A 115,343-nucleotide genomic window follows, 5' to 3' on the forward strand; every position below is an offset into this window, starting at 1 on the left:
TGCTCAGTTCTTCGAAAACCTTGGCGATTTCTTCGTCGCTGGCCACGTCGCAAGGGAAGCACAGATCAGCGTTCGAACCCCAGGCGGCAGCGAATTCTTCGACGCGACCTTTGAGTTTTTCGTTCTGGTAGGTGAAGGCAAGTTCAGCGCCTTCGCGGTGCATGGCGGCAGCGATGCCCGATGCGATAGACAGTTTGCTGGCGACACCGACGATCAGGACGCGCTTACCGGCGAGAAAACCCATGGTTTGTTCCTCTTCAGGTTAATCGACAGCTGCCGGAGCCAGAAAAGCGGCTTCCAGCAGCTGCTGTGTATAAGGATGTTGCGGTGCGGCGAAGATATCTTCTGCCACACCCTGTTCGACCACTTGGCCTTGCTTGACCACCATTAGTTGGTGGCTCAGCGCTTTGACTACCGCCAGGTCATGGCTGATAAACAAATACGTCAGGTTGTACTTGGTTTGCAGGGAGCGCAAAAGCTCCACTACTTGACGCTGAACGGTCCGGTCGAGGGCCGAAGTGGGCTCGTCCAGTAAAATCAGCGCCGGTTTTAACACTAATGCCCGTGCGATGGCGATCCTTTGCCGCTGTCCGCCGGAAAACTCATGGGGGTAGCGGTGTCGGGTTGCCGGGTCCAGACCTACCTCCTTGAGCGCTTCGACCACCGCCGCTTCCTGTTCGACGGCGGTTCCGATCCTGTGGATCCGCAGCCCTTCGCCAACGATGTCGCACACCGACATACGGGGGCTCAGGCTGCCGAACGGGTCCTGAAACACCACCTGCATCTGTCGCCGCAGCGGTCGCACCTGGTCCTGCTTCAGACCAGTCAGCGAATCGCCCTGAAAGCGTATCTCGCCTTCGCTGCGAATCAACCTGAGAATCGCCAGGCCCAACGTCGACTTGCCCGAGCCGCTTTCGCCGACGATCCCCAGCGTCTGCCCCCTGGGCAGACTGAAGTGGATGCCGTCCACGGCCTTGACGTGATCGACGGTGCGCTTGAACACGCCCTTCTTGATCGCAAACCAGACCTTGAGGTCTTCGACTTCCAGCATCGGTGCGCCCGGCACGTTGTTCGCTGGGCCACCTTTTGGCTCGGCACTGAGCAGCTCGATGGTGTACGGATGCTGCGGTGCACGGAACAGTTCTTCACACGATGCCTGTTCGACGATGCAACCGCGCTGCATGACACATACTCGGTTGGCAATTTGTCGAACCACGTTCAAATCGTGGCTGATCAACAGCAAAGCCATGCCCAGACGGGCCTGCAGCTCCTTCAGCAGTTCGAGAATTTTCAATTGCACCGTGACGTCCAGGGCGGTGGTCGGCTCGTCGGCGATCAGCAGTTCCGGCTCATTGGCCAAGGCCATGGCGATCATCACGCGCTGGCGCTGACCGCCGGAGAGCTCGTGTGGCAAGGCCCTGAGGCGTTTGCGCGGCTCGGGAATGCCGACCAGCTCCAGCAACTCCAGGGTGCGCCGTGTTGCCGCCTTGCCGGTCAGGCCTTTGTGCAGGCCAAGCACTTCGTTGATTTGTTTCTCGATCGACTGCAGCGGGTTCAGCGACGTCATCGGCTCCTGAAAGATCATCGCGATGCGGTTGCCGCGGATGGCACGCATGCGTTTTTCACTCACGGTCAGCAGCTCATTGCCAGCGTACTGAATGGTACCGGTGGGGTGGCGGGCGAGCGGGTAGGGCAAAAGTCGCAGGATCGAATGCGCGGTGACTGACTTGCCCGATCCGCTTTCGCCGACCAGCGCCAGGGTTTCTCCCTTACGAATGTCGAAGCTGATGCCTTCGACCACGCGTTGGGTTTTCTGGCCGGAAACGAACTCGACCGACAGGTTGCGGATTTCGATCAGATTGTCCTGATTCATCTCATTTCCTCGGGTCGAATGCGTCACGGGCGGATTCGCCGATGAACACCAGCAGGCTCAACATGATCGCCAGCACGGCAAAGGCACTGATGCCCAGCCACGGCGCCTGCAGGTTGGATTTGCCCTGCGCCACCAGCTCGCCCAGCGAAGGTGAGCCTGCGGGCAGGCCGAAGCCCAGGAAATCCAGCGCGGTCAGGGTGCCGATCGCGCCGGTGAGGATGAACGGCATGAAGGTCATGGTCGAGACCATCGCGTTGGGCAGGATGTGCCGGAACATGATCGCCCCGTTCTGCATACCAAGCGCACGTGCGGCGCGCACATATTCGAGGTTGCGCCCGCGCAGGAACTCGGCGCGCACGACATCCACCAGGCTCATCCACGAGAACAACAGCATGATGCCCAGCAGCCACCAGAAGTTGGGCTGCACGAAGCTGGCGAGAATGATCAGCAGGTACAGCACCGGCAGGCCGGACCAGATCTCCAGAAAGCGCTGCCCGACCAGATCGACCCAGCCGCCATAGAAGCCCTGCAGGGCCCCGGCGATGACGCCGATGATCGAGCTGAGCACCGTCAGGGTGAGGGCGAACAGCACCGAGACACGGAAGCCGTAGATCACTCGCGCCAGCACATCGCGGCCCTGATCGTCGGTGCCGAGCAGGTTTTCCCGGGAAGGCGGAGCCGGGGCCGGGACTTTCAGGTCGTAGTTGATGCTCTGGTAACTGAACGGGATCGGCGCCCACAGCGTCCAGCCGCCTTTGGCCGCCAGCAACTCCTTGATGTACGGGCTCTTGTAGTTGGCTTCCAGCGGGAATTCTCCGCCAAAGGTGGTTTCCGGATAACGCTTGAACACCGGGAAATACCACTCACCGTCGTAGCGCACGGCCAGTGGCTTGTCGTTGGCGATCAACTCGGCGCCCAGACTCAGGCCAAACAGAATCAGGAACAGCCACAGCGACCACCAGCCACGCTTGTTGGCCTTGAACCGTTCGAAACGGCGTCGATTAAGAGGGGACAACGTCATATCAATGCTCCCGGCGGTCGAAGTCGATACGTGGGTCAACCAGCGTGTAGGTCAGGTCGCCGATCAATTTCACCACCAGTCCGAGCAGGGTGAAGATGAACAGGGTGCCGAACACCACCGGGTAGTCGCGGTTGATCGCGGCTTCAAAGCTCATCAGGCCCAGGCCGTCGAGGGAGAAGATCACTTCCACCAGCAGGGAGCCGGTAAAGAAAATGCCAATGAATGCAGACGGGAAACCGGCGATCACCAGCAGCATCGCGTTACGGAACACGTGGCCATAGAGCACGCGGTGCTGGGTCAGGCCCTTGGCCTTGGCGGTGATCACGTACTGCTTGCCGATTTCGTCGAGGAAGCTGTTCTTGGTCAGCAGGGTCATGGTGGCGAAGTTGCCGATCACCAGTGCGGTGATCGGCAACACCAGATGCCAGAAGTAGTCGCCTACCTTGCCCAGCCAGCTCAACTCGTCGAAGTTGCCGGAGGTCAGGCCGCGCAGCGGGAACCAGTCGAAATAACTGCCGCCTGCGAACACCACGATCAGCAGGATCGCGAACAGGAATGCCGGAATGGCATAGCCGACGATGATCGCCGAACTGGTCCAGATGTCGAATTGGCTGCCGTGTCGCGTGGCTTTGGCGATCCCCAGCGGGATCGACACCAGGTACATGATCAGCGTGCTCCACAATCCCAGCGAGATCGACACCGGCATCTTCTCGACGATCAGGTCGATGACCTTGGCATCGCGAAAGAAGCTGTCGCCAAAATCCAGCCGGGCGTAGTTCTTGATCATGATCCACAAGCGTTCCGGCGCCGACTTGTCGAAGCCGTACATGTGCTCGATTTCCTTGATCAGCGCAGGGTCCAGGCCCTGAGCGCCACGGTAGGTCGAGCCCGCCACCGAGACCTCCGCGCCGCCGCCAGCGATACGACTGGTGGCGCCTTCGAAGCCTTCGAGCTTGGCGATCATCTGTTCGACCGGGCCGCCGGGCGCGGCCTGGATGATCACGAAGTTGATCAGCAGAATGCCGAACAGGGTCGGCACGATCAGCAGCAAACGCCGCAGAATGTACGCCAGCATGTTATTGCTCCGTGTCCTTGGAAGGGGCGGCATCAGGCTCGGCCAGGTCCGGTGCGCTTTGCAGTGGAATCGCCGGAGTTGCGTCGGGCTTGACCCACCAGGTCATGGTGCCGATGTCGTACAGCGGCGATTTCTGCGGGTGGCCCAGATGGTCCCAGTAGGCCAGGCGCCAGGTTTTGATGTGCCAGTTGGGAATCACGTAGTAGCCCCAGAGCAGCGCGCGGTCGAGGGCGCGGGTGTGGTCGATGAGGCTCTGGCGCGAGTCGGCGTTGATCAGGCCGCTGACCAGGGTATCGATGGCCGGATCCTTGAGCCCGATCAGGTTGTAGCTGCCCGGCTTGTCGGCGGCGGACGAATCCCAATATTCGCGCTGTTCGTTGCCCGGCGAGCTGGACTGCGGAAAGCTGCCGACGATCATGTCGTAGTCCCGCGAGCGGCGGCGAGTGATGTATTGCGAAACGTCGACCCGGCGAATTTCCAGGTTGATGCCGATGTCGGCCAGATTGCGCTTGAATGGCAGCAGCACCCGCTCGAATTCGGTCTGGGCCAGCAGGAATTCGATGCTGACCGGCTTGCCTTCGGTGTCGACCATCTTGTCGCCGACGATCTTCCAGCCTGCATCCTTGAGCAGGGCAAAGGCCTTGCGTTGCTGTTCGCGAATGATGCCGCTGCCGTCGGTGACCGGCAGTTTGAATTCTTCGCTGAACACCGGATCAGGCAATTTGTCGCGCAATGGTTCGAGGATTTTCAGCTCGGCTTCCGAGGGCAGGCCGCGCGAGCCCATGTCCGAGTTGTCGAAATAGCTCTTGGTGCGCGTGTAGGTGCCGAAGAACAGCTGTTTGTTGGTCCACTCGAAATCCAGCAGCAGGCTCAGGGCCTGACGCACGCGGATGTCCTGGAACATCGGTTTGCGCAGGTTGAAGATAAAACCCTGCATGCCCTGAGGGTTGCCGTTAGGGATTTCTTCCTTGATCAGTCGGCCTTCACGCACCGCCGGCACGTCGTAGGCGGTGGCCCAGTTCTTCGCGGTCATCTCCTGCCAAAAGTCGAAGGCTCCGGCTTTCAAGGCCTCCAGCGCCACCGTGTTGTCGCGGTAGTAGTCGGTAGACAGCTTGTCGAAGTTATAGAAACCCTTGTTGACCGGCAGGTCCTTGCCCCAGTAATCCTTGACCCGCTCGTAGCGCACCGAGCGGCCCGGCTTGACCTCGACCACCTTGTACGGGCCGCTGCCCAGGGGGATTTCCAGATTGCCCTTGCTGAAATCGCGGGTAGCCCACCAGTGTTTCGGCAACACCGGCAACTGGCCGATGATCAACGGCAATTCACGGTTGTCGTTGTGCTTGAATTTGAACAGCACGGTCAGCGGGTCTTCCGCGACGGCTTGATCGATGTCCGCGTAGTAACTGCGGTAGAGCGGCGAGCCGTCCTTGATCAGCGTTTCGAAGCTGAACACCACGTCTTCAGCACGTACCGGATGGCCATCGTTGAAGCGGGCTTGCGGGCGCAGGTAGAAGCGCACCCAGCTGTTGTCCGGGGCTTTTTCGATCTTGCTGGCGATCAGGCCGTATTCGGTGAACGGCTCGTCCAGGCCCTGACGCATCAGCGTGTCATAGATCAGGCCGATGTCGTCCGCAGGCACGCCTTTGCTGATGAACGGGTTCAGGCTGTCGAAGCCGCCGAAGCCGGCGCTGCGCAGGATCCCGCCTTTGGGGGCGTCGGGGTTCACGTAATCGAAATGCTTGAAGTCGGCCGGGTATTTCGGTGCTTCGTTGTACAGCGTGATGGCATGTTGCGGGGCCGCTTGAGCTGAGCAGGCCGTTCCCAGCAAAAGCGGGGCTAGCAGGAACGGGCTCAGAAACAGGCCGCCAGCCCGCGTCAGGGAGCGGAGGGCAGTCATTGGGTTTTCTCCGAAGGCTTGAGCCACCACGCACGCAGGCCCAGGGTGTAGGGCGGGGTGGTGACGAAGGCGAACCGGTTGCGATACGCCAGACGATGAGTATTGAGATACCAGTTGGGAATCATGTAGTGCTGCCAGAGCAGGACGCGGTCCAGTGCCCGGGTGGCCGCGACCTGATCCTCCCGGGTTTTCGCCGCCAGCAGCTGATTGAGGAGGTTGTCCACCACCGGATTGGCAACACCCGCGTAATTCTTGCTGCCCTTGATGCTCGCCTGGCTGGAATGGAAGTACTGCCATTGCTCCAGGCCTGGACTGAGCGTCTGGTTCAGGGTCATCAGAATCATGTCGAAATCGAACTGGTCCAGGCGCTGTTTGTATTGGGCGCGATCGACGGTGCGCAGGCGAGCCTCGATGCCGATTCGCGTGAGGTCTTCGATATAGGGCTGCAGGATTCGTTCGAGGCCCGGGTTGACCAGAAGTATTTCGAAACGCAACGGTTGCCCGGCGTCGTTGGCGAGGCCGCGGTCGGTGAATTTCCAGCCCGCTCCGGCGAGCAGGCCGAGGGCATTGCGAATGGTGTCGCGAGGCACGCCGCCGCCATCGGTTTTCGACACGGCGAAGGGCTGAATGAACAGTTGCGCGGGCAGTTGGTTGCGATAGGGCGACAGATACAGAAACTCGCGGCCTGCGGGCAGATCGGTCGCGGAAAATTCGCTGTTGGGGTAGTAGCTGACCGAGCGCTTGTAGGCGTTGTTGAACAGCGTGCGGTTGGTCCACTCGAAGTTGAACATCAGGCCCAGCGCCTCACGCACCTTGATGTCGGCGAAGATGCCGCGCCGGGTATTCATGAACAGGCCCTGGGTCTGGGTCGGAATCCGGTGCGGAATCTGCGCCTTGATCACCTGGCCGTCGTTCACGGCAGGATAGTCATAACCGGTGAACCAGTTCTTGGCCTGATGCTCGATGTAGATGTCGAACTCGCCCGCCTTGAAGGCTTCGAAGGCGACATCGGCGTCGCGATAGAACTCGACTTCCACGCGGTTGAAGTTGTATTTGCCGCGATTGACCGGCAGATCCTTGCCCCAGTAATCCTTGACCCGTTCGAACACCAGGCTGCGTCCGGGCCGTACCTGGGTGATGCGATACGGCCCGCTGCCCAGTGGCGGCTCGAAGGTGGTGGCCTTGAAGTCGCGGTTCTTCCAGTAATGCTGTGGCAGTACCGGCAGCTCACCGAGGCGCAGGATCAGTAACGGATTGCCGGAGCGCTTGAACACGAAACGAATGCGATGGCGGTTCAGGATGTCCACCCGCTGCACTTCCTGCAGGGCTGTGCGGTATTGCGGGTGGCCGTCTTTCAACAGGGTTCTATAGGAAAAGGCAACGTCATAGGCCGTCATCGGCTTGCCATCGTGAAAGCGTGCTTCCGGGCGCAGGTTGAACACCACCCAACTGCGGTCTTCGCTGTATTCGACGGTTTTGGCGATCAGGCCGTAGCTGGAGGTGGGTTCGTCGCCGGACGGGTCATATTGCCCGGTGCCGACCATCAGCGGTTCGTTCAGCTCGCTGACGCCGTACTGGCCGAAATTGGGCGTCGATATCGGGCTGCTGCCCTTGAAGGTGTAGGGGTTGAGGGTATCGAACGTGCCGTTGGCCATGATTCGCAAGGTGCCAGCCTTCGGCGCCTCGGGATTGACCCAGTCGAAATGGGTGAAGCTGGCCGGATACTTGAGGACACCGAACTGTGCGTAACCATGGCTTTCACTGATGGTCGCGGCGGCCGTCGTGCTCAAGACCAGGCTGAAAATCATCAGCGAGAGGCGTATCAAAGGGCGTTTGATCCTGGCAGCGGTCGGTCACAGTAACAGCTTGTATGGGCTGGAAAAAGGGTGGAGGAGGACTGCGTTCTGGATTAGCCATTGTGGGAGTGAGCTTGCTCACGAATGCTGATTTTCAGCCGCTGAAGTGCAGCGGATGTACCGGCCTTTTCGCGAGCAAGCTCACTCCCACAGAGGTTCAGCGCAAACCAGAAGAACGCCGATCAATGCGGCAAGTAAACCGTCAACGTCTGCCCCGGCTTCAACGCCTGGCCGCTGCGCGGGTTCCAGCGTTTGAGGTGCTGCATTTCGACGTTGAAACGTTTGGCAACCAGGTACATCGAGTCGCCTTTCTGGATCTTGTACTGCATGGCCTTCTTGTCGGCGTCCTGGCCCTTGCCATTTGGGCTGATGTCGGCCTTGGCCACAGTGCGGACGCTCGATTTGGCGGCAGGCTTGCTGTTGTCCTGCATGACCAGCGTCTGGCCGACCTTCAGGTTGTAGCCGGACAACTTGTTCCAGTGTTGCAGGTCTTTGACGTCCACCTTGTTGATGCGCGCGATCTGACCGAGGTTTTCGCCTTTCTTCACTTTATAAGTGCGAGTGCGTGCCGGTTTCTCGTCGACTTCGGCCACTTCCTCGAACACCGGCATGGCCATTTTCATGCCCGGCTGCACCGGAATGGTCAACGCCTGGCCGCGCTTGAGATGGTTGCCGGACAGCTTGTTCAGATCCTTCAGCGTGCTGGTCGACACCTTGTAACGACTGGCGATGCTGGCCAGGCTGTCGCCCGGGCGCACGCGGTATTGCTGCCAGTCCACCAGCTCTTCGGGTTTCATGTTCGACAGGTTGGCGGTCAGCAGCTGCGATTTGGAAGTCGGCACCAGCAGATGCTGCGGGCCATCGATGGTCAGGCGCTTCTTGAACGCCGGGTTGAGCTGCATCAGCTCGTCTTCATCGATGTTGGCCATCTGCGCGACCTTGGTCAGGTCCATGCGCTGGTTCAACTCCACGACTTCGAAGTAAGGCTTGTTGTCGATCGGGCTGAGGTTGACGCCATAGGCTTGCGGCGACATGACCACTTGCGACAGGGCCAGCAGCTTCGGCACGTAATCGCGGGTCTCCTGCGGCAGCGGCAGGTTCCAGTAATCGGTCGGCAGATTGAGCCTTTCGTTGCGTTCGATGGCGCGGCTGACGGTGCCTTCGCCAGCGTTGTAGGCCGCCAGGGCCAGCAGCCAGTCGCCATTGAACATGTCATGCAGCTTGGTCAGATAGTCCAGCGCTGCGGTGGTAGATGCCGTGATGTCGCGACGGCCATCGTAGAAGTTGGTCTGACGAAGGTTGAAGTAGCGCCCCGTGGACGGGATGAACTGCCAGATGCCGGCGGCATCGCTGCGGGAAAGGGCCATCGGGTTGTAGGCACTTTCGATCACTGGCAGCAGGGCCAGCTCCAGCGGCATGTTGCGTTCTTCCAGGCGCTCGACGATGTAATGCATATAGAGGCTGCCGCGCTCGCCTGCCGTTTCGAGGAACGACGGGTTGTTGGCATACCACAGGCGTTGTTGGTCGATGCGCGGATTGAGGTCGTTGCCGTCCTGCAACTGAAAGCCCTGACGCATGCGTTCCCAGACGTCATGGGGCGGGGCCAGCGGGGCAGGTTTGCGGGCGACGAATACCGGTTTTGGCTTGGCGACGGCCGGCGCATGAGAGGCGTTGGTCGAGTTGGCAGACTCCAGGCTGCTGGTGGTCTGGCAGCCTGCCAAGGTAGCGCTCGCGACCACCGCGATTGCCTGAGCTAACCGAGTCAATGCGTCGGAATTAAAGGTTCTGCGTATAGATGACGACATTGGCTGGGGGATAGTTCCAGTCGAAAATGTCGGGCGATTCTAGAAAGCGTCTTAACAACGGTCAACCTTTCAGAATTTTTATGCTGATCGGCCACCGGATTAGAACTTATCTTTCCATGCGCGCAGGGCGGCAAAAACCGCTACAGGCGAGGTATTGTCCGTACCTGTCCGTTCGTCCGCTTTTTGTTTGACCGACGGTTGCGCGGCCCGAAGGAAAGGGTTGGTCTTGCGTTCCAGTTCCAGAGTCGACGGCAGGCTGATGCGGTTTTCCTCGCGCCAGCGGGTCACTTGTTCGAAGCGCCCGGTCACGTCCGGGTTGTTCGGCTCGACAGCCACGGCAAACCGCAGATTGCTCAGCGTGTATTCGTGAGCGCAGTAGACCCGTGTGTTGTCGGGCAGTGTCGCCAGTCGGCTCAAGGAGTGGTGCATCTGCTCCGGCGTGCCCTCGAACAGACGACCGCAGCCGGCCGCGAACAGCGTGTCGCCGGAAAACAGCACAGGCCGCTGCGGATCTTCGTGGTAGAACGCGATGTGCCCCAGGGTGTGGCCAGGAACCGCATGGACGACGAACCTGAGGCCGAGTACGGTGACCTCATCGTGGTCGGCCAGCGCGACGTCCCGGGCCGGGATTTTCTCGTTGGCCGGGCCGTAGACTTTGGCGCCGGTGAGGTTTTTCAGCTCGGCGACGCCACCGACGTGATCGGCGTGATGGTGAGTGATCAGAATGTCGCTCAGTTTCCAGTCGGGGTTGCGCGTCAGCCAGGCCAGCACCGGCGCAGCGTCACCCGGATCGACCACGGCACAACGCTTGCTGGCATTGTCTTGTAACAACCAGATGTAGTTGTCGGTGAAAGCGGACAGGGCATCGATCTGTATCATGGCGCGATTCACTTGGCTGGAAACAAAGCGCAATCTTAGAGTCTGAACAGGTTCCACGCGAGTACCTCTCGCGCAGGACATCTCATGGAGACCGGAAATGACCGATGAAGCGTTCGCCCAGGCCGACCCCGAATGGCTTGAGTTGATCAGCTCTGCCCGTGAGTGGTTGTCCGGACCCGTGGGGCAGTTGCTGCTGGAAGAAGAGCGGCGGGTGCTTGAAGAAGAACTCGAGCGGTTTTTCGGCGGCTATCTGGTGCATTACGGCCCCTCGGCGCAGAAACCGCCCGACGCCAAGCAGGTGCAGCGCAACGTGCGCCTGGGTGCGCCATTGCCGGGTGTGGAGATTGTCTGCGAAGAGCAGGCCTGGCCGCTGAGCGAGCACGCTGCCGATGTGGTGGTGATGCAACATGGTCTGGATTTCTGCCTGTCGCCCCATGGCCTGTTGCGCGAAGCTGCCAGCAGTGTCCGGCCCGGTGGTCATCTGGTGATCATCGGCATCAATCCCTGGAGCACCTGGGGCATCCGCCATATCTTCGCCAACGACGCATTGCGCCGGGCACGCTGCATCTCGCCTTCTCGAGTCGGTGATTGGCTCAACCTGCTGGGCTTCGCGCTGGAGAAACGTCGGTTCGGGTGCTATCGTCCGCCGCTCGCTTCGCCTGCGTGGCAGAACCGCTTGTCGGGGCTGGAGCGTCTGGGCGGCGGTTGGCAGAGCCCCGGTGGCGGCTTCTATTTATTAGTCGCACGCAAGCTGGTGGTGGGACTGCGACCGGTGCGCATGCCGCGACGCGAACCGATGGGCAAATTGCTGCCGCTGCCGATGGCCAAGGTCAACCGGCGCACTCCCGAGCCTTGACGGCCGGCGGGTGGATCGAGCCTTCTCAAATTCTGGAAAAAGCCGTAATGAGCGATACCGTAGAACTCTTCTCCGATGGCGCCTGCAAGGGCAATCCTGGCCCCGGCGGTTGGGGCGCACTGCTGGTGTGCAAAGGCGTAGAAAAGGAACTCTGGGGCGGTGAAGCCAACACCACCAACAACCGCATGGAGCTGCTTGGGGCGATCCGCGGTCTGGAAGAACTCAAGCGGCCTTGCGACGTGATTTTGGTGACCGACTCGCAATACGTGATGAAGGGCATCACCGAGTGGATGGTCAACTGGAAGAAACGCGGTTGGAAGACCGCAGCGAAGGAACCAGTGAAGAACGCCGACCTGTGGATGCAGCTGGACGAGCAGGTCAACCGCCATAACGTGACCTGGAAATGGGTCCGCGGACACATCGGCCACCATGGCAACGAACGCGCCGATCAGTTGGCCAACCGTGGAGTCGATGAGGTGCGCGGCATCAAGCATGGATAGTGATGTCGAACGCCTTAAGCGCGCTTGCCTGCGATGCGAAATGTCGAGCGCTGAACATGCGTTGGATGTACCGGCCTTTCGCGCGCACGCGCGCTGCTACAGTTCCAGGACCGTAGTCAGTCCATTGCCGTTTGCCCGTGTTAATATCCGCGCCTGCAACCGAGGCGCCAGGCAATGACTGCACAAAACATCATCACTGAACGAAGAGTCGTACTCGACACCGAAACCACCGGTATGCCCGTCACCGACGGCCACCGGGTGATCGAGATCGGTTGTGTCGAGGTAATCGGTCGGCGGCTGACCGGGCGGCACTTCCACGTTTACCTGCAGCCGGATCGCGAAAGCGACGAGGGCGCGATCGGCGTCCACGGCATTACGGACCAGTTCCTGATCGGCAAGCCACGCTTCGCCGAAGTCGCCGATGAGTTCTACGAGTTCATCAAGGGCGCGCAACTGATCATTCACAACGCGCCCTTCGACGTTGGCTTCCTCAATAACGAATTTGCCCTGATCGGACAGCACGACCGCGCCGACCTGACGACCTATTGCTCGGTGCTCGACACCCTGGCCATGGCACGTGAGCGTCATCCGGGGCAGCGCAACAGTCTTGATGCGCTGTGTAAACGCTACGACGTCGACAACTCAGGGCGGGAGCTGCACGGCGCCTTGCTCGACTCCGAGATTCTGGCGGACGTCTACCTGGCGATGACCGGTGGCCAGACCACCCTGTCCTTGGCCGGTAACAATGATGGCGAAGGTGGGGCGGATCGTCCCACCGAAATTCGTCGCATCGTCAATCGCACGCCGGGACGCGTCATCGTCGCCAGCGAGGCTGAATTGGCAGATCATGAAGCCCGCCTGGCGGTTATCGCCAAGTCTGCCGGGGCTCCGGCGCTGTGGACGCAGTTGCTCGAGGTACAGGCTCAGGCCCAGTAGCGATTGCTACAGTGATGTAACCTTTCGACGGTGCAGGAGGCTCAAGGTGACCATGTCGGATCCGACGCTGAGCGTCCGTGTCGCGGACCAGTACTTCGAGGATTACATCCTCAACAGCGAGTTCACCTTCACGGTCACTGGCTACGCTCAGGTGCAGATCGGCCAACCCGTGGCGCAGTGGCCTGTCGCGCCGGTCGAGCCTTACCTGAAGAATTACGGGATCGATTCAGAAGAGTTCTGCAACTATCGCGAGGGCGGGGACGGCACTGTGCTGGTGGCGTGGCTCGGCGAAGACCCGGTCGGGCACGTGGTGATCAGCAAGCACTGGAACGGCTTCGCGCACATCGATGAGTTGGCCGTGGACACCGCCGCCCGCCGCAATGGCATTGCCCGCAAACTCCTGGATGTCGCGCAGTTCTGGAGCCGTAAGCACAACCTGCCCGGTATCACGCTCGAAACTCAGAACAACAATCTCGCAGCATGCAGGCTGTACGAAAATTACGGATTTGTGGTCGGCGGGGTCGATTACCTGCGCTATCGCGCCATCGACCCGGCTACCGAAGAAGCGGCGATATTCTGGTATCTGCTGTTCGACGACAGCGTAGGCAGTTGAAAGCCACGAGCCCCAAGCCGAACCCGGCCAGTCGCAAGCTCACGGACCGCCTTTAACTTGCAGCTTATGGCTCAAAGCTCATAACTGCCTTTCAGACCGTGCGGGTCAGCTTGATGCCCGACTGCACCAATTCGAACTCGTCACCGCCCAGATGATTCACGCGGTCGCCAATGGCCAGGCGATAGGTCGACAGGGGCTCCTCGCCGTCAGCCTCGTCGGGCTGTGATTCACGGAATTCATGCACCGGGTAAACGCGGCCTTCCGCATCTCTGGCATGAAATTGCCCAACTAGAACTGAAGCCATTTGCTTTGTAACCTCTGGAAATAACCGCTCGTTTTCGCCCGCATCGTACCACTGCGCGCCTTGAATCCGCGTCCGCTTGTAAGGCAATTCTGCGGACCGTGTAGGTGCCTTACTCACTCAAGCCCTTCAGACCGTTGTTTTCAGGGGTAGTTTTCACCGGAGGAAAAAATAGTCGCGACCAACGGTCGTCCTGATTTCCGAGATCTGCACTGAAGATCGGCCATTTCGATGAGTGACAACGAAAAAACAGCGCGAACCAAACGGCGACTTTCATCTATAACTGTCTTTCCTCCATCTGAAGAAGGTCAGCTTCATGAGCCAGCCCCATACCATCGCAGTGATCGTCGGCAGCTTGCGAAAAGACTCCCTCAACCGCAAGGTGGCTCGCGCACTGGCCGAGCTGGCACCGTCCAGCCTGAAACTGAGCATCGTCGAAATCGGCGATCTGCCGCTGTACAACGAAGACATCGACCAGGACTCGCCACCTGCCGCTTACACCGCATTCCGTCAGGCCCTACAGGGCTCTGACGGTTTTCTGTTCGTCACCCCTGAATACAACCGCTCGGTGCCAGGCGTGCTGAAGAACGCCATCGACGTCGGCTCGCGGCCCTATGGCAAGAGCGCCTGGGGCAAGGCCAAGCCCGCAGCGGTGATCAGCGTCTCGCCAGGGGCGATCGGTGGTTTCGGTGCCAACCAGCATTTGCGCCAGAGTTTCGTGTTCCTCGATGTGCTGTGCATGCAGCAGCCGGAAGCCTATCTGGGCAACGCCGCTACCTTTTTCGATGAGTCAGGCAGGCTGAACGAGAAGACTCGACCGTTCCTGCAAAGCATTATCGATGCATTCGCCAAGCATGTTGAACGTACGGTCGAACCCTGATGCTTTCGTGGGAGCGCGCATCATCCAGCTCCCGAATATCGGTCGGCCCTTCGCAAGGGCGAAGGGCCAGTGAATCAGAAATCCTGTGCCCCGTCCGCAGCGTTATGTAACGCAGTGCGGGGGGCCTTGGGCTTTACGCTCGTTGTCATTGTCGCCCAGGTCAGGTGCATCGCCAGGCCTGGGTCGCCCGTGCACAAGGAGCTTCCATGTCCAACGTCAATACCCATTACTTCAACAGTGGCTCGCTCAGAAAACTCTATATCAATGAGCTCGATGATCCTGCGCAGGCCGAGCGGCTGGGGCGCGAAGAGCACGCATGGCTGCGGGGGCTGACACGCCCTTCGCTGAACGAAAATCCTGATCCGATCAGGGTCGACCGGCTTGTCCTGGCGGCTCCCCGGCAACCTTTCGAACTTGCCACTGCGCTGTTGCTCAGCCACGAGTATTCCAGCAGCCAACAGGTCTATTTGTATGGTTTGAGCAGAGGCATCGAAGTCTTTGCCGATCGTGCGTCCCTGCTGATGATGTTGCGCACCCGATTTGCCGGGGGTAACGCCACCACGCTGTTCGAGGCGGAAAAGATCGAAGGTGATCCGTTCATTGCGCAAATGCTGGCCATCGTCGCTCACGAGGTCGAGGCCGTCGTGCAACTGACCGAACAACTGAGGCTGACCCCTGACTTGTATCGCGCCACCACCGCCGCGTTCGCCGAGCAACTGCACCAGACTCTTCCACATATGGCGGTCGATCCCGAGACGCATCTGCTGCAGGTGGTGCGTAACACCACCGATGAGATCGAATTGAGTCCGGTCACCCAGACGCTGGCGCGGGCGAGCTTCGACGACTATCGCCAGGTACAGATTGAAGACGGCCTGCAGCGCAGATTTCTCGATGCCCTTGGCCGCGTAGCCTCTGCTGCCGATAGCGTGTTGTTCACCCAGGCCTTTGCCGCTACGCCAGCGCGTGTTCCCGAGCATTATGCCCGGCTGCTCAAGACATATTGGACGGACGTGTGGCAAGACGGCTGTACCCGCCATGACCTGGCGGTCGAGACTCTGGCCAGCAGCTGGCGTCGTGAGCTTTATCGGTGTCGTCATGAAGGGCTTCTGACTTCGGCGGCGATCGGGTCCCTGGAGTCGGTAGCGGATGAGCCGAACGCCCAATCTGGCGTGTGTTGCAGTCGGCTTTCGATTCACATCGGCTACAGCAATGTCTATACGCTGGCGGGCACTTTCGCAGTGCGATTGAGCGTTGGCAGCGATCGTTCGTTGATGTGGTTTTCGCCTGAGCATCGCCTGGCCAGGTTCGCCGATGAGGCGGCATTGGCCGCCTACCTGGACTCGCCGCAGGGCAGGCAGCAGATTCGTCCTCTGCTCTCGTTTGAGAACCAGCAAGTGCTGCAACAACAGGGAACGATTCAGCTCGATCTGGAAGAAATCCGGACGTCGGTTTTCATCGATCGCGTCGACTCGATCATTGCCTTGCAGGCGCGCAATCTCGATTACGTGGTCGGGTGGTCTGATCTGCCGTTCGAAGCAGTGGCGATGATCGATGACGCGTTGGACATCCGTCAGCATCTCGATCCCCGACAGTTACAGATTCATGCGGGGCGCTGGCGGCGGCAGGCACCGTTCGACTTTGCCGAAATCTGGTCAACGCCTGCCTCGGCTACCTCGATGGCAGCATCATCCATCGAGCCTTCGGAGAATGACCTTCCCCTGCCTCGGAGCGTGTCCGGCAAAGCGACCAAGCCTCGTTTGATCATGGCTGCATCCTGGCTGGAGACGGCAGAAGGCTTCGATACACGGGCCAACGATCTGCACGGTATCGGCGGCATGAGCGCGCTGCGCGATCATGCCGAACAGGCGTTGCAATCATATTTGTGTGTCCTGAGTGCAGGCACGGTGCACCCCGGGGACGTCCGGGTGCAGTGGCTGGAGTCGTTGCCAGCAGACCCGTCGGAAGTTGAAAGCCACTCCGTTGCAGTGAGCGAGTCGCAGCGGTTTGTCTCGATGGATCTGGTGTCGCTGATGCTCGAGTGCCTCAGCGGCCATCGATCTTCGGTACCGACGACCGGCGTCCAGGTGCAACTCGAATCGGGAATGTCGGACGGATACCTTCAGATCGAGTTGATCACCCATATGCTGGATAAGGTGGTTGAAAGTTTTATCGAACATTACATCGAGGGGTTCAAGGTGTCGGTGCTTGGCAGTCGGCGCAGTGCCGACTGCACTTACCGGCCATTCGAGCAAGCGCTGGGCTTACGCGAGGATGCCATGCGTCTGGACCTGGCGCTTCAAACGCGCGATGGCGTGTTAGACAGCCTTTCGATCAGCATGGTGCGGCAGGTGCTGGATCGGCCATTACGTTCCTTGCGCATGGGATTGGGGGCCTTGACCGATGCATTCACTGTCTCGCTGTGGTGCGAAGATCAATCCGCCGTGCTGTGCGACACCCTGGTACTCAGGCAGGCAGTCAACCCGGCTGCGGGCGTGATGCTCTGGGACTCTACCTCGGGCTGGCGGCGGTTCGCTTCTATCGAGCAGTTGCAGGATACGCTGCTGCGCGAGCTTCACTACTCCCGTACCGAACGCTGGCTGCAGAAGCTGAGTTCAGCTGAACGCCTGGCAATTCGTCGGTATCTGCAACGCACTCATCAGGCGAACGATGTGGGGGATCTGGTCCGGGTTCGTCTGAATCGGATCGATGAGCATGCCGTGATGAGCTTGCAACAGGGCGTGTTGAGCCGCCAGCTGCAGGATCTGCGGTGGCTATGCTCACAAGCATCGCGTTGCCGTTTGGAAGCGGAGCTGATCACTCACCTTGCGGCTTCCATCGAGCGTGATGGGTTGCTGAACGATATGATCGATGAGCTGGGGTTGCGGATCGAGAACAGCGTGTTCGTGGCCATGATGCCCACATGGCTGACAGGTGCGTCGCTCGAAGACCTGGCGCTATATGTCAGGTTCTTCCGTCGCTTTTACCTGGCCAGTGAGGGCGGAGAGGACTTTCTGTTCGACATCCCTTCGTTGCAGGATTTTGCCCGGCAGCGATTGACCGGCCAGTTGGCTCTTGATTTTCCCGATCAGTGCTTCAACCCCGATCAGATCATCATCACCTCCCGTCATTACGTGACTGGTTTCCCGGCGATCGGTGAGCTGCCGTCGGCGGTACCGGCGGCAGTCATCGCGCGCAGCGAGTCACTGACCGAGTACACGATAAACCGCTTCATCGGTAATCAGGACGCCGCTTTGAGTGTCGATTCCGAAACTCATCCGCAAGCCGTGCATCTGCTGACCCCCCAGTATCTGCGCCGCTTGGTCCGGGCCCTGGACATCGGTGCTGGCTACATGACGGTGCTACGCGATGCGTTTGCGCCCGAAACCGCCGTCTGGGAGAAGCGCAAGGGCCTGTTTTTTCGACAGCAACCGCCAGCGCTGTCAGCACTGGCAGTGTCGGAGAGGATCAAGGGCAATCTCAGCCCCAAGGCCTATGAGATGGTCAGCCGTGTGCTGGAGACACCCGATCGCATTGCGCGCGAGCCGATCGACGGCCAACGGGTGATCCTGAGTCCGCTGCAACTGGTCGCCAATCGAGGCCTGAAACCGGACACCCCGACAGGGATTTTTCTGTTCTGTCCAGCGGATGTTACATCGGGTCCTATCGTGCTTTATGCGATTTTTCATAGCGAGTTCATCTTTCGCGAATACCCCGGCAGAGCCGAGCTGATGACGGCGATCCGAAACGATGAGCCCTTGCAGCGATTGGTACTGGAGCGTCTTGGCCCGCATTTGCACCGGCGTTACGCCAATGGCGGTTTCACCGAGCCGCACCTGGGGTCGCTGGTTCCCCGGTTCGACTTCGACTTGCCGCTGCACAGGCCGGGCCCCGTCGCGCTGGCAACCACCGAAATCACCGGCAATGCCCTGGAGTCGTTGTTCGCCAGCAGCATCAGCGTATTGCTGCAAAAGAGCGATGCGCAGTCCGTGAACAACGAGAAGGCCGATCGCGCGGAATGGGGATTTCTGGCGACCCTGGGGCTGCAGCAGGGCCTCAGTCTGTTGCCGGGGAAGCTGGGTGCACTTGTGACGCTCTGGCAGGGCGAGACGCTGTTTCGTGCTTCGTCGGATTCGGTGTCGGGACACCGCTGGGGCAAGGCACTTTCGGAGTTTTCCGCGGCACTGGGGGTCATGGTTACCGCTCGCGAGCAAGCGGTCGAGGACCTGCCTGCCGAAGATAAGAACGGTGCCGGCCCGGTTTCAGGTGAACCGGATGGTTTGCCCCTGGCCTTTTCCTGGCGCGGCATTTCTCTGAATGCCGAGCAGCGACTGCGACTTCAGGCGCTGGAAGCCAGGGATGCGGTCCTTGAGGACATGCGCCACGATGATCTGCTGAATCTCTATCTGAGCAAGGACAACACCCCCTACGCGGTAGTCGCCGGCAAGGTGTATCAGGTCAAGCGTATGGCTGACCGCGGGCAATGGATCATCGTCGGCAGCGATGGCAACACTGGGCCTCAACTGGTGATGGACAGCTATCAGCACTGGCAACTGGATCTGAGCCTGGGGCTCAGAGGCGGCGGTGGCGTCGTCACTCGGTTCAAGACCGAGATGGCGACAACTGCCGGCGAAGAGGCGCTGATCATCGAAGCCTGCGGAATGCCGGAGATCCGTACGCTCTATCGGCAGCGAGCCAGACAGATCGGCCAGGCGCATCTGCAAGCAAAAACCTATCTGGAGAACTGCCTGGACAACCTCTCTATGAATCAGCGAGGGGCGCCGCCGGATGCTCGGATTGCAGAAGTGATTGGCGATTTTTTTGGCGCCAGCCCTCCCGATCAGGCGTTGTTGAGCCGTGTGGAGAGTACTGTCAGAGCGGTGCTGCTCGAATTGATGGACCCGTCCCTGTCGCCGCTTTCCTCGCCGCGATTCATAGTGGGGACAAACCGTCCAGGTGGGGATCGTGCGACGGCGTTCGTCATGCCAATGGACCCGCAGAAGCGGGTGTACCTTACAGAGCGATTCTTCAATCCACCGCTTTATCGCCTGACGCCCGAAGCCAGGGCGCAGGGATTCGAGTATCCGGCCCATTTCCAGGCAGCAACGCTGATTCATGAACTGTCGCACGTGGCACTCGATACCCGGGACATTGCCTATCTGGAGGCCAATGCGCCGTATCCTGATTATTTACGGTGTGGCAACGCCAGCCAGGTGCGCAGGCGCTCACAACTGGAGCGTCTGCAGGACTATCGCCTGTCCCATCGCACGGTCAAGAACGAGCTGTTCACCGTTTACGAGGACGGGCAGTGGCGTGACCTCAGACCCAAGGACCGTGCGGGCTTTGCGACCATCCTGCAGATCACCGGAGCCAGCACTCTGAACGATGCACGAAAGGTATTTCATGCCGATCTCGACAAGCGCAGCCGCGTCATGCTCAAGAACGCCGACTCGGTCACTGTGCTGATTCTGCGCCTTGGAAGGCACAATTACCTGCCACGCATTCCGTGACGGCCGGGCTGAATCCTTCCCGCGCAAGATTCTGCGCGGCTCGAGCATCATGGGGCTTGGTCGATGCTTCGATGGCTTGGCGCCAGCCTTGAGTAAACCCGAAATGGCGCCGTACATGCACAGCATTATGTAACGCAGCGCGTGCGATTTTTCTCCATACGCTCCTTGGCAATCACGCCCGGATCCTGCTCACCGCGGGGTTTGGGCGGTCCTGCAATAAGGAGCTTTCATGTCTATCACCGTATCCCGTTATTTTCACATCGCTTCGCTCAGGCAGCGCTATATCGATGAGCTCGATCAGGCAATGCAACTTCTGCACGTCGAAGAGAGAATGTGGCTGCAAACCCTGACGCGTCTGCCAGTTGCCGGCCAGACGGACCCCGTGCGGGTCGACCGGCTGACCTGCGGCGCCGATTCGCCGCCGCCCTTCGAGCTTGCCACAGCGCTGTTGTTGAGCCATGGCCAGACCCACGACCCGCGGGTGTATCTGTTCACCCTGAGTCGCGGCATCGAACGCTTCAGTAACCGCGCCGCGCTGTTGAATACGTTGCGCGCAAGGTTCGCCGCGGGTGACCCGAGTGCGCTGTTCGAGGCTGAACAGATCGAAGGTGATCCGTTTCGGGCGCAGATGCTTGCCATCGTCGATCATCAGGTTGCCCAGATACGGCAGATAACCGAGCAGCTCGGCCTGACGCCATCCTTGCTCCAGGCATCCAGTGCTTCGCTGCTTAAGCATATGCGCGTGACCATGCCGCATATGGCGGTCGATCCGGCCACTCACCTGCTCCAGATCGTGCCGACGTCGATCAATGACGATTCATTGATCCCGACGACGCAGACGCTGGCCGAGGCGGCCTTCGATGACTGCTGCAACGTGCAGCTTGCCCATGCGTTTGAACGACGCTTTCTCGACGCCCGCGGGCAGCAGGCCAGTGCCGAGGACGCCACGCTGTTTGCCAAGGTCTTGAGCGATACCAAAGCAACGCTGGCCGAGCCATACCACAACCTGCTGAATGCCTTCTGGAGCGGCGCCGGGCAGGGGCAAGGTACGCGCCGTGAATTGGCCATCGAGCGTTTCGGTGACAACCTGCGCGGTGCATTCCAGGCTCGTCGTCATTGCGCCGATCTGGGCAGCGTTCACTTGCAAATGCTGCAAGAGATAACCGGCGATCTGCGGATAACCCCTGCGCCGCATTGCAAACGGTTGACCATCAAGGTTGGGGAGAGCGCCTCCTGTCCTTTGGCGGGCACCTTCGTCATGCAGCTGGAGAACGATCCTTCACTGCTGTGGTTTGCGCCCGATCAGAAGCTCGTCAGCTTCGACGATGTGCAGGTCATGGGCGTTTATTTCGCTACGCCCGAGGGGCGCGAGCGGCTGCGTCCGGCGCTGGCCCTGGAGGATCAACCGTCGATAGCGAAAGAAGGCCAGTTGCAGATTGATCTGCAGCAGATTCTGGCGCCGCTGTGCGCTGATCGTGTGGACTCGATCATCGCCGCTCAGACACGCAACCTGCAGTACGCTTTGACTCTGCACAGAACGCCCGAAGCAGCAACGGCCATGATCGATGATGCTTTGGACGTGCGCCTGTTGCTGGACCCGCTGCAACTGTCAATCGCTGACGGTCGTTGGCGCAAAGCGGCACCGTTCAACTTCGCCGATGTCTGGCTCAAATCCGCAGCGGTCGCCTCCGTCCCTGGCGTTGCGTCTGTTCCTGCAAGCGCTGACATTGAGACGCTCGGCATTGAAAGCGCGAGTACCTCGGACACTGGCCGGCCGCCGAGGGCATGGCGGCAGCAGACACTGAATTTCGACGAGCGCGCCGAGCGTCTGCGAGGCCTGGATGCTGTCTTTCTCGATTCGGCCGAGCAAGCACTGCAGCCTTATATGTGGATGCTGACCAGCGATACCGTTCGAGCGAGAAACGTTCACGTGCAATGGCTCGAGTCGGCATCCGTCGATGTGTCGCACGTCGAGACCCACGCAGTCGCCGTGAGCGAGTCGCAACGGTTGGTCTCGGTGGATCTGGTGTCTTTATTGCTCGAATGCGTCAGTGAATTTCGGACGCCGGTTCTGCCAGCCAGCGCCCGGGTGATGGTCGGTTCGGTGTCGGCCAGGCATCCGGCGATCGACCTGGTCCGTCACATGCTGAGTCGGGTGACGCCGGTTTTTCTGGACCAGTACCTGCGACGGTTCGAACAATCTCGGGTCGGGTTCTGGCGTCAGGGGGATCGACAAGTACGGCCCGGCCGCGAAGAGATCGCGCTGCGAGTGGACGCCATGCGTCTGGATCTGATGCTGGCCCGGCGCGGGGCGCGGATCGGCGGCCCGGCACTCGATATGGTACGTCAGGTTCTGGAGCGGCCACTTCGTTCGATGCGTCTGATGTTGGACAGGCCGGTTACCGAAGCCTGTTCGGTGTGGCTCACGTTCAGCGGTCATTCGGTCTTGCTCTGCGACACGCTGCTGTTCAGCGAGCCAACGGACTCACGCAAACCGATCATGGTCTGGTCGGCGGTGGCGGGCTGGCGGCAGGTAGAGTCGATCGCACTGCTGCAGGACATCTTTGAGGGCCTGCTTCGGGGGGCTCAAAGTGAGTGTTGGCTGGGGCTGGTCACCGAGCGCGATCGCCAACTGCTGCGTACGTATTTGAGTCAGCCTCTGAGCCAATTGCGTGTGCGTCTGGAGCGGATCGAAGGGCATGCCTTCGAAGCCTTGCAGCGCGATGTACTGAACCGCGATCAGCAGAATCTGGGACAGCTCTGCCTGCGTGCCAAACGCTGGCGCTTCGAGGCGGACCTGTTCTGTCGCCTGGCGCAAGACACCGAACTCGACATGTCCCTGTTCAACATGCTTGACGAACTGTCGTTGCGCATTGAGAACTGCCTGTTCGAGGCGCTGCTACCGGCCTGGCTGAAGTCGGCCACGGTCGAGGATCTCAAGGGCTATTTAGATCAAGTGACGCGCTATTACCTGGAAAGTGATGGCGGCAAGACGTTCCTGTTCGGCATACCGCCGCTACGCGCTTATGCACGTAACAAGCTGATCGACCAGCTCAATCATGACTTTCCTGATCATAAGCTGGACCCCGACCAGATCATGGTGACCTCACGCCGCTATGTCAGTGCCTTCCCTGCGCCAGGCGAATTGCCTTTCTCAGTGCCGGCCGCGACTCTGGAGCATCGTGAGTCGCTGACCGAGTATGCGATCAACCGCTTTGTCAATCAGCAAGATGCGGTGCTGGGCATCGAGTTTACAGACCAGGAACAGGACGCCCGGCTGCTGACGCCTGACTCACTGAGACGTATGGTCAGGCTGCTGGACGTCGGGGCGAGCTACCTCACGTCGTTGCGTAAAGCCCTGGCGCCCGATGATCCCGACTACGCTGCGCGCAAACGCCTGTTCATGAATCAATGGCCGCCGATGTTGCTGGCGCTGGGCTTGCAGGAAAAGCTCAAAGGCAATCTCAGTGCGCTGGCCTACGCCTACATTTCGCGGATTCTCGACATGCCCGACGGCGTGGCTCGTGAGCCTCTGGACGGGGTGCGGGTGATGATCAGCCCATTGCAGTTGGTCGCCGACTCAGGCATGACGCCGGACCCCGCCTCGGGGATGTATGTGATCGGCTCAGCGAACGCCGACGCCGGTTCGGTGGTGCTGCTGGTCATCCAGCATTCGGACTTTACCTTCCGCGAATATGCCAGCCAGCATGCTCTCCAGGAGGCCATTCGCAGCGACCAGTCATTACAGGCATTGCTACTGGAGCGCCTTGATCCGGAAGTGCATCGACGTTATGCCCACGGCGGTTTCGTCGAGCCGCATCTGCCGTTTTCGGTAGAAGGGATCGGCGATGTACCCCTGCGCGCGCCCGGACCGGTCACGCTGGGCCTTACGGACATGAGGGGCAACGCCTTGCAGTATCTGTTCAAGGGCGTTTTGAAATTGTTGCTCGACCAAAGCGTTTCCAATGTCGTCACCAACCTGCAATTCGATCAGGCCGGGCGCATGTTTCTGGCGACCCTGGGCTTCGAACAGCTCTTTAGCCTGCTGCCCAACAAACTGGCGACCCTGGCCACGCTATGGCAGAGCGAAACGTTGTTCCGTGCCTCTGTGGCTTCGGCGTCGGGACGTCATTGGGGGGAGGCACTTTCCGAGTTTTCCGCCGCATTGGGGGTGATGGTCGCGGCGCGGGAACAGGCGTTGGAAGATCAGAACGTCGACAGCGTGAGGGTCGATGGTGAGCAGCGCACAACCTCGACGTCTGCCTGGGGTGTCGATTCGCTGACTGCCGAGCAGCGGGTGCGCCTGCAAGGTCTGGAAGCGCAAAATGTGGCGTTAGAGCAGATGCGCCGGGATGATTTGCTCAATCTGTATCTGGATAGCGCTCATAACACCCCTTACGCGGTAGTGGACGGTCGGGTGTATCAGGTCAGGCAAACCGGCGATGAGGGTCAATGGAGTATTGTCGGTGCGGATGGGGCGCCCGGACCGCAGTTGGTCCTGGACACCGATCAACGCTGGCAGCTGGACCTGAGCCTGCGTCTCAGAGGGGGCGGCGGCAGGGTGGGGAAAGTTCGGCCCCAGAGTGCCGAGCACGCTGCCGCAGAATCCCTGATCATCGAAGCCAGTGGCATGCATGAAATCCGTCTGCGCTATCGTGATCGCGCCAGACGCATCGTGCAGGCGCACTTGAAAGCCAGACTCTATCTGGAGAATGCTTTGGATAACCTCAACGTCAATCGGCATGAAGCGGCGCTGGACCCACGCGTGTCGCAGGTCGTTGCTGACTTCTTTGGGGTCGACGCCCCTGGCCAGCCGTTGCTCGACCGGGTAGAGGGTGCGCTCAAGGCGCTGTTCGACGCGATGATGGATCCCTCACTGGCGCCGTTTTCATCGCCTCGCTACGTGGTGGGCAGCAATCGCCCAGGACACGAAATGGTGACGGCGTTCGTCATCAAGGGGGACCCCGAACGGCGGGTGTTCCTCACCGAGCATTTTTTTCACAGCTCACAGTTCGCGCTCTCCCCGCTGGCCATGGCCCAGGGGTTCGAATCTTCGATTCACCATCGGTCGGCGATTCTGCTTCATGAGCTTTCGCATCAGATACTCGACACCTACGACATCGCCTATCTGGAGTGCATGGCGCCGTATCCAGATCTGCTGCTGGAGAACAACGCCAAGAGTGTGCAGATCAAGGCCTTCGTCGAGCGGTTGCACGACTATCGACTGTCCCATCGCGCGGAAGCCGCCAGCCTGTTCAAGGTCAAAGAAAATGGTGCATGGCGCGATCTCACGCTCAAGGATGACCGCGGCGTGAAAGGCATTCTGGATATCACCGAAACCACCAACCTGAATGATGCGCGACACGTGTTCCTGAACGACGCGGACAAGCGCAGCCGGGTGATGTTGACCAATGCCGACTCGCTGGTTCTGTTGATCCTGCGCCTGGGGAGGCACAACTACGCGGCCACGAACCCCTAAGGGCCCGTCGCTACGCAGGTGGGGGATAGCCGAGCCGTGAGGCTACAGGGCGTAGTGTCGCAGTTCGCGGGCGATCAGCAGACGCTGGATTTCGCTGGAGCCTTCGTAGATCTGGGTGATGCGCGCGTCCCGGTAATACTTCTCGACCGGGTAGTCTTCCAGATAGCCATAGCCGCCGTGGATCTGCACCGCCTTGGAGCAGACCCACTCGGCCATTTCAGAAGCGAACAGCTTGGCCTGGGAGGCTTCCGACAAACAGGGCTTGCCCGCCGTGCGCAACCGCGCGGCGTGCAGGACCATCAAGCGCGACGCATTGATGCGGGTATGCATGTCGGCCAGTAGATTGGAGACGCTCTGGTGTTCGATGATCGGCTTGTCGAACTGCACGCGCTCGCGCGCATAGATCAATGCCGCCTCGAATGCGGCGCGGGCGATGCCCAGGGCTTGTGCGGCAATGCCGATGCGACCGCCTTCAAGATTGGAGAGCGCGATGGCCAGACCTCTGCCGCGCTCACCCAGCAGGTTGGCCTCGGGAATGCGGCAATCGCTCAAGGTCACCGCGCAGGTATCCGAAGCCCGAATGCCCATCTTGTGTTCCATCCGATCGACGCGATAGCCGGGGTTGTCGGTGGGCACCAGAAACGCCGAGAGACCTTTCTTGCCCAGTTCCGGATCGGTGACGGCGAAGACGATCGCCAGCTGCGCGCGCTTGCCGTTGCTGACGAACTGCTTGGCGCCGTTGAGCACCCATTCGCCGTTCTTGAGTTCGGCGCGGGTGCGCAGGTTGTGGGCTTCGGAACCGGCCTGCGGTTCGGTCAGGCAGAAGCAGCCGATGGCCTTGCCGCTGGCAAGTTTTTCCAGCCATTGTTGTTTCTGGTCTTCGCTGCCGTAGTTCAGTATCGGGCCGCAGCCCACCGAACTGTGCACGCTCATCAGCGTGCCGGTGGCGGCATCGCCCGCGGAGATTTCTTCGACCGCCAGCGCATAGGCCACGTAATCGATGTAAGTGCCGCCCCATTGTTCGGGGACGATCATGCCTAACAGGCCCAGTTCGCCGAGCTTGTCGACCAGGCCATCGTCGATCCAGGCGGCCTGTTCCCATGCGCGGGCATTGGGCGCGATTTCATTGCGTGCGAACTCCCGGGCCATGTCGCGGATCATGATCTGTTCTTCGGTCAGTTCAAGGTCTTGCATAGGTCACGCCTCATGACCGCTGAAAAAACTCGCCACGTGCTCGGCATCCAGTGCCTCGACAGTGGAGGGGTTCCATTGCGGTTTCTTGTCTTTGTCTACGATCAAGGCGCGCACGCCTTCGATCAGGTCACCCCGTTCGAACCACTGGCGATCCAGATGCAGTTCCAGATCGAAACAGGCTTCCAGCGGCATATGGCGACCCCGGCGCAACATCTCCAGAGTCACGGCCATTGCCAGTGGCGAACGGGTTTTCATCAGATTGGCGGTGTCGACGGCCCAGCTGTGGGTATCAATGACCGTCACCTCCAACAACTGCTCGATGATGCTCGGAATATCGGGCAGGGCAAAGAAGTGATCGATGGCTGGCCGCAGTCGCTCGAGGGGCGGATCGGGCAATTGCTGCACGGCGATTCTGGCCAGCACACCCTGCAGATCCTTGAGCGGCGTGAGGGTCCATTTCATCGAATCGAACTGACGGTCCAGATCGTCCAGCCGCCCGCTTTGCAGGTACCAGTCCGCCAGGCCGCAGTAGAGCGCATCGGCAGCCTGGATCTGCACGCCGGTCACGCCCAGATAAATGCCCAGCTCGCCCGGCAACCGTGGCAGGAAATAACTGCCGCCCACGTCAGGGAAATAACCGATGGCCACTTCCGGCATCGCCAGACGGCTACGCTCGGTGACCACCCGCAGGTCCACGCCTTGCGCCAGGCCCATGCCACCGCCCAGCACGAAGCCGTCCATCAGCGCGACGACGGGTTTGCGGTAATGATGGAGGGTGAGGTCCAGGGCGTACTCTTCGACGAAGAAGTCCTGATGGTGGGTTTGCTCACTCTTGAAACTGTCGTACAGCGAACGGATGTCGCCGCCCGCGCAGAAAGCCTTCTGTCCGGCGCCACGCAGGACCACGGCGTAAACCTGGTCGTCCGTCGCCCAGGCATCGAGCTGATGCTGCAGCTGGCGAACCATGCCCAGATCGATGGCGTTCAACCCTTGCGGGCGATTGAGGGTGATGTGGCCAATGTGATTACGTACTTCGGACAGAACGGTGTCGCAGGCCGATTTCTGACCTGAAGACCTGGCCGATGCTACCTGTGCCGTCATCGCTGACTCCCTGTATTTTTCTTCTGTACTCGTTCAGGCGGCCAAAAAAAAGCCGCGCTCCGTGAGGATCAGCTGGGATGCTAACAGCGCGATTTTGCAAATGACAATGAAGAATCGTGCAGGGCGGGCGTGCAAGTTTGCATGGGGACCGGCGATCCTCATTGGCCCGCTGATATGAATTGCATCAGCTTGTAGGGGCGCACTTGCCCGCGATTGCAGGGGCTCAGTCACCCAATCAGGTGACCGAGCCGACGCTTTCGTCCGGATGCGGTCCAGACCAGGCGCGCTCCTGGAGGTCTACCTGCGATCACGCCTGCAAGCTGAATAACGCCACTTCAGGTGCATCGCTGACCCAGTATTGGCTCACCGACCATCCGGCATCGGCCGCCAGATCGGTGAACGATTGCACCGTGAACTTGTGGGAGTTTTCCGTGTGCAGCCGCTCGCCGGCAGCGAAATGGAATGGGTTACCCGCGACATTCACCACCTGCTCGACCTGGCTGACCAGATGCATCTCCATACGCGACTGCTCGGCATTCCAGACCGCCAGATGGCTGAACGCATCGACGTTGAAGTTGGCGCTCAGCTCGCGGTTGATGCGGGTCAGCAGGTTCTTGTTGAAACGCGCCGTCACGCCTTCGGCATCGTCGTAAGCCGCCACCAGGGTCTGGGCCGCCTTGACCATGTCCACCCCGACGATGAACTGGGCGTTCTTGCCCAGCACATCGTGAGCGGCGCGCAGAAACCGCGCCGCTTCGTCATGGGTGAAATTGCCAATGGTCGAGCCGGGGAAGAAGCCGACGGGAGTGTGGCCGCTGGCTTGCTCGGGCAGGGTCAGAACGCGGGTGAAGTCATCCACCTGGGGCGCCACGACCAGCTTGGGATACCGCTGACGCAGTGATTTCGCCGCCTTGTTCAACGCCGTGGCGCTGATGTCGATAGGCACGTAGACCGCGATATGCGGCGCAGCATCCAGCACCAGTCGAGTCTTATCGCTGGCGCCGCTGCCAAATTCCACCAACGCCGCATCTTGAGGAATGGACGCTGCAATCTGCGCGGCGATGTCCCTCAGCAGCCCGGTTTCAGCGTTGGTCGGGTAATACTCCGGCGTCTCGCAAATGGCTTCGAACAGGTCGGAGCCGGCAGCATCGTAAAAATACTTCGGCGATAAGCTCTTGCTCGGCGCGGAGAGCCCGGCGACCACATCGCGGGCGAATTCGCTGTCCTGGGGATTGACCACTCCTGGCTGGCGGCTGTCGCGAGCCAGACGCAACCCGGCAACCATCCAGCGTTTGTCGGTCGGGAAGAAGTTGCGATAGGTCAGGCGGCAATGATCGGGCGAGGTCACACTGGCGCCGCCACGCAGCACCATCTGGTTGACCATGAACTTGCCGTTGTACTCACCCACGGCGCCGGCCGAAGGTTTGAAACCGGGGTAAGCGCTGTAGGCACTCTGGGTCCACTGCCAGGCCACATCGTCGACCTGCTCCAGCAGCCCGGCGCGAGCGGCCGCCTCCCATTCCGCTTCGGTGGGCAGCCGTGCATCGGCCCATAGGGCGAAAGCTGCGGCTTCGTAGTAGCTGATGTGGGTGACAGGCGCGGCGGGATCAATGTCCTCAAGGCCGCGCAGGCTCATGCGTTTCCAGCCATTCTCGTCGTGCTGCCAATACAGCGGCGAGTTCCAGCCCTGTTCCTGAAGCAGAGTCCAGCCCTCGGAGAGCCACAGTCCGGCCGTGTGATAACCGCCATCGGCAATGAAGCTCAGCCACTCGCCATTGGTGACCAGCCGATCGCTGATTTCGAAGGACTGCAGATAAGTGGTATGACGCGGACCTTCGTGGTCGAACGCAAATCCATTGCCGCCATGACCGATCTGGGTAAGCCCCGCGCTCAGCGGCTTGAATTGCCCGCGACGACCCGCAGCGTCTTTCGGCCAGTTGGGGTTATAGGCAGGCTTGAGCGAGGACAGGCTGAACAGGTGCAGGATGTCCATCAACAGCAGCTCCTGATGCTGCTCCTCATGGGCCAGGCCCAGTTCGATCAAGCTCGACATTTCGTCGGATAGCGGGGTCATGAGCAGCGTCGCCATGTGCTCATCGACATATTTGCGATAGGCCCGGACCTCATCGACGCCCGGCCGGGTCATCAGGCCGCGTTGCGGACGCGGATGGCGTGGCCCGACAGCTTCGTAATAGGAATTGAAGAGGTAGGCGAACGTAGGGTTGAAAGGCTTGTAATCGGGAACATTGGGCGTCAGCAGGAAGGTTTCGAAGAACCAGGTGGTATGCGCCATGTGCCACTTCGCCGGGCTGGCGTCGGGCATCGACTGTACCACCATGTCCTCGGGGCTCAGCGGAGCGGCCAGCTGTTCGGTGTGACTGCGCGCGCTCTGATAGCGTTTGCACAAGGTGGCAGTGACAGGTGTTTCGCGTAGCTGGCGTGAGTGACGCGTCATCGGGTCTTCTCCGGATCTTGCCGACGCCCGGTAGGCTGATGCGATGCAGCCAGGCGGTACGGCTCTTCTCATGACCGGGCCGCCCCTGAAAAGGTAGCGGCCCGGCCTTTATGCAGCGAAAGCGTTCGAACGATGCAGCGGTAACACCGGCCACCACCGGCCTCAGTCAATTGTCAGAGTGACCTTGTCAGGATAGAACGCGACATGACCTTCGATTTGCCTCACCGATGGATGGGCTTGTTCATAGCTCCACACAGCGTTGGCAGCCGTCTCGCCATTGGCGCTGAGAGTGAAATAACGGGCTTCGCCCTTGTACGGGCAATGCGTTCGATGTTCGGTTCTAACGTAATGTTCAATCGAAATATCCGAACGGGGCACATAAATGACCGAAGGGTATTGTGCTTCCTTCAGCTCCAGCGCGTGGTCGCTTTGCGCCACAGGCACGCCTTTGAACGCAACGCGCACACGGCCTTTGAGCGGGGTAATGGTGATGGAATGATCGGGATCTGGAATTTTCAAGATGATGACTCCTGTTGAACCGGGAAGTCGGTAAGCCAAGGCGCCCGGCGTCGGGCAATCGGACAGCGACGAAGGGGAGCAAGTGTAGTCGTGGTCTACAGCGCTAGACCGGAGTCTGGTCCGAGTTCACCTTTTTTTGGCGCCGGGTCGGCCCACAAGGATGCGGTTTTCGGAACCAGATGCAGCCTCGGCAGTCAGCACGTAATGACATCGATATTCAGGTCATGGGCGCTGTCGGGCGCCTTTGAAACGCTCGTGCACCACACATCCCGTCAGGGATGGGGTTCATGATCAGGTGGGAGAAGCACATGAATGATCTATCCAGTCTGCTCGAGGCGCTCGATCAGGCGCAGGCCGGGCAACAGGAAGTGGTGATCGCCACCGTGGTCAAGGTCGAAGGATCGGCCTATCGGCGTCCTGGCGCGCGCATGGTCATCGCTCAGTTGGGTGACTCGACCGGCACAGTCAGCGGCGGCTGCCTGGAAAGCGACGTCAGCAAGAAAGCCTGGTGGTTGACCGCCAACGGCAAGCCGACGATTCGCAGTTACAGCACCGGTGAGGACGACGACGAACTGGAAGAGGCCGAATTGAGTTTCGGTCTGGGCTGCAACGGCACGGTGCACATCCTGTTTGAGCGAATTCAGCCCCAGGCCGCCGTTTCGGAGTCGGCCAGTCTGGTGGTGGATGTGTTGCGAGACGTCAGGGCACGCGGGGAGGGCGCGGCGCTGGCGACGGTGATCGGCTCCCACGACGAGCGTCAGGTGGCGATTGGCGAGCGGGTGGTGCTAGGCCCATCAAGTGGGCTGCGCACACAGATGCGCGAACGCTGGCTGGCGCGAATGATCGCTGAAGACTTGCGCGCTGTGCTCGATGGCCGGCGTTCCGCCACTCGCACCTATGAAGGGGCGGGTGGGGATATAGAAGTGCTGTTGGAGTACGTGCCGGCGCCGCGTCGGCTGGTCATTTTTGGTGCCGGTCACGATGCTTCGCCGCTGGTCAGTATGGCGCGGCTGCAGGGCTGGCACATCACCCTGATCGACGCCCGCCCGCATTTCGCCCGCGCCCAGCGCTTTCCGGAGGCAGATCGGGTCTTGGCCGCGCCATTGGAGCCGTTGCCCGAGCTCGCGGCGATGGCGGCCGATGCCGCGGTGGTAGTGATGACCCACAGCTTGACTCAGGATCGCCATTGGCTGGGGCAGGTGCTGCAATGCGCCCCGGCTTACATTGGCCAGCTAGGGCCGCGCAGTCGCACCGAACGCCTGCTTGACGAACTGCCCGCCCAAGACCGCGAGGCCCCGGCGCTGAGCCGCCTGCATTACCCGGTTGGCCTCGATCTGGGCGGCGACACCCCGGACAGCGTCGCGTTGTCGATCCTGTCGGAGATCAACGCCGTGTTCAACGGCCGCAACGGCAGCATGCTCAAGTTTCGCGAAGCGAGCATTCATGCGGTAGAAGCGAGCATTCATGCGGTAGATGTCAAGCTTGAGCAGCAGGCGGGGTTGCGGATGATTGGGTAAAGCGCGTTGCCTCGTCCTGTCCGATCCTCTGTAGCAGGCCGGCTTTCAGGCGGTGACGAACGCGCAACCGCTGCGCCGACAAGCCGGACTGCTACAGATTCTTCGTCCCACACCGTTGGTTTTCGACGTTTGAGCCCGTCTCGACGTCCTCCGCGCTCATTCCAAAAAAAGCCTCATCGCCGCATGGCACAATCCGCCAGTGAGTAATATCGTTCTGCTCATGGTCTCAGCACAGCATCCACCAGGTCTGCTCGATGAACGATAAGTACAAACCCCATGACTGGGCTCCCCACGAGCGGCCGTCGCTGCCGGGGTCGCCCTCCACCCCGCTGCATACGACGCCCAAACGTCTTGCGTACGCCATCGTCGGCATTATCGTGGCGTTGACCGGCGGGTTGGGGAACGCGTTGGTGGTTGCCAACCTGCAATACCTGCAAGGTTCTCTGGGCGCGACCCAGGCCGAAATTGCCTGGCTGCCCGCGGCCTACGTGATGACCAACGTCTCGATGAACCTGCTGCTGGTGAAATTTCGTCAGCAGTTCGGCTTGCGTGCCTTTACCGAAGTCTTTCTGGTGCTTTACGCGCTGGTGACCTTCGCACACCTGTTCGTCAACGACATCGAATCCGCCGTCGCCGTGCGTGCTGCCCACGGCATGGTCGGCGCGGCACTGAGCTCGCTGGGGCTGTATTACATGATCCAGGCTTTCCCGCAAAAATGGCGGATGAAGTCGTTGGTGCTGGGCCTGGGGACCGCGCAACTGGCCACGCCCCTGGCTCGACTGGTTTCCGAAGACCTGCTGCAGATCGCCGAGTGGCGCGGGCTGTATCTGTTCGAACTGGGCATGTGCCTGCTGGCACTGGGTTGCGTGCTGATCCTCAAACTGCCGCCGGGCGATCGGTTCAAGGCCTTCGAGAAACTCGACTTCCTGACCTTCGCCTTGCTCGCGTCCGGGTTTGCCGCCTTGTGTGCGGTGCTGTCGCTGGGCCGTATCGAATGGTGGATGGAGGCGCCGTGGATCGGCCTGGCGCTGGCGTTCTCGGTGGCGACGATTCTCGCCGGGCTATGCATCGAACATAACCGCACGCGCCCGTTACTGATCACGCGCTGGCTGGGCAGCGGGCGGATGATCCGTTTCGCGCTGGGCGTGCTGCTGACCCGCGTGGTGTTGTCGGAACAGTCCACAGGGGCGGTAGGTTTTCTGCAAGGCATGAACCAGGGCACCGAGCAACTGCACACGCTTTATTTCTTCATGCTGCTGGGCAGCGTCGCCGGGCTGGCGGTCAGCGCCATGACCATCAACCCGCAGCACCTTTTCAAGCCGCTGATCATCTCGCTCGCGCTCATGGCTATCGGCTCAATCATGGACAGTTTCTCCACCAGCCTGACCCGCGGGCCGCAGATGTATTTCAGCCAGTTCCTGCTGGCGTTCGGCGGCACCTTCTTCCTCGGCCCGACGCTGGTCCTGGGCGTCAGCGGGGTCATCGGCAACCCGCGCAACCTCGTGAGCTTTTCGGTGATGTTCGGGATCTGCCAGAACGTCGGCAGCCTCTTGGGTTCGGCCCTGTTGGGCACCTTTCAGGTCTGGCGTGAGAAATTCCACTCCGCGCATATCGTCGAGCATGTGACATTGCTCGACCCGCAAGTGCAATCGCGTCTGCAAAGCTCAAGCGGGGCGTACATTTCGGCGATTGCCGACCCCTCGGCACGCACCAGTCAGGGTATTCGTGCGCTGGCCACCGCGGCCACCCGTGAGGCCAACACACTGGCGTATAACGACGTGTTCATGCTCATTGCGCTGATCGCGATCCTCACCGCGATCTGGATCACCGGACGTGCGACCTGGCTGTGGATTACCACCGAGCCGGTCGCGCCGTTCACCCCGATCGCAGCGGCTGCAACCTCCGTTCAACCTTCTGGCGCTCAACCTTCATGACAGAACCCGAAAAACCTTCAGGCAGTTCGTCTGCACCTCAGGCATCAGGCCCCGCCCCGGCACCGGCGGTGATGCCAGCCACCACGCAACCGCGCTCGGCGCGAATCCGCCTCGTTTCGTCGATTCTGTTTGGCGGCGTGGCGCTCGCCGGGGTGCTGATCGTGCTGTATGCCTGGCAGTTGCCACCGTTCAGTAGCCCCATCGAAAGCACCGAGAATGCCCAGATCCGGGGCCAGACCACGATGATCGGGCCGCAATTGAGCGGCTATGTCTATGAAGTGCCGGTGCAGGATTTTCAGTGGGTCAAGCAGGGCGACCTGCTCGTGCGCATCGATGACCGCATCTATCAGCAGCGTCTGGATCAAGGGCTGGCGCAGTTGGGCATTCAAAAGGCTTCCCTGGACAACAATCTGCAGCAACGCCGCAGTGCCGAGGCGACCATCGTTCAGCGCCAGGCGGCGGTGGTCAACGCTCAGGCGCAAAGCGACAAGGCCGCAGCCGACCTGCGCCGAAACCAGGCGTTGGTGACCGATGGCTCGGTGTCGAAGAGCGAACTGGACGTCACCCGCGCCGCCGACGCGCAGGCCCGTGCCGCGCTGGCGGAAGCCAAGGCCTCGCTGGAAATTTCCCGGCAGGATCTGCAGACAGTGATCGTTAACCGTGGTTCGCTGGAAGCCTCGGTGAAGAACGCAGAGGCGGCGATCGAACTGGCGCGCATCGACCTGAGCAACACCCGCATCACTGCGCCACGGGATGGCCAATTGGGGCAGATCGGCACGCGCCTCGGGGCTTATGTGAACGCCGGTGCGCAGTTGATGGCGCTGGTGCCACGGCCGCGCTGGATCGTCGCCAATATGAAGGAAACCCAGATGGCCAATGTGCGTCTGGGGCAACCGGTCAGTTTTACCGTCGATGCCCTGGAGAACCGCAAGATGCGTGGCCGGGTGCAGCGTATTTCACCGGCCGCCGGCTCCGAGTTCAGCCTCCTGCCGGCAGATAACGCGACCGGGAACTTCGTCAAGATCGCGCAACGGATACCGGTGCGCATCACCGTGGACAACGATCAGGACGAAGTCGACCGTCTGCGGCCGGGCATGTCGGTGGTGATCAGTATCGACACCAGCCAGGACGGCCCGGTGCCCCCGGATCCGGTGGACGGGACGGTGGATCAGGGCAAGTGATGCGGGCAATGCTCCCTGCGGGAGCGAGTGGCGGGTGATCTACACCATCCGCCGGACCGTATTATCCTTGCGCACGAAGTGATGCCAGATCGCAGCCACGACGTGCAGGCCGATGACGTAGTAGAAGATCGTCCCCAGCAACACATGGAAGTGTTCCAGTGTTTCGGCTGTTTCCTTGGAGATCGCGAACGGCGCGGGGATGGCCAGGGATGTCAATGGGATGGGCAAAGCGCCGCGTTCCAGCAACACCGTAAATAGCCCCAACAGCGGCTGCACGAAAAGAAACGCGTACAACGCGTAATGCGACAGCGTGGCAGCCAGACGCAAGGCCCCTTCGAGCCGAGGCGTGATTCCGGGCGGCGTATGCCGGTGACGCTCGGCAATCCGGAAGAACGCCATGATCAGCACCACGATGCCCACCCAGAAATGCGTCTGCACGACAAAGGTGCGCAGGTCCGTGCCTTTGGCGAATTGGCTGCGGCTGAGAATCAGCGCGTAGGCCAGTACGATCAGCATCGCCATCACCCAGTGAATCCAGCGGGCTTTTGGGCTATAGCGTTCAGTGTCTGCAGCTGTGTACATGGTCAGGCTCCTCGGTTTTGTTCTGTCGGCCCGTTTAATCAAGGCGTGGCGGTTATAAATGCGATCATTGTCGCAGGTTTCGGGAAATCTCAAGGGCTACTCATTTCAACTGCCGGGTCGCAATAGCGCCGTAATATCACGAGAAGCTCAGTTATTTCGCGCAGTGTCAGTAATTAAATTATTTTTCATAAATGCAGCAGCGGTACCCCATAACAGTAATGCCATATCGCCCCAGGGATAATGTTGTCAGTTATCAGTTAATCAATATCGAGATGTTTACACTTGTTTGAGGAGATTCAAATGAATCACTTCGCCGCCGACGAGTGAAATTGATTTTTTTATTATCGATGGTTAGCTGGTTAGATCTATTGGTGATTACAAAACCATCAAAACGGATTTGACAGGGCATTCAGTTGGATCCATCTTTAGCCCGACGGTTCAGATACTCTGACTATCAGCCTGATCGGGCTGGCATTTTGCCCAGAACCTCCTGGGGCCTTCACGTTATCCCTGAAAACATCAGAAAGAGGGCTCTTGATATGGAAGTCCCGGATTTCGTTCGCCTTTTAAAACAACAAAATATGGACTCTGAAGTGTGGTGGGATTCATCGCCGAGCGTATATGCATCTTTTAAAAATAATATGCACAGTCATTACGGAGATATCATTGACTCCCTTTCCAGTCATCTTTGCGATAGCCCTCTTGGCATAACGGGGGCAACTACCAATCCGCGTTTGGTTACCCAGGCCATATTGAAAACTCCTCAGTTATGGCGTCGTTATATCGCGCAGCTTCCACTCGGCTTCTCGGATAACGACAAGGCGCGTCAGGTCTACGATCAGATGATTGCCGAGGGTGCGCGGCTGCTGCACCCGTTGTGGGTCTCATCGCAGGGTCGGCATGGCTGGTTGTCGGCGCAGATCGAGGGCGGGGAAAACATGGGGGAGGACGCCCTGGTCGCCCGGGGCCTGAAGCTGGCCAGCCTGGCACCGAACCTCATGATCAAAGTGCCTGGCAGCGAGCAGGGTTATCGGGCCATCGAGCAACTGGTGGCCCAGGGCTGTTCGATCAACAACACCTTCTGCTTCACCGTGTCGCAGGCCGCGACCTACCTCAAGGCCATCCATGACGGGCAACTGCGCGCGCAGGTCCAGGGAGTCAATACCGAGGGCGCCAGGTATGTCATCAGTTTCATGATTGGCCGCCTGGGCGCCCAGAGTGAGTTCGCGGAGCAGGCCGTTCACCGGCGCCTCAACCTGACCGGCGCAGACCGGCGCTGGGCGGAAATCGCCGTCTATCAGGCCATGCAAGCATTGCTTCGGCGTAGTCAAACCTCCGTGCGATTGCTGTTATGCAGCGTGAAAATCGATACCGATGCTCACGGCCGCGAACATTGCTGGCATCTTCAGCGCACGGGTGCCGACACCACCTTGTATACGCTGACGCCGCAGCTCTTCGAGTTTTTGATACGGCGCCAGCAGGACGGTCAGCCGATCAAACCTGCCAGTGGCTGGGTGCAAATGCCCAAGCGCGTGCTCAACAGGCTGACAGCGATCCCGTATTTCAATCAGGCGTATTTTCAAGGTGATCTGGCGCCGTCGGACTTCGCCTCGCATGCGGCGTTCGTCACGGCCAGCCTTGACGCCCGGGCAGGGCATGAGCGGCTGCTGGGATTCGTCAAAAGCTCGACGGGCGGGGCGAATCTCTCGTCCCTGCCGCCCTTGAGCCAGTTCGCCAAGGAGCACGTGTCATGAATCGCATGATTGCCCTTTGGGCTCATCCGCGCTCGCGTTCCACAGTGCTTGAGCGCGTGTTCATCGAGCGCGGCGATTTCGAGGTGTTCCACGAGCCCTTCGCTGGTGTGGCCTTCGATGAACACTCGGCCATTCCCCATGATGATCTGGATTGCGGTCTGCCACGCACTTACGAAGGCGTGAAGTCTTTGCTGCGCGCAACTCTCCAGACTTCAAACGTGTTCCACAAGGACATGTGTTACCACTGTCTGGATGAGCTTAAGGCCGACCCTCAATTCCTTCTGGAGCAGCAGAGCGTGTTCATCATTCGTGAACCGGCCCGAGCCATCGTTTCGCACTTCGCCATGTTCGAGCAGATGCCGCTCAACGCCATCGGCCATCAGGCACTGTACGAAATCTTCTGCCTGATTACCAAGCTCAGCGGGAAGATCCCTTACGTCGTCAATGGCGACGAACTGGCACGGCGACCGGAAGAAACCGTGAGTCGGCTCTGCGATCACCTGCAGCTGGAATTCCGGCCTCAGGCGCTGAGTTGGGAACCCTCATGCCCTGCACAATGGAAGGCCTGGCGCAGCTGGCACAAGGAGGCGGAATGCAGCACAGGGATCGTCGCGCCACCGGACACATTCGATGAGCAGCCTCTCAAGTCCCATCCCCACTTGATGGCCTATTACCAGGTCCATCGGCCGTTTTATGAGCGCATGAATCAATTCGCGCAGCAGGAGCATTCATGAAAAAAATCGTCATTACCGGCGCGGCCAATGGCATCGGCAAGGCTACGGCCATCGCCTGTGCCGAGGCCGGGTACTACGTCATCGCCGCGGACAAGGACAAGTTCGGACTACAGGATCTGCAGCAACGCATTCACGTTCACCAACTGGACTGTCACCTGGTCGATTTTTCGCGGCCCGACATTTACACCTCATTCATCGGCGACCTTTATAGCCATCACCCTGCGCTGCACGGATTGGTGAATAACGCCGGGCTGTATCACGGCAAAAGCGTCTACGACTACAGCGATGCGGAAATCGAGGAAATCTGGGCAGTGAACCTCAAATCCCTGGTTTACCTGTCCAGAGAATTCGCCCTGCATGAACAAGAGGCCATGCACACACGCAGCATCATTAACGTCACGTCGGTGGCTGGCGAAGTCGGCAGCATGGATGCGCTGTACGGCGCGACTAAAGCCGGGGTCATTGGGTTGACCAAGGCCAACGCCTGGAATTTCGCGCCACGGGTAAGGGTGAACGCGGTCTCGCCAGCGCTGGTCCGTAAAACGTCGATCCACGACCGTATTCCTGAGCATCGCCGCAAGGAATACGAGCGTCAGGAAATCATCAGCGAGCCGATCGGGCCCGAGGGCGTCGCTGACGTGATCATGTTTCTGCTCTCCGATCAAAGTCGTCATCTGACCGGAAAAGTTATTGCGGTAGATAACGGTGCCTACCCTCGCTAGGGCACGGTCCACGTAATACTTCCAGGGAAAAATGTCATGCAACGAAAAAAACTGCTCATCATCGGCGGCGGCAACCTGTGCCTGCAGGTTCTGCAAATCCTCGTGCCGCGCAATCAATTCGAGTTTCACGTCGCCAGTCGCAACCTCGAACAGGCCACTCGAATGTGCAACCTGCTGCGCCTGGCTGCGCTGCAACAGAACGTGCAGGCGCGGATCGATTGCTGGGAGATGGACCTCACCGAGCGGTCCATCGACAGCAACGCTCAGACCCTGTCGCGGATCAAGCCGGACATCATCCTCAACTGCGCGTCGTTGCAGTCCTGGCGCATCATCACGCAACTGCCCAAGACGACGTTCGAGGCGCTGGACGAGGCGCAACTGGGCCCCTGGCTGCCGATGCATCTGGCGCCGGCCTACGCGTTAATGCGTGCAGTCGTACAGGCGGGTCTGAAGGTGCCGGCAGGTCCGAAGACCCACTCCGGGGCCACTACGCTGGTGGTCAATGCGGCCTACCCAGATGCGGTCAACGCCGTTCTGTACAAGGTCGGCATGGCCCCGACCGTGGGCGTCGGCAACATCGCGAATCTGGTTCCGGCGACCCGAAGCGCCATCGCGCGGTTGGCGGGGTGTGAGCCGGTGCGGGTGCAGGTCAAGCTGATCGGCCAGCATTTCTTCAGCCATTGCGTGCCGCGTCGCGGCCTGCCGGCGCAAGCGAATTTCCACCTGTCGTACTGGATCGATGGGCGCGATTGCACGGACTTCTACACGTGCGGCGACATTTTCGCCGGCGTGGCCCAACACTTTCGTCGGCTCGGCGGCGTGGACGGGCAATACCTGACCGCCATGTCGGCGGTTTCCGTGCTCGAGAATCTATTCGCCGAGACGGAAGTCGATGTGCACGCGCCCGGCCCGGACGGCTTGCCGGGCGGTTACCCGGTGAAGGTCGGGATGGGCCGCGTGCTGCTTGGCCTTCCTTATGGTGTGCGGCGCGACGTGGCGATCCAGCTCAACGAGGCCGGGCAGCGGCAGGACGGTATTCAGGCCATTCAGGCCGACGGCACCGTGAGATTCGGGCGGGAGCAAATGAACGTCATGGAGAAGCTGCTGGGTTTCTTCATGCCCGAAATGAAGGTTCAGGATGCCGCCGGGTTTGCCCATGAACTGGGCCGTAAATACCAGGCATTCGCCGATCACATTCGTCATCAGGGGGACAACCATGTTACTCAGCAATCCATCTTCAACCGTCACGCCAGCTGATCCGGCCGATGAAGATTACGCCGGGCAATACAATACTGAGTTCGTCAGCCGCTGGGACGAGCTGATTGACTGGGAAAAGCGCGCCGCCGGTGAGGGGCATTTCTTCACCGACCGGTTGCTTGAGGCTGGCGCCTGCCGAATTTTCGACGCTTCCACGGGCAGTGGTTTCCATGCCGCACAACTGCGCAAGGCCGGTTTCGATGTCACGGCCTGTGACGGCAGCCCGACCATGGTCGAGCGGGCCAGGGCGAATTTCGAACGACTGGGGGTAGGCATCCGCCTGTTCCAGAGTGACTGGGCTGATCTGGACCGTCTGCAACTCAAACATGAGCTCAGGCCGTTCGACGCTGTGCTGTGCCTGGGCAGTTCGTTGTGTCATCTGTTCGACCGAAACCAGCGCGTCGAGGCATTACGGCGTTTCCGTCGCCTGCTCAAGCCCGGAGGGATGCTGCTGATCGATCAGCGCAATTTCCACGCGATACTCGCCGGACACTTTTCGTCAACGGGCCAGTATTACTACTGCGGCAAGACAGCCAAGGTAACCATAGGCGCGTTAAATGATTCGCTCTGCCAGTTCGTCTACACCTTCGCGGACGGCGCCCGTTACCAGTTGCGGGTATTTCCCCTGCTGCCGGTTCAACTGCGCAGCGAGCTGATGGCGGCGGGTTTTTCGGTGGCGCAAACCTTTGGCGACTTCAAGCGCATCTACGACCCGATGCGCGCCGATTTCATCATCCACCAGGCCATTGCCTGAGTGCCGCATGGAGGGCATGTCATGAATATCCGGCAGCAACGCGCGGTACTGTCCCATCCGCCTTTTGCCTTCAGGCTTGATCCTACCGCGGTGGTCCAGAGGCCGCCGCCCCAGGTGGTTTGGCTCACAGGATTGTCCGCGGCAGGAAAGTCCACCATCGCTGCCAGCCTCAATCCGGTGCTCAAGGCCCGTGGGCTGAATACCTGCATTCTCGACGGCGACACTGTGCGTACCGGCCTGTGCCGCGACTTGGGATTTTCAGCGCAGGATCGCGAAGAAAACGTGCGGCGCGTGGCGGAAGTAGCGGCGTTGATGGCGGATGCGGGGTTGACGGTGATAGTGGCAATGATTTCCCCCGCCCATGCTGCCCGCCATCGCGCTCGTTCGATCATCGGTAACGAGCGATTCGTGGAGGTTTTTGTCGATGTCCCGCTGGCGGTGGCCGAAGCGCGGGACCCCAAGGGACTTTACAGCCGGGCGAGGCAAGGCGATCTCAAGGGCTTCACCGGCATCGATTCGGCCTATGAGACGCCTGTCTGGCCCGAGCTGCATATTCGCAGTGATCAGGTGACGGTGGCCGATGCGGTGGGCATGATCGACGACTGGCTGAGGCACTCGCGGCGCGCATAGCCTCGGAATCGTTAGGACATTTTCGCTACGGTTATCTGAAAACAATGCGAATTGGCGTATCTCTGCCATCATTGGTTGTTAAATCAATGCTGGGGACGGGCTATGTCCATCGGTCAATTGAAAATAAACGCAATCCGCCTGATCGGCGGCATGGGTGTGCTCGATTACGTGAATACCTGCAACGGTCGCCGCCCTGGGACATCGTTGCAGGAGGTCGTCGACAAATTGTCGAGCCTTGAAGACATCGTGCACTGGTTTCTGCGTGCCGGACTGATCGAGCCTGAGGAGCATGGACACCTTTTGCAACTGGTGCATGATGCTTCCTGGCAGACGGTGACGGCGTTCGAGCAATTGATCGCGTGTCGGGAGTCGCTCTATCAGTTGTTTTTACCTGTTGCATTGGGGCATTCGGTGGATCAGGACAGGCTTGGCGAGTTGAACCATATGCTGGCGATCACGTCGGCTCAACGGCTGTTGGTGTCGACGCCGTTGGGGGTCATCTGGCGCTGGCGTTCCTGCAATACGCTGGAGGATATGACGAGCGGGTTCGTCGGCCGTATGGCGAGCGAGGCGGCGGCGCTGTTGACTTCGCCCGATCTGGTCCGGTTGAAGGCTTGCGCTACGCCGGATTGCGATTGGTTGTTTATTGATACGTCGAAGAATGGTCGGCGGCGGTGGTGTCAGATGAATCTGTGTGGGGCGAGGGAAAAGGCCAAGAGGGCGGTGGGGCAGGTTTGAGTGGGGGCACGTTATGGCCCTGTATTTTGTGGGTTTATCCGCTGTTGGCGGGGGCGCGGATTACGGTTCCGCTCTTACAGCGGGGTTACTGGGGGTTGGTCCGGCATTCCGGCGTTTCCAGGTGACTCGCCGAAGGCGAAACAGTCCGGACGTCAGGACGGGCCCTAACCACTGCCACCCGGGAATACGGATATGCCCCCATCCAAGCGCCCCATACACCCCCAATCACCCCCCAAACCGAACCTGTGCCATAAAAACCAGGGAACCTGTCCCTCACTCAAGCTTCATATCTCTTGTTCAGAGCTGTCACGGCATCGGCCGTGACAGCGAGCACAGAGAGCACTTGCATGAGCGATATCCGTATCGGCATATCGGGCTGGCGCTATGTGCCGTGGCGCGGTGATTTCTACCCGGAAGGTCTAGCCCAGAAAAACGAACTCAAATTCGCCTCCAGAGCGGTGAACAGCATTGAAATCAATGGCTCGTTCTACTCTCTGCAGTCGCCGGATCTCTACGCCCGCTGGTATGCCGACACGCCCAAGGGCTTCGTGTTCAGCGTCAAGGCGCCGCGTTACATTACCCACGTCCGGCGGCTGAACGACATTGACGAGCCTATCGCCAACTTCTTCGCCTCTGGCATCTTCCAATTGCGTGACAAGCTCGGTCCGATCCTCTGGCAGTTCCCGCCCAGCTTCAAATTCGACCCCGAGAAATTCGAGGCTTTCCTCAAGCTGCTGCCCCATGACGGCAAATCGGCCAAGGCCTGCGCCAAAGGCTGTGCCGCGCGTATGGAAAAGCCCGGCTATCTCGACATTCCCGCCAAGGCACGTCTGCGCCACGCCGTGGAAATTCGTCATGAGAGCTTCGCCGTGCCCGAGTTCATTGCCCTGCTGCGCAAATACAAAGTCGCGTTGGTGACCGCCGACACGGCCGGCAAGTGGCCGTATCTGGAAGACCTCACCTGTGACTTCGTCTATCTGCGCCTGCACGGCGACAAAGAGCTGTACGCCAGCGGCTACACGCCAGCGGCGATCGAGCATTGGGGCGACCGGATCGACCTGTGGCGTCAGGGCGGCCAGCCCAGGGATGCACACCTGACCGGCGCCAAATCGCCGCGGGCGCGCAAGTCACGGGACGTTTACTGCTATTTCGATAATGACATCAAGGTGCGCGCGCCTTACGACGCACGCAAGTTGCTGACGCGTTTCGGGCTGACCGATCAGCTGGAAGTAGCCCCGGGCGATCTGCAAGGAGTGACGTTTTGACCAGTGCCCTGACCCCCGAAGACGTCATCAGCCGCCGCCAGGCCGTCTCGACCGACGTCAGCCTCAACGTGCTAACCATGAACATGCACATGGGTTTCGGCTTCCTCAATCGGCGCTTCATCCTGCCCGAGCTGCGTGACGCGGTGCGCAGTGTGTCGGCGGATGTGGTGTTTTTGCAGGAGGTCCACGGGGAGCAGCAAAGCCATGCGCAGAACGTCAAGAACTGGCCCACCACCTCGCAGTACGAATTTCTTGCCGACAGCATGTGGAAAGACTTCGCCTACGGCCGCAACGCGGTCTATCCCCACGGCCATCACGGCAATGCGCTGCTGTCCAAATACCCGATCATTCGCCATGAAAACCTCGACATTTCCATCCTCGGCACCGAAGAACGCGGCCTGCTGCATTGCGTGCTGCAGGTGCCACGGTTCGGCGAGGTCCACGCGATCTGTGTGCACCTGGGGCTCAAGGAAGCGCATCGCCAACAGCAACTTTCCCTGATGGCCGAGCTGGTGTCGCGCTTGCCTGCGCAAGCGCCGGTGATCATCGCCGGCGACTTCAATGACTGGCGGCAAAAGGCCGATGCGGCATTGACCCCGACGGGCCTGCGCGAAGTGTTCGTCGAGTCGTTCGGTGCGCCAGCGAGAAGCTTTCCCGCGCGTTTTCCGCTGCTACGTCTGGATCGAATTTACGTGCGCAACGCCAGAATCCGCACGCCCAAGGTGTTGTCGAACCGCCCCTGGTCGCACCTTTCCGACCATGCGCCGTTGGCGGTGGAGGTCACCCTATGAAGGCGTTCAGCGACCAATGTGGCATTTGGCAGGATGGCAACTCGGTGGAGTTGCTGATCAATGGCGAAGACTTCTTCAGCAAAGTGTTCGAGAGCATTCGTGCGGCCCGGCAAGAGGTGCTGATCGAGACGTTCATCATCTTCGAAGACCGCGTCGGTGAAGGCTTGCAGCAGGCGGTGATCGAGGCGGCGAGTCGCGGCGTGCGGGTGGTGATCACGGTCGATGATTACGGCACCAGCGACCTGAGCACCGCGTTCGTTCAGGCGATGATCACGGCAGGCGTGCAGATTCAGCTGTTCGACCCCAGGCCGAAACTGATGGGCATGCGCACCAATCTTTTTCGGCGGCTGCACAGGAAGATCGTGGTCATCGACGCCGAACTGGCGTTCATGGGCGGCATCAATTACAGCGTCGATCACATGTCCGACACCGGCATCACCGCCAAGCAGGACTATGCGGTGCGGGTGCGCGGCCCCATCGTCGCGGATATCTACCGCTCGACGTTGAACATGTTCGGTCCGGCCCTGCGCCAAAGCTTCACTCCGCTCAAAGTGGTGACCCGCAAAGCCGGTAGCGCGCGGATGCTGATGGCCGAGCGGGATAACCGGCGACACACCACAGACATCGAAGAGCAATACCTGTTGGCCATGCGTAGCGCTACCCAACGTATCACCATCGCCAATGCCTACTTTTTCCCCAGCTATCGCTTTTTACGCGAATTGCGCAACGCCGCGCGCCGTGGGGTGAAGGTTACGTTGATTCTTCAGGGGCAGCCGGACATGCCGTTCGTGCGCGTGTGTTCGCGCCTGACCTACACCTGGCTGCTGCGCGAAGGCGTGGTGATTCACGAATACAAACAGCGGGCCTTGCACGGCAAGGTCGCGCTGATCGATCAGGAGTGGTCCACCGTCGGCTCCAGCAACCTGGACCCATTGAGTCTGGCGCTGAATCTGGAAGCCAATTTGTTCATTCGGGATCGCGCGCTCAATCAGCAGTTGCACGAGCATCTGCAGGAACTGGCGGCCACCCATAGCAAGCAGGCGAGCCTGAAGGGCCTGGCGAAAGGTCAATGGTGGCGGGCGCCGATGATCTTTTTCAGTTTCCACTTTCTGCGCCATTTTCCGGCGATTGCCGGGCTGTTTCCGGTGCATGGGCCACGCCTGAAACCGGTGCGCGCCCCGGACGTCATTCCCGAAGCCGATGTAATCAAGCGCGAGTTGTCGCCAGATCAGGAGAAGTCGCTATGAGCGGGGCATCGCAAGCATCGGCGCGTCAGGACAAGGCTCCGTCATCGGGCAAACATGGCGCGTGGCTGACCTGGGCCAAGCGCGGTTTCACGCTGTTTTTCTTCATCGCGGTGCCGGTGCTGCTGTTCACCCTGATGAAAAACCTGGACTGGGACGAGGTGACACACGCGCTGGAGTCCTACAAAGTCAGCACGCTGGCCCTGGGCTTTGTGGTGGCGGTCGGCAGCTATCTGACCTACTGCGGATTCGACGTCCTGGCGCGGCGGTACACCGAGCACAAGTTGTCGGTGATGCAGATCGTGCCGGTGACCTTTGTCTGCTATGCCTTCAACCTAAACCTGAGTTCATGGGTCGGCGGCATCGCGCTGCGCTATCGGCTGTACTCGCGGCTGGGCCTGGATGTGCCGACCATTACCCGGATTCTGAGCCTGAGCCTGATTACCAACTGGCTGGGTTACATGCTGCTGGCCGGGTTCGTGTTCGCGGGCGGTTTCATCGACCTGCCCGATGGCTGGAAGATAGGCGACACCACGTTGCAGCTGATTGGTGTCGTGTTGCTGGTGGTGTGTTTTGGCTATTTTCTGGCATGCCGCTTTTCCCGCAAACGCACCTGGACCGTGCGCAACCAGCAACTGGTACTGCCGTCGCTCAATCAGGCGTTACGCCAGGCATTGCTTGGCGCGTTGAACTGGGGGCTGATGGCGCTGCTGATTTATGTGCTGCTGCCTGAGAAGGCTTTTTATCCGGCCGTGCTGGGGATTTTGCTGATCAGCAGCATTGCCGGAGTGATCGCGCATATTCCGGCGGGGCTGGGCGTGCTGGAAACCGTGTTCATCACCCTCATGCAGCATCAGTTCAGCAAAGGGCAGTTGCTGGCGGCGCTGATCGGCTATCGGGTGATCTATTTCCTGATTCCGCTGCTGCTGGCGGTGGTGGTGTATCTGGTGCTGGAGAAGCGGGCGAAGGCGATGCGCAGCAAGAACGAAGCGCGCAATTTGTAGCCGTCCCGTGCCGGCAGTGGCGATCTCGCCTAGGTCACTGCCGGCAGGCCGGACTGCTATAGGGCCGGTGTTGATTCTGCGCGCTCAATCCCTCCCCGCAAACATCCTCACCGCTTCGACCGCTTCATGGGTGCCTTTGCTGATCTGCACGATCGCCGAGCCCGCCTGATCCGCCAGGTCTACACCTTTGGCCGCGTTGCTGCGGGTGTTGTCCATGCTGACGATCGCCTGGCGCGTTTCGTTCTGGATCAGCTGGATCATCTCGGAAATTTCCTGGGTCGAGCGGCTGGTGCGTCCAGCCAATTGCCGCACTTCATCGGCGACCACGGCAAAGCCCCGACCCTGATCCCCCGCCCGCGCCGCCTCGATGGCCGCGTTGAGCGCCAGCAGGTTGGTCTGGTCGGCGATGCTGCGGATGGTGTTGACGATGGTAGTAATCTGCTCGGAGCGCTCGCCCAACTGACCGATGATCCGCGACGAGTCTTCGATGTTGCGCGAAATCTGCCGCATTTCACCGGTGGCTTGCTGGATTACCTCGGTGCCTTGTTCGGCGACTTTCTGGGTTTGCACCGAGATGTGATAAGCCTGCGCTGCGCTGTGGGAATCCTGTTCGTGCTTCTCGATGCGCGCGGTCACGTCCGAAGCGAACTTCACGACCTTGCTCAACTTGCCGCAGGCGTCGTAGACCGGGTTGTAGGTGGCCTCCAGCCAGAGAGTATCGCCTTGCTTGCCCAAACGCTCGAACTGGCCGCTGAAAAACTCGCCCTTGTTTAGCCGCCGCCAGAAGTCCTGGTATTCGCTCCCATTGACCAGCTCAGGCGGGCATAGCAGCTTGTGATTCTTGCCCAGCAGTTCCTGACGGCTGTAACCCAGCAGACGCAGGAGGTTGTTGTTGACGGCGATGATCCGGCCATCGAGATCGAACTCGATCACCGCCATGGCGCGGTCGATTGCCTGCAGCTTGTTGCGGGTTTCGCTCTCGGCGCGCAGCTTTTCGGTGACGTCCATCGCGTATTTGACGATCTTCACCACCTTGCCGCTTGGATCGCGGATCGGGTTGTAACTCGCCTCCAGCCACACCCTCCCGCCGTCGCCCGCCACCCGCTGAAAGGTCGCGGAAACGAATTCGCCACTGCGCAGGCGCGACCAAAGCTGTGAATACTCGTTGCTACGGGCGTAATCGGGGGTACAGAAGATGCGGTGTTCTTTGCCGATCACTTGTTCGGGGCGATAGTGCATGGCCTTGAAGAAGTTGTCATTGGCGCTGAGGACGACGCCATTGAGGTCGAACTCGATGCTCGCCATGGAACGGCTGATGGCTTCCAGCAGACTGGCCTGGTGAGCGACGGTCAGTTGCAGGTCTTGGATGAGTTTGTTTTTGGACGAGTCGAAAAACATGATGGCGGCTCAGGCTGATGGAAGGGAAGGCGGGTTCCTTTTCCTTGGCCTCAAGAGCATGTAATCGATACTCAGCTGCGAGTTCCTTCTGCAGTGCGGTGATGATCACAAACGTGATATCAAAAAGCTACAGAAAAGTTGTACATCTCGTCGCTTTTGTACAGGATTTTTAGTTTGGCGTTGAATGGGTGTGTATCCTCTGGCTCCGGGACGCTCGTTAGTACTCGTGCTATTAGAATCGCAACCGCAAGATCAAGAGCGAATGCACATGCGGCAGGCTGACTCGATCCCAGCGCGAGACGTCGCAGGTTACGACGGCGGCGAAGGCGGTGGATCAGTTATTGGTGTGTTGTCTGACATTCCGCATTCGCGGCCGTCGCACAGCTCCAGCAGCTCCCACAGATAGAGTGCCGTCCGTCAAATCCTGTTCCTGCTCGTGTTCTGCTTCCGCTTCTGCTCGTGCTGTTGCTCTTAATGCGCGCAAGTCCAGACGCCGCCGAACGCGACTTGGGTGCAGGCTGGACGCAGGAGGCGCGCTGGGCCATGGATGGCCCTTCGCGGTGGGCCCAAGGAGCGTTGCCGGATTTAGGGAACCCGACGCGGTCACGCCAAACCAGGAGCAGGGCCTTTTGGTTACTTTTGCGTGGTCCGGCGATTAGGCTCTTGGAAAAGTGACCCGCTGTAAGACCGGAACCGATATAAACGATCCCACCAATAATGGATATTCACGCACCACCGCCGAAGCTCAATCACTTCCACCGCCAGGCTAATCCTCAAACCCCACCTGCTCCGACATCTCATCGACCTTCAACTCTAACCGGTAAGCCACCGCGATAAACAGCGCCTGACACAAACACAACGTGGCACTCAGCGAACGGAACGCAAACGAACTCCCTTCGTTGACCAGCAACACCGAGTTGGCACGTTTGGCCAGCGGCGACAGGTTGCTGTCGGTAATGATCAACGTCTTGGCCTGATGATGCTGGGCGATGCGCAGGCAGTGCTGGGTTTCCTTGCCATACGGGGTGAAGCTGATGGCGATCACCAGGTCATTGGCGCGCACACTGCGCATCTGTTCGCGATAACTGCCGCCCAGCCCCGAGATCAGATGAATACGCTTGTTGGTGTGCTGCAGGTTGTAGACCAGATAATCGGCCACGGCGAACGAACGACGTACGCCGACTACGTAGATGTTGTCGGCATTGACCACCAGGTCCACGGCTTTTTCGAAGGCTTCGTCGTCCAGTTCCAGCGCCAGGCGCTCCAGTCCCGACAGGGTGGCATTCACGCACTCCCTCGCCAGGTCGCCGCCGCTGGCTTTCTGCGACTTGTTGGCGATCATGCTGCGGATGCGCTGCTGGTAGTTCTGCACCGGCGTGGCTTTGTGGGTGTAGGCCTCGCGAAACAGCGCCTGCATTTCGCTGAAGCCGCTGAAGCCGAACCGCTGGGAGAAACGCACGATGGCCGACGGGTGCACCTCGCATTCGCGGGCGATGTCGCTGATGCGGTCGACCATGATCCGGTCGCTCTGCTGGCTCATGTAACTGGCGATGCGTTTGAGCTGGCGCGGCAGGCTTTCGTATTCGGCGGTGATCAGCTTGAGCAGGGCATCGGCGGTGACCGGCGCGTTGACCGGCGACGCAGGACTGTCGTCGGTATCTGGCAAGGTTGGCTGATCGGTGCTGGACATACGATTGAATTCCTCGAGCTTTTCTTGTGGCCCGGAGTTTACAGGGCTTCACGTTTATATCCTGCTGTTTAGCACGATCTGCCGTCGTTTGCGCAAAGTGGAAAAAATATTCCACATGAAAAAAATTTAGAAAAAATCATTGCTCCTTGCTTCCGACCGTTCTAGTCTGCATCCACAAACAGGCATCGGGCACCCGTGCTCGGGCCAGGGCTTAATAAGAATAAAAGGAGCCAGCATGGGCCAGACTCGTTTTGCCAGTGGGCGTCCCCTGGACGTGGTGTGCCTCGGACGCCTGGGCGTCGACCTTTACGCGCAGCAGATCGGCTCGCGTCTCGAAGACGTCAGCAGTTTCGCCAAATACCTGGGCGGCTCCTCCGCCAATATCGCGTTTGGCACTGCGCGGCTGGGCGTGAAATCGGCGATGCTGACCTGCGTCGGCAATGACCACATGGGGCGTTTTCTGGTCGAGTCCCTGGCCCGCGAAGGCTGCGATATCAGCGGGATCAAGGTCGATGCCGAGCGCCTTACCGGTATGGTCCTGCTGGGCATCAAGGACCGCGAAACCTTCCCGCTGGTGTTCTATCGCGAAAACTGCGCCGACATGGCCCTGCACGCCGATGACATCGATGAGGCTCAGATCGCTTCCAGCAAGGCACTGCTGATCACCGGCACGCATTTCTCCACCGATCAGGTGTTCAAGGCCAGCAGCCAGGCACTGGACTACGCCGAAAAACATAACGTCAGACGCGTGCTCGACATCGACTATCGCCCGGTGCTCTGGGGCCTGACCGGCAAGGCCGACGGCGAAACCCGGTTCGTCGCCAACCAGAGCGTCAGCCAGCACGTGCAACGTATCCTGCCGCGTTTCGACCTGATCGTCGGCACCGAAGAAGAATTTCTGATTGCCGGCGGATCGGCGGATCTGCTCACCGCCTTGCGCAAGGTCCGCGAACTGAGCGCCGCGACGCTGGTGGTCAAGCTCGGGCCGCAAGGCTGTACGGTGATTCACGGCGCTATTCCCTCACGACTTGAAGACGGCGCAATCTACCCCGGCGTGCGGGTTGAAGTGCTCAACGTGCTGGGTGCGGGCGATGCGTTCATGTCGGGCTTCCTCAAGGGTTGGCTGGACGACGAAAGCGACGAGCGCTGCTGCCAACTGGCCAACGCCTGCGGCGGTTTGGTGGTATCGCGCCACGCCTGCGCCCCGGCCATGCCGACGTTGGTCGAACTCGAATACCTGTTCAACAGCCCGGTGCCGATTACCCGGCCCGATCAGGATCAGGTGCTGCAACGCCTGCATCAGGTCAGCGTGCCTCGCAAGCAATGGAAACAACTGTTCATCTTCGCCTTCGACCATCGCGGGCAACTGGTGGAACTGGCGCAAAAGGCCGGGCGCGACCTGGCCTGCATCGCTCAGCTCAAGCAGCTCTTCATTCAAGCGGTGGAGCGGGTCGAGGCTGACCTGAAAAAACGCGGGATCGAGGCCGATGTCGGTCTGTTGGCCGACCAGCGCTTCGGTCAGGATTCGCTGAATGCTGCCACTGGTCGCGGCTGGTGGATCGCTCGCCCGGTCGAAGTTCAGGGCTCGCGGCCACTGGCGTTCGAGCATGGCCGGTCGGTGGGTAGCAATCTGCTGACCTGGCCCAAAGAGCAAATCATCAAGTGCCTGGTGCAATACCACCCGGACGATGAGCCAATGCTGCGTCTGGAACAGGAGGCGCAATTGCTGGGGCTGTATCAGGCCTCCCAGGCCAGCGGCCATGAATTGCTGTTGGAGATCATTGCGCCCAAAGATCATCCATCGGCTCATCCCGACGTGATTTACCGTGCACTGAAGCGCCTGTACAACCTCGGAATTTACCCGGCCTGGTGGAAGATCGAAACGCAGTCGGCCGACGTCTGGGACAAGCTCGACGCGCTGATTCAGGAACGCGATCCGTATTGCCGTGGCGTGGTTCTGCTGGGGCTTAACGCGCCAGCCGAAACCCTCGCCGCCGGTTTCCGCGAAGCCAGTCACAGCACCACTTGCCGGGGCTTTGCCGTGGGCCGCACGATTTTCCACGAACCGAGCCGCGCCTGGATGGAAGGGCAGATCGATGACGCCGGGCTGATCAGTCGGGTGCAGGGCACCTTTGGCTTTTTGATCGAGTCGTGGCGTGAGGCCAGAGCCTGACGCCACGGGCCGCGTGAACACTTTCAAAGCGACAAAAACAATGAAGAGAACAATAAAGGTGCAGCCATGCCCGCTTCCGCAATCCGAATTGGCATCAACCCGATTTCCTGGAGTAACGATGATTTGCCCGCCCTCGGAGGCGAAACCCCGCTGAGCACGGCGCTGAGCGAAGGCAAGGAAATCGGCTACGAAGGTTTCGAACTCAACGGTAAATTTCCCAAGGACGCCAAGGGCGTCGCCGATGTGTTGAGGCCCTATGACCTGGCACTGGTGTCGGGCTGGTATTCCAGTCGATTAGCCAGCCGCTCGGTGGCCGAGGAAATCGAAGCCATCGCCGGTCATGTCGAACTGCTCAAGCACAACGGCGCCAAGGTGCTGGTGTATGGCGAGGTGGCGGACTCGATCCAGGGCCAGCGTATTCGTCTGATCGAGCGTCCGCGCTTTCACAGCGACGCCCCCTGGCAGGAGTACGCTGACAAGCTGACGGAACTGGCGCGTTTCACCCTGTCCCAAGGCGTGCGCCTGGCGTATCACCACCACATGGGCGCCTACGTCGAATCGCCCGAGGACATCGACAAATTGATGGCCCTGACCGGCAGCGAGGTCGGCCTGCTGTTCGACTCCGGGCATTGCTATATGGGCGGCGGCGAGCCGTTGCAGGTGCTGCGCAAACACATCGACCGGGTCTGCCACGTGCATTTCAAGGACGTGCGCAAACCGGTGGTGCAACTGGCGCGCAACAACCTGTGGAGCTTCCCGGACTGCATCGTCAACGGCACCTTCACCGTGCCTGGTGATGGCGATATCGACTTCGCCGCACTGCTGGAGGTGTTGTTGCAGGCGCGCTACGAAGGCTGGCTGGTGGTTGAAGCGGAACAGGATCCGGCCGTGGCGCCGAGCTACGTCTACGCCCAAAAAGGCTATGACACGCTGCGCAATCTGCTGGCCGCTGCCCAGGAACTGAACACTGGTTTACAAAAGCCTGCTCAAAGGAGCCTGTGACATGAATCTTCTGGTCAAGAGTAAAGCCGAAGGCCGTGATGTCGTGGCGCTGGGCAAAGGCGTGCTCGAATACGTTGGTTTTTCGGCCCATCGGTTGACGGTCGGCGAGCGTCTGCCGGTCAACTCGGGCGACAGGGAGCTGTGCCTGGTGCTGCTCAGCGGTCGAGTCAGTGTCAGCGGCGAGGCGCCGGGGCAGGGCAGCTTCAGCTGGGAAAACATCGGCGATCGGCAATCGGTGTTCGAAGACAAATCACCCTTTGCGGTCTACCTGCCGCCCGACAGCCAGGCCCAGATCACAGCCCTGAGCGCGGTGCAGATTGCTGTCTGCGCAGCGCCCGGCGATGCCTCCAAAGACCTGCCCGCGCGATTGATCAAACCCGACGCCATGAAACGCAGCGTGCGCGGCAAGGCGGCCAACACCCGTTATGTCTGCGACATCCTGCCGGATTCCGAACCTGCGCATTCGCTGCTGGTGGTGGAAGTGCGTACGCCTTCTGGGCATTCCTCCAGCTACCCGCCGCACAAGCACGACAAGGATGATCTGCCCCATGAAAGTTTTCTCGAAGAGACCTATTACCACCAGATCAACCCGCCTCAGGGCTTCGTCTTTCAGCGGGTCTACACCGATGACCGCAGCATCGATCAGGCCATGGCCGTGGAAAACAACGATCTGGTGACGGTGCCCAAGGGCTACCACCCGGTCAGCGTGCCTTATGGCTACGAATCCTATTACCTGAACGTGATGGCCGGCCCGAAACGCGCCTGGCAATTCCATAACGATCCGCAGCATCAGTGGTTGATGGATTTGTGAATTCACCCCCTCGCTTTCCAGGAATCACGCAAGGAGTCCCGCAATGAGCAACACCTCGATTATCGGCCACTACATCAACGGCCGGGTGCAGGACGCCAGCGAGCGTTTCAGCGATGTGTTCAACCCAGCCACTGGCGCCGTGCAGGCTCGTGTTGCGCTGGCCGAACTGAAGACCGTCGATGAGGCGGTAGCCGCGGCGCAGGCTGCGTTCCCGGCGTGGGCCGATCAATCGTCGCTGCGTCGCGCGCGGGTGATGTTCAAGTTCAAGGAACTGCTCGATCAGCACCACGACGAACTGGCCGAGATCATCTGCCGCGAGCATGGCAAGGTGTTCTCCGACGCCAAGGGCGAAGTAGTACGTGGCATTGAGATCGTCGAGTTCGCCTGTGGTGCGCCGAGCCTGTTGAAAAGTGACTTCAGCGACAATATCGGCGGCGGCATCGACAACTGGAACCTGCGTCAGCCGCTGGGCGTGTGCGCGGGTGTCACCCCGTTCAACTTCCCGGTGATGGTGCCGCTGTGGATGATTCCCATGGCGCTGGTGACCGGCAACTGCTTCATCCTCAAGCCCTCCGAGCGCGACCCTTCCGCCAGCCTGTTGATGGCGCGGCTGTTGAAACAGGCCGGGCTGCCGGACGGCGTGTTCAACGTGGTGCAGGGCGACAAGGTAGCGGTGGACGCGCTGTTGCAGCACAAGGACATCGAGGCGATTTCCTTTGTCGGCTCGACCCCTATCGCCGAATACATCTACCAGCAGGGCACGGCGCACGGCAAACGCGTGCAGGCCCTGGGCGGGGCGAAAAATCACATGATCGTGATGCCCGATGCCGATCTGGATCAAGCCGCCGATGCCTTGATCGGTGCGGCCTACGGCTCGGCTGGCGAGCGCTGCATGGCGATTTCGGTAGCCGTGGTGGTCGGTGACGTCGGCCAGAAACTGATCGACAAACTGCTGCCGCGCATCGATTCGCTCAAGGTCGGTAATGGCATGAATGCCGATTCGGACATGGGGCCTCTGGTCACGGCGGTGCACAAATCCAAGGTCGAGGGCTATATCGATCAGGGCGTCAAAGAAGGCGCGAAGCTGATTGTCGACGGACGCAACTTCAGGGTGCCCGGGGCCGAACACGGCTTCTTTGTCGGCGCTACGCTGTTCGATGACGTCACGCCGGACATGGCTATTTATAAAGAAGAGATTTTCGGGCCAGTGCTGGGCATCGTCCATGTGGCGGATTTTGCCGCCGCCGTAGAGCTGATCAACGCTCATGAGTTTGGCAACGGCGTGTCGTGCTTCACCAGCGATGGCGGTATCGCCCGTGCGTTTGCGCGCACCATCAAGGTCGGCATGGTCGGCATCAACGTGCCGATTCCGGTGCCCATGGCCTGGCATTCGTTCGGTGGCTGGAAACGCTCGCTGTTCGGCGATCACCACGCCTACGGCGAAGAAAGCCTGCGCTTCTACAGCCGCTACAAAAGCGTCATGCAGCGCTGGCCGGACAGCATCGCCAAGGGTGCGGAGTTCAGCATGCCGACGGCGAAATAAGGAAGTTGCACCGGTCCTGCGGGGGTGCATTCAACTGTGTGAGTGAACTTGCTCACGAAGGCGGTTTTCCAGACCGCGCATCTGATATGGATGTACTGGCCAATTGGTGAGCAAGCTCACTCCCACAGGCAAAAAACCCGGCAAGCCGACAGGATGTGCACGACGCCTCATCGCCTCCAATAACAACAAGGTGCAAGCATGACCACGACACGATTGACCATGGCCCAGGCCCTGGTGAAGTTTCTCGATAACCAGTACGTCGAAGTCGACGGCGCGCAGAGCAAATTCGTCGCCGGGGTGTTTACCATTTTCGGCCACGGCAATGTGCTGGGCTTAGGGCAGGCGCTGGAGCAGGACAGCGGCGAGTTGATCGTGCATCAGGGCCGCAACGAACAAGGCATGTGCCACGCGGCGATGGGCTTCGCCAAGCAACACCTGCGGCGCAAGATCTACGCCTGCACGTCTTCGGTCGGCCCCGGTGCGGCGAACATGATTACTGCTGCGGCCACTGCGTCGGCCAACCGCATTCCGCTGTTGCTGTTGCCAGGCGATGTTTACGCCAGCCGACAGCCTGATCCGGTGCTGCAACAGATCGAACAGTTCCATGACCTGAGCATCAGCACCAACGATGCGTTCAAGGCCGTGAGCAAATACTGGGACCGCATCAATCGCCCCGAACAATTGATGAGCGCCGCACTGAACGCCATGCGCGTGCTCACCGACCCCGCCGAAACCGGTGCCGTCACTTTGGCTTTGCCCCAGGACGTGCAGGGCGAGGCGTACGATTACCCTGATTCGTTCCTGGAAAAACGCGTGCATCGCATCGACCGCCGTCCGCCTACCCAAGCCATGCTGAAGGACGCGCTGGAACTGCTCAGAACCAAGCGCAAACCCCTGCTGATCTGTGGCGGTGGCGTGCGCTATTCGGGCGCGGCGGCGCAGTTGCAGGCGTTCGCCGAGCGCTTCGATATTCCCTTCAGCGAAACCCAGGCCGGTAAAAGCGCCATCGTCTCGGCTCACCCACTGAACATGGGCGGCATCGGCGAAACCGGTTCGCTGGCGGCCAACACCCTGGCCCGCGAGGCGGACCTGATCATCGGCGTCGGCACCCGATACAGCGATTTCACCACCGGCTCCAAATCGCTGTTTCAGAACCCTGAGGTGCAGTTTCTCAACCTCAACGTCGGCGCTTTCGATGTGCAGAAACTCGATGGCGTGCAGGTGCTGGCCGACGCGCAACTGGCGTTGCAAGCGTTGGCCGATGGGCTGGGCGACTACCGCACGCAGTGGGGCGAGGCGCCCCGGCAGGCACGCGCCGCGCTGGACGCTGAAGTAGATCGCCTGTACGCGGTGCAATACCAGACCGAGAATTTCGAACCGGAAGTGGCCGGGCATCTGGATTCGCAGGTGCTGCGCGATTTCATCGAAATGACCGGTTCATGCCTGACGCAAAGCCGCGTGCTGGGCCTGCTGAATCAACAACTGCCCAGCGACGCCGTGATCGTCGCGGCGGCGGGCAGCCTGCCGGGTGATCTGCAGCGGGCCTGGCGCAGTACCAGTGTCGACAGTTATCACGTCGAGTACGGCTATTCGTGCATGGGCTACGAGGTCAACGCCGCGCTGGGGGCCAAGATGGCGGCGCCTGAACGTGAGGTTTATGCGCTGGTCGGCGATGGCTCATACATGATGCTGCACTCGGAGTTGGCGACCTCGATCCAGGAGCGGCGCAAGATAAACGTGGTGCTGCTGGACAACATGGCATTCGGTTGCATCAACAACCTGCAGATGGGCAATGGCATGGGCAGCTTCGGCACCGAATTCCGTTTCCGCAATCCCGAGACCGGGCTGCTCGATGGCGACTTCGTGCCGGTGGACTTCGCCATGAGTGCAGCCGCCTATGGCTGCAAGACCTACAAGGTAAAAACCGCCGAGGAGCTGGAAGCGGCGCTGATCGATGCGCGCAAGCAGGCGGTCTCGACCCTGATCGACATCAAAGTGCTGCCCAAGACCATGATTCACGGTTACCTGTCGTGGTGGCGCGTGGGTGTGGCGCAAGTGTCCACCGACGGCAGCACGGCCGAAGCCTATGAGCGGCAAAAAACGATGCTGGCCAAGGCCCGTAAATACTGACGTACACAAAACCTGTCGGAGCGCGCTTGCCCGCGATAATTATCTGTCTGATGCCGCTTTGTGTCTGACGCACCCTAATCGCGGGCAAGCGCGCTCCTATGAGCAAGAGTATTCAACCGTAGAACACGCTCCTGCGGAAAAACGGAGAACACATCATGAAAATCGGACTCATCGGCTACGGCAAAGGCGGGCGCTTCTTTCATGCGCCGCTGCTGGCCAGCCTGCGCGGCGCCAGCTTTGCCGGGGTCGTGACACGTTCCCCCGAGCGACGACAGGACCTGCAAAAGGATTACCCCAAGGTGCCGGCGTTCGACAGTCTGGCCTACATGGTTGCTGCCGGCGTCGACGCCGTAGTGATTTCCACACCACTGGCCTCACGCCGCGCGTTGATTCTGGAAGCCATCGAACTCGGCGTGCCGGTGGTCAGCGACAAACCCTTCGCGCCTGATGCTCAAGATGCCCAGGAGCTGGTAGACGCCGCCGAACGCCGTGGCGTGCTACTCGGTGTTTATCAGAATCGCCGTTGGGACTCGGATTTCCTTACCGTACGCAAGCTGATCGACCAGGGCGTGCTGGGCCAGATCACGCGCTTCGAATCCCGGGTCGAGCGGTATTCGCCGTCGTCAGTGGGCAAGGAAAGCGGCGGCGGGATTCTGCGGGATCTGGGCAGTCATCTGGTAGATCAGGCGTTGCTGTTGTTCGGCCCGGTGAAGCGGGTTTATGCGGAACTGGAATTCGCCACCTCCGAGAAGGTCGATCACGGTTTTTTCGTTTCGCTGATTCATGCCAGCGGCGTGACCTCGCACCTGTGGGGCAGCTGCTTGCAGAACGCCCAAGGGCCGAGGTTTCGGGTCAACGGCTCGCAGGGTTGCTATACCGTTGATGGCCTCGATGGTCAGGAGGCCGCGGCGCTGGCTGGGTTATCGCCCAAATCCGAAGGTGAACGCTGGGGTGTGGAAGAGCATCGACGCTGGGGCTGGTTCGAACAGGGCGAGCACCGCGAGCGCGTGCCGTCCGAACGCGGCTGCTGGACCGAGTTTTATCGCCAACTACAGGAGGCGGTGATGAACCAGGGACGCAACCCGGTGGATGCGCGGGAGGCGGTGGCGTCGGCAAAGGTGTTGGATGCCGCGAGAACCAGTGCGTTGCAAGGGCGAGTGGTGGTGCTGTAGCCGATTCGCCCATAGCAGCCCGCCTTGCCGGCGCGTTTTCCACGACGTCATCGCCGGCAAGCCGGACGGCTGCGGGAGCTGAATCGCGATAAAAAATCAAAATAGAAATAAATTCTAAAAATTGTTGAAGTAGAAATTATTTTCCAATAGAGTCATTTCCAGGTTGCCGACGATCGACGTCCACACCAGATGTCCCAGGCTCATATCCAAGCCCAGCGACACCAGGCCGGACGACCGAAACAAAAACAAGAAAGCCAAAAAGACAGGTACCGTCGATGAACATTTTCAAACATGCCGCCAAGGCTTGCCGATCCGCATCACGTTCTCTGCTTGCGCCTTCCCGCGCTGTCTCGCGTATCAAACCCGTCATTGTCCATGTCCTGGATCGATCTCTCGAAACCGTTGCCCGGGTGCTCTGCGTCCAAAGCCACGGCGTGATGGTCTGCGGCAGTTCGGCGGCGTCGGTCGCGCACTTTTCCAATCCGCACTTCTCCACCCGGTAAGCGCCTGGCAGCCTACAGAACACTCATTGAACCCCAGCAGTCGTTAGCCAATTCACTACAACAACAAGAATTTGGAGAAAGACCGTTCATGAACACCAAAGCTCGTTTTACTTCTCTGGCGCTGGCCCTGATGCTCAGCAGCGGTGCAACGCTGGCGGCCGATCTCAAGATCGGCGTGGCCATGTCGCAGTTCGATGACACCTACCTGACCTACATGCGCGAAGACATGGGCAAGAAAGCCAAGGACATGGGTGGCGTCGATCTGCAGTTCGTCGACGGTCGCAATGACGTGAACAAGCAGCTCGATCAGGTTCAGGAGCTGATTGGCAAGAAGGTCGACGCCCTGATCGTCAACCCGGTCGACACCGCTGCTACCGGTCGCATTACCAAAGCCGCCACCGCCGCCGGCATTCCCCTGGTCTACGTCAACCGTCGCCCTGACGATCCGAAACTGCCTGCCGGCGTGGCTTCGGTCACCTCCGATGACAAGGAAGCGGGCCGGCTGCAGATGCAATATCTGGCGGACAAGCTGGGCGGTAAAGGCACCGTCGTGATTCTGCTGGGTGAGCTATCGAACAACTCGACGCGTGACCGCACCGAGGGCGTCAAAGAGGTACTGAAAAAATACCCCGACATCAAGATCGCCGAGGAGCAGGAAGGCGCCTGGGGGCGGCAGAAAGGCATGGACATCACCAACAACTGGCTGACCCAGGGCCGCGACTTCAGCGCCGTGGTTTCCAATAACGACGAAATGGCCATTGGCGCATCGATGGCTCTGAAACAGGCGGGCAAAAAGCAGGGCGACGTGCTGGTCGCAGGCGTCGATGGCACGCCGGACGGCCTGGCGGCGGTCAAGAAGGGCGACCTGACGGTCTCGGTGTTCCAGGACGCCAAAGGCCAGGGCGAGGGCTCCATCGACGCGGCCGTGAAGCTGGCGAAGAAGGTAGAATTGCCACAGCAGGCCATCGTGATCCCTTTCAAGCTGATCACCCCGGAAAACGTCGGCACCTTCAAATAACGTTCACATCACGACAACTGACCGGACGCGGAGGGCGGCGCTACCGACCTTCTGGCACCGATGTCGCTTGAGGAGCCTGTGACCATGTTCGCTTCCGCTACAGCCTCGATTACGGCCATCCCTGGCGCAACGCCCGATGTCGCCGCAACGCCCGCCGAGTATCCTTACCTGCTGGAAATCAGCAACATCAGCAAAGGTTTCCCTGGCGTGGTGGCGCTGGACAACGTGGAGCTGCGCGTGCGGCCCGGCAGCGTGCTGGCACTGATGGGCGAGAACGGCGCGGGCAAATCCACGCTGATGAAGATCATCGCCGGTATCTACCAGCCCGACGCTGGCGAAATTCGTCTGCGCGGCAAGCCGGTGGTGTTCGACACACCGTTGTCGGCATTGCAGTCGGGCATCGCGATGATTCACCAGGAACTCAACCTGATGCCACACATGAGCATCGCCGAGAACATCTGGATCGGCCGCGAACAGCTCAACGGCCTGCACATGGTCGACCACCGCGCCATGCACCGTTGCACTGCGCAACTGCTGGAGCGGCTGCGCATCGATCTCGACCCTGAAGAGCAGGTCGGCAATCTGAGCATCGCCGAGCGGCAGATGGTCGAGATTGCCAAGGCGGTGTCCTACGACTCCGACGTGCTGATCATGGACGAGCCGACCTCCGCCATCACCGAGAAGGAAGTGGCCCACCTGTTTTCGATCATTGCCGACTTGCGCGCGCAGGGTAAGGGCATCATCTACATTACCCACAAAATGAACGAAGTGTTCGCCATCGCCGACGAAGTCGCGGTGTTTCGCGATGGCGCCTACATCGGCCTGCAGCGCGCCGACAGCATGGACGGCGACAGCCTCATCTCGATGATGGTTGGCCGCGAGCTGACCCAGCTGTTTCCGGAGCGTGACACGCCCATCGGCAAGCGGCTGCTGTCGGTGCGCGACCTGTCTCTGGATGGCGTATTCGAAGGCGTTTCGTTCGATCTGCATGCCGGTGAGGTGCTGGGCATCGCCGGGCTCATGGGCTCGGGGCGCACCAATGTAGCCGAAACCATCTTCGGTATTACCCCTTGCACTCGGGGGGAAATTCACCTGGATGGCGCGCCGATCAAGGTCAGTGATCCGCATTTCGCCATCGAGAAAGGCTTTGCCCTGCTGACCGAAGATCGCAAGCTCAGCGGGTTGTTTCCGTGCCTTTCGGTGCTGGAAAACATGGAAATGGCCGTGCTGCCGCATTACGTCGGCAATGGTTTCGTGCATCAGAAAGCGCTGCGCACGCTGTGCGAAGACATGTGCAAGAAGCTGCGGGTCAAGACGCCCTCCCTGGAACAGTGCATCGATACGCTGTCCGGCGGCAACCAGCAGAAAGCCTTGCTCGCACGCTGGCTGATGACCAATCCCCGGGTGCTGATTCTCGATGAGCCGACCCGCGGCATCGACGTTGGCGCCAAGGCCGAAATCTATCGGCTGATTTCCCTGCTCGCCAGCGAAGGCATGGCGGTGATCATGATTTCTTCGGAACTGCCCGAAGTGCTGGGCATGAGCGATCGGGTGATGGTCATGCACGAAGGCGAAATGATGGGCACGCTGGACCGCGCGGACGCAACTCAGGAGCGGGTGATGCACCTTGCGTCCGGCAACTCGATCCACTGATGGCCAACTTGCCAGAGGCCCACCAAGGGTCGGAACAAGAACAAGAGGCATGCATGAAAATGAACGCGATACTGGAAAACAAACCTGCTCTGGCGCCGACCAGGCACAAACGGCGGATGCCCACCGAACTGAGCATCTTTCTGGTGCTGATCGGCATCGGCCTGATCTTTGAAGTGTTCGGCTGGGTCGTGCGCGATCAGAGCTTCCTGATGAACTCTCAGCGTCTGGTGCTGATGATCTTGCAGGTATCGATCATCGGTATGATCGCGATCGGTGTGACCCAGGTGATCATCACCACCGGGATCGACCTGTCTTCGGGTTCGGTGCTGGCGCTCACGGCGATGATCGCGGCCAGCCTCGCGCAATCGTCCGACTACACCCGCGCCGTGTTCCCATCGCTGACCGACCTGCCAGTGTGGATACCCGTCGCCGCCGGGCTCGGGGTCGGGCTGCTGGCGGGGGCGATCAACGGCAGCATCATCGCTATCACCGGGATTCCGCCGTTCATCGCCACTCTTGGCATGATGGTTTCGGCCCGTGGTCTGGCGCGCTTCTACACCGGTGGTCAGCCGGTGAGCATGCTCAATGATTCCTACACCGCCATCGGACAGGGCGCGATGCCGGTGATCATCTTTCTGGTGGTGGCGGTGATCTTCCACATCGCCCTGCGCTACACCAAATACGGCAAGTACACCTACGCCATCGGCGGCAACATGCAGGCGGCCCGCACCTCGGGGATCAACGTCAAGCGGCATCTGATCATCGTCTACAGCATCGCCGGTTTGCTGGCGGGCCTGGCCGGGGTGGTGGCATCGGCGCGGGCTGCCACGGGGCAAGCGGGGATGGGAGTGTCCTACGAACTGGACGCGATCGCCGCCGCCGTGATCGGCGGCACCAGCCTGTCCGGCGGCGTCGGGCGTATCACCGGGACCGTGATCGGGGCACTGATTCTCGGGGTCATGGCCAGTGGATTTACCTTCGTCGGTGTCGATGCCTATGTACAAGACATCATCAAAGGGCTGATTATCGTGGTCGCGGTGGTCATCGACCAATACCGTAACAAGCGCAAGCTCAAGCGCTGAAGGCTTCATGAATTGTAGAAAAGGGCCTGGTTTCAGGCCCTTTTTGTTTTTACGGCGGTTTGAACGCAAGCGTCAGGGGCGGGTCAGACACCGTCGGCGCTGTTCACGTAGGAGCGCGCTGCCCGCGATAGCAGTGGGTCAGCCGGCCATGATGCCGTTTGTACCGACCATTCGGGCAAGGTCCTGCAATCGAACGCCGCAGAAATGTATAGAAACACCGGTTCCCCTCAATGCCACCGGGGATTTAAGGGCTTGTTGAGCGAATCTTGTTCAATTATGTTGCCGAGTACGAAACCCGGCCTTAGACTGCCGCCCCTCGTAAATTGAGTGCCGGGAGGCGCTTGGAGACTACGGCGGCTGTGACAGCTGGACCAAGGCGCTCCCGTGATTCGCCTTAATGCACGTTTTTTTATAGAGAAATCAATGACCAAGGAAAAGTTGCTGGCGATGCCGGCCGATGACTACATGAACGCGGAGCAACACGCTTTCTTCATCGAGCTGCTGCAAGCCATGAAAGTGGAAATCCACGAGCGCATCGAGCAGAGCCGTATCGCTATCGAAAGCCTGGACACCCCGGCTGATCCCGCTGATGCCGCTTCTGTCGAAGAAGAGCGTCACTGGCTGGTCAATGTGATCGAGCGCGACCAGCGCATGTTGCCACAGCTGGAAATGGCCCTGACCCGTATCGCCGAAGACACCTTTGGCTGGTGCGATGACAGTGGTGAGCCTATCGGCCTGAAGCGTCTACTGATCAGCCCGACCACCAAGTACTGCATCGAAGCTCAGGAACGCCACGAACAGATCGACCGCCACCAGCGTCAGGCCTGATCCGCCTCGGGTGACTGCATGGCCCGACTGCCCTTCGTGGGCAGTCGGGCCTTTTATCGTCTGTGCTTTTTTCCGGTTAAAAGCCCTGATCAGCCGCATTTCATAAATCCGACCGACTACCACCAACGACGCATGGCGCATGGCCGCCATCTGACGTTTAATGCTTTCAAATAATGATAAGCACGGTGGGTCAAGGATATGGCTGCTAACGAAACTTACACAGGGACGCTTTCCGCGCAATTGCAAACGGTGGCCACCGCGCATGCTGTTGCCCCCTCGCGCTGGTTGACACCCATGCTGCAGAGTCTGGCGTTGTGCCTGCTGTTCGTGGCCATGGCATGGGGGGAGGTGTCGGTGTATGCCTGCCTGGCGCTTGCTCTGCTTACCCTGTGGCTGCCCCGCGTTCTGCCGCCCCGCGCATCACCCGCGCCAGCTGAAATGCAGGACGACGCTCTCGAGCGCCTCACTGCCGACCTGTCGCGCAGCACCAGTCACAACGCACTGTCTGCGGCGGCCGTGGCGTTTTCAGTCCGACAACTGGCGAGCAAGCTGCAATCTCAGGTCGAGGCCGCCGAGCAGATCGTCAGCAGCGCCGACGTGATGATCACCACCGAACGCGCGACTTCATCCCTCAGCCAGCAAGCCTTGAGCGCGGCCAGCGAGGTACGCCAGAGCAGCGATGCCGGGCTGACCGTGCTCAAGGAGTCCATTGCCTTGATGCACCAGCTCAGCGAACGCGCTGACAGCAGTCGTCAGCTGATCGAAGCCCTCAGCCAGCGCAGTGAAGATATTCAGCGGGTGACTGCGGTCATTCAGTCGATCGCCAGCCAGACCAACCTGCTGGCCCTCAATGCGGCGATCGAAGCTGCGCGAGCGGGTGAGCATGGCCGTGGTTTCGCGGTAGTTGCCGACGAAGTGCGCGGACTGGCCGGGCGAACCGCGACCGCCACCGGCGAAGTAGGGCAGATGGTCGCCGATATTCAGCAGCGCACCGCTCAGGTGGTCGAACAGATCCGTCAGCTCTCCGGGGATCTGGACGGCGGCGTCGAGCAGGTGGAAACCACCGGCCGGAAATTGGCGAACATCGCGCAGCTGGCGGCCGGGGTGGAAGGGCAGGTCAACGAGATCGCGTCCGGCGCCGAGACCAATCAGGCGCAACTGAGCAGCCTGTTCGTGGCGGTCGAGCAGATGCGCAGCGATCTGGCGATCAGTGATGACCAGACCCGTCAATTGGCCAAGTCCGCCGTGCAAATGGAGGGGCAGGCCGAAACCATCAGCGAGCGATTGGCCGAAGTCGGCCTGGACGACTATCACCAGCGCATCTACGATCTGGCGCGCGAGGGGGCGAACCAGATTGCACGCAAGTTCGAGGAGGACATCGACCAGCACCGGGTCAGTCTCGACGATCTGTTCGACCGTAGCTATCAGCCAGTGGCCAACACCTCGCCGACCAAATACCACACCCGCTTCGACCGCTACACCGATCAGGTCCTGCCAGCCATTCAAGAGCCGCTGCTAAGCCGTCATGAAGGGCTGGTGTTCGCCATTGCCTGCACGCAGCAGGGCTATGTTCCGACCCACAATCAGGCGTTCAGCAAACCGCTCACCGGCGATGCGGCTGTCGATACCATGCAGAACCGCACCAAGCGCAAGTTCGACGACCGTACCGGGATTCGCTGCGGCAGCCATCAACAGCCGGTGTTGCTGCAAACCTACACCCGCGACACCGGCGAACTGATGCACGATCTGTCGGTGCCGATCGTGGTCAAGGGCCGACATTGGGGAGGCCTGCGCCTGGGGTACAAACCTGAAGAGAGCGCCGCCAGTCACCGCTGAGTTTTCACACACGAGCACCCGAGTAAGGCCTGGACACACCCAGGCCTTACTCGTTACAGGCCGTAGAAAAATGGCGAAGTAGTATTTAATTATTGTTTACGGTTTTTTCTCATGTTTAGGTGTTTGCATTGTATGTAAGTTCCTGCTGCTAGTGCTGTGGGAAGTTCGGCTTGCTTTTTTTTAATAGTCCGATATTTAAGTGGGAATTTTCTGAAGTTGCTTTTCATGCGTTGACGATTCCATATGTAAGAGCATTCTGTGAGTTATATGTCCGAATGTGTAAGAAGTCGTTCGGATTTTGATCGGCATTCACAGGTGGTTTACATATGACAGCACTACACTCAGCTACAGGTTCACGTGGCGCAGCCGGCAAGCTGCAGGTCATTGTGCGAATCGGTGTGTTCTTCGACGGTACCGGCAACAACCGTATCAACAGCCAGATCGGGGCCGACTGTCAGGCAATGGCGGAAATATACAATGGAGCACATATCAAGGAGTGCGGCGGACGCCATAGCGATCCGTCCAGTAGTTACAGCAATGATCTGACTAACATTGCAAGGTTGGCAGACCTTTATAAGCATCAGCCCAACGCACTAAATGAAGGCAGCGGACTTGGGGTTTATGAGGCTATATATGTCAGCGGTATAGGAACTACCTCTGGAGGAAGGGATTCACGGGTATCGGGCCAGGGTTTTGGCCGAGGAAATACCGGCGTGGTTGCCAAAGTTACCAACAGCATAAAAAAGATAAACCTGTTTCTCAGTGCATTTGAATTGCACAATCCCGGCTGCGTCATTGCCGGCCTGGAACTTGATCTGTTCGGTTTCAGTCGCGGCGCGGCGGCGGCCCGGCATCTGGCCAATGAAGTTCTCAAGGGGGCGCGTGGGCTGCTCGGCCCGGTTCTGGACCCGCGCAAACTGCCATTGTCCACGGACTTTTCCTGGAATACCGGCAGTGTGCGTCTAAAGGTCATCGGGCTGTTCGATACCGTAGCGGCGGTGGGCGGCATCTCGGACCTGGGCAATGTGCGCGACGCCATCAACGCGCGGGTCAATCTGTTCTTGCCTCCGGGGTGCGCACAACAGGTGCTGCATCTGGTGGCGGCCGACGAGTATCGACGCAATTTCGCACTGAACAGCGTGGCACCGGATTGGCCCCGTGAGATCGTGTTGCCTGGTAGCCATTCGGATATCGGTGGTGGCTACCAACCGCAGAGCATGGAAACGGTGTCGCTGACCCGACCCCGGCGCAGCCTGGTCAGCGCGAGCACGCCGTACGACAGCACTGACGCCTGGTTGCAGACCCATGCCGAAATGGGGGAGCTGGACGCACAGCGCTGGATCGATCCCCAGGACGATACCGCCTCGATCAGCATCGAGTGCTTCGAACGCTTGGGGCAACGGCGGCGAGGCATGAAAACCGTTATAGCGAGCGTGAAACTTCAGCGCCGGGTCTTCGGCCACCTGTCACGGGTATACCTGCGGGTGATGCACGGCCTGGCGTGCGACGAAGGCGTACCCTTCAGGCCAATACCGGATACCGCCGATCTGAGCCTTCCGCCTGAGTTGCGTGGGGTTGCGGTCAAGCTTCTGGCCTATGCGCGGGGGCAGGGCGAAGGATTGTCGGCCCAGGAGCTGCAAATGTTGTATCGGCGCTACATCCATTGTTCCGCGCTCTGGAATGGCACGCTGGGGCGGCGCGGAGCACTGGTGGATAGCTTGTTTCTGCACGCGCCTGCGTCCGAGGGGCGTTTGCGCTTTCCCAATATGTCCCGGGCTGGTGCCTCGTTATGAACTTTTTCATTGAAATGCAGGCGGCCTGAACATGGCCGCCTGCATGGCCGACGCGCGGTTATTTCTGCGGGTGCAGCAGCGCATTCAGCTCGTCTACCGCGGGTGCCCAATCGGCATCGTCCCGCAGCTCCTCCTTTAGAAAGCGCGCCTGCTGCGGCGTCCAGAACTCGGCATCGATCAGCTTCACGTCATCGGGGAGTTGGTGTTCGCTGACGAAGCGGTCGATGCTGGCCTGATCGGCATCCAGGCCCAGTTGTTCGAACAATTTTTCAAGCGTCGGTGGCGTGAGGTCCATAATGTCTCCCTGGCGGGCCGGAGCCCCGATTGGTGTTGTCAGTCACTCATATGAGTACGCAGGGCACGCAAGAGTTCTACGCATTTGCCTTAACGATTCAGCCCCTGTCGCCTGGCTCCTTCAGCCGATTGGACACAGACCGCAGGGTAGCCTGGTGTACAAAAACAGCTACATTACGGACGAAAGGCATATATCCCGTATAGACTCTCAGCCGGTAGAATCTACCTTCGTGCCAGCGTCCGGTACCCGGGACGCACTGTCTTTCATTGTCTTTTCCTTGCCTGGCCCCTGGCCGGGCGAGTTCATATCAGGTTGGGAGTTTGTACATTGGCAGTAAGTAATCTGGATACCCATGCGTTATTCGTGCTCGGAGATTTGCGCGCGAAGTTGGTAAAGCAGTTCCAGGCACGTTTCGTTTATGTCATCGAGCAGTCCCCTGAAGGCATCTACATGTCCGAAATCGACACCGAAACCGCACTGGTGGTCGATGACAAACCACGCCTGGAACTCAAAGTCGGCGATCATTTTCGCGCCGCCGTGCTGCCAAGCCGCGAAGGTGGCAAGTTCGAGATCCGTTTTCGCGACATCAAGATGACCATCTATGGCCTGGGCGAGTATGCGTTTGTCGATGTGCCTGAAGGTCACGGCATCGTGTTCAAGGAATCGCACAGTGTGTTTATGGTGTTCGCCGCTCACGAGCAGATTCAACTGGGGCTGAGCAAGGTCCTCAAGGCGGCGACCGCCAAGGCCGCCAAATGGCGCAAGGGCGAGCTGGTGTTCAAGGCCAGCGAATAACTCGCCAGCCCCGGCTCGTCACAGGTTCAGAAGCGCGTCTGCACCGCCAGTTCGAAGGCTCGCGGCTCACCCAGGTAATACGCCGGCGAGACATGGGCGAACCGCGCGTACTCCTCATTGGTGAGGTTGCGCACCCGCCCGGTGATGGACGTGTGCCGACTCACCTTGAATGTCAGGAAGCTGCCGTACAGCGTGTAGGACGGCACCGTCTGGGTATTGGCATTGTCGGCGTACACCGACGCCACGTAACGCGCGTCCACACCACCTTGCCAGTCTGACGTGAAGTCGTAGGTCAGCCACAGGTTGCCGACTCGGTCCGGCACATTGGTCGGTGTGTTGCCCTTGCGTGAGACCACGATTCCGGCCGCGTTCTTTTCGCTGAACTCGTCGTACTGCGCATCGACCCAGGCAATGTTGCCTTCCAGCAGCAGTCGGGGGGTGATCCGCAGCGAACTTGCCAGCTCGACTCCTCTCGACGATTGCTGGCCCACCGGAATGCTGTTGGTCGGGTCCTGCGGATCGGTGATGGCGAAGTCCTTGCGTTCGATCGTGTAGGCGGCAAGCGTCGCCGAACCGCGGCCTTGCAGGTAGTCGAATTTGCTGCCGATCTCCCATTGCTTGCCGGTGGATACGTCGAAGTTCTGCGTACCGCTGGGTTGTTCGGCGGCAGTGCTGTATTGCAGGTAGAGGTTGGCCGTCGGTAGAAACTGCCAGGTCAGCCCGGCTCGGCCAGTTACCGGCTGCCAGTCGCGACGCAGATGACGCGGGTTGCTGGCAGTCACCTCGCGGTGGTTGGTTACGTCCAGATCGATGTCGTCGTAACGCAGCCCCGTCACCAGCGACCACTGATCGTTGAACGCCAGATGGTTCTCCACGAACATTGCTTTGGTGGTCACCTCGTTGGTCTTGTCCTTGACGAAACCCTGCCGCGTGTTCGGCAAATCATAAAAGTGACCGGGGTCGAAATGGTCCGGGGCCACGCTGTTGTTGGCCGGCACATTCCAGGGGTTGTTGGTGGTGCCGTTGACCTTGTATTCGAAGCCGCCCGCCCAGGTCGTGGCCATTCCCAGCACAGTGCTTTCGTGGCGCAGCTCGAACTGATCGCCGCCCTGGGTGCCTTCGTGCCGTACCAGATAGGCCGTCGAGCGGTTGATGGCGCTGTTGTCGGCGTTGTACTGATAGGTCTCCAGATTGCGGTAATCGCGCTGGCTGTCCAGGTGATACAGGGTGTTGCGCAGAGTGGTAGTGTCGTCGATGCGGTAATCGATGATCGACCGTACCCAGCGTATGCGTTGTTCGTATAGGCCGTCATCGACGTTGTAGTTGCGAAAGCGCTCGTGCCTGTCGATTTTCAATTCGCCAGCCTTCGGGTTCAGCACCGGCGTGCCCCAGTACGGGCTGTCCTCGTGTTCGTCCTGGTATTCCAGCGCCAGGGTGTGGGATAGCTTGGGTGTAAGGTCGCTGAGCAGGGAAAACGCCACGCTCCAGGCATCGTTTTCCTGGCGATCGATGTAGCCGTTGCTGGTGGTGTGGCTGACGTCCAGCCTGGCGTAATGCTGTATATCCGAAGTGGGATCGCTCAGCCCATGGTTCACCCCGAACGCGGTTTGTGTGCTGTCGAAACTGCCGTAGCTGATGCGTCCCTCGGCGGCCATTTCATTGCGGGTCGCCAGTTTGGTGACGTAGTTCAGCGAGCCGCCCACGGAGCCTGCGCCATTGATCGATGAGGATGGGCCGCCCAGCAACTCGACCCGATCGTAGATCCAGCTGTTGACCGGGCGGGCCAGACCGGTGGCGACGTTGATGCCGTTGAACATCTGCGTGATCTGGCTGCTGGTGAAACCGCGATACGAGATGAACCCGCCAAAACCCGGCGGCGCGCTGGCGTTGACGCCGGGCAGCGCGTTGGCGGCGTCCTGAAAATTTTGCGCACCATGGCGTTCGATGTCTGAGCGGTTGGCAACAGCGATTGAGGCAGGCATCTGGCGCAGGCTCAAACCCAGACGGGTGGCGCTGGCGGTCTGTTGTTCGAGATCTAATCCTGGGGTGGGTTGTTCGTCACCGGTGACCGTGATGGGCGCGAGGTCGATAGCGGATTGGGCATGGGCAATAGGGGAGAACACGCCGATAAAACTGGCGAGCAAGGAGATACGTTTCATGGTGAGAACCTGAAATAAATTCGAGCAGAACCCAAACCTTCAGAGACTGTTGTGCCGGGATCGCTACAGGGCGCAGTCGACGCTAGCGAGGCAGCTGCGACAGCACGGCTTGCCGGCGGAGATACCCCCAGGATCGCTGCCGCTGGCAAGCCATGCTGCTACGGGATATCCACCGCGTTCGGGCCTGCAAAAGACACGCGTGTGCCACGGACAAGGCATCCGAAAGTCGGATCAGTTAAGGGCTGAAGTCAGATCAGGAAAGAGGGCGGGGCGCGGGGATTGGCCGTGGGCCAATGAAAGGCCGAAGGGATTTCACAGGAGGCAACCACCGCGGGCGGCGGGCTGTGTTGTTCGGGGAGAATGGCCAGGGTCACGCTGGAGTTCAGCGCCGGCCCCATTCCGCCGGTGGAGCACAGCGGGCAACCAAAGGCGGCGGACAGCGTCGGGAGCTTCTGCTCACCCGGTTTGAATTGATCGACCGTCAAAGCGCGGCCATCGGTAGAACAGAACTCGCCGCCGATGCCGTTGAGCTGCATTCCGACCATCTGGCCATGACCGATGCTGCAGGCGAACACGTTGAACAGGACGCAACAATAAAGCATCCATGCGATCAGGTGTCGGTCAGAGCGGGCCCGTTTCATGGCGCAAGAATGTAGCAGAAGTGAGGCGACGAGCGGGGTGCGACAAATTGGCGCGAGTCACTCTCGGGCTGCTGCGTGAGGCGTATCGGTTCAGGTTCTGTTTGTGTTGTCGGGTCTGGATTCGTCCTGACGGCCGAATTGTTTCGCCTTCGGCAAGTTGCTCGGAAAGGTATCCTGCTCTCTGTTTCAAGAAGCAGCCAAGTCGCATTCGGCGGTGTCTGAACTTGCACGGGTGGAGAGCAACAGCAAGATCAAGAGCAACCGCAGAAGCGGCAGGCTGAATCGATCCTGTGGGAGACGCCGGAGGTTACGACGGCAGCGAATGCGGTGGACCAGTTAAAGATTAAGTGACCTGACACTCCGCCTTCGTGGCTGTCGCACAGCTCTGGCAGCTCCTACAGGTTCGGAGTCAATCTAAAGTAACTCGCCGAAGGCGAAACAATTCGGACGTTAGGACGAACCAAAAACCTACCGAAAATCACTTTCCCTCATGCCGCCCCTCGGAAACCTCCGGCGGCACATCTCCATCCCCCGCCATCCGCTTGCGAAACAACCCTGTCCGCGCCAGCAGCAAAGTGGTCACCGGCACCGTGATCGCCAGCAGGATCGGAATCAGCCACGCATGCAATACAGGCCCTTCCTTGAGCACCGAGAAATAGACAATCGACGCCAACGCCACACACCAGGCGCCGATGGTCGAGGCCAGCGCAGGCGAATGCATGCGCTGGAAAAAGTCTTTCATACGCAACAGCCCCAGCGCTCCGATCAAGGCAAACAGGCTGCTCGAAACCAACAACACTGCCGTCAGCACCTCGACCCAGAACGGCAAAACATGCAGCGAATTCATTCGATCACCTCGCCGCGCAGCAGGAATTTGGCCAGGGCAAACGAACCGACGAAGCCAAACAGCGCAATCAGCAGCGCCGCTTCGAAGTACGTGTCACTGGCGTAGCGAATCCCCAGCACCAGCATCATCAGCATCGCCAGCAAATACTGATAATCCAGCGCCATCACCCGATCCTGCGCCGACGGACCTTTGAACAGCCGGATCAAGGTCAGAATCATCGCCACGGTGAACAGCGACAGGCTGAGCAGGATCGCGTTGGTGAGCAGTGGGCTCATTGGAAGATCTCCATAAGCGGACGTTCGTAAGTGCTCTTGAAGTGCTCGATGAACCGCGCCTCGTCGTCCAGATCGAACACGTGCATCAGCAGCACGCTGCGATCCAGCGCCAGTTCTGACCAGACAGTGCCCGGCACCACGGTGCAAATCATCGCCAGCGCGGCCAGTCCGTGGGCGTCATGCAGATCCAGCGGCACCTTGACGAAGGTCGAGCGCGGTGGCCTGTGACCTGCGCGCAACACGCCCCAGGCCACTGCCAGGTTTGAGATCAAAACGTCACGGCCCACCAGAAAAAACAGTTTCAAGGCCACGCCCGGCCTGCCAATCCGGGCTGGCAGGGGACGCAGCGGAGCGAACATGATCGGCGCCAGAAACCCCAGCAACGCGCCGAGAATCAGGTTGCCCGCGCTCAACGACAGGTTCAGCAACAGCCACAAGGCCCACAACGACAGCGACAACAACGGCGCAGGAAACAAACGCTTCATGGCTGCACCTCTGCGCTTGCGGTGGTCGGTGAGGGCACCGGTCTGGCCGCCATCACCGACAGCACATATTGCTGCGGATCATGCAGGGCCTGCGCCGTGTCCTGGGTGTAATGCAGCAAACCCTGAGCCTTGAACGTGAGCACGATGCAGGCGCCCAGCAGCAGAGCGATCGGCATGCATTCATTACGACGCAACGCGGGGGACGGGCGATCCTGTGCCGTCCAGAAACGCTTGATGCCCACGCGCACGAAGGCGAACAGCGAGGCCAACCCCGAGACGATCAGCAGCGTCACCAAGGCCCAACTGTCGGCGCGAATGGCTTCGTCTTTCGCCACGTCCAGACCCAACGGATTGAGCAGGGCGCTGATCAGCGTGAGTTTGCCGAGGAAGCCCGACAGCGGCGGCATGCCGATGACCAGCAGCGCGCAGGCGATGAAACTCAGGCCCAGGAACGCCATGGTCCAGGGAATCACCTGTCCGACCACGGCTTTTTGCTCGTCATCCAGATTGGTGCCCGGCAGCGGATGCAGCGATTCCATCGCCTTGGGCAGTTGATCGGCGTCGTCTTCCAATGGGATTTCGTTGGCCGAGCGCGAACGTTCGATCAATTCAGCCAGCAGAAACAACGCGCTCAAGGCCAGGGTCGAGCTGACCAGATAAAACAGTGCACCCGCAGTCAGGCTCGGTTGGCCGAAGCCAATGGCTGACAGCAGAATGCCCGCTGACACCAGGATGCTCAGGCTGGCCATACGCTCCAGCCGCTGGGCCGCAACGATGGAAATCGCCGCCACGGCCAGAGTCGCCATGCCACCCCAGATCAGCCATTGTCCGCCGAAAAACGCTGATGCACCCGCCTGACCGGAGAACAACAAGGTCCACAAGCGCAGCAAGGTGTAGGCGCCGACCTTGGTCATCAACGCGAACAGCGCGGCGACCGGCGCGCTGGCTGCGCAATAGGCCGGCACCAGCCAGAAGTTCAGCGGCCACGTCCCGGCCTTGGCCAGAAACGCGACCGCGAGAATCGCTGCGCCGGCATGCAACAGGCCCAGATCAGCCTCTGAAACCTGGGGGATCTTCACTGCCAGATCCGCCAGGTTCAGCGTCCCGGTAACGCCATAAATCAGCGCCGCGCCAATCAGAAACAGCGACGACGCCAGCAGGTTGATAGTGATGTAATGCAGCCCCGCCGAGACGCGGGCTCGCCCCGAACCGTGCAGCATCAGGCCGTAAGACGCGGCGAGCAAGACCTCGAAGAACACGAACAGGTTGAACAGATCGGCGGTCAGGAACGCGCCGTACAGCCCCATCAGCTGTATCTGAAACAGCGCATGGAAACTCGCTCCGGCCCGATCCCAGCGCGCCGTGGCGAATAACAGTGCGCAGAAGGCGACAATGCCGGTGAGCACCAGCATCAAGGCCGACAGATGGTCGACCACCAGCACGATGCCGAACGGCGACTCCCAGTTGCCCGGCAGGTACACACCGATGGAGCCTGTGGTGCCGGTCTGCTGCACCCACATCATCAGAGTGATGGCGATAGCCAGGCCCAGCGCGGTGGACAGCAGATTGATGCGCGCCTTGAGCGGGCGATGTTTTTCCCCCAGCCAGAGCATCAAGGCCGCGGTCAGCACCGGCAGCAGAATCGGCGCAATGATCAGTTGATTCATCAGACTCATTCACTGCTCTCCCGACCGTCCACATGGTCGTTGCCGGTCAGGCCACGGGAGGCGAGCAGCACCACCAGAAACAGCGCGGTCATCGCGAAGCTGATGACGATGGCCGTCAGCACCAGTGCCTGGGGCAGCGGATCAGTGTAATTGAGCAGGTCCTGGGGCACGCCATCCTTGATGATCGGCTCCTTGCCGATGAACAGGCTGCCCATGCTGAAGATGAACAGGTTGACGCCGTATGAAAGCAGGCACAGGCCCATGACCACCTGAAAGGTTCGTGGGCGCAGGATCAGCCACACGCCGGACGCGGCGAGCACGCCAATGGCAATGGCAATGACTTCTTCCATCAGATGGCTCCTTGTGAAGTGGCGGGGCTGATCGGCATGGCTGGCGGGGGCGGTTCGATCGGCTGCGGCAGCGAGGTCGGGCGATGGCTGCGCACTGATTGGTGGGCTAGGGCGGTGAGGATCAACAGTGTCGAACCGATCACCACGGCATACACGCCGATGTCGAAGAACAGCGCACTGGCAATGTGCATGTCGCCCAGCAACGGCAGGTGCACGTGTGCGGTGTGGGTGGTCATGAACGGGTAACCCAGCGCCATCGAACCCAGTCCCGTCGCCAGGGCGAAGAACAGACCCGTGCCCATCCAGCGCAGAGGGCGCAGACTCATGTGCGCCTCGACCCACTGCGTGCCAGCGACCATGTACTGCAGGATGAACGCCACCGACATCACCAGCCCCGCGACGAACCCACCGCCCGGCTGATTGTGGCCACGCATGAACAGATACATCGAGACCACGAATGCCACCGGCAACAGCAAGCGCACCAGCACGGCGGGTACCATCATGAAGCCCAGCGCGGTGTCAGTCGCATGGCGCGGGTTGACCAGATCGGTGACCACATCCTGCGCCAGCAGACGTTGCTGGGCCGGCAGAAGGATGCTTTCCCTCGGTGGACGGAAGCGACGAAGCAGCGCGAAAACGGTCAGCGCCACCACCGCCAGCACGGTGATTTCGCCAAAGGTGTCAAAGCCACGGAAATCCACCAGCATCACGTTGACCGCGTTGGTGCCGCCGCCCTGGCTCAAGGCGCGGTTCAGGTAGAACTCGGAAATCGCGTTCGGCGTGGGGCGGGTCAGCATCGCGTAAGACAGCAGCGCCATGCCGCCCCCGACCGCCACCGCCAGGATGAAGTCGCGCACCCGACGGGCCCTGGCGCGGTTGCGCGAGCGGGTCGGCGGGGCGACGTTTTCGTTACGCCGGGGGAGCCAGCGCAGTCCCAGCAGAATCAGCACGGTGGTGACCACCTCCACCGCCAACTGGGTCAAGGCCAGATCCGGCGCGGAAAACCAGACGAAGGTGACACACGTCATCAAACCGCACACGCCGACCATAGTCACCGCCGCCAACCGGTGATACTTGGCCTGCCACGCAGCCCCGAGGGCGCAGGCGATGGCGATCAACCAGAGCATGACGAACACTCCGGAGCCCGGAATTTTCGGCCGGTGGCCCCAGGTCAGGCCGCTGTCGTACATCGGCACGAAGCCTGCGACCAGCGCCACGAACACCATCAAAAACAGCTGGGCTTGCAGGCGGCGTGTAGTCAGCAGGCCTTCCAGCCTGCGGGCGACGCGCAACTTGATGACCAGTACACGCTCGAACAGGCGCTTGCCATTCAGGCGCCAGACCAGTGGCGGACCTTTGAAACGATTGCGCTTGAAGCGCGGGCGCAGAAGCAGATAAAGGACGATCCCGGCGCCCATGGCAATCAGGCTCATGATCATCGGCGCGTTCCAGCCATGCCAGATCGCCAGGCTGTATTGCGGCAGGGTTCCACCCACCACGGGCTGTGCGGCGGCAGCCAGCAACGGGCCAACCGACAAAGCCGGGAAGACGCCGACGATCAGGCACGCCAGCACCAGCAGTTCCACCGGCACGCGCATCCAGCGCGGCGGTTCGTGGGGCGTGTGCGGCAGGTCGGTGGCTTTCGGGCCGAAAAACACATCCACCGTGAAGCGCAGGGAGTAGGCGACGCTGAACGTGCCGGCGACGGTGGCGATCACCGGCAGCGCGGCTTCGACCCAGGCGGTCGAGCTGATGAACACGGTTTCGGCGAAGAACATTTCCTTGGACAGGAAGCCGTTGAGCAGCGGGACGCCGGCCATGGCCGCGCTGGCGACCATCGCCAGTGTCGCGGTGTAGGGCATGAGTCTGATAAGGCCGCTGAGCTTACGAATGTCACGGGTGCCGCTTTCGTGATCGATGATCCCCGCCGCCATGAACAGCGAGGCCTTGAACGTGGCATGGTTGAGGATGTGGAAGACCGCCGCGACGGCGGCGAGCGGGCTGTTGAGGCCCAGCAGCAAGGTGATCAGACCCAGGTGGCTGATGGTGGAATAGGCGAGCAGGCCCTTGAGGTCGGTTTGAAAGATCGCCGCATAGGCGCCGATTACCAACGTACAGGCCCCGGCGCCGCCGACGATCCAGAACCATTGTTCGCTACCGGACAACGCCGGCCACAGCCGTGCCAGCAGAAACACTCCAGCCTTGACCATGGTCGCTGAGTGCAGATACGCCGACACTGGCGTCGGCGCGGCCATGGCGTGGGGCAACCAGAAATGAAAAGGGAATTGCGCGCTTTTGCTCAGCGCGCCGATCAGGATCAAGGTCAGCAGGACCGGGTACAGCGCGTGGGCGCGGATCGCGTCGCCCGAGGCCAGCACCCGGTCCAGGTCGTAACTTCCTACCACATGCCCCAGCAGCATCACCCCCACCAGCAACGCCAGGCCGCCAGCGCCGGTGACCATCAGCGCCATGTAGGCGCCGCGCCTGGCATCGGCGCGGTGGTGCCAGTAACCGATCAACAGGAATGAAAAGACGCTGGTCAGTTCCCAGAAGAACACGATCTGAATCAAATTGCCGGACATCACCAGCCCGAGCATGGCGCCCATGAAGGCAAGAAAGAACGAGAAGAAGCGCGGCACCGGGTCGTCGGGCGACATGTAATAGCGGGCGTACAACGACACCAGCGCGCCGATTCCCAGCACCAGCATCGAGAACAGCCAGGCGAAACCGTCCAGCCGCAACACGAAGTTCAGCCCCAGGCTCGGCAGCCAGAAGAACTCCTCGCGAATGACCCCGCCGTGAGCGATTTGCGGGTACCAGAGCGCCACCTGAATCGCGCCGATAAGGGCGATCAGGCCAGCGAGAATGGATTCACTGTTGCGTGCGTTGTGCGGCAAGACCGCCGCCAGACAGCTGCCGATGAAAGGCAGAAGCAGTAGAACTATCAGGGACATAGGCTTCTAATCTGCGGATAAATGTCAAGGATCATACGTGCCGGGCGGTGCATCACCAACCGCCAAGATGTCGCAGAATCCTACAAAGTCGATAGTCAGCAGCGTAGTTGACCTGTGTGAAATGGACTCCTTGAGGCTAACTGCAATGACCTGTGGGAGTGAGCTTGCTCACGAAGAGGCCAGGACATTCGTCGCATCTCCAAAGGATTGGAAGCGGCCTTCGTGAGCAAGCTCACTCCCACAGATTTGTGCTCTGCCTAGGCAGGGAGGTGTCTGGAAATTCGCAAGACCAGTGACGATTGGCGCTGCTGTTCATTTAAGCGACAATGCGCGCCAGTTTCCGGAGTGCCCCATGTCTGATTCCATCGAAAGCCTTGCCGTTGACGCTGTCCTCGACGCGACCGGCCTCAATTGCCCCGAACCTGTGATGATGCTGCATCAGAAGGTGCGCGATCTGCCAGCCGGGGGGGTGCTCAAGGTCATCGCCACCGACCCTTCGACCCAGCGCGATATCCCCAAGTTCTGCGTGTTCCTGGACCACGAACTGGTGGACAAGCAGACTGCCGATGGCGTGTACCTGTACTGGATTCGCAAGAAGCTCGCCTGAGTCGACGCGGCGACCCTGGCTGCGTCATTGCTCCGCACTGGCTCCCCGGCACGCTAGCGCCTACACTGCCGCGACTTCAGGGAGCCCACCATGCGCATAGTTGCCGACGAAAACATTCCACTGCTCGACGCCTTCTTTTCCGGTTTTGGCGACATCCGCCGTTTTCCGGGACGTACCCTTGACCACGCTGCGGTGGCCGATGCCGATATCCTGCTGGTGCGCTCGGTGACGAAAGTCAACCGCGAACTGCTCGAAGGCACACCGGTTAGGTTCGTCGGCACCTGCACCATTGGCACTGATCACCTCGACCTCGATTACTTCGACGAAGCCGGTATCCGATGGGCCAGCGCGCCCGGCTGCAACGCCCGCGGGGTGGTGGATTATGTGCTCGGCAGCCTGCTGACCCTGGCCGAAATCGAAGGCGCCGATCTGACCCAACGCACCTACGGCGTCGTCGGCGCAGGGCAGGTCGGCGGTCGGCTGATCAAGGTGCTGCGCGGGCTGGGCTGGAATGTACTGGTCTGCGATCCGCCGCGGCAGGCTGCCGAAGGCGGCGATTACGTCAGTCTCGATGAGATCATCGCCCGTTGCGACGTCATCAGCCTGCACACGCCGCTGAACAAGACCGGCGATCTGCCGACCTGGCACCTGTTGGATCGCGCGCGCCTGCAAAGACTCAGGCAAGGCGCGTGGCTGATCAATGCGGCACGCGGCCCGATAGTGGACAACAGGGCGCTGCGTGAAGTGCTGCTCGAGCGCGAAGACTTGCAGGCGGTGCTGGATGTCTGGGAACACGAGCCGCTGGTAGACGTGGACCTGGCCGAGCTGTGTGTGATCGGCACCCCGCACATTGCCGGCTATAGCCTCGACGGCCGTCAGCGCGGCACAGCGCAGATCTATCAGGCATTGTGCGCGCACTTGGGGCAATCGCCGACCATCGAACTTGCCGACCTGCTGCCCAAGCCCTGGCTGGCGCAAGTCGCGCTGGACGCTGCAACCGACCCGGCCTGGGCGCTGAATATGCTCTGCCGTGGGGTCTACGATCCGCGCCGCGACGATGCGGACTTGCGCCGCAGTCTGGTCGGCGACTCTGCCAGCCAGCGCCTGGCCTTCGACGCCCTGCGCAAGCACTATCCGCCGCGCCGGGAAATCGAAGGCCTGCGGGTGAGCATCAACGGCCACTCGGCAGCGTTGCAGCAGATCGTGCAGGCATTGGGCGCGGTGTCGGTCGGCGAGTGATCACTCGACGTATTTCTTGATGTAGCCCCACAGCGTCTCCGGCAGGCGAGGCGGGATCTGCTTCCAGAAGTCGCGCATCCGCGCAAGGGCGGCGTAGGCCTCCTGCCACGCTTGCTTGCGGTCCTCGATGCTACTGACCGGTGCTTCCACCAATGCGATGAAACTGCCATAGCTGCACGGCACCGGCATTTCTTCGCTGCGCTCGATCCGATGGGTCTGTTCCTGCACAGCGATCGTCGTGCCTTGTTCGTCCGTGAAGACGATCGGCGTCAGCGTGTTGACCCGTTCGCAACGGCTGCTGCACAGCTTCCTGCGGTTTATCAGGGCACCGAAGCCCCGTTCATACATGCTGATGGTCGAGCCGCTGACGCGCATGCACGCCGTTTCGAACGCATTGAGGATGACCTCGGCATTCTCGATGCTGGTCTCGATGGTGGCGATATCGACGAAGCGCTCAAGGCTGCCGCTTTCCAGCGCGTTCAACGCGCGTTTGATCGTGGAGAGGTGAACGAAGTCCTTTTTGCAGCCGATCAGGTGCACGTCGAACTGGTAATCGGCCAGCTCTGCGCCGGTGATGACCGTGGCGAAGGCCTTCGTATCCAGCGCGGTCTCCATGATGATGTTGAATTTGTTCCTGTACGCGTGGGCAAAGATCAGGCTGCACAGCTCCCAGATAAACGCCTCGGTGTGCTTGTAGCGGCTGGTCACGTCCTGATCGGCGAATTCGGCATAACGCGGGTGCAGCTCGCGCAGGTCTTCCGAATACAGGCGCACATAGTTGCCGTAGCGTGGATCCTTGAGCAGGGTATTATTGAGCATGTAGGTCTTGCCCGAACCCTGAACCCCGGCGACCACCAGGATCTTCGGCGCCGGTTGCCCATCGGCGCCAATATCTCGGCTGACGTCGAACAGGGTTTTTTCAAGTTCGGTATAGACGTGGTTCAGCTGCTGAGGGGTGTAGCCATAACGCGAAACAGACATATCGATCTTCCTTGGATCAAGTCAATTGACGGTTGAAGGCCAGGACGTAATCGCAGGATCTGTCGGGATGCAACGGGGTTCGGGACGCGGGCTATTGCAGGATGTTTCGGTGTATTACAGCAAGCTTTATAGCGCAGGCATAAAAAACCCGGCGTCGAAGCCGGGCTTCAAAGGAGTCTGTTCATCGATCTTGTTTTTCGGGTTTGACCCAGTACTTTTCGCATTCCTGACACGCCGCCTGAACCATTTCTTCAGTAATCAGGATCTGATTCCCGTATTCATCAACAATGGCGCCGCCCAGTTGCGACTCGGGTTGGGGCCGTACCACGGGTTCTTGATTGCTGCTGTTTTGCAAGCTCATGGCCTGTCTCCTCATCAGGTTGTGCGCTTCAGGTTTCCGCGCTCGCTGACCACGCCATGACATCCCTGGACGCATCAAGCGCCCCTTCAGTCCAACAGATGACGGCGACAATCGCCAGCCGCTCGTTAGACCGATCTACTCTAACCGTCCTCGGTTAGCGTCATAACGTGGCGCTGCTTCAAGGTCGATACCCCTATCCTGACTGGCAGCGCCGCCTTGAGTTCAGCAAAAGACGACGAGCGTGCATGCAAGGGCCGGTGTAGGCTCTGCGCTTGAGTCTCTATCGAGTGCATTTCATGGCATCAGTGTTCTCCGGCCGTCAGCGTCACGCCATTCGCCTGGCGCTTCGGATGATCGCGCCTTACCGCAAACAGGCCATCGGCGCATTGGTGGCGCTGATCGTCACGGCCGCCATCACCCTGTCCATGGGCCAGGGCATCAAGCTGATGGTCGATCAGGGCTTCATGACCCGCTCGGTCACCTTGCTCAACGAAACCATCGGGCTGTTCATGGTGCTGGTCGTGGCGCTGGCGGTGGGCACGTTTACCCGCTTCTATCTGGTGTCGTGGATCGGCGAGCGGGTCGTTGCCGATCTGCGCAAGCAGGTGTTCGATCATCTTGTCAGCCTGCATCCCGGGTTTTACGAGAACAACCGCAGCTCGGAAATCCAGTCGCGACTCACGGCCGATACCACACTGCTGCAATCGGTGATCGGTTCGTCGTTGTCGATGTTCCTGCGCAACGCGCTGATGGTGATTGGCGGGGTGATCCTGCTGTTCTTCACCAACCCCAAGCTGACCAGCATCGTGGTGGTGGCATTGCCGCTGGTGGTGGCGCCGATTCTGATCTTCGGACGGCGGGTGCGCAGCCTGTCGCGGGAGAGTCAGGACCGCGTTGCCGACGTTGGTAGTTATGTGTCCGAAGCGCTGGGGCAGATCAAGACCGTCCAGGCCTACAACCATCAGGAGCAGGACCGGCAGCGCTTTTCGCAGACAGCCGAAGGGGCCTTCGAAACCGCGCGTAAGCGGATTCTGCAGCGCTCGTGGCTGATCACCCTGGTCATCGTGCTGGTGCTCGGTGCGGTGGCGGTGATGCTCTGGGTCGGCGGCATGGACGTCATCGCTGGACGTATTTCAGGGGGTGAACTGGCAGCATTCGTGTTCTACAGCCTGATCGTCGGCAGCGCGTTTGGCACCCTCAGCGAGGTGATCGGCGAGCTGCAGCGCGCGGCGGGCGCGGCCGAACGCATCACCGAGCTGTTGCAGGCGCGCAGCGAAATCACACCACCCGCTGGCGATGTGCTGAAGTTGCCGGAGCGGGTCAGCGGTCGTCTGGCGCTGGAAAACATAAGTTTTGCCTACCCATCACGGCCAGAACGCAACGCGGTTGACGGCCTGAGCCTGATCATCGAGGCGGGGGAGACCCTTGCGCTGGTAGGGCCTTCAGGCGCGGGCAAGTCGACGCTGTTCGATCTGTTGCTGCGTTTTTACGATCCGCAGCAGGGCCAGATTCTGATCGAGGGGATACCCGCCAAGCGCCTCGATCCGCTGGACTTGCGTCGTTGTTTCGCCTGGGTTTCGCAGACCCCAGCGCTGTTTTTCGGCAGCGTCGAGGACAACATTCGCTACGGCAACCCTCATGCCAGCGACCAACAGGTTCAGGCCGCGGCGCATATCGCCCATGCCCACGAATTCATCCAACTGCTGCCGCAGGGATACCGGACCCACCTGGGCGATGGCGGGATGGGGCTATCTGGCGGGCAGCGGCAGCGCCTGGCGATCGCCCGTGCGCTGCTGGCCGATGCGCCGATCCTGCTACTCGACGAAGCCACCAGCGCGTTGGATGCACAGAGCGAACACTTGATTCAGCAGGCGCTGCCAACGCTGATGCAAGGCCGCACGACCCTGGTCATCGCCCACCGGCTGGCCACCGTGCAGAACGCCGACCGGATTGCGGTGATGGATCAAGGAAAACTCGTGGCGGTGGGCACGCACCGGGAGTTGATTGCCAGCAACCCGTTGTATGCGCGTTTGGCGGCGTTGCAGTTCAACGCGGGCCAGCCAGAAAAAGAAGTGAACATTACGTAGCAGCGAGTTTTACAGCCGTTGCCGCTGTCAAGCCGCGCTTGCTGCAGCGTGTTTGACCCGCAGAAACGACAACGGCGCATCAAGCGCCGTTCGCTGCAAAATCAATCCTGGCGGTATTCGCAAAGGTAAGCGGTGTCGACACTGACCTCCAAGTCGAACTTGCTGTTGGCCGGAACGCGGAACTGGTCGCCCGCGCTGAAGCTTTCCCAGTCATTGCTGCCCGGCAGCAGCACTTTCAGCGAGCCCGAGATCACATGCATGATTTCCCGATCGGCTGTGCCAAAGTTGTATTTTCCTGGAGCCATGACGCCGATGGTGGCTTGGCCTTCGGCTTGTTGAAAGGCGATGGACTTGACGGTGCCGTCGAAATACTCGTTGACCTTGAACATGGCTGTTCTCCTTGGAAAGGGCTGGAAAAGGTCGGATAGTATGCCCAACGTACAAAAGGCCGTCATCCGCTTTGATAAATGCGTCACTTTCAGGAAGGGATGACCAGCGGCAACAGTCGCGCGGTGTTTTGCGCGTCGGTTAGCGCCCGGTGTTGCTGGCCATTGAAGTGCATGCCAGCTAACTGAAGCGCGGTGTTCAGCCCGCAGGGTTTTTGCAATTGCCGGGCCTGCGCGAAGCGCTGCTTGAGGTTGATGTGCGGCAGCGCGCTCAGGTCGCTGCTCAATTGATGCTCCTGCCACTGCCGCAGCAGTTGCTCTCGATCGTAATCGCCCCAACTGACCCAGCCCACCAATCGCGTGCGGTGATGACTCATCCAGCGCTCGAATTGCGGCCAGATCGTGGTCAAGGGCGACGCGGTGTCGATCTGGCCCTGTTGAATGTGCGTCAGTTCCCGGCAGAACGATGTCAGCTGAGGCCTGCGTGCCGGTCGCACGAAACGTTCGAAATGATCGATCTCGCGTCCGTCGGCGTTGACCACGCAGGCGCCGATTTCAATGATTTCCATCTCTGCCACAGGCCATCCGCCCTCTTCTGTGGTCGCCTCCAGATCTATCACCAACCAATGGGGCATTACTCGCTCCCGTTTTCCTAATCCGTGGCACCGTCATGCAGCGTAGTCATATTCAGCCCATTGCGTCCAATGCAGCTGTCGCACGGCTCATGGTGGGACTCGCCTGACGGAAGATTGTTTGACGAGGGGGCGATTTTTTTGTCGGATCGGGAGTGCAACTCCTGGCCGAGCGCTTGCTTGGCTCAGGCGCGCGGCATAAATTGCGCCGCGGCCACTGCTGAAACTGCCGGGCGGAAAATAAAGCTGGTTTTGACTTGGTTTGACCGTTGTCTAATTGTTCGCGAGCGCATAGCTTACGCGTATTCCGATTCGCCAGAGGTGGTTTGTGTTGATGTGTACGCCGGTGCGGATGGTTTTGAAAACGCTGCTGTTGGCAACGACCACATTGTGGGCCTGGCAAGCGGGTGCGGCGCAGGTCGTGAGAATTGGAGCGGCGCATTTTCCGCCCTACACGATTCGCCCCGAGCGCGGCGAAGACACCGGGTTGCTGCCGCAGATGATCAGCGCATTGAATGCCATGCAGAGCGATTACCGCTTCGAGATGGTGCCGACCTCTATTCCCCGTCGTTTCCGCGATTTCCAGCAGCATCGCTTCGACATGGCGATCTTCGAAAACCCGGCATGGGGCTGGAAGGACATCCCGCACGAAGATGTCGACATGGGCCTGGAAGACGCAGAAATTTTCGTCACCCACCGCGTTCAGGGGCGCACGCAAAATTATTTCGATGACCTCAAGGGCAAGCGTCTGGCGCTGTTCAGCGGCTATCACTACGCCTTTGCCCACTTCAACGCTGACCCGAAATTCCTCGCTGACCACTACAACGCCACGCTGACCTACTCCCACGACAGCAATCTGCTGATGGTGTTGCGTGATCGGGCGGATATCGCGCTGGTCACGCGCTCTTATTTGAGTACGTTCATGGCCGGTAACCCGCGGGATGCCGATCAATTCCTGGTTTCCGACAGGGTCGATCAGGTCTATCGCCACTATGCGTTGCTCAGGCCTGACGCTCCGATCACCGGGGAGAAGTTCGGCGAGCTGCTCAAGCAACTGCGGGAAAACGGGCAGATGTTCAAGATTTTCCAGCCATTCCGGATTGCCGTGACGCCACAGGCCAGCCATCACGCGGTGGCGCTGGATGACGGGGGAAACCGGGATTGAGGGCGTTTTAAACAGGGGAGTCTGGAAGGGGGCTTAAAGAGGGGCGCGGCGAGCGGGCGATGATTTCCCAACGCCCGACGGTCCTGGTGGTCGCGTGCCGTTATCGGTCACCTGCTTCCTTGGCATCCATTTCAGCGTTTCGCTCGTGGACGCGCTTGAGCTGTTCTTCGGTCAGGGGAAGTTTTTTCGCCGAATCCTTGAGCATCAGCAAACCACCGACGATCGAGCCGATTGCAATTACCAGAATCAACCAGGCATACCAGGGCATGATGCTCTCTCCTTATTGTGATACCGCTTTGAGCAGCGCCGCTGCCCAGTGGTTCAATTCCAGGAGATGCGCGGTGAAGGTAGAGGGTCATTGTCTCACTTTACCCGCAGCAGCACGGCTTGCCGGCGGTGACGGCCATAATCGTTACCGTCGGCAAGCCGGGCTGCTACAGGGCTTGATGCGGTTTAAATTCCCGTCAGCATCGAATCGGCCGGCGCTGCCGAACGCGCCCGCCCGGTCATGCCGAAGTAGATGAAGCCGACCGCCATGAACCCCAGGAAGATCAGGCCTATCAGGGCGTTGAACCAAGCCATGGCAATCAAGCAAACCACAGCCAATACCAGCGCAATGCCCGGCACGATCGGGTAGCCGGGGGCGCGGAAGGTGCGTTCCAGCAGCGGTTCGGTTTTGCGCAGTTTGAACAGGCTCAGCATGCTCATGACGTACATCACGATGGCGCCGAACACCGCCATGGTGATCATCGCTGCCGTAAGGGTCATGCCGCTGAGGTTGATCAGGCCGTCGCTGTAGATCGCTGCGATGCCGATCAGGCCCCCGGCAATGATTGCCCGGTGTGGTGTCTGGAAGCGCGACAGTTTGGCCAGCGATGCCGGCAGGTAACCGGCGCGGGCGAGGGCGAAGAACTGCCGCGAGTAGCCCAGGATGATGCCGTGGAAACTCGCCACCAGGCCGAACAGCCCGATCCACACCAGCATGTGCAGCCAGCCGGAGCTTTCGCCGACCACCGCTTTCATGGCCTGAGGCAGTGGGTCGTTGATGTTCGACAGGGCTTTCCAGTCGCCCACGCCGCCAGCGAAGAACATCACACCCATTGCCAGCAGTACCAAGGTGATGATGCCGCTGATGTAGGCCTTGGGAATCGTGCGTTTGGGATCTTTCGCTTCTTCGGCCGCCATGGCTGCGCCTTCGATGGCGAGGAAGAACCAGATGGCGAACGGAATCGCCGCGAACATGCCGGCAATCGCCGGCGCGCCGAAGCCGTCGGACCCGGCCCAGCCATTGAGGGCGAAATTGCTGAAACTGAACGCAGGCGCGACCACGCCCATGAACACCAGCAGCTCCAGGACAGCGAGGACACACACCACCAATTCGAACGTGGCAGCGAGTTTCACGCCAAGGATGTTGAGGGTCATGAACACGATGTAGGCGCCGACAGCCGCGTGTTTGGGGTCGAGCTCGGGAAACTGCACATTGAGATAAGCACCGATGGCCAAGGCAATGGCGGGGGGCGCGAAGACGAATTCGATCAAGGTCGCCAGCCCTGCGATTAGCCCGCCTTTCTCACCGAACGCTCGGCGGCTGTAGGCGAACGGCCCGCCTGCGTGGGGAATGGCGGTGGTCAGTTCGGTAAAACTGAAAATGAAACAGGTGTACATCGCCGCGACCATCAGCGACGTCACCAGAAAGCCCAGCGTCCCGGCCACGCCCCAGCCATAGCTCCAGCCGAAATATTCACCGGAAATCACCAGACCGACAGCGATTCCCCACAAATGCAGCGTGCCCAGTGTGGGCTTCAGTTGCGTATTCATGCGTCACTCCCTGGATTGATTGGATCATCGGGAGGCAATGCGTTGCAGTGGTCATGCCAGTGGTTCGCGGATATGTCGTAATGTTCCGAAAGAGGTCGCATGCAGAATGCTTTGTCGGCGATTTTGAGGCGAACGCGCACGATTGAGGCGCGCCCTGGGCAATGTCGGGGCGATCTGCACAGGTGTAGCAGCACCGCTTGCCAGCGGTAGCGTCGTCAAACTCGTTGCCACCGGCAAGCTTCCTGTTGCTGGCGATAGAGGATGTTTGCAGAGTTTGCCGATCACCGGGTCCCGCGCCGCGCGTTGTTCAGCTACAATGCGCGCCGATTTCGACTTGCCAGAGAATCCGCTCATGTCCGTCTGCCAGACCCCAATCATCGTCGCCCTGGATTTCCCGACTCGCGAAGCCGCGTTGAAACTGGCCGATCAACTGGACCCGAAACTGTGTCGGGTCAAGGTTGGCAAGGAGCTGTTCACCAGTAGCGCATCAGGCATTGTCGAGACCCTGAACGCCAAGGGCTTCGAAGTATTCCTGGACCTCAAATTCCACGACATTCCCAACACCACGGCCATGGCGGTCAAGTCTGCGGCCGAAATGGGCGTATGGATGGTCGACGTGCATTGCTCCGGAGGCCTGCGCATGATGGCGGCCTGCCGCGACGTGCTCGATCAGCGTACGGGCGTCAAACCGCTGCTGATTGGCGTGACCGTGCTGACCAGCATGGAACGTGAGGATATGGCGGCCATCGGCCTGGACATCGAGCCGCAGGAGCAGGTGCTGCGTCTGGCTGCATTGGCCGAGAAGGCCGGCATGGACGGGCTGGTGTGTTCAGCGCTGGAAGCGCAGGCCCTGAAAACCGCGCACCCGTCACTGCAACTGGTGACCCCGGGCATTCGTCCGGCGGGCAGCGCGCAAGACGACCAGCGTCGCATCCTGACTCCGCGCCAGGCGCTGGATGCAGGTTCCGATTACCTGGTCATCGGCCGCCCGATCAGCCAGGCAGCCGATCCGGCGAAAGCGTTGGCGGCGGTCGTGGCCGAGTTGGCGTAAAACCTGCCGCTACAGCACGATTTGTAGGAGCACGCTTGCCCGCGATGCGTTATGTCTGCCACCACCATGGTGACTAACAGTCCGCCTTCGCGGGCAAGCGCGCGCCTACAAGGTCATGTGAGTTTCAATACCCGATCCGCTTCAGAATCGACTCCATGCTTTGCTTCGAAGGCCGGCCATAGAATTTCAGCAGTTCCGAAGCTCGATTGGTGAAGAACCCGTCAACCCCACGCGCGCTGATCGCCTTGAAGTCCACCGCATCGTCCACGGTATACGGGTGGATGATCAGGCCGCGATCGTGGGCCATCTTGTTCATCCACGGCTGCACCAGATCCATGTAGCTCTGATCCCCGCCGTTCTTCAATGCCGCCGCAGGGCCCGTGCCAATGGCGCCATGGGCTTTCGCCCAGTCCATCCACGCGGCAAACTCTTCCTTCGATTTCACCTGTTGACTGGCGTAAAAGCTTGCCTTGTCCTTCGCGCCCGAATCCTTGAAGCTCTTGTCGGATGCCGCCGGGATGTAACCGTCACCTGTCCACAACAGCAGTACTTTGGGCGTGTCCGGCATCGCTTTTTGCAGCAACTCCAGACTTGGCTTTTCAAACGTTTGCAGCACGACGCGACCCGGTGTGTGCGCCACATTGACGTAACCTTTTTCCGCCGCAGGACGCTGGCTCAGCCAACCGCGTTGGTCGAGCTTTTTCCTGAGGTCTTCTTCAATCCCCGGAAACTGCGCGGGCACCTTGGTCTCGATGTACAGCCCCGGCTTGTTCTTGCCGCCTTCGGCGATGTCGATGACCTCGTCCAGGGTCAGAATCTTCAGCCCGGCATAACTGGCGCGGGCGCGATCCGGATGGGCCTTGTTGAACCATGAGCCGGCATCCAGGCGCTTGATTTCCTCCAGCGTGAAACTGCTCAGGGGGTCTTTGACGCGACTCGGATAGACCTCGGCGATATTGGTGGTGCGCTCCAGCGTGTCGTCGTGCAGGGCGATGAGCACGCCGTCCTTGGTTCGCTGAATGTCCATCTCCAGATAGTCCGCGCCCAGCTCGCGGGCCAGGGTATAGGACGGCACGGTTTCCTCCGGCGCATTAAACGAAGCGCCACGATGGGCGATCACCGCAGGCCACGGCACGCCGACCTTGGCGGCCAAGGCCTTGCCCGGATCACTGGCGGCCATCGCAGCCCCCGACGACAACATGACCCCAGCCAGCGCGGTGCTGAGCAATGTTCTGGAAAGTGACGTTCTAGAGAACCCTTTGAGCATGGTGATAACGTTCCTTATGTGCATGATTCATTCATGAAGCGGCATGGCTCACCGCTGCGCGCTCAGTCAGCGTTTCGCTGCTGCGTATCCCGGACGCACCCTTGGACCATAAACAGCTACCCTGGGTGCGGGCAACCTGTCTGTCGCACAGGGAAAGCCGCTGTCGTTCTGAACCTCTTGAATCGGCGATGGTTGAATGCGGCGGGGACGGGAATGACGGCACCAGTTTCATGAAGTTTCGTGAAGCTCCATCGTCTTGCGCATGACTGTTTCGTTTGCAGACTGCGTTTCCGGGGCGATTCCTGTATCAAGGCCAAGGAAGTTTCTCCGCTTTCGGTAGCAACGATGACCTTGCGCGGACGTCCTCCTTTCAAGGCATTCGTGTTTGCGGCGGCGGGTTTTACCTGACTGCTGCGTCGACCGTTGCGGGCCGCTATGGCACTCGCTGCCATCGCTATCAGTGGCTCGCTGGCCGATACCAGTGCGGCGAGCGAAACGTTTATGTCTGCCCGGCCAAAGCTTGCGCCGGGCTTTTTGTTGAGCCAATTTCTATTCGGACGCTGCACAACTGCTCTAACTCACGCTACTGTCTATGCCATCGAATTTTCCGCGACGGAGGGATGATGACGAAGACAGTGTTGGTGTTGGTCGAGAGCGTGAACGAGTACTTGCCGATTCTGGAGGACAAAGGGTTTCGTCTGATTCTGGCTCCGACCCCCGCGATGCGGGCGGAGGCGGTGGCGTCCCGTGGGGATGAGATCGATGCGGTGCTGACCCGTGGGCCGTTGGGTTTAACAGCCAACGAGATCGCGGCGCTGCCGAAGCTGGGCATTATCTGTGTGATCGGCGCCGGTTACGAGCAGGTGGATCTGTTGGCCGCCGAAGCGCGGGGAATCACCGTGACCAATGGCGCCGGGGTCAATGCGCCAAGCGTGGCCGATCACGCGATGGCATTGCTGCTGTCGGCGGTGCGGGACATTCCTCAAGCCGATGCTTCCGTGCGCCGAAGCGAGTGGCGCAAGGCGACCCGGCCATCGTTTGCCAACAAGCGAATCGGCATTCTAGGGCTGGGGGCGGTGGGCATGGCGATCGCCAGGCGGGCGCTGGGCTTTGACATGCAGGTGAGCTATCACAGCCGTTCCCGACGTGACGATGTGGACTTCTCCTATTGTGCGACGCCGTTGGCGCTGGCCGCTGAATCCGATTTTCTGATCGTCGCCACGCCCGGTGGCGGCGGCACTCGCCACTTGATCGACAAGGCGGCTATCGAGGCGTTGGGGCCTGAGGGCTTTTTGGTGAACATCGCCCGGGCCAGTGTGGTGGACACCGACGCGTTGGTGGATGCCTTGCAACATGGGCGTCTGGCGGGCGCAGCGCTGGATGTATTCGATGACGAGCCGCAGGTCCCGGATGCCCTGAAAACGTTGAGCAATGTAGTGTTGACGCCCCATGTGGCGGGCCTGTCGCCAGAAGCGTCCCGCGCAACGGTGCAAATGGTCGCCGATAACCTGTTGGCGTTTTATGCGGGCAAGCCGGTGTTGACGCCTGTGCACAGTTGAGTCCAGAAGCCCGCTCTCATGAAACCCGAGGTCAGCCCCTGATGCAGCTGACGACCACATAGCCTGTGGGAGTGAGCTTGCTCACGAAGGGACAGGTACATGCACATGAAACCTTGAGCGCCTGCGGATACGTCTTCGTGAGCAAGCTCACTCCACAGGGGACGGTGTTTGCTGCCCGACAGTGGCGGTACAGTTCCTACACGATTTGCGAACAGCTGAAATCGGATTCATCCCTTAACAACAAAGGAATCGCTCATGTCTTCATCCTCTGCCTTGAAAGTCGCGCTGGTTACGGGCGCAGGAAGCGGCATCGGTCGTGCCGTCGCGTTGCAATTGTTGAAGGACGGTTATGCAGTGGTGTTGGCCGGACGTCGTCTGGAGCCGTTGACTGCACTGGCCGAGCAAGCCAAATCTGCGGGTCAGCAGGCGCTGGCGGTGTCCACCGATGTGCGCGACGCGGCCAGTGTCGACGCATTGTTCGCGAGCATCGAAGACACCTTTGGTCGTCTGGACGTTTCGTTCAACAATGCCGGGATTGGCGCGCCAGCGGTGCCGATGGATGAGCTGTCGGTCGAGCAGTGGAAAAACGTCATCGATACCAACGTTACCGGTATGTTCCTCTGCGTACGCGGCGCGTTCGGCCTGATGCGCCGCCAGGTGCCGCAAGGCGGGCGGATCATCAACAACGGTTCGATTTCCGCCCATACGCCGCGTCTGTTCAGCTCGCCGTACACCTCCAGCAAACACGCGGTGTTGGGGCTGACCAAGAGCACGGCGCTGGACGGTCGGCAGTACAACATCGCCTGCGGGCAGATCGACATCGGCAATGCCCTCACCGAAATGACCGATCGCATGACCAAAGGCGTGTTGCAGCCCAACGGCGAATTGCAGGTGGAACCGACGATGAACGTGCAGCATGTGGCCGACGCCGTGAGCTACATGGCCAGCCTGCCGCTGTCGGCCAATGTGCTGAACATGACGGTGATGGCGACCAACATGCCGTTCGTGGGGCGTGGTTGATCGGCTGGTCGAGTATGCTCGGCTCTTGATTCGATGAGCGTGCCACGACCTTGGTGCGTCGCGCGCCCTGCAGCAGCACGGCTCACTCTCGGCGGCTGATCGGTCATCACCCGGATACCGTTGTTTCGTCCAAAACCCCAAGGGATCTGTCCAACTCAGCCAGCCGCACAATCGGCACACTAGGCTCATGTCGAGTACCCTTCTTTTCGAGGACATGACCATGAGCGAATTCGTCATAGCACCGGTCGCCACACCATCGCTAGCGGTGGTGGGCACTTCCAGCCGTTTTCCGATCCGCCGCGTATTCTGCGTCGGTCGCAACTATTCCGATCACGCCCGCGAGATGGGCCACGACCCTGATCGCGAGCCGCCATTCTTCTTTTCCAAACCTGCGGACGCCGTGGTTCCTGCCGAAGGCAGCATCCCCTATCCGCCGCTGACCGAGGACCTGCATCACGAGATCGAACTGGTCGTCGCGATCGGCAAGGATGGCGTGAACATCAGCCCTGACGACGCCTTGAGCCATGTCTGGGGTTATGGCGTTGGCCTGGACCTCACCCGTCGCGACTTGCAGGCGCAAGCCAAGAAAATGGGGCGCCCGTGGGAATGGGCCAAGGCTTTCGACGCTTCAGCGCCCGCCACGGCGCTGTTGCCGGTGAGCAAGGTGGGTCACCGGGACCGCGGCGCCATCTGGCTTGATGTCAACGGCGAAACCCGTCAGCGCGGCGACCTGGCGGATCAGATCTGGGCGGTCAAGGATGTGATCGCTTACCTCTCACAATCGGTCGGCGTGAAGGCCGGCGACCTGATCTACACCGGCACGCCAGCAGGGGTAGGGGCTTTGCAACGCGGCGACGTGATCACTGCCGGTATCGAAGGCCTGGCTGAATTGACCGTCACCATCGACTAAGCGCTGCACCGTAACAATCGCTTGGTCCGGCTGCCGCCAGTGTCCTAACATGCGGCAGTCCGAACCAGGTGATTTCAGGTGTTTCAACGATGGCCAACCCGTCCCGCATCCAGACCTATGGCATGCAGCAACGCAGCGACCGCATGGATTTCTACATCCGTGACAAGTCGGCGCGCCCGGCCCTGACCTCGCCTCATCGCCACGAATATTTCCAGATCCAGATCAACCTCGGCGGCGACACCGTGCAGCATATCGGCGGCGCGATCCGACCGTTTCCGCGTAACACCCTGGCGTTCATCCTGCCTCATCGCCTGCATGTGATTCCTCACCCGGAAGACGGCAATTTCGTGCTGATCAACTTCTCGCAGGAATTTCTGTTGCAGCACCTGCACTGTGATCCGATGGATCTGGAAGATGTGCCGTTGACCGAGGCACCGGAGCTGGCGCCGTTTCGCTTTCAGGAGCATCTGGATTTCATCCTCGATGACGCTCATTTCGAGGAGGTGACTGCGCTGCTGATGCACATGCGCGAAGCGGATCAGCGCCGGCAGCTGGGGTCGGGATCGATTCTGCGCGGTTACTTGCTGCAACTGATCGGCAAGGCCTGCAACCTGTTCGAAACCGAGTTGCTGGCGCTGTCGGCGAACAAGGCTGAAAGGCGAGGGCGGCGCGATGCGATGGGGCGGGTCATGGCGTACATTCGGGAGCACATCGCCGATTCTGCCATGACCTTGACCGACGCGGCGGCTGCAGCGTTTCTGTCGCCCAATTACCTGACCCACCTACTGCGCAAGGAAACCGGCAGCACCTTTTCCGAACTGGTGCTGGAACGACGCATGCGACTGGCGCGCACGCACTTGATGAACAGCAGCAAGTCGCTGAGCCATATCGCCCAGATTTGCGGGTTTGCTGACGAGGCCTATTTCTCCCGACGCTTCCGCAAGGCCCATGGCATACCTCCCGGGCAGTTTCGGCGGGAGCAGCGTGGCGGATGAACAGCGTCTGATTAACGCGCAACCTGTGGGAGTGATCACTGTCAGGAAGTGAGCCTTCGTGAGCAAGCTCACTCCCACGGTGTGATCTGTCAGGAAGTGAGCCTTCGTGAGCAAGCTCACGCCCACGGTGTGATCACTGTCAGGAAGTGAGCCTTCGTGAGCAAGCTCACGCCCACGGTGTGACACTGTCTGGAAGTGAGCCTTGGTGAGCAAGCTCACTCCCACAGTGTGATCACTGTCAGGAAGTGAGCCTTCGTGAGCAAGCTCACTCCCACGGTGTGGTCACTGTCTGGAAGTGAGCCTTGGTGAGCAAGCTCACTCCCACAGTGTGATCACGTCTGACCCGGGAGCCTGGCGACATCAAGTCGCCGTCAAACCAGCCCGGTCGTGTAATACACGCCAATCACGAAGAACGCCGCCAGCACCTTGAAGATGGTCATGCCGAAGATGTCCTTATAAGCCTCGCGGTGGGTGAGGCCCGTAACGGCCAGCAGCGTGATCACCGCGCCGTTGTGGGGCAGGGTATCCATGCCACCGGCGGCCATCGATGCCACCCGATGCATCACTTCCATCGGAATGTGCGCCGCATTGGCCGCCGATATGAAGGTGTCGGACATTGCGGCCAGGGCAATGCTCATGCCGCCGGAAGACGAGCCGGTGATGCCCGCCAGAATGTTGATGGTGATCGCCTGATTGATCAGCGGATTGGGTATCGCCTTCAACCCGTCCACGACCACCAGAAAGCCTGGCAATGCGGCGATGACCGCACCGAAACCGTATTCCGACGCGGTATTCAGTGTCGCCAGCATCGCCCCGCCGACGGCGGTCTTGCTGCCATCGGCCAGTTTGCCGGCGACCGTGCGGAAGGAAAACACCAGCACCGTGATGATGCCCACCAGCAGCGCGGCCTGTACCGCCCAGATGGCAGTCAGCTTGGCGACGTCGGTCTGAATCGGCACCTTGAGGCCGGGCAGATGAATGCCATACGAGCCGCCATACCAGCCCGGAATCCATTTAGTGAACAGCAGGTTCATCACGCCGACCAATACCAGCGGCAGCAGGGCGATCAGTGGGTTCGGTAGGCGGATCTGCTCGGGAGTTTCAGGCTCGTTGCGCAGTTGGCTTCCATAACCTTCCCCGGCGCGGGCGGCCTTGCGCCGCTGATATTCCAGATAGATCATCCCGCAACCGAGCACGAACAGCGAACCGAGCAGCCCCAGCCAGGGCGCAGCCCAGGAGGTGGTGCCGAAAAAGGTGGTTGGGATGATGTTCTGAATCTGCGGGGTGCCAGGCATCGCGTCCATGGTGAAAGTGAATGCACCCAAGGCGATGGTCGCAGGCATCAGGCGTTTCGGGATATTGCCTTGGCGGAACATCTCGGCGGCAAACGGATAAACCGCAAACACCACCACGAACAGCGACACACCACCGTAAGTCAGCAACGCACAGACCAGCACGATCACCAGAATCACCTGACTGCTCCCCAGCAGGCCGATGACCGATTGCACGATCGAACGGGAAAAACCCGACAGCTCGATCAATTTGCCGAACACTGCGCCGAGCAGAAAAACGGGAAAGTAGAGTTTGATGAAGCCGACCATCTTGTCCATGAACAGGTCGCTGAACACCGGCGCGACGGCACTCGGGTCGGTCAGCAATACGGCGCCGAGGGCCGCCAGTGGCGCGAAGATGATCACGCTGTAGCCCCGATACGCAGCCAGCATCAGAACGCACAGCGCCAGAACGGCGATGACAACACTCATGAGGAAATCCTTCGAAGCGGTGCCGCGAGTCGCCACCACGCCTTTTCCGGCGCGGCAATCGTCTCGCGGTCGATGTGATTGTTTTTATTGTCGGGCGCGCGGTTTGCCGCGTGCCCTGTCCCGCAAAGAACGTGATGCTTATTGGGCGGCCCCGGCGTACGGCACGTCCTTGTGGCCGTAACGGCGCACGCGAATGTTGGCCTGCTCGCCATGCCCGGCAAAGCCTTCCAGTGCACACAGGCGCGAGCAGTACTCGCCGACCATCGAGGAGGCCTCGTCGGTGGTGACCTTCTGATACGTGCAGGTCTTGATGAACTTGCCGACCCACAGGCCACCGGTGTAGCGCGCAGCCTTCTTGGTCGGCAGGGTGTGGTTGGTGCCGATCACCTTGTCACCGAACGAAACGTTGGTGCGCGGGCCCAGGAACAGGGCGCCATAGTTGCGCATGTTCTTGAGGAAGAAGTCCGGATCCCTGGTCATCACCTGCACGTGTTCGAAGGCCAGCCCATTGGCGATTTTGAGCATTTCCTGCTCGTCCTCGGCAACGATCACTTCGCCGAAGCTTTCCCAGGCGCGACGGGCGATTTCGGCCGTCGGCAGGATCTGCAGCAGACGCTCGATCTCGGCCATGGTCTCGCGGGCCAGTTTCTCGGAGGTGGTGAGCAGGATCGCGGGCGAATCCGGACCGTGTTCGGCCTGGCCCAACAGGTCGGTGGCGCAGAGCTCGCCATCGACGCTTTCATCGGCGATCACCAGGGTTTCGGTCGGGCCGGCGAACAGGTCAATGCCGACTCGGCCGAACAGCTGACGCTTGGCTTCAGCGACGAAGGCGTTGCCCGGGCCGACGAGCATGTCCACCTGAGCGATGGATTTAGTGCCCAGCGCCATGGCGCCGATCGCCTGAATGCCGCCCAGGCAATAGATCTCATTGGCACCGGCCATGTGCTGCGCGGCCACGATGGCCGGTGCCGGTTTGCCCAGAAACGGTGGGGCGCAAGTGATGATGCGTGGCACGCCAGCGACCTTGGCAGTGATCACCGACATATGCGCCGAGGCCAGCAGCGGGTATTTGCCGCCGGGGACATAGCAGCCCGCCGCGTTCACCGGAATGTGTTTGTGCCCCAGGATCACGCCCGGCAGGGTCTCCACTTCGACATCGACCATGGAGTTGCGCTGATGCTGGGCGAAGTTGCGCACCTGGGTCTGGGCGAACTCGATGTCCTTGAGATCGCGATCGCTGAGCTGGTTGATACAGCCCTGGATTTCCGCGTCGCTGAGGCGATAGTCCTCACGATCCATCTTGTCGAAACGGATCGCCAGCTCACGAACGGCGACATCGCCGCGCGCTTCGATGTCAGCCAGCAGATTTTCGACGGTGTCGCGCACTTCACGAGCAGCGGATTTGATGACTTCTGCTTCAGCGCCTTGTTTGAGCCACTTAGCCACGGTGTTCTCCTGCGAGTTGTTTTTATTGAAATCCGGGGTTTTGCATACGTATGCAATGGCGACGATATTAATTCAAGATGTCCGCGTTGCAAACCCCTCTCGATGGAGGCATGTGAATTTCATGGCCGGGATGTGGCATAAGCGATTGGCAGGTATGATCATTTTTTTTCGGCGGTCGAAGCGATATGTCAGACAACACGGAGCGGGGCCGACGTCCGGTCACGGCCCATGAAGTGGCGAGGCTGGCGGGAGTTTCCCAATCGGCGGTTTCGCGCGCGTTTACCAAGGGCGCCAGCGTGTCGCCCGACACCCGGCGCAAGGTTGAAGAGGCCGCTGCAAGCCTGGGCTACCGGCCCAATCTGGTGGCGCGCTCGCTCATCACACGGCGTTCCAACCTGATTGGCGTGGCCATTCCCGGCATGGCCAACCCGTTCTACGCGCGCGTGCTGGAGTCGTTGTCGGCGGAGTTCGAACAACTGGGCTACCGCATCCTGCTTTTTTCCATGGCCAACAACGAAGATTCCGACCCGGTGCTGGAAGAAATCCTGCGCTATCAGGTCGATGGTCTGGTGCTGGTTTCGACCAGTCTGTCATCGCGTTTTGCCGAGGAGTGCCGCACGATCGGTCTGCCCGTGGTGTTGTTCAACCGCACCAATGACAGCACTTCGGTATCCAGCGTCACCAGCGACAACCTCACTGGCAGCCGCACGATCGCGCGTTTTCTGCTGGCCGGCGGTCACCAGCGCCTGGCGTTTATTGCCGGTAAGCAAAGCTCGTCGACCAACCGTGATCGCGAGGCGGGCTTCAACGGTTATCTACAAGAGCAGGGCAAGCCACTGCCGCTACGCGAGGTGGGGGATTACAGCTTCGACGGCGCGATCGCGGCGACCCGTCGCTTGCTTGGGCTCGACGCGCCGCCGGATGCGATCTTCTGTGCCAACGACCTGATGGCTTTGGCGGCCATCAACGTCTGCCATGAGCTGAACCTGCGGCCCGGGCGCGACCTGTCCATCGTCGGTTTCGACGACCTGCCGCAAGGGCAGTGGCCGATCTTTGGCCTGACCACGTTCGAACAGCCCATGACCGAAATGATCGGCCGCGCGGTGAATATCATTTGCGCGCAACTGGCCGATTCCGGAACCCAGGCGATTCAGGAAGTTCTGCCCGGCAGAATGATCGTACGGGGCACGGCGCGCGTGCCTGACAGGGGTGTTGTCGAGGTCAATGGGGAGCGGATCTGGCAGGGTTGAGCCAGTTTCAACTGTGGGCATGTTCGGCCTGTTAACGCCGGATCTGTCGCAAAGCGTTTGGATATCAAGGAGCAGGCATGAAACAGAAACAGGCGATTCGCATCGCATTGGTGGGTGACTACGACCAAAGCGTACCTGCCCATCAGGCGATTCCGGTGGCATTGAACCGGGTAGCGGACGAGACCGCCATCGTCGTCGACTTCCAATGGATTCCCACGCCGGACGTGGAAGACGCTGCAGTTTTGAAAGGCTTTGACGGCATCTGGTGCGTGCCTGCCAGCCCCTATCGCGACATGAATGGCGCACTGACCGCGATTCGATTTGCTCGAGAGGGGCGAGTGCCCTTTCTGGGGACCTGCGGAGGTTTCCAACACGCGTTGCTGGAGTACGCGCGCAACCATCTGGGCTGGGTCGATGCCGAGCATGCCGAAACGGCGCCCGATTCCGATCAGGCGATCATCACTGTGCTCAGTTGTTCGCTGGTCGAGGCGTTCGCGCCGATTCGCCTGTTGCCCGGTTCGCGGATCGCCAAGGCCTATGCCGCTAAAGAAACCCAGGAGCGTTATCGTTGCCGCTATGGCCTGCGCAAGGAACTGGAGGCCCGGATCTTCGCCGGGCCGTTGAAGGTCGCAGGCTACGATGACGACGAGGAAATCCGTGCGATGGAACTGGACGGGCACCCGTTTTTCGTCGCGACGCTGTTTCAGCCCGAACGCGCTGCGCTGGAGGGCAATACCCCGCCGCTGGTCAAGGCGTTCGTGCTGGCCAGTGCGGGCAAACGAGGGCTGAGCGGATGATGACGAACACCTTTTCCTTGCCGTATTTCGCGGTGATTTTCACCTCAATTCGTACCCCCGACGAGGCCGAGGACTACGAACGGGCTGCCCATCGTATGCTTGAACTGGTGCAGGATCAGCCTGGTTTTCTCGGCGTGGAGTCCGCGCGCGGTGACGACGGGCTTGGCATCACGGTGTCGTACTGGGCCAGTGAAGCAGCGATCCTGGCCTGGAAGGAGCACCCGGAACACCGGGAAGTCCGCGAACGCGGGCGCTCGACCTGGTACCGGCGCTGTACCACTCGAGTGACTCGCGTCGAACGCAATTACCGCTATGACGCCTGAGCCGCGGCCTCCTGCGCCGCCACTCGCCGCCCGCTCTGCAGCACGAACACGCCACTCAGGATCGCCGCGACCGCCAGCACGTCCAGCGTATGCACGGGCTCACCGGCGACGAAGATGCCGATCAGCAGCGCGATCACTGGCGGGATGTAAGTGGCCGAAGCCGCCACCACCGCGCCCAGCCGTTCGACGATGAAGTAATAAAGGATGTACGCCACGCCGGTGCCCGAAAGCCCCAGTCCCAGGGACACCCCGATCATGGCTTTCGGGCTTTCGGTAATATGCGCCATGCCGGTGCGGTCAGTGACGAGGAACAGAATCACCAGCGCCAGGCCGATCTGATAGGTGCACAGCGCTACCGCCGAAATATTCAGGCCGGTGAGGAAACGCTTGGCGTAGACGAACGAGCCGCCGATGCTCAGTGAACCGAGCATCATGTACATCACCCCTTGCACTGAAATGGCCGAATCGCCGCTGGCCCAGGGGCGCGCGATCAACAGCACGCCGACAAAGCCCATCAGCACGCCCAGCGTCATTCGCGCATTGAGTTTCTCCTGGCGCAGGAACAGGAACGCGCAGCCGAAGGTGAACAGCGGAATCACCCCGCTGAGCAGGCCCGCCACGCTCGACAGCAGCAGCGTAGTGCCCTCGGCGTAGAGGTAGTAGTAAACCGCCGTTGCCAGTAGCGCCATGACCAGAAAGTGATGGATGTAGCGCACATGCCTCCAGCTCAACGCGCGGGTGAAGAGGGCGTAGACGAGGATCGGCAGAAAGCCGAAGAACGAGCGCATCAGCACGATTTGCACGGGCGAAATCCACTCCACTGCCCACTTCATGAACATGAAGTTTGTGCCCCAGATCAGGCCCAGCAGGACGAAAGCGAAGTAGGCAATGTTTTTCATGAGTCGGGCTGCCGCGTGGTCGATGATGGGCGATTGTGCGCGGCGGCTCGATCCGTTACAAATCATCATCTCTACGAAATGGAATAGAAAAACTACGCCATGAAAACCTTTCCGCCGCTCAAAGCGCTGCTGTGTTTCGACGCTGCCATGCGATTGAACAGTTTTTCTCTAGCAGCCGACGAGCTTAATGTCACCCCCGGTGCCGTGGGGCAGCAGATTCGCAATCTCGAACAATGGTTGGGCGTGGCGCTGTTCACGCGGCAGATCCGTCAGGTTCGGCCGACCCCCGACGGTCAGGCTTACTGGGTGCAGATCAAGCCCGCGCTGGTAAAGATCCTCGATGCCAGTCATGTGCTGCGTGATCGGCACAACAACAATGTCTGGCTGAGCATGCCGCCCAGTCTGGCGGCCAAATGGTTCGCCCGGCGCATGGCTGGCTTTCTGGAAGGGCATCCCGAAGTGACGCTGCACCTTAGCTCGTCAATCACCCTGACCGACTTCAGCAGCGAGCGGGTCGATCTGGCGATTCGGCATTTCGACGGTCACGCGCCGGAGCTGGACGTTGAACTGCTGCATCGCGATGACGCGCATGTCTATTGCAGCCCGGCCTATATCGAACAGATCGGCTTGCGAACCCCTGCTGATCTGCGTCGCGCAACCTTGCTGCACAACACCTTGCACCCGCATTGGCCGCAATGGCTGCAGCGCTTTGCACAGATCGGCGATGAGGAGGGCAGAAGGATTTCCGGTATCCATTTCGACCAGTCGTTGATGGCCATCGAAGCGGCGCGACGTCATCAGGGGATGGTCATCACCAGTGAATGGTTGACCCAGGAGGAAGTGGCAAACGGGACGTTGGTCGAGCCCTTCGCCCAGCGTTTGCCGCTGTCGAAGGGTTATTACCTGGTACAGCCCAGACATTCGATCCTGCGACCAACGGTGCGGGCGTTGAAGCAATGGCTGGTCAAGCAGGCCAGCCAGGATGCCGAACGCCTCTAGGCGTCCGGCGAGCGGTCGTTACGGCAGAATCGGCGGGATATACGCCAACGTCGCGCCCAACGCCCACAACAGCAACAGCACCAGCGGCGTGTGGACCAGCAGCTGCACGAACGAGAAGCCGATCAGGTCGCGAGCCTTGATGCCCAGCACCCCCAGCAGCGGCAGCATGTAGAACGGGTTGATCAGGTTCGGCAGCGCTTCGGCAGCGTTGTAGATCTGCACCGCCCAGCCCAGGTGGTATTTCAGATCGCTGGCGACTTGCATCACGTACGGCGCTTCGATGACCCACTTGCCGCCACCGGACGGAATGAAGAACCCGAGAATCGCCGAGTACACACCCATCAGCAGCGCATAAGTATCGTGAGAGGCGATGCTGGTGAAGAAGGTCGAGATATGGTGGGCGACGGTTTGTGCGTCACCGCCCTTGACCGTGGTCAACAGCGCGGCGATCGAGCCGTACAGCGGGAACTGGATCAGCACGCCGGTAGTGGTTGGCACGGCACGGGCCACCGCATCCAGGAAGCTGCGCGGACGCCAGTGCAGCAGGGCGCCAACCATGATGAACAGGAAGTTGTAAGTGTTCAGGCCGGAAATCGCGATGATCGCAGGCTTGGTACTGAACTCGCTGTACAACCAGCCGGATGCCAGCACCACCATCAGGATGATCAGCAGCGGGCTGTATTCCAGCCACTCGCCCGGGCGGGTGCGCGGCGGCAATGGCGGCAGGCTGAACGCTGGATCGACACCACAATCCTTGGCATCACGGGCGTTGGCCGGGCCAGGCGCGGTGGCGTAGGCGACGATGATCGAGACCACCACCAGCGCGAGCAGCATCACGCCCGACTGCCAGAGGAAGATGGTCTGGGTGAAGGGGATCATCCCGGTGATCGCCAGAATCGACGGTGGCAGGCTCGCCGGGTTGGCCTGCAGTTGTGCCGCCGATGATGACAAACCCAATGCCCAGACTGCGCCCAGGCCCAGATAGGCCGCGGCACCCGCTGCGCGGTAGTCCATTTTCAGATCGGTACGACGGGCCAGCGCACGCACCAGCAGACCGCCGAAGACCAGCGACAGACCCCAGTTGAGCAGCGATGCGACCATCGAAATCAGCGCGACCCAGGCCACGGCCGAGCGACCGTTTTTCGGAATGCGCGCCAGACGATCAATCAATTTGACCGCAGGCGGCGAACTGGCGACGACGTAGCCGCCGATGACCACGAAGGCCATTTGCATGGTGAACGGGATCAGGCTCCAGAACCCGTCCCCAAAGGCTTTTGCAGTGTCCGCGGGCTTGGCGCCGATCGCCAGTGTGGCGAGGGTGACGATCACCACGGCCAGGGCGGCAAACACCCAGGAGTCAGGAAACCAGCGCTCGGCCCACTTGGCGCAGCGCAGGGCAAATCGGGCGGAGCGACTTTCTTCGATAGTGGCGGCCACGTGTTTTTTACCTCTTGGAATTATTGTTCAGGTGCTGTGGAACAGCTGTTTTTAGTGTCGGCATTGACGCAAAAAAAAGGTGCAGCTCTAGATACAACAAAGCCCCTTCGTTGCGGAAGAGGCAGAGTGGCATATCGATATGACGCGGGTGCAGCGGATCGGCGCAAGCCCTGTAGGAGCGCGCTTGCCCGCGAGGCGATAACTCAAACACTGCGTGGGTGGCCGAACCTTAGCCATTCGCGGGCAAGCGCGCTCCTACAGGGAACTGCGCGGTTGCTGATCCGTCAGAACTTCATCTCAACCACATCGTCCGGCACGATCAACTTGCCGGCGGTCTTGGCGACGATTTCTTCGATGCTCACGCCCGGCGCGGTTTCGCGCAGGATGAAGGCGCCGTTTTCGATCTCGAGGTAAGCCAGGTCGGTCAGCACTTTCTTGATGCATCCAGCGCCGGTCAGCGGCAGGCTGCAGTGCGACAGCAGTTTCGATTCGCCGTCCTTGGACGCGTGGGTCATGGTCACGATGATGTTGTCGGCACCTGCCACCAGGTCCATTGCCCCGCCCATGCCCTTGACCAGCTTGCCGGGGATCATCCACGACGCGATGTTGCCCTCGACGTCGACTTCGAAGGCGCCCAGTACGGTCAGGTCGACATGGCCGCCACGGATCATGGCGAAGGACTCTGCCGAGGAGAAAATCGATGCGCCTTTGCGCGCAGTCACGGTCTGTTTGCCGGCATTGATCATGTCGGCATCGATGGTTTCTTCGGTAGGAAATGCGCCCATGCCCAGCAGGCCGTTTTCCGATTGCAGCATCACGTCGATGCCATCAGGGACGTAGTTGGCGACCAGGGTCGGAATGCCGATACCCAGGTTCACGTAAAAGCCGTCTTGCAGTTCGCGGGCAACGCGTTGTGCCATTTGTTCGCGGGAGAGTGCCATGATCGTGGGTCTCTTTTATTGTGTCCGGCAGGCTGCAACCGATAGCTGTAACCGAGAGGTAAGCAGGGCGCCTGCGAAGAATCAATGGATGGTTTCGAGTCGGCGCGGCAGTCAGGCTTTTCTGATCGTGCGCTGTTCGATGCGTTTCTCGAAAGTGCCCAGGATGACGCGGTCGACATAAATGCCTGGCGTGTGGATTTCGGTCGGCAACAGCACGCCCGGCTCGACGATTTCCTCGACCTCGACCACGGTGATCTTGCCGGCTGTAGCGGCGACCGGGTTGAAGTTCTGCGCGGTATGGCGATAAACCACGTTACCGAAGTGGTCGGCCTTCCAGCCCTTGATGATCGCGAAGTCGCCGGTTATGGCTTCTTCAAGAATCACGTTTCGGCCGTTGAACTGGCGGGTTTCCTTGCCTTCGGCGACAGGCGTGCCATAGCCGGTGGCGGTATAGAAAGCGGGGATACCGGCACCGCCTGCGCGCATTTTTTCAGCGAGGGTGCCTTGAGGAGTCAGTTCGACTTCCAGCTCGCCGCTGAGCAGCTGGCGTTCGAACAGGGCGTTTTCACCGACGTAGGAGGCGATCATTTTGCGGATCTGCCGGTCTTCCAGCAGGATGCCCAGGCCGAAGCCGTCGACGCCGCAGTTGTTCGAAACGACGGTCAGGCCCGTTACGCCCAGGCGCTTGATCTCGGCAATGAGGTTTTCCGGGATACCGCACAGGCCGAAACCGCCGGCCAGTACAGTCATGTTGTCGGTCAGCCCGGCAAGGGCTTCTTCGTAAGTCGCAACTCGTTTGTCGAGGCCAGCCATTTTTTATCCCGCCTTATTGTAGTTGTGTCCGACAAAGTGCCGTCCAAGCGCGTGAAAACTGCTGCGCTTGAGAATACTGCGTTGAAAACAGGCTCGAAATGCTCATTTAGCGGCTAAAGTCGAACGCGACCCGGTCGTTGCTCGTCTGTTTTCGCCCAGTTTTCCCTGCGCTCGCTACGTTTTCACAGTGCTCGGAGGATGTCGATGTCATCTTCTCTCCCCTCCAATGATTTGTTAATTTTGTTTTTTTCATAGATTGATAAGAAAACCAAATATATGAACGTGAAGCAGCTTCGAGCCTTTCTTGCCGTGGCGCAGTGCCTGAGCTTCGCCCAGGCGGGAGAGCGGCTGCATCTGTCGCAACCGGCGCTGAGCCTGACCATCAAGGCACTGGAGGAGGACCTGGGTGGGCAATTGCTGACCCGCACCACGCGCAACGTCAGCCTGACGCCGGAAGGCGAGGCGTTGCTGCCGCTGGCCCGGCAGTTGTTGGCCGATTGGGACAACGCTGAAGAATTGCTGCGTCAACGTTTCACCTTGCAAATGGGCAAGGTGTCCATCGCGGCGATGCCATCGTTCGCCGGAAACCTGCTGCCGATTGCGCTTAAGGTGTTTCGCGAGCGCTACCCGCGGGTCAACGTGGCGGTGCATGACGTGATCAACGAGCAGGTGCTGGAGATGGTCGATCATCGTCGCGTCGAACTGGGTATCGGCTTCGAACCGGAATCGAGCAATAACCTGACGTTCACCTCGTTCTACAGGGACCGTTTTGTCGCCGTGGTACCGATGGATTCGCCGTTGGCGCAGAAGGGTGAGGTGACCTGGGACGAGTTGCTGCAGCACGACTTCATTACGCTGCAACGGCCTTCAGCGGTGCGGTTGTTGCTGGAGCAGGACCTGCAGACCCAACACGGCAGGTTATCGGTGGCCTTTGAGAGTCATCAGCTGTCCACGGTCGGGCGGATGGTCGCCAATGGACTGGGGGTCAGCGCGGTGCCGTCGTTATGCGTTCAGCAGATGGAAGAACTCGGCGCGCGCTGCATCGCCCTGGAAGGCCCGCGCATCGAGCGGCGAATTGGCCTCATGACCCTGGCTGATCACAAACTGTCCGCGGCGGCGCAGGCGCTGCGCGATGTATTAATTGAATGTGCGCAAAAGACGAATATTTGAAAGTGCGACTCAATTCATTTAGATGAATGGATGAATGGCAGGGCTTTTCGGCCACGTTCTGTAAAAATTCGCTGCGACGCAATGCCGCATCCGGTATCGTTTGGCCATCTGAAACAAAATTGTTTCGGATTATCTTTCAATAAGAATCGAACGATAAGGGGTTACTCTTGGATTTGTCGTCTGCAGCGTGGGTGTTTCACGACACTCGCCTGATCATCTGCTGCCTGATCGCTATTGCCACGATTATCGTGCTGATCAGCGCCACCAAACTCCCACCGTTTCTGTCGATTCTGGTGGGCACTTTCATCGCAGGGATAGGCGCGGGGTTGCCAGCGGAGGCCGTTGCAAAAGCGTTCAGCAAGGGCGCGGGCGGGATTCTCGGGGAGGCTGGGATCATCATCGCGCTCGGGGCCATGCTCGGTGCGCTGATGGCAGAATCCGGAGCGGCGGACCGTATTGCTTCGACCCTGTTGCGTCTGGGCAAGGGCAAGACGTTGCCGTGGGTGATGGCCTTGGTGGCGATGGTCATCGGCCTGCCGCTGTTCTTCGAGGTGGGCCTGGTGATGATGGTACCGATCATCTTCGTCATGGCTCGCCAGTCCAATCAACCCCTGCTGAAGATCGCGATTCCGGCCCTCGCCGGCATGACCACGCTGCACGCGTTGATGCCTCCACACCCTGGGCCGCTGATCGCGGTCAGCGCCTTGCACGCCGATCTGGGCCTGACCATGTTGCTGGGTTTGTGCATCGCAGTGCCAGCGGTGATCCTGGCGGGTCCCCTGTATGGCAACTGGCTGTCCAAGCGGCTGCACATCGAAGAGCCCGCCGAGTTGGGCGAGCTGTTTTCGGCCAAGCCTAACGTCGCACGTCAGCCGGGTTTCGGCATCTCGCTGCTGATCATTTTGCTGCCGGTGATCCTGATGCTCGGCAGTACGCTGGCTAAAGTGGCGATGGAGCCTGAAAGCAACGTGGCCCTGACCCTGAAATTCCTCGGCGAGCCTCTGGTGGCGCTGGGGATCGCCGTGCTGGCGGCTACGGTTTGCCTGGGTTGGGCCAACGGCATTTCCCGCGAACACGTTGGCGGGACCCTGCGCAAAAGCCTGGCGCCGATTGCCGTGCTGTTGCTCACCATCGGTGCTGGCGGCGGTCTGAAGCAGACGCTGCTGGACGCCGGTGTCAGCCAGACCATCAGCAAAGTCGCGGAAGGCGCGCACATGCCGTATCTGCTGCTGGCATGGCTGATCGCTGTAGCGCTGCGTCAGGCAACGGGCTCGGCGACCGTGGCGACCACCACCACGGCGGGCATTCTCGCGCCGATGATGGCAGGCCTTGCGCCGATCGAAGCGTCGCTGGTGGCGCTGGCGATCGGCGCAGGCTCGGTGTTTTTCTGCCACGTCAACGATGCGGGCTTCTGGATGGTGCGTGAGTACTTCGGCTTGCAGCTCAAGCAGACCCTCTGGGTCTGGTCGGTGCTGCAGACCATTGTCTCCGTGGTGGGGCTGATCGGCACCTTGTTGTTGTGGCATTGGTTGGTTTGATTCAAACCTGAAACCTGATGTAGGAGCGCGCTTGCCCGCGATTGCAGACTGCCAGACAACGCATTGCTGTCTGATCTACCGCAATCGCGGGCACGCGTGCTCCTACATAGATCGTGCACGCGTTCCTCCAGCAACTGTTCAATGCGCCAATAGCGACTATCAAGACGACTGATTTCAGCTGGAAAGCCCCTGGGCGTAGCCTTGGCTTCATTCCAGAAACGAGCCGAAAGGAGGCTCCCATGAACCGTCTTCTTGCCTTCGCCATGTTGCTTTCAGTCGCCGTTGTGTCTGGCTGTGCCGCTGGCAATCACCCCGAGTTGCGCCCTTACACCGCTGAAGAAACCCACCAGTTGGCCCTTGAAGATTTGAACCGTCGCGGTTTGTCCTACGACGAATATCAGGCGCGCAAAAACCAACTGATGGCCCAGCCGCAGATCCAGCAGGCGCCCGAATTTGACACCCGTGGCGAGTTCAACGCTCAGGTCAACGCTCCGACCAAGGCCCGTCAAGGCTGAACCGCCCGGCGATAGGCTGTCGGGCCAATGCCGTTGCGGTAACAGTTTCATGAGCGTTGCAGCTTTGACGAAACTGTATGGTTAAAAGTCAGCGTGTCTGTCCATGTGTTTTAGCCGTGGCTTTGTATAGCGTGGCGGTCAGAAAACACAATAACCGTGGACCTGCCTCATGCTGACCGCCGACCTGCTGCTTGCCTTCATCCTGTTCGCCTTCGTTTCATCGATCACCCCAGGACCGAACAACACCATGCTGTTGTCCTCGGGCGTGAATTTCGGTTTCAGCCGCACCATTCCCCATATGCTCGGCATCAGCTGCGGTTTCGCGCTGATGGTACTGGCCGTGGGTTTCGGCCTGGGCGCGGTCTTCAAGGCGTACCCAGTGCTGTACACGGTGTTGCGTTATGCAGGGGCTGCCTATCTGCTCTATCTGGCCTACAAAATCGCTACCTCTGGACCTGCCAAAGACAGCGACGAGCGCAAAGGCAAACCGATGAGTTACCTCGGTGCAGCGGCATTCCAGTGGGTCAACCCCAAGGCGTGGGTCATGGCGATTGGCGCGATCAGCACTTACACGCCAATGAACGGCTACTTCACCAACGTCACGATCATCGCGCTGGTGTTCGGCATCGTTAACCTGCCGGCGGTCAGCATGTGGGCGGGGTGTGGCAGTCTGCTGCGCAATGTGCTGCGTGATCCGCTGTGGTTGCGGGTGTTCAACGGCGTGATGGCGGCGTTGCTGGTGCTTTCGCTGTATCCGTTATTGCAGCACTGATCCATCATTTGTCGGATACATTCGACAAATCTCTATCGCCAGTACGTCACGCGCGCGAATGAATTCGCTGTCATCGAACACGAGGCAAGTCGCTCACTTAACTGACGACCGAAAACGCGTGGGCGTGAGCGTGTCCATGATGGCCGATTTCCAGACCCCGCATCTGCTGTGGATGTACCGGCCCTTTCATGAGCAAGCTCACTACCGCAGGGGATCGTGTTCGCTGCGCGACAGCGCGGCGCGTTAGCGGCGGGACGGCTCTCACAGGCAGGCTGCGTTGAATCGGCTGTACCTGTACCGCCGCTGTGTTTTACAACGCCAACTTCAAATGCCCGCCAGCTTCTTTATGCCGCGCATTGGTCCGGTGTTGAAGGCCCAGCAGAAAATGATCCAGCCCGTCGTGCAGACGCTGTGTCAGCAGTTCGTCCAGATCGCCTCCCAGTTCGTTGTCGCCGTAGCTGATCTGGCTGTCGATGGCGAAGACGCCATGCAGCACTTCCTGGCATTTGAGCGCCGACAACACCGGCTTCAGCGCGTAATCCACGGCCAGCATGTGGGCGATGCTGCCCCCTGTGGCGATTGGCAGCACCACTTTGCCGTGCAGCGAGCGCTCTGGCAGCAGATCCAGAAGCGTTTTCAACGCCCCTGAAAACGACGCCTTGTACACCGGTGTGCCAATCAGCAAACCGTCGGCCCTGGCCACCGCTTCGATAAAGGCGATGACCTGCGGGCTGTCGAAACGCGCGTACAACAGGTCTTCGGCGTTGAAATCCTGGATGCGCACCGATTTGACGTCGACGCCGTGATCCTTGAGCCATTGTCCGGCGTGTTGCAGCACCACGCCCGAGCGAGATCGGGTCGAAGGGCTGCCTGAGATTGAAACTACCAACATGCTGTGGTTCCTTGGGGTCGGCACCCGGAGTGCGAAGAGCACCCTGCAGGTCGCGTTCGACGCGAAATTGAATGGGTGGATAGACCCTGTGACAGCTTCAAAGCAGCATGCGTGCCAGCGTTGCCGACGAACGTGTTGCTCAACGATTGCGGGCACAGAAAATGATTGGCAAATAAAACCACATACGCCGCGCTGACGAAATCCCCTCCAGCTGTTGATTCGCTGTTGACCGATCAACACTTGAGAACCACCGAATCCCGGACAAAAAAAATCCCCGCAGCCGACCACTGCGAGGATTTTTGCCTTGCTTTGAACTTGCCGCGTGAAGCTCTTAGTTCCTGAACATCGCACCGGTCTGAACGATGTTGTTCGAACCCAGCAGCTGGCTCACGTAACGGCTCCAGCGGGTGATGTTGGCAGGGCCCACATACACCACGTCCTGCGCGGCCAGTTCGAAGCCTTTGGCCAGCGCATAGCTGGTCGGCTTCTTGGCGTTGAGGTGATACACGGTCGCCGAGTGCGTCGCATCCTGCGCGCGAATCACATAGACCGCCTTACCGTCAGCCGCCTCCGGGTTCAGACCGCCGGAGGTGCCGAGGGCTTCCAGCAGGGTGACGCTGGTGGTGCTGAAGGAGATCACTTGTGGATTCAGTACTTCGCCCAGCACGTAGATCTTGTTCTTGGAGTTGCTGTTGAGGTGCAGGTAGTCGCCGTCCTTGAGGAAAATCTTGCTCAGTTGCGAATCCTTGCGGTTGAGCGAATCGACGTCGATCACATAATCCTTGCCGTCACGACGCAACGTCAACCCGGCGAGGTTGGCGTCGGTCAGGTCCAGACCGGCCTGGCTGATGGCCTGAACCAGGCTCAGCGGAATGTTGGTGATCGGCTGCGGACCAGGCGCCTTGAACGCACCGGACAGCAAAATGCGCTGGCTGTTGTAACGCAGCACTTTGACGTCGACCTTGACCTCGGTGTACTGCGGCAGCAAACCCATGCGCAATTGGTCGCGGATCTGCGAAACGGTCTTGCCGCCGGCCTGGATACGACCGACATACGGGAAGAACACCGTGCCGTCGTTCAGCACTTCGCGGCTGTTGGCATCCAGTTGTTCCTGGGAGCCAGGAGCGGTCAGCTCAGGGTGCTCGAACACGGTGACCAGCAGGGCATCGCCCGGCCCGACCACGTATTCAGGGGTTTTGTAGTTCAACAGCTCAGGTGGCAATGGCTTGGCCTGGGAGGCGGCAGTCTTCTGCTGTTGTTCCAGGGTGGTCGGGGTGATATTGACGAGCGTGACCGCTGGACCATCGGGGTCCTTATCGGTGACATCGCTCAGAGACATGTACTGACCAGGGGCGAATGCGCAGCCTTGCAAAACCAGACTGGAAAGCAGCACTACCGCTAACGTTACTTTCATATGAATGTTCCTTCTAATCCTAAAAGGTGCGTACTGGCACCGCAGTGATTTCTTTGCTTCCCTTACTCACACCGAACATCGGATCACGTTATTTCATGCACCCATGCACCTCCCACCGAGCTCCTGGGCTGCGGCCAAGTCGTTTTTATTGGCAGATTTTTCTTAGAATGCGTTTTTATTGACGAAGCCCTTGAAGAGCGTCAGCAGGATGATTTTCATGTCCAGCCAGACCGACCAGTGCTCGATGTACTGCAGGTCGAATTCCACGCGTTTCTGCATCTTGTCCAGCGTGTCGGTTTCGCCACGCCAGCCGTTGATCTGCGCCCAACCGGTGATGCCCGGCTTGACCTTGTGCCGCAGCATGTAGCCGGACACCTGCTTCCTGTATTGCTCGTTGTGCGCCACAGCGTGGGGGCGCGGGCCGACGATCGACATCTCGCCGCGCAGCACATTGAAGAACTGTGGCAACTCGTCCAGCGATGTCCGACGCAGGAACGCGCCCAGAGGCGTGACCCGGCTGTCGTTGCGCGTCGCCTGGGTCACTACGTCGCCGTTTTCCTGAACGCTCATGCTGCGGAATTTCCAGACCATGATCGGTCGCCCGTCCAGCCCGTAACGACGCTGGCGAAACAGCACCGGGCCTTTTGATGTGAACTTGATCGCCAGGGCGATCAGCAGCAGCGGGAGGGCGATCATGGCGAGGATCAGGCTCGACAGCACGATGTCCTCGATGCGCTTGACCATGCTCCATGCGCCGTCCATGGGCGAGTCGAAAATACTGATGCTTGGCAGGCCGTTGATACTCTCGCTGCGGGCGTGCAACAACTCGAACATGAACACATCCGGGATCACGTAGACCGACGCAGTGGTGTCGCTCAGGCCCTTGATCAGTTCCTGCAAACGCGCCTGGGCACCCAGGGTCAAGGTGATGTAGACCTTGTCGATCTTGCCGTCACGGGCGTCGGCGATCAGTTGGTCCAGATCGCCCAGCACCGGGATGCGTCGACCGATCCTCGCCAGATCCATCTGCTCCGGGGTTTCCTCATAAAAGCCCAGCAGGTCCAGGCCCATCCACGGTGCGCTCTCGATCGACATGGCCAGACGCTCTCCGCAGTGACCGGTGCCGACGATCGCCACGCGGCGGGCGTTGAATCCGCGGCTGCGCAAGGTATGCAGCAAGCTGCGAATGGCCAGGCGGTAACCGCACAGCGCCATCAGGGCCGAGACGAACCAGGCCATCTGGCCATTGTTGGCGAGGTTGGCAGGATGCAGCAGTAGATAATCCACGAACAGCAGCAGGACGAAGGCCAGCCCCCAGTAGTTGGCGACTTTCAGCAGTTCGCGCACGATGCGCTCGCCGCGCCACGAACCGTAAAGCTGGTGGTACTCGGCCAGCCAGTGGAACGCCACCGCCGCCAGCAGGATCTGCATCCAGGCTTCGGTACCCATCGGCGCGCCGGTGAGCATATTGATGCTGTAGCCAGCGATGGCGATGACGGCCAGATCCAGCAGCCGGTGTGCGACAGACAAGGATGATTGATGAGCATGCAGGATGCCGCGAAGTGGTGTGCTCATGTTCTGTGCTCGCTCAGACGGATTTAATCGGAACAACGCGGGCGGTCAGGTCGCTGGTTACCAAGCCGGGAGGGGCCAGGCTCGGAGCGACCAGGCTTGGAGCGGCCTGAGCCGTTCGGTAATGCGCGGGTTGACGGGCCTGGCGCGAGGCGCTCAGACGCAGTTCGACGAACTGACGCATTTCCTGCTCGAAACGCGCTTCACTGAAACGCTCGGCATTGGCCCGACAGGCCTGTGCGGTGATACGCCCGCCGGAAGTCTCGAAGGTTTTGACGGCCTCTATCAGCGACGCCGCGCTCTGCTCCTGGTAGAACACCCCGGTCGGTTGCGGGTGATCCAGGCCACAGACCGTTTCCAGCACGCCGCCCTTGCCAAAGGCGATGACTGGCGTGCCGCAGGCTTGGGCTTCGACCGGGCTAATGCCGAAGTCTTCTTCGGCGGCGAACACAAACGCCTTGGCATTGCGCATGTGTTCCTGCAGCACCGCGAACGGCTGATAACCGAGCAAAGTCACGTTGGGCGCATTGGCGGCCACAGCCTTGGCCTTTTGCATCTCCGGGCCGTCGCCGACCACCACCAGACGCTTGTCCGGCATGGCGGCGAAGGCTTCGATGATCATCGGCATGCGCTTGTAGGGCACCATGCGCGAGGCCGTGAAGTAATAGTCCTTTTTGTCTTCCTGAATCGAGAAACCGCGCGTGTCCACTGGCGGGTAGATCACCGTGGACTCGCGGCGGTACGACTTGGTGATGCGCGCGCCGATGAAATGCGAATTGGCGATGAAGTCGTCCACCCCGGCGGCCGTGCGCTGATCCCACATGCGCATGTAATGCAGGATCATCCGCGCCACTTTGCCCTTCAGGCCGCTGTTCATGTTGGCTTCTTTCAGATACTGATGCTGCAGATCCCACGCATAGCGGATGGGCGAATGCACGTAGCTCACGTGCAACTGATCGGGGCCGCACAGTACGCCTTTGGCCACTGCGTGGCTGCTGCTGATGATCAGGTCGTAACCGGAGAGGTCCAGTTGCTCGATGGCCATGGGCATCAGCGGCAGGTAGCGTTGATATTTGGTGCGGGCCTTGGGCAGGCGCTGGATGAAGGTGGTGGTTGCCACTTTGCCGCCCAGCTGCGCGCGGTCCTGATCGCTGAGGAAGTCGATAACGGAAAACAGATCCGCCTCGGGCCAGATTTTGATGAGCGATGCCAAAACCCTTTCGGCGCCGGCGTACGTCACCAGCCAGTCGTGGACGATTGCGATTTTCATTGGAATTCTCTGCAGACGGCTCAAGGACACCCGGCACTCGAAGTGAGGTTCGAGTGGGCGTCTTGAGCGGTTGTAATTACGCAGGCATGACTTCAGACGCTGATGGTTTGCGTCTTGGCCTTGCGATTATTGAGGCGTTTTCCAAGTTGAATGAAAGGCGACTCGATGTAGCGAAAGCACAAATGGGCGGCGCCCAGTGTCAGGAGGGTGGCGAACAGCGCGATGATCAGCGGCGACGCGCCGGTCCCTCCCAGGACAAACTCTCCAAGCATCAACATTGAAGGGTGCAGCAGGTACAGCGAATAGCTCACCGCGCCCAGCCAGACCAGCGCCGGGTGATTCAGGCGCACGCTGCGAGTCAGCAACAGGAAACTGCTGATGGCCAGCGCGTAGGTGAAGCAGTAGCGGCCCCAGGTTTCCCCGGTACCCATGTCCTTGCTGTACGCCATGATCAGCGTCGGTGGCAGGATCACAACGAAGCCGATCAACAGCATTTTCAGATTGCGGGTCAGTTCGTTGCTGTGTTCGGCCAACAGCCATTGGCGCCAGATCGAGCCGAAGAACATCAGCGAAAGGGCCAGCGGCAAGGCCACCGGCAATTTGCGTTCGCTCAACGCGCGAACCACGGCCATGGCCAGCGCCATCAGCAGAAACGCCAGCGAGCAGCGCGCCCGGAATGTCTGGTCATACAGCTTGCCGCTGATGAACAGCGCCAGGCACAGCCCGTAAAACACCAGTTCGATGAACAGCGTCCAGTACAGACCGATCACATCGTCGAAGCCCAGTGCCGCCTGCACCATGGTGATGTTGGCGACAATCTGTGCGAGGGACGGCAGCGGCGCCCCGGTCAGTTTGAGCACGACCACGAAAATCAGCAGCGACACCCAATACGCCGGATACAGGCGCATGAAGCGTGAGATCAGAAACCGCTGCGCGCCATCGGGGCCGGGTTTGAGACTGTAGGGAATCACCACACCGCTGATCATGAAGAACCACAGCACCCCCAGCTTGCCCGGGTCGATCAGGTAATCGAGGATCCAGACATGGCCGATGGCCGGCCCGTAGAGGTGGGTGAACACCACCATCAAGGCCGCGATACCGCGCAATGCGTCGAGATAGGCCAAACGTTTCATGGGCATGCCTCAGAGCTTGCTGGAGGATTCACGGCGCAGCGCGTCGTTGCCGGTGCTGGTGCGACGATCCTCGGGTTGGTTGAGCAGGGTGTCGATGCGTTGCGACACGCGCCGTGCCGACTCGTCCCAGGAGAAGCGCGCCACGTTGTTCAGGCCGCGCCGACGCAGTGACTGGCGCAGCGGCAGGTCGGTGAGGATGCGTTCCATCGCTGCAGCCATGTGCGTCTCGTCTATCGGGTCGAAGTACAACGCACTGGCCTGCAGCACTTCCGGAATCGACGCTGCGTTAGCCGCCAGCACCGGGCAACCGCAGGCTTGCGCTTCCAGCGGCGGAATGCCGAAACCTTCGTACAGCGAAGGGAAGATG

At 60.3% G+C, this 115,343-nt stretch carries 96 protein-coding genes and 1 pseudogene (2 of these 97 running past the window's edge); 52 read left to right on the forward strand and 45 right to left on the reverse strand.

Annotated elements, in window-relative coordinates; all coding sequences use genetic code 11:
- The 8 genes from fabI to gloB form a co-directional block, all read right to left on the reverse strand.
- Nucleotides 1-244, reverse strand: partial view of an enoyl-ACP reductase FabI gene (gene fabI, locus CE491_RS29490; protein ID WP_110951831.1) — the 5' portion only. The gene continues 551 nt to the left of window position 1, outside the view; 244 of the gene's 795 nt are visible here — the first part of the coding sequence; its start codon is at nucleotides 242-244; its stop codon lies off the left edge, out of view.
- Nucleotides 245-262: 18 nt separating this feature from the next.
- A complete protein-coding gene (locus CE491_RS29495) occupies nucleotides 263-1,873 on the reverse strand; it encodes an ABC transporter ATP-binding protein (RefSeq protein WP_110951832.1) in 1,611 nt (536 codons plus the stop codon).
- Between the two features lies 1 nt (nucleotide 1,874).
- The gene (locus tag CE491_RS29500) at nucleotides 1,875-2,894 is read right to left on the reverse strand and encodes an ABC transporter permease (protein WP_110951833.1); all 1,020 of its coding nucleotides are present in this window, start codon (nucleotides 2,892-2,894) and stop codon (nucleotides 1,875-1,877) included.
- Between the two features lies 1 nt (nucleotide 2,895).
- A complete protein-coding gene (locus tag CE491_RS29505) occupies nucleotides 2,896-3,969 on the reverse strand; it encodes a microcin C ABC transporter permease YejB (RefSeq protein ID WP_110951834.1) in 1,074 nt (357 codons plus the stop codon).
- A 1-nt stretch (nucleotide 3,970) separates the two neighbouring features.
- A complete protein-coding gene (locus tag CE491_RS29510) occupies nucleotides 3,971-5,866 on the reverse strand; it encodes an extracellular solute-binding protein (protein WP_110951835.1) in 1,896 nt (631 codons plus the stop codon).
- Entirely contained in the window at nucleotides 5,863-7,704 is a 1,842-nt protein-coding gene (locus tag CE491_RS29515; protein ID WP_199885297.1) for an extracellular solute-binding protein, read from the reverse strand. The genes CE491_RS29510 and CE491_RS29515 overlap by 4 nt, the downstream gene beginning before the upstream one ends.
- Before the next feature lie 200 nt (nucleotides 7,705-7,904).
- Complete coding sequence (locus CE491_RS29520; protein WP_110951837.1) at nucleotides 7,905-9,527, reverse strand: LysM peptidoglycan-binding domain-containing protein; 1,623 nt, start codon at nucleotides 9,525-9,527, stop codon at nucleotides 7,905-7,907.
- Nucleotides 9,528-9,626: 99 nt separating this feature from the next.
- On the reverse strand, nucleotides 9,627-10,406 hold the full coding sequence (gene gloB / locus CE491_RS29525; RefSeq protein ID WP_110951838.1) for a hydroxyacylglutathione hydrolase: 780 nt from the start codon (nucleotides 10,404-10,406) through the stop codon (nucleotides 9,627-9,629).
- Between the two features lie 97 nt (nucleotides 10,407-10,503).
- On the opposite strand from gloB, the gene CE491_RS29530 reads away from it, so the two are divergent.
- From CE491_RS29530 to CE491_RS29545, 4 genes are all read left to right on the forward strand, one after another.
- The gene (locus CE491_RS29530) at nucleotides 10,504-11,262 is read left to right on the forward strand and encodes a class I SAM-dependent methyltransferase (RefSeq protein WP_110951839.1); all 759 of its coding nucleotides are present in this window, start codon (nucleotides 10,504-10,506) and stop codon (nucleotides 11,260-11,262) included.
- A 47-nt stretch (nucleotides 11,263-11,309) separates the two neighbouring features.
- Nucleotides 11,310-11,762 (forward strand): ribonuclease HI, encoded by a 453-nt coding sequence (gene rnhA / locus CE491_RS29535; RefSeq protein WP_110951840.1) that lies wholly within the window; start codon nucleotides 11,310-11,312, stop codon nucleotides 11,760-11,762.
- Between the two features lie 174 nt (nucleotides 11,763-11,936).
- Nucleotides 11,937-12,698 (forward strand): DNA polymerase III subunit epsilon, encoded by a 762-nt coding sequence (gene dnaQ / locus CE491_RS29540; RefSeq protein WP_407681380.1) that lies wholly within the window; start codon nucleotides 11,937-11,939, stop codon nucleotides 12,696-12,698.
- A gap of 52 nt (nucleotides 12,699-12,750) precedes the next feature.
- Nucleotides 12,751-13,311, forward strand: a complete 561-nt coding sequence (locus CE491_RS29545) for a GNAT family N-acetyltransferase (RefSeq protein WP_407681383.1) — start codon at nucleotides 12,751-12,753, stop codon at nucleotides 13,309-13,311.
- 91 nt (nucleotides 13,312-13,402) lie between these two features.
- Here the strand turns inward: CE491_RS29545 and CE491_RS29550 are convergent, their stop codons facing one another.
- Nucleotides 13,403-13,615 (reverse strand): hypothetical protein, encoded by a 213-nt coding sequence (locus CE491_RS29550; protein ID WP_110951842.1) that lies wholly within the window; start codon nucleotides 13,613-13,615, stop codon nucleotides 13,403-13,405.
- Between the two features lie 313 nt (nucleotides 13,616-13,928).
- Between CE491_RS29550 and CE491_RS29555 the strand changes: the two genes are divergently transcribed.
- The 3 genes from CE491_RS29555 to CE491_RS29565 all read left to right on the forward strand — a co-directional run bounded on the left by CE491_RS29555 (nucleotide 13,929) and on the right by CE491_RS29565 (nucleotide 25,478).
- The gene (locus tag CE491_RS29555; RefSeq protein WP_110951843.1) at nucleotides 13,929-14,492 is read left to right on the forward strand and encodes an NADPH-dependent FMN reductase; all 564 of its coding nucleotides are present in this window, start codon (nucleotides 13,929-13,931) and stop codon (nucleotides 14,490-14,492) included.
- 206 nt (nucleotides 14,493-14,698) lie between these two features.
- Nucleotides 14,699-19,999 (forward strand): dermonecrotic toxin domain-containing protein, encoded by a 5,301-nt coding sequence (locus CE491_RS29560; RefSeq protein WP_110951844.1) that lies wholly within the window; start codon nucleotides 14,699-14,701, stop codon nucleotides 19,997-19,999.
- Between the two features lie 229 nt (nucleotides 20,000-20,228).
- Nucleotides 20,229-25,478: a dermonecrotic toxin domain-containing protein gene (locus CE491_RS29565; protein ID WP_110951845.1), complete on the forward strand. Its 5,250-nt coding sequence runs from the start codon at nucleotides 20,229-20,231 to the stop codon at nucleotides 25,476-25,478.
- 42 nt (nucleotides 25,479-25,520) lie between these two features.
- Here CE491_RS29565 and CE491_RS29570 read toward each other — a convergent pair whose 3' ends face one another.
- The 4 genes from CE491_RS29570 to CE491_RS29585 form a co-directional block, all read right to left on the reverse strand.
- On the reverse strand, nucleotides 25,521-26,672 hold the full coding sequence (locus CE491_RS29570) for an acyl-CoA dehydrogenase family protein (protein WP_110951846.1): 1,152 nt from the start codon (nucleotides 26,670-26,672) through the stop codon (nucleotides 25,521-25,523).
- 3 nt (nucleotides 26,673-26,675) lie between these two features.
- A complete protein-coding gene (locus CE491_RS29575) occupies nucleotides 26,676-27,773 on the reverse strand; it encodes an enoyl-CoA hydratase/isomerase family protein (RefSeq protein ID WP_110951847.1) in 1,098 nt (365 codons plus the stop codon).
- Between the two features lie 307 nt (nucleotides 27,774-28,080).
- A complete protein-coding gene (gene egtB, locus CE491_RS29580; RefSeq protein WP_110951848.1) occupies nucleotides 28,081-30,228 on the reverse strand; it encodes an ergothioneine biosynthesis protein EgtB in 2,148 nt (715 codons plus the stop codon).
- Nucleotides 30,229-30,390: 162 nt separating this feature from the next.
- A complete protein-coding gene (locus tag CE491_RS29585; RefSeq protein ID WP_110951849.1) occupies nucleotides 30,391-30,747 on the reverse strand; it encodes a DUF427 domain-containing protein in 357 nt (118 codons plus the stop codon).
- Nucleotides 30,748-31,055: 308 nt separating this feature from the next.
- Between CE491_RS29585 and CE491_RS29590 the strand changes: the two genes are divergently transcribed.
- From CE491_RS29590 to CE491_RS29600, 3 genes are all read left to right on the forward strand, one after another.
- On the forward strand, nucleotides 31,056-32,264 hold the full coding sequence (locus CE491_RS29590) for an XdhC family protein (RefSeq protein ID WP_110951850.1): 1,209 nt from the start codon (nucleotides 31,056-31,058) through the stop codon (nucleotides 32,262-32,264).
- A gap of 254 nt (nucleotides 32,265-32,518) precedes the next feature.
- Nucleotides 32,519-34,198, forward strand: coding sequence for an MFS transporter (locus tag CE491_RS29595; protein ID WP_110951851.1), 1,680 nt, complete (start codon nucleotides 32,519-32,521; stop codon nucleotides 34,196-34,198).
- Entirely contained in the window at nucleotides 34,195-35,379 is a 1,185-nt protein-coding gene (locus tag CE491_RS29600; protein WP_110951852.1) for an HlyD family secretion protein, read from the forward strand. Before CE491_RS29595 ends, CE491_RS29600 begins: the two co-directional genes overlap by 4 nt.
- A gap of 39 nt (nucleotides 35,380-35,418) precedes the next feature.
- On the opposite strand, the gene CE491_RS29605 is transcribed toward CE491_RS29600, so the two are convergent.
- The gene (locus CE491_RS29605; protein ID WP_110951853.1) at nucleotides 35,419-35,961 is read right to left on the reverse strand and encodes a cytochrome b; all 543 of its coding nucleotides are present in this window, start codon (nucleotides 35,959-35,961) and stop codon (nucleotides 35,419-35,421) included.
- A gap of 539 nt (nucleotides 35,962-36,500) precedes the next feature.
- Between CE491_RS29605 and CE491_RS29610 the strand changes: the two genes are divergently transcribed.
- From CE491_RS29610 to CE491_RS29660, 11 genes are all read left to right on the forward strand, one after another.
- Complete coding sequence (locus tag CE491_RS29610) at nucleotides 36,501-37,715, forward strand: transaldolase family protein (RefSeq protein WP_110951854.1); 1,215 nt, start codon at nucleotides 36,501-36,503, stop codon at nucleotides 37,713-37,715.
- Nucleotides 37,712-38,449, forward strand: coding sequence for a sulfotransferase-like domain-containing protein (locus CE491_RS29615; RefSeq protein WP_110951855.1), 738 nt, complete (start codon nucleotides 37,712-37,714; stop codon nucleotides 38,447-38,449). Before CE491_RS29610 ends, CE491_RS29615 begins: the two co-directional genes overlap by 4 nt.
- Nucleotides 38,446-39,171: an SDR family NAD(P)-dependent oxidoreductase gene (locus tag CE491_RS29620; protein WP_110951856.1), complete on the forward strand. Its 726-nt coding sequence runs from the start codon at nucleotides 38,446-38,448 to the stop codon at nucleotides 39,169-39,171. Before CE491_RS29615 ends, CE491_RS29620 begins: the two co-directional genes overlap by 4 nt.
- Before the next feature lie 36 nt (nucleotides 39,172-39,207).
- A complete protein-coding gene (locus CE491_RS29625) occupies nucleotides 39,208-40,428 on the forward strand; it encodes a hypothetical protein (protein WP_110951857.1) in 1,221 nt (406 codons plus the stop codon).
- On the forward strand, nucleotides 40,388-41,182 hold the full coding sequence (locus CE491_RS29630; protein ID WP_110951858.1) for a class I SAM-dependent methyltransferase: 795 nt from the start codon (nucleotides 40,388-40,390) through the stop codon (nucleotides 41,180-41,182). The genes CE491_RS29625 and CE491_RS29630 overlap by 41 nt, the downstream gene beginning before the upstream one ends.
- Before the next feature lie 21 nt (nucleotides 41,183-41,203).
- On the forward strand, nucleotides 41,204-41,812 hold the full coding sequence (cysC, locus tag CE491_RS29635) for an adenylyl-sulfate kinase (protein WP_110951859.1): 609 nt from the start codon (nucleotides 41,204-41,206) through the stop codon (nucleotides 41,810-41,812).
- Nucleotides 41,813-41,914: 102 nt separating this feature from the next.
- Nucleotides 41,915-42,550 (forward strand): CGNR zinc finger domain-containing protein, encoded by a 636-nt coding sequence (locus CE491_RS29640; protein WP_110951860.1) that lies wholly within the window; start codon nucleotides 41,915-41,917, stop codon nucleotides 42,548-42,550.
- A gap of 347 nt (nucleotides 42,551-42,897) precedes the next feature.
- Nucleotides 42,898-43,815 (forward strand): DUF72 domain-containing protein, encoded by a 918-nt coding sequence (locus tag CE491_RS29645; RefSeq protein ID WP_110951861.1) that lies wholly within the window; start codon nucleotides 42,898-42,900, stop codon nucleotides 43,813-43,815.
- Nucleotides 43,812-44,606, forward strand: a complete 795-nt coding sequence (locus tag CE491_RS29650) for an endonuclease/exonuclease/phosphatase family protein (RefSeq protein WP_407681381.1) — start codon at nucleotides 43,812-43,814, stop codon at nucleotides 44,604-44,606. The genes CE491_RS29645 and CE491_RS29650 overlap by 4 nt, the downstream gene beginning before the upstream one ends.
- Nucleotides 44,603-45,853: a cardiolipin synthase ClsB gene (gene clsB, locus CE491_RS29655; RefSeq protein ID WP_110951862.1), complete on the forward strand. Its 1,251-nt coding sequence runs from the start codon at nucleotides 44,603-44,605 to the stop codon at nucleotides 45,851-45,853. Before CE491_RS29650 ends, clsB begins: the two co-directional genes overlap by 4 nt.
- On the forward strand, nucleotides 45,850-46,854 hold the full coding sequence (locus CE491_RS29660; RefSeq protein ID WP_110951863.1) for a lysylphosphatidylglycerol synthase domain-containing protein: 1,005 nt from the start codon (nucleotides 45,850-45,852) through the stop codon (nucleotides 46,852-46,854). The genes clsB and CE491_RS29660 overlap by 4 nt, the downstream gene beginning before the upstream one ends.
- Nucleotides 46,855-46,938: 84 nt before the next feature.
- Here CE491_RS29660 and CE491_RS31435 read toward each other — a convergent pair whose 3' ends face one another.
- From CE491_RS31435 to CE491_RS29670, 3 genes and pseudogenes are all read right to left on the reverse strand, one after another.
- Complete coding sequence (locus CE491_RS31435) at nucleotides 46,939-47,490, reverse strand: methyl-accepting chemotaxis protein (protein ID WP_407681384.1); 552 nt, start codon at nucleotides 47,488-47,490, stop codon at nucleotides 46,939-46,941.
- A pseudogene (locus CE491_RS31440) lies at nucleotides 47,476-48,252 on the reverse strand (PAS domain-containing protein); the annotation flags it as partial. The pseudogene CE491_RS31440 and the gene CE491_RS31435, both read right to left, overlap by 15 nt.
- Nucleotides 48,253-49,018: 766 nt before the next feature.
- Entirely contained in the window at nucleotides 49,019-49,942 is a 924-nt protein-coding gene (locus CE491_RS29670) for a MurR/RpiR family transcriptional regulator (RefSeq protein WP_110951865.1), read from the reverse strand.
- A gap of 235 nt (nucleotides 49,943-50,177) precedes the next feature.
- Here CE491_RS29670 and CE491_RS29675 point away from each other — a divergent pair, with 235 nt between their 5' ends.
- From CE491_RS29675 to CE491_RS29730, 13 genes are all read left to right on the forward strand, one after another.
- Nucleotides 50,178-52,115, forward strand: coding sequence for a bifunctional 5-dehydro-2-deoxygluconokinase/5-dehydro-2-deoxyphosphogluconate aldolase (locus CE491_RS29675; protein WP_110951866.1), 1,938 nt, complete (start codon nucleotides 50,178-50,180; stop codon nucleotides 52,113-52,115).
- A 66-nt stretch (nucleotides 52,116-52,181) separates the two neighbouring features.
- Nucleotides 52,182-53,117, forward strand: coding sequence for a myo-inosose-2 dehydratase (iolE, locus tag CE491_RS29680; RefSeq protein WP_110951867.1), 936 nt, complete (start codon nucleotides 52,182-52,184; stop codon nucleotides 53,115-53,117).
- Nucleotide 53,118: 1 nt separating this feature from the next.
- On the forward strand, nucleotides 53,119-53,928 hold the full coding sequence (iolB, locus tag CE491_RS29685; RefSeq protein WP_110951868.1) for a 5-deoxy-glucuronate isomerase: 810 nt from the start codon (nucleotides 53,119-53,121) through the stop codon (nucleotides 53,926-53,928).
- Nucleotides 53,929-53,971: 43 nt separating this feature from the next.
- A complete protein-coding gene (locus tag CE491_RS29690; protein WP_110951869.1) occupies nucleotides 53,972-55,471 on the forward strand; it encodes a CoA-acylating methylmalonate-semialdehyde dehydrogenase in 1,500 nt (499 codons plus the stop codon).
- Between the two features lie 198 nt (nucleotides 55,472-55,669).
- Nucleotides 55,670-57,601 carry a 3D-(3,5/4)-trihydroxycyclohexane-1,2-dione acylhydrolase (decyclizing) gene (gene iolD / locus CE491_RS29695; protein ID WP_110951870.1) on the forward strand — a complete coding sequence of 644 codons (1,932 nt, stop codon included), beginning with the start codon at nucleotides 55,670-55,672 and terminating at the stop codon, nucleotides 57,599-57,601.
- Between the two features lie 155 nt (nucleotides 57,602-57,756).
- Complete coding sequence (locus tag CE491_RS29700) at nucleotides 57,757-58,773, forward strand: Gfo/Idh/MocA family protein (protein WP_110951871.1); 1,017 nt, start codon at nucleotides 57,757-57,759, stop codon at nucleotides 58,771-58,773.
- Nucleotides 58,774-59,048: 275 nt separating this feature from the next.
- Complete coding sequence (locus tag CE491_RS30500; protein ID WP_199885289.1) at nucleotides 59,049-59,276, forward strand: hypothetical protein; 228 nt, start codon at nucleotides 59,049-59,051, stop codon at nucleotides 59,274-59,276.
- An 88-nt stretch (nucleotides 59,277-59,364) separates the two neighbouring features.
- Nucleotides 59,365-60,294 (forward strand): sugar ABC transporter substrate-binding protein, encoded by a 930-nt coding sequence (locus CE491_RS29705; RefSeq protein WP_110951872.1) that lies wholly within the window; start codon nucleotides 59,365-59,367, stop codon nucleotides 60,292-60,294.
- An 84-nt stretch (nucleotides 60,295-60,378) separates the two neighbouring features.
- On the forward strand, nucleotides 60,379-61,947 hold the full coding sequence (locus CE491_RS29710; protein WP_110951873.1) for a sugar ABC transporter ATP-binding protein: 1,569 nt from the start codon (nucleotides 60,379-60,381) through the stop codon (nucleotides 61,945-61,947).
- 59 nt (nucleotides 61,948-62,006) lie between these two features.
- On the forward strand, nucleotides 62,007-63,029 hold the full coding sequence (locus CE491_RS29715; protein ID WP_110951955.1) for an ABC transporter permease: 1,023 nt from the start codon (nucleotides 62,007-62,009) through the stop codon (nucleotides 63,027-63,029).
- A gap of 423 nt (nucleotides 63,030-63,452) precedes the next feature.
- Entirely contained in the window at nucleotides 63,453-63,857 is a 405-nt protein-coding gene (locus tag CE491_RS29720; RefSeq protein WP_110951874.1) for a TraR/DksA family transcriptional regulator, read from the forward strand.
- Nucleotides 63,858-64,151: 294 nt separating this feature from the next.
- The gene (locus tag CE491_RS29725; RefSeq protein ID WP_234407706.1) at nucleotides 64,152-65,693 is read left to right on the forward strand and encodes a methyl-accepting chemotaxis protein; all 1,542 of its coding nucleotides are present in this window, start codon (nucleotides 64,152-64,154) and stop codon (nucleotides 65,691-65,693) included.
- Between the two features lie 326 nt (nucleotides 65,694-66,019).
- Complete coding sequence (locus tag CE491_RS29730) at nucleotides 66,020-67,486, forward strand: T6SS phospholipase effector Tle1-like catalytic domain-containing protein (protein WP_110951876.1); 1,467 nt, start codon at nucleotides 66,020-66,022, stop codon at nucleotides 67,484-67,486.
- Nucleotides 67,487-67,544: 58 nt separating this feature from the next.
- Here CE491_RS29730 and CE491_RS29735 read toward each other — a convergent pair whose 3' ends face one another.
- Nucleotides 67,545-67,781, reverse strand: a complete 237-nt coding sequence (locus CE491_RS29735) for a DUF2789 domain-containing protein (RefSeq protein ID WP_110951877.1) — start codon at nucleotides 67,779-67,781, stop codon at nucleotides 67,545-67,547.
- A 327-nt stretch (nucleotides 67,782-68,108) separates the two neighbouring features.
- Here CE491_RS29735 and CE491_RS29740 point away from each other — a divergent pair, with 327 nt between their 5' ends.
- Nucleotides 68,109-68,576, forward strand: a complete 468-nt coding sequence (locus CE491_RS29740; RefSeq protein ID WP_110951878.1) for a hypothetical protein — start codon at nucleotides 68,109-68,111, stop codon at nucleotides 68,574-68,576.
- 26 nt (nucleotides 68,577-68,602) lie between these two features.
- Here the strand turns inward: CE491_RS29740 and CE491_RS29745 are convergent, their stop codons facing one another.
- The 8 genes from CE491_RS29745 to CE491_RS29780 all read right to left on the reverse strand — a co-directional run bounded on the left by CE491_RS29745 (nucleotide 68,603) and on the right by CE491_RS29780 (nucleotide 77,954).
- Complete coding sequence (locus CE491_RS29745) at nucleotides 68,603-70,735, reverse strand: TonB-dependent receptor (protein ID WP_110951879.1); 2,133 nt, start codon at nucleotides 70,733-70,735, stop codon at nucleotides 68,603-68,605.
- A gap of 248 nt (nucleotides 70,736-70,983) precedes the next feature.
- On the reverse strand, nucleotides 70,984-71,376 hold the full coding sequence (locus CE491_RS29750) for a DUF2946 domain-containing protein (protein WP_110951880.1): 393 nt from the start codon (nucleotides 71,374-71,376) through the stop codon (nucleotides 70,984-70,986).
- A gap of 478 nt (nucleotides 71,377-71,854) precedes the next feature.
- Nucleotides 71,855-72,223, reverse strand: coding sequence for a Na+/H+ antiporter subunit G (locus CE491_RS29755; RefSeq protein WP_110951881.1), 369 nt, complete (start codon nucleotides 72,221-72,223; stop codon nucleotides 71,855-71,857).
- A complete protein-coding gene (locus CE491_RS29760) occupies nucleotides 72,220-72,498 on the reverse strand; it encodes a K+/H+ antiporter subunit F (protein ID WP_110951882.1) in 279 nt (92 codons plus the stop codon). Before CE491_RS29760 ends, CE491_RS29755 begins: the two co-directional genes overlap by 4 nt.
- A complete protein-coding gene (locus CE491_RS29765; RefSeq protein WP_110951883.1) occupies nucleotides 72,495-72,983 on the reverse strand; it encodes a Na+/H+ antiporter subunit E in 489 nt (162 codons plus the stop codon). The genes CE491_RS29760 and CE491_RS29765 overlap by 4 nt, the downstream gene beginning before the upstream one ends.
- The gene (locus CE491_RS29770) at nucleotides 72,980-74,659 is read right to left on the reverse strand and encodes a monovalent cation/H+ antiporter subunit D (RefSeq protein WP_110951884.1); all 1,680 of its coding nucleotides are present in this window, start codon (nucleotides 74,657-74,659) and stop codon (nucleotides 72,980-72,982) included. Before CE491_RS29770 ends, CE491_RS29765 begins: the two co-directional genes overlap by 4 nt.
- On the reverse strand, nucleotides 74,656-75,000 hold the full coding sequence (locus CE491_RS29775; RefSeq protein ID WP_081568723.1) for a Na+/H+ antiporter subunit C: 345 nt from the start codon (nucleotides 74,998-75,000) through the stop codon (nucleotides 74,656-74,658). Before CE491_RS29775 ends, CE491_RS29770 begins: the two co-directional genes overlap by 4 nt.
- Nucleotides 75,000-77,954, reverse strand: a complete 2,955-nt coding sequence (locus CE491_RS29780; protein ID WP_110951885.1) for a monovalent cation/H+ antiporter subunit A — start codon at nucleotides 77,952-77,954, stop codon at nucleotides 75,000-75,002. The genes CE491_RS29775 and CE491_RS29780 overlap by 1 nt, the downstream gene beginning before the upstream one ends.
- Before the next feature lie 352 nt (nucleotides 77,955-78,306).
- On the opposite strand from CE491_RS29780, the gene tusA reads away from it, so the two are divergent.
- Together tusA and pdxB are read left to right on the forward strand one after the other, a co-directional pair.
- A complete protein-coding gene (gene tusA / locus CE491_RS29785) occupies nucleotides 78,307-78,561 on the forward strand; it encodes a sulfurtransferase TusA (RefSeq protein WP_110951886.1) in 255 nt (84 codons plus the stop codon).
- Between the two features lie 90 nt (nucleotides 78,562-78,651).
- The gene (gene pdxB / locus CE491_RS29790; RefSeq protein ID WP_110951887.1) at nucleotides 78,652-79,800 is read left to right on the forward strand and encodes a 4-phosphoerythronate dehydrogenase PdxB; all 1,149 of its coding nucleotides are present in this window, start codon (nucleotides 78,652-78,654) and stop codon (nucleotides 79,798-79,800) included.
- Here the strand turns inward: pdxB and CE491_RS29795 are convergent, their stop codons facing one another.
- Complete coding sequence (locus CE491_RS29795) at nucleotides 79,801-80,781, reverse strand: zeta toxin family protein (protein WP_110951888.1); 981 nt, start codon at nucleotides 80,779-80,781, stop codon at nucleotides 79,801-79,803.
- A gap of 181 nt (nucleotides 80,782-80,962) precedes the next feature.
- Nucleotides 80,963-81,142, reverse strand: coding sequence for a PA1571 family protein (locus CE491_RS29800; RefSeq protein ID WP_110951889.1), 180 nt, complete (start codon nucleotides 81,140-81,142; stop codon nucleotides 80,963-80,965).
- Nucleotides 81,143-81,438: 296 nt separating this feature from the next.
- Between CE491_RS29800 and CE491_RS29805 the strand changes: the two genes are divergently transcribed.
- Nucleotides 81,439-83,229 carry an ABC transporter transmembrane domain-containing protein gene (locus CE491_RS29805; RefSeq protein ID WP_110951890.1) on the forward strand — a complete coding sequence of 597 codons (1,791 nt, stop codon included), beginning with the start codon at nucleotides 81,439-81,441 and terminating at the stop codon, nucleotides 83,227-83,229.
- A 101-nt stretch (nucleotides 83,230-83,330) separates the two neighbouring features.
- On the opposite strand, the gene ppnP is transcribed toward CE491_RS29805, so the two are convergent.
- Complete coding sequence (gene ppnP / locus CE491_RS29810) at nucleotides 83,331-83,618, reverse strand: pyrimidine/purine nucleoside phosphorylase (RefSeq protein WP_110951891.1); 288 nt, start codon at nucleotides 83,616-83,618, stop codon at nucleotides 83,331-83,333.
- Nucleotides 83,619-83,707: 89 nt separating this feature from the next.
- Nucleotides 83,708-84,250 (reverse strand): exonuclease domain-containing protein, encoded by a 543-nt coding sequence (locus CE491_RS29815; RefSeq protein WP_110951892.1) that lies wholly within the window; start codon nucleotides 84,248-84,250, stop codon nucleotides 83,708-83,710.
- Between the two features lie 331 nt (nucleotides 84,251-84,581).
- Here CE491_RS29815 and CE491_RS29820 point away from each other — a divergent pair, with 331 nt between their 5' ends.
- Complete coding sequence (locus CE491_RS29820; protein ID WP_110951893.1) at nucleotides 84,582-85,412, forward strand: substrate-binding periplasmic protein; 831 nt, start codon at nucleotides 84,582-84,584, stop codon at nucleotides 85,410-85,412.
- 100 nt (nucleotides 85,413-85,512) lie between these two features.
- Here CE491_RS29820 and CE491_RS29825 read toward each other — a convergent pair whose 3' ends face one another.
- The gene (locus CE491_RS29825; RefSeq protein ID WP_110951894.1) at nucleotides 85,513-85,680 is read right to left on the reverse strand and encodes a DUF2897 family protein; all 168 of its coding nucleotides are present in this window, start codon (nucleotides 85,678-85,680) and stop codon (nucleotides 85,513-85,515) included.
- 185 nt (nucleotides 85,681-85,865) lie between these two features.
- On the reverse strand, nucleotides 85,866-87,230 hold the full coding sequence (gene eat / locus CE491_RS29830; RefSeq protein ID WP_110951895.1) for an ethanolamine permease: 1,365 nt from the start codon (nucleotides 87,228-87,230) through the stop codon (nucleotides 85,866-85,868).
- A gap of 352 nt (nucleotides 87,231-87,582) precedes the next feature.
- On the opposite strand from eat, the gene pyrF reads away from it, so the two are divergent.
- Complete coding sequence (gene pyrF, locus CE491_RS29835; protein WP_199885290.1) at nucleotides 87,583-88,281, forward strand: orotidine-5'-phosphate decarboxylase; 699 nt, start codon at nucleotides 87,583-87,585, stop codon at nucleotides 88,279-88,281.
- A gap of 124 nt (nucleotides 88,282-88,405) precedes the next feature.
- On the opposite strand, the gene CE491_RS29840 is transcribed toward pyrF, so the two are convergent.
- Entirely contained in the window at nucleotides 88,406-89,548 is a 1,143-nt protein-coding gene (locus tag CE491_RS29840; RefSeq protein ID WP_110951897.1) for a glycerophosphodiester phosphodiesterase, read from the reverse strand.
- A gap of 623 nt (nucleotides 89,549-90,171) precedes the next feature.
- On the opposite strand from CE491_RS29840, the gene CE491_RS29845 reads away from it, so the two are divergent.
- The 4 genes from CE491_RS29845 (at nucleotide 90,172) to CE491_RS29860 (ending at nucleotide 94,032) form a co-directional block, all read left to right on the forward strand.
- Entirely contained in the window at nucleotides 90,172-91,107 is a 936-nt protein-coding gene (locus CE491_RS29845) for a 2-hydroxyacid dehydrogenase (RefSeq protein ID WP_110951898.1), read from the forward strand.
- A 255-nt stretch (nucleotides 91,108-91,362) separates the two neighbouring features.
- On the forward strand, nucleotides 91,363-92,127 hold the full coding sequence (locus CE491_RS29850; RefSeq protein WP_110951899.1) for an SDR family oxidoreductase: 765 nt from the start codon (nucleotides 91,363-91,365) through the stop codon (nucleotides 92,125-92,127).
- 220 nt (nucleotides 92,128-92,347) lie between these two features.
- Nucleotides 92,348-93,037, forward strand: a complete 690-nt coding sequence (locus CE491_RS29855; protein ID WP_110951900.1) for a fumarylacetoacetate hydrolase family protein — start codon at nucleotides 92,348-92,350, stop codon at nucleotides 93,035-93,037.
- An 89-nt stretch (nucleotides 93,038-93,126) separates the two neighbouring features.
- Nucleotides 93,127-94,032 (forward strand): helix-turn-helix transcriptional regulator, encoded by a 906-nt coding sequence (locus CE491_RS29860; protein WP_110951901.1) that lies wholly within the window; start codon nucleotides 93,127-93,129, stop codon nucleotides 94,030-94,032.
- 371 nt (nucleotides 94,033-94,403) lie between these two features.
- Here CE491_RS29860 and CE491_RS29865 read toward each other — a convergent pair whose 3' ends face one another.
- A complete protein-coding gene (locus tag CE491_RS29865; RefSeq protein ID WP_110951902.1) occupies nucleotides 94,404-95,795 on the reverse strand; it encodes a GntP family permease in 1,392 nt (463 codons plus the stop codon).
- Nucleotides 95,796-95,933: 138 nt separating this feature from the next.
- Nucleotides 95,934-97,241: a histidinol dehydrogenase gene (hisD, locus tag CE491_RS29870; protein WP_110951903.1), complete on the reverse strand. Its 1,308-nt coding sequence runs from the start codon at nucleotides 97,239-97,241 to the stop codon at nucleotides 95,934-95,936.
- 185 nt (nucleotides 97,242-97,426) lie between these two features.
- On the opposite strand from hisD, the gene CE491_RS29875 reads away from it, so the two are divergent.
- From CE491_RS29875 to CE491_RS29885, 3 genes are all read left to right on the forward strand, one after another.
- Entirely contained in the window at nucleotides 97,427-98,491 is a 1,065-nt protein-coding gene (locus tag CE491_RS29875; RefSeq protein WP_110951904.1) for a LacI family DNA-binding transcriptional regulator, read from the forward strand.
- Nucleotides 98,492-98,568: 77 nt separating this feature from the next.
- The gene (locus CE491_RS29880) at nucleotides 98,569-99,288 is read left to right on the forward strand and encodes a CTP synthase C-terminal region-related (seleno)protein (protein WP_110951905.1); all 720 of its coding nucleotides are present in this window, start codon (nucleotides 98,569-98,571) and stop codon (nucleotides 99,286-99,288) included.
- Nucleotides 99,285-99,611, forward strand: a complete 327-nt coding sequence (locus tag CE491_RS29885) for an antibiotic biosynthesis monooxygenase family protein (RefSeq protein ID WP_110951906.1) — start codon at nucleotides 99,285-99,287, stop codon at nucleotides 99,609-99,611. The genes CE491_RS29880 and CE491_RS29885 overlap by 4 nt, the downstream gene beginning before the upstream one ends.
- On the opposite strand, the gene CE491_RS29890 is transcribed toward CE491_RS29885, so the two are convergent.
- Entirely contained in the window at nucleotides 99,599-100,510 is a 912-nt protein-coding gene (locus CE491_RS29890) for a DMT family transporter (RefSeq protein ID WP_110951907.1), read from the reverse strand. The two genes, CE491_RS29885 and CE491_RS29890, sit on opposite strands and share 13 nt — an antisense overlap.
- 99 nt (nucleotides 100,511-100,609) lie before the next feature.
- Here CE491_RS29890 and CE491_RS29895 point away from each other — a divergent pair, with 99 nt between their 5' ends.
- Nucleotides 100,610-101,509, forward strand: a complete 900-nt coding sequence (locus CE491_RS29895) for a LysR substrate-binding domain-containing protein (RefSeq protein ID WP_110951908.1) — start codon at nucleotides 100,610-100,612, stop codon at nucleotides 101,507-101,509.
- An 18-nt stretch (nucleotides 101,510-101,527) separates the two neighbouring features.
- On the opposite strand, the gene CE491_RS29900 is transcribed toward CE491_RS29895, so the two are convergent.
- The 3 genes from CE491_RS29900 to CE491_RS29910 form a co-directional block, all read right to left on the reverse strand.
- Nucleotides 101,528-102,946, reverse strand: a complete 1,419-nt coding sequence (locus tag CE491_RS29900) for a short-chain fatty acid transporter (RefSeq protein ID WP_110951909.1) — start codon at nucleotides 102,944-102,946, stop codon at nucleotides 101,528-101,530.
- Nucleotides 102,947-103,230: 284 nt separating this feature from the next.
- Entirely contained in the window at nucleotides 103,231-103,887 is a 657-nt protein-coding gene (locus CE491_RS29905) for a CoA transferase subunit B (RefSeq protein ID WP_110951910.1), read from the reverse strand.
- Nucleotides 103,888-103,998: 111 nt separating this feature from the next.
- Nucleotides 103,999-104,700, reverse strand: a complete 702-nt coding sequence (locus tag CE491_RS29910) for a CoA transferase subunit A (protein ID WP_110951911.1) — start codon at nucleotides 104,698-104,700, stop codon at nucleotides 103,999-104,001.
- Nucleotides 104,701-104,976: 276 nt separating this feature from the next.
- Between CE491_RS29910 and CE491_RS29915 the strand changes: the two genes are divergently transcribed.
- The 4 genes from CE491_RS29915 (at nucleotide 104,977) to CE491_RS29930 (ending at nucleotide 108,695) form a co-directional block, all read left to right on the forward strand.
- Nucleotides 104,977-105,870: a LysR family transcriptional regulator gene (locus CE491_RS29915; protein ID WP_110951912.1), complete on the forward strand. Its 894-nt coding sequence runs from the start codon at nucleotides 104,977-104,979 to the stop codon at nucleotides 105,868-105,870.
- A gap of 167 nt (nucleotides 105,871-106,037) precedes the next feature.
- Nucleotides 106,038-107,408, forward strand: coding sequence for a GntT/GntP/DsdX family permease (locus CE491_RS29920; protein ID WP_110951913.1), 1,371 nt, complete (start codon nucleotides 106,038-106,040; stop codon nucleotides 107,406-107,408).
- A gap of 239 nt (nucleotides 107,409-107,647) precedes the next feature.
- Nucleotides 107,648-107,923 carry a hypothetical protein gene (locus CE491_RS29925; RefSeq protein WP_110951914.1) on the forward strand — a complete coding sequence of 92 codons (276 nt, stop codon included), beginning with the start codon at nucleotides 107,648-107,650 and terminating at the stop codon, nucleotides 107,921-107,923.
- Between the two features lie 169 nt (nucleotides 107,924-108,092).
- The gene (locus CE491_RS29930) at nucleotides 108,093-108,695 is read left to right on the forward strand and encodes a LysE family translocator (protein WP_110951915.1); all 603 of its coding nucleotides are present in this window, start codon (nucleotides 108,093-108,095) and stop codon (nucleotides 108,693-108,695) included.
- Between the two features lie 310 nt (nucleotides 108,696-109,005).
- Here the strand turns inward: CE491_RS29930 and ssuE are convergent, their stop codons facing one another.
- From ssuE to CE491_RS29960, 6 genes are all read right to left on the reverse strand, one after another.
- On the reverse strand, nucleotides 109,006-109,587 hold the full coding sequence (gene ssuE, locus CE491_RS29935) for an NADPH-dependent FMN reductase (protein ID WP_110951916.1): 582 nt from the start codon (nucleotides 109,585-109,587) through the stop codon (nucleotides 109,006-109,008).
- Nucleotides 109,588-109,918: 331 nt separating this feature from the next.
- A complete protein-coding gene (locus CE491_RS29940; RefSeq protein ID WP_110951917.1) occupies nucleotides 109,919-111,001 on the reverse strand; it encodes a polysaccharide biosynthesis/export family protein in 1,083 nt (360 codons plus the stop codon).
- Nucleotides 111,002-111,163: 162 nt separating this feature from the next.
- The gene (locus CE491_RS29945; RefSeq protein ID WP_110951918.1) at nucleotides 111,164-112,576 is read right to left on the reverse strand and encodes an undecaprenyl-phosphate glucose phosphotransferase; all 1,413 of its coding nucleotides are present in this window, start codon (nucleotides 112,574-112,576) and stop codon (nucleotides 111,164-111,166) included.
- Nucleotides 112,577-112,589: 13 nt separating this feature from the next.
- Nucleotides 112,590-113,843, reverse strand: coding sequence for a glycosyltransferase family 4 protein (locus CE491_RS29950; protein ID WP_110951919.1), 1,254 nt, complete (start codon nucleotides 113,841-113,843; stop codon nucleotides 112,590-112,592).
- A 92-nt stretch (nucleotides 113,844-113,935) separates the two neighbouring features.
- Complete coding sequence (locus CE491_RS29955) at nucleotides 113,936-114,976, reverse strand: acyltransferase family protein (protein WP_199885291.1); 1,041 nt, start codon at nucleotides 114,974-114,976, stop codon at nucleotides 113,936-113,938.
- 9 nt (nucleotides 114,977-114,985) lie between these two features.
- On the reverse strand, nucleotides 114,986-115,343 hold the 3' end of the coding sequence (locus CE491_RS29960; protein WP_110951921.1) for a glycosyltransferase family 4 protein. 764 nt of this gene lie beyond the right edge of the window; 358 of the gene's 1,122 nt are visible here — the last part of the coding sequence; the start codon falls outside the window, past its right edge; its stop codon occupies nucleotides 114,986-114,988.

The sequence above is a fragment of the Pseudomonas bohemica genome (genome assembly GCF_002934685.1).
Taxonomy (GTDB): domain Bacteria; phylum Pseudomonadota; class Gammaproteobacteria; order Pseudomonadales; family Pseudomonadaceae; genus Aquipseudomonas; species Aquipseudomonas bohemica.

Coding starts and splice junctions, on each gene's coding strand:
- CE491_RS29495 (WP_110951832.1), bottom strand. CDS start 1,873: ATGAATCAGGACAATCTGATCGAAATCCGCAACCTGTCGGTCGAGTTC.
- CE491_RS29500 (WP_110951833.1), bottom strand. CDS start 2,894: ATGACGTTGTCCCCTCTTAATCGACGCCGTTTCGAACGGTTCAAGGCC.
- CE491_RS29505 (WP_110951834.1), bottom strand. CDS start 3,969: ATGCTGGCGTACATTCTGCGGCGTTTGCTGCTGATCGTGCCGACCCTG.
- CE491_RS29510 (WP_110951835.1), bottom strand. CDS start 5,866: ATGACTGCCCTCCGCTCCCTGACGCGGGCTGGCGGCCTGTTTCTGAGC.
- CE491_RS29520 (WP_110951837.1), bottom strand. CDS start 9,527: ATGTCGTCATCTATACGCAGAACCTTTAATTCCGACGCATTGACTCGG.
- gloB (WP_110951838.1), bottom strand. CDS start 10,406: ATGATACAGATCGATGCCCTGTCCGCTTTCACCGACAACTACATCTGG.
- CE491_RS29530 (WP_110951839.1), top strand. CDS start 10,504: ATGACCGATGAAGCGTTCGCCCAGGCCGACCCCGAATGGCTTGAGTTG.
- rnhA (WP_110951840.1), top strand. CDS start 11,310: ATGAGCGATACCGTAGAACTCTTCTCCGATGGCGCCTGCAAGGGCAAT.
- dnaQ (WP_407681380.1), top strand. CDS start 11,937: ATGACTGCACAAAACATCATCACTGAACGAAGAGTCGTACTCGACACC.
- CE491_RS29545 (WP_407681383.1), top strand. CDS start 12,751: ATGTCGGATCCGACGCTGAGCGTCCGTGTCGCGGACCAGTACTTCGAG.
- CE491_RS29550 (WP_110951842.1), bottom strand. CDS start 13,615: ATGGCTTCAGTTCTAGTTGGGCAATTTCATGCCAGAGATGCGGAAGGC.
- CE491_RS29555 (WP_110951843.1), top strand. CDS start 13,929: ATGAGCCAGCCCCATACCATCGCAGTGATCGTCGGCAGCTTGCGAAAA.
- CE491_RS29560 (WP_110951844.1), top strand. CDS start 14,699: ATGTCCAACGTCAATACCCATTACTTCAACAGTGGCTCGCTCAGAAAA.
- CE491_RS29565 (WP_110951845.1), top strand. CDS start 20,229: ATGTCTATCACCGTATCCCGTTATTTTCACATCGCTTCGCTCAGGCAG.
- CE491_RS29570 (WP_110951846.1), bottom strand. CDS start 26,672: ATGCAAGACCTTGAACTGACCGAAGAACAGATCATGATCCGCGACATG.
- CE491_RS29575 (WP_110951847.1), bottom strand. CDS start 27,773: ATGACGGCACAGGTAGCATCGGCCAGGTCTTCAGGTCAGAAATCGGCC.
- egtB (WP_110951848.1), bottom strand. CDS start 30,228: ATGACGCGTCACTCACGCCAGCTACGCGAAACACCTGTCACTGCCACC.
- CE491_RS29590 (WP_110951850.1), top strand. CDS start 31,056: ATGAATGATCTATCCAGTCTGCTCGAGGCGCTCGATCAGGCGCAGGCC.
- CE491_RS29595 (WP_110951851.1), top strand. CDS start 32,519: ATGAACGATAAGTACAAACCCCATGACTGGGCTCCCCACGAGCGGCCG.
- CE491_RS29600 (WP_110951852.1), top strand. CDS start 34,195: ATGACAGAACCCGAAAAACCTTCAGGCAGTTCGTCTGCACCTCAGGCA.
- CE491_RS29605 (WP_110951853.1), bottom strand. CDS start 35,961: ATGTACACAGCTGCAGACACTGAACGCTATAGCCCAAAAGCCCGCTGG.
- CE491_RS29610 (WP_110951854.1), top strand. CDS start 36,501: ATGGAAGTCCCGGATTTCGTTCGCCTTTTAAAACAACAAAATATGGAC.
- CE491_RS29615 (WP_110951855.1), top strand. CDS start 37,712: ATGAATCGCATGATTGCCCTTTGGGCTCATCCGCGCTCGCGTTCCACA.
- CE491_RS29620 (WP_110951856.1), top strand. CDS start 38,446: ATGAAAAAAATCGTCATTACCGGCGCGGCCAATGGCATCGGCAAGGCT.
- CE491_RS29625 (WP_110951857.1), top strand. CDS start 39,208: ATGCAACGAAAAAAACTGCTCATCATCGGCGGCGGCAACCTGTGCCTG.
- CE491_RS29630 (WP_110951858.1), top strand. CDS start 40,388: ATGTTACTCAGCAATCCATCTTCAACCGTCACGCCAGCTGATCCGGCC.
- cysC (WP_110951859.1), top strand. CDS start 41,204: ATGAATATCCGGCAGCAACGCGCGGTACTGTCCCATCCGCCTTTTGCC.
- CE491_RS29640 (WP_110951860.1), top strand. CDS start 41,915: ATGTCCATCGGTCAATTGAAAATAAACGCAATCCGCCTGATCGGCGGC.
- CE491_RS29645 (WP_110951861.1), top strand. CDS start 42,898: ATGAGCGATATCCGTATCGGCATATCGGGCTGGCGCTATGTGCCGTGG.
- clsB (WP_110951862.1), top strand. CDS start 44,603: ATGAAGGCGTTCAGCGACCAATGTGGCATTTGGCAGGATGGCAACTCG.
- CE491_RS29660 (WP_110951863.1), top strand. CDS start 45,850: ATGAGCGGGGCATCGCAAGCATCGGCGCGTCAGGACAAGGCTCCGTCA.
- CE491_RS29670 (WP_110951865.1), bottom strand. CDS start 49,942: ATGTCCAGCACCGATCAGCCAACCTTGCCAGATACCGACGACAGTCCT.
- CE491_RS29675 (WP_110951866.1), top strand. CDS start 50,178: ATGGGCCAGACTCGTTTTGCCAGTGGGCGTCCCCTGGACGTGGTGTGC.
- iolE (WP_110951867.1), top strand. CDS start 52,182: ATGCCCGCTTCCGCAATCCGAATTGGCATCAACCCGATTTCCTGGAGT.
- iolB (WP_110951868.1), top strand. CDS start 53,119: ATGAATCTTCTGGTCAAGAGTAAAGCCGAAGGCCGTGATGTCGTGGCG.
- CE491_RS29690 (WP_110951869.1), top strand. CDS start 53,972: ATGAGCAACACCTCGATTATCGGCCACTACATCAACGGCCGGGTGCAG.
- iolD (WP_110951870.1), top strand. CDS start 55,670: ATGACCACGACACGATTGACCATGGCCCAGGCCCTGGTGAAGTTTCTC.
- CE491_RS29700 (WP_110951871.1), top strand. CDS start 57,757: ATGAAAATCGGACTCATCGGCTACGGCAAAGGCGGGCGCTTCTTTCAT.
- CE491_RS30500 (WP_199885289.1), top strand. CDS start 59,049: ATGAACATTTTCAAACATGCCGCCAAGGCTTGCCGATCCGCATCACGT.
- CE491_RS29705 (WP_110951872.1), top strand. CDS start 59,365: ATGAACACCAAAGCTCGTTTTACTTCTCTGGCGCTGGCCCTGATGCTC.
- CE491_RS29710 (WP_110951873.1), top strand. CDS start 60,379: ATGTTCGCTTCCGCTACAGCCTCGATTACGGCCATCCCTGGCGCAACG.
- CE491_RS29715 (WP_110951955.1), top strand. CDS start 62,007: ATGAACGCGATACTGGAAAACAAACCTGCTCTGGCGCCGACCAGGCAC.
- CE491_RS29720 (WP_110951874.1), top strand. CDS start 63,453: ATGACCAAGGAAAAGTTGCTGGCGATGCCGGCCGATGACTACATGAAC.
- CE491_RS29725 (WP_234407706.1), top strand. CDS start 64,152: ATGCTGCAGAGTCTGGCGTTGTGCCTGCTGTTCGTGGCCATGGCATGG.
- CE491_RS29730 (WP_110951876.1), top strand. CDS start 66,020: ATGACAGCACTACACTCAGCTACAGGTTCACGTGGCGCAGCCGGCAAG.
- CE491_RS29735 (WP_110951877.1), bottom strand. CDS start 67,781: ATGGACCTCACGCCACCGACGCTTGAAAAATTGTTCGAACAACTGGGC.
- CE491_RS29745 (WP_110951879.1), bottom strand. CDS start 70,735: ATGAAACGTATCTCCTTGCTCGCCAGTTTTATCGGCGTGTTCTCCCCT.
- CE491_RS29750 (WP_110951880.1), bottom strand. CDS start 71,376: ATGAAACGGGCCCGCTCTGACCGACACCTGATCGCATGGATGCTTTAT.
- CE491_RS29755 (WP_110951881.1), bottom strand. CDS start 72,223: ATGAATTCGCTGCATGTTTTGCCGTTCTGGGTCGAGGTGCTGACGGCA.
- CE491_RS29760 (WP_110951882.1), bottom strand. CDS start 72,498: ATGAGCCCACTGCTCACCAACGCGATCCTGCTCAGCCTGTCGCTGTTC.
- CE491_RS29765 (WP_110951883.1), bottom strand. CDS start 72,983: ATGAAGCGTTTGTTTCCTGCGCCGTTGTTGTCGCTGTCGTTGTGGGCC.
- CE491_RS29770 (WP_110951884.1), bottom strand. CDS start 74,659: ATGAGTCTGATGAATCAACTGATCATTGCGCCGATTCTGCTGCCGGTG.
- CE491_RS29775 (WP_081568723.1), bottom strand. CDS start 75,000: ATGGAAGAAGTCATTGCCATTGCCATTGGCGTGCTCGCCGCGTCCGGC.
- CE491_RS29780 (WP_110951885.1), bottom strand. CDS start 77,954: ATGTCCCTGATAGTTCTACTGCTTCTGCCTTTCATCGGCAGCTGTCTG.
- tusA (WP_110951886.1), top strand. CDS start 78,307: ATGTCTGATTCCATCGAAAGCCTTGCCGTTGACGCTGTCCTCGACGCG.
- pdxB (WP_110951887.1), top strand. CDS start 78,652: ATGCGCATAGTTGCCGACGAAAACATTCCACTGCTCGACGCCTTCTTT.
- CE491_RS29795 (WP_110951888.1), bottom strand. CDS start 80,781: ATGTCTGTTTCGCGTTATGGCTACACCCCTCAGCAGCTGAACCACGTC.
- CE491_RS29800 (WP_110951889.1), bottom strand. CDS start 81,142: ATGAGCTTGCAAAACAGCAGCAATCAAGAACCCGTGGTACGGCCCCAA.
- CE491_RS29805 (WP_110951890.1), top strand. CDS start 81,439: ATGGCATCAGTGTTCTCCGGCCGTCAGCGTCACGCCATTCGCCTGGCG.
- ppnP (WP_110951891.1), bottom strand. CDS start 83,618: ATGTTCAAGGTCAACGAGTATTTCGACGGCACCGTCAAGTCCATCGCC.
- CE491_RS29815 (WP_110951892.1), bottom strand. CDS start 84,250: ATGCCCCATTGGTTGGTGATAGATCTGGAGGCGACCACAGAAGAGGGC.
- CE491_RS29820 (WP_110951893.1), top strand. CDS start 84,582: ATGTGTACGCCGGTGCGGATGGTTTTGAAAACGCTGCTGTTGGCAACG.
- CE491_RS29825 (WP_110951894.1), bottom strand. CDS start 85,680: ATGCCCTGGTATGCCTGGTTGATTCTGGTAATTGCAATCGGCTCGATC.
- eat (WP_110951895.1), bottom strand. CDS start 87,230: ATGAATACGCAACTGAAGCCCACACTGGGCACGCTGCATTTGTGGGGA.
- pyrF (WP_199885290.1), top strand. CDS start 87,583: ATGTCCGTCTGCCAGACCCCAATCATCGTCGCCCTGGATTTCCCGACT.
- CE491_RS29840 (WP_110951897.1), bottom strand. CDS start 89,548: ATGCTCAAAGGGTTCTCTAGAACGTCACTTTCCAGAACATTGCTCAGC.
- CE491_RS29845 (WP_110951898.1), top strand. CDS start 90,172: ATGACGAAGACAGTGTTGGTGTTGGTCGAGAGCGTGAACGAGTACTTG.
- CE491_RS29850 (WP_110951899.1), top strand. CDS start 91,363: ATGTCTTCATCCTCTGCCTTGAAAGTCGCGCTGGTTACGGGCGCAGGA.
- CE491_RS29855 (WP_110951900.1), top strand. CDS start 92,348: ATGAGCGAATTCGTCATAGCACCGGTCGCCACACCATCGCTAGCGGTG.
- CE491_RS29860 (WP_110951901.1), top strand. CDS start 93,127: ATGGCCAACCCGTCCCGCATCCAGACCTATGGCATGCAGCAACGCAGC.
- CE491_RS29865 (WP_110951902.1), bottom strand. CDS start 95,795: ATGAGTGTTGTCATCGCCGTTCTGGCGCTGTGCGTTCTGATGCTGGCT.
- CE491_RS29875 (WP_110951904.1), top strand. CDS start 97,427: ATGTCAGACAACACGGAGCGGGGCCGACGTCCGGTCACGGCCCATGAA.
- CE491_RS29880 (WP_110951905.1), top strand. CDS start 98,569: ATGAAACAGAAACAGGCGATTCGCATCGCATTGGTGGGTGACTACGAC.
- CE491_RS29885 (WP_110951906.1), top strand. CDS start 99,285: ATGATGACGAACACCTTTTCCTTGCCGTATTTCGCGGTGATTTTCACC.
- CE491_RS29890 (WP_110951907.1), bottom strand. CDS start 100,510: ATGAAAAACATTGCCTACTTCGCTTTCGTCCTGCTGGGCCTGATCTGG.
- CE491_RS29895 (WP_110951908.1), top strand. CDS start 100,610: ATGAAAACCTTTCCGCCGCTCAAAGCGCTGCTGTGTTTCGACGCTGCC.
- CE491_RS29905 (WP_110951910.1), bottom strand. CDS start 103,887: ATGGCACTCTCCCGCGAACAAATGGCACAACGCGTTGCCCGCGAACTG.
- CE491_RS29910 (WP_110951911.1), bottom strand. CDS start 104,700: ATGGCTGGCCTCGACAAACGAGTTGCGACTTACGAAGAAGCCCTTGCC.
- CE491_RS29915 (WP_110951912.1), top strand. CDS start 104,977: ATGAACGTGAAGCAGCTTCGAGCCTTTCTTGCCGTGGCGCAGTGCCTG.
- CE491_RS29925 (WP_110951914.1), top strand. CDS start 107,648: ATGAACCGTCTTCTTGCCTTCGCCATGTTGCTTTCAGTCGCCGTTGTG.
- CE491_RS29930 (WP_110951915.1), top strand. CDS start 108,093: ATGCTGACCGCCGACCTGCTGCTTGCCTTCATCCTGTTCGCCTTCGTT.
- ssuE (WP_110951916.1), bottom strand. CDS start 109,587: ATGTTGGTAGTTTCAATCTCAGGCAGCCCTTCGACCCGATCTCGCTCG.
- CE491_RS29940 (WP_110951917.1), bottom strand. CDS start 111,001: ATGAAAGTAACGTTAGCGGTAGTGCTGCTTTCCAGTCTGGTTTTGCAA.
- CE491_RS29945 (WP_110951918.1), bottom strand. CDS start 112,576: ATGAGCACACCACTTCGCGGCATCCTGCATGCTCATCAATCATCCTTG.
- CE491_RS29950 (WP_110951919.1), bottom strand. CDS start 113,843: ATGAAAATCGCAATCGTCCACGACTGGCTGGTGACGTACGCCGGCGCC.
- CE491_RS29955 (WP_199885291.1), bottom strand. CDS start 114,976: ATGAAACGTTTGGCCTATCTCGACGCATTGCGCGGTATCGCGGCCTTG.